Source organism: Sphingomonas faeni, from assembly GCF_040407495.1.
GTDB lineage: Bacteria > Pseudomonadota > Alphaproteobacteria > Sphingomonadales > Sphingomonadaceae > Sphingomonas > Sphingomonas faeni_D.
This window is the reverse complement of record NZ_JAPZPP010000006.1, coordinates 1-114,800: the sequence shown is the minus strand read 5'-3', so window position 1 is coordinate 114,800 and position 114,800 is coordinate 1. Positions and strand designations below refer to the sequence as shown.

The window sequence follows — 114,800 nt, the reverse complement described above, 5'->3', positions numbered from 1 at the left end:
TTAGCGACACGCCGTGCAGCGAGTCCCTCGATCGTCATACGGCAACCTCCCCGAACCCTGGGCAAAGGGTTACATTCGCGCCGTACCGCAACGACATGAACCCGACGGTTCGATCGATGCACCATACGGAGAACGCCAATGACTGCGACCTACGATACCAAACTCGGACTTTACATCGCTGGCGAGTGGCTGACTGGCGACGGTCGCGATACGCGCGATGTGCTCAACCCGGCGACAGGCGCGGGGCAGGCCGCGTTGCCGCTTGCCAGCGCCGCCGATCTCGATTCCGCGCTGGAGGCGGCGCAGCGCGGGTTCGTCGCGTGGCGGGCCACCCCGCCCGAAAAGCGCGCCGCAATTCTGACGCGGACCGCACAACTGCTGCGCGAGCGCGCCGATCATATCGCGCGCATCGCGACGCTCGAACAAGGGAAGATCCAGGCCGAGGCCAAGGGCGAGGTCGCCTTCGCCGCCGCGCTGCTCGATTTCCATGCCGCGGAGGGCCTGCGCGTCTATGGCCGCGTGCTGCCCCGCCCCTCGGGCAGCCGCAGCCTCGTCCTGCACCAGCCGGTCGGTCCGGTCGCGGCGTTCTGCGCGTGGAACTTCCCGATCATGAACGTCGTGCGCAAGATCGCCCCCGCGCTCGCCGCCGGCTGCTCGATCATCATCAAGCCGTCCGAGGAAACCGCGGGCAGCGCGGTCGAGGTGCTCAAGTGCTTCCAGGATGCGGGGCTCCCCGGCGACGTCGCGCAGTGCGTGTTCGGCGTGCCCGACATGGTCTCGCGCCACCTGCTCGCCTCGCCGATCACGCGGAAACTGAGCTTCACCGGGTCGGTCCCGGTCGGCAAGGCACTGATGAAGCTCGCCGCCGACACGATGATGCGCACGACGATGGAGCTTGGCGGTCACGGCCCGGTGCTGGTGTTCGACGATTGCGATCTCGACAAAACGCTCGACACGCTGGTCGCGCACAAGTTCCGCAACGCCGGGCAGGTCTGCGTCGCGCCGACCCGCTTCCACGTGCAGGACGGCATCTATGACCGCTTCGCCGCGGGCTTTGCCGAACGGACACGCGGACTGAAGGTCGGCGATGGGATGGATTCGGCCAGCCAGATGGGCCCGATGGCCAACGCGCGCCGCCCCGATGCGATCGCCGAGCTGGTTGGCGACGCGACCGGCCATGGTGCAAAGCTGCTCGCGGGAGGCGACTATGGCGGTCAGGACGGGTTCTTCTTCCAGCCGACGGTCCTGTCCGACGTGCCACTGTCGGCGCGCGCGATGAACGAGGAACCGTTCGGCCCGGTCGCCCTGCTGAGCCGCTTCGGTAGCGACGAGGACGCGGTCACCGAAGCCAACCGCCTGCCGTTCGGGCTGGCAGCGTATTGCTTTACCGAGAATGGCCGACGCCAGAACATGCTCGGCGATGCGATCGAGGCCGGGATGATCGGCATCAACACCGTCCGCCTGAGCTATCCCGACAGCCCGTTCGGTGGCGTCAAGGACAGCGGGCACGGCTCCGAAGATGGTCCCGAGGGCATCGCGGCACATCTTGTCACCAAGGCCGTCCACATCAGCTGATTGCGGCCCTGCGGCTTCTACCTCCAACGAACGCGACCTGCCGGAAAATGCCGAACCGGCGATACCGGCAGGTCGCCCCCGACCCGACGACTCCGGCCGAACACCGGCCTGGATAGCTACATATCAGCGCGATACCGCCACCCCTGCCCCCACAATCAGGGCCAGTTCGTGGCGTGAGCGCTTGGCACCACCGATCTCAATTCTGAAACTCTTCCTTGTCGATCAAGCATAGCCGACTGCACTTACGACAGAACTTGTCCATCTCGGATGCTTTGCACCAAATAAAATCGAATTTGGTTCAATTGCCAATTGCGGCCAAATCCCAATCGGATCATGAAGCTGCAAGGTCAATAATCTTCGAACAACATTTTTCGATTCATTGACGACTGATTAACTAAAACTCAGTCTACCTAATTGTGATTGTAGTCAAGAGCCAACTTTTACTCTTGAATTCTATCCAGAAGATCAGTGCACCAATACGTGCTGCTGGTTGCGGCGACCTGTGCCTTGGCAAAACAGCCCCCACGATCGCCTCATCGCTCCGGATATTCCGGAAACATAGGAGAAGGCGCTATGAATGGTTATGCTCAGAACTATCTCGGTGGCTCCGTTCAGCAACGGTATGGCGGCGGCAGCCCCGGGGTCGGTTGCCCGATAATAACGACTACGATGGTTTGCACGATCGGCGTGGACACGGCGGCCGGCGTGGGAGCCGGCGCTCCAGGCTGCAAGGATGTGATGTGGACGGCAGGCTGTACCTTCGCCGGCCAGCAGGCGGCAGTTGCGGATTGTGGTAACGTACTGACCACGCTCGTCTGTACGCTCGGTGCGCCGCAAGCCGCACCCTCACCCAAGGGTGCAGTCGATTGCGTACAAATCGCGATGAGCTTTGGCTGCACATTCCAGGGCGGACAAGGTGTCGGGAAGCAGGCGGCCGGCTATGGCGCGGCCTGTGGCAACGTGCTCACCACGCTGGCCTGCACGCTCGATACCCAAGCACCCGCAGCCGGTGACGCTATGTGCGTCACGTTGGTCACCGCACGTCCGACCTGGTGCGTGCCGGTACCCGCAGGCGTCGGCAGCGACGCACAGGCAGCGGATTGCAAGCATGTCATGTGGACAGCGGGCTGCACGTTCGCGGGACAGCAGCAGAACGCCGTGGGATGCGCCGAGCTGGTTACCACGACGCTCTGCACGCTGGCTGGGGCACAGCCAGCCGAGGCGTTGGATTGCGGCAACGTGCTGACGACGCTGGCCTGCACGCTGGGTGACGAACAGACCGGCGCGCTGGGTGCGGCACCCGGATGCAAGGACGTGCTGTGGACTGCAGGGTGCACGTTCCAGGCCGCCGAATCGGTTGCGGATTGCGGGCATGTCCTGACGACGCTCGCCTGCACGTTGGTCGCGGTTCCCGAGGAGAACGTCACGGCGACGGATTGCAAGCACGTGATGTGGACGGCGGGTTGCACCTTTGCGGGTCAGCCGCAGGCGCCCGAGGTCGAGCTCGACTGCAAGCACGTGATGTGGTCGGCGGGCTGCACCTTCTGATCGATACTCGAAAGCCGCCGGCCCTCAAGGGTCGGCGGTTCTTCGCGATTTCCCTCGCATATGGCAGGCCGCATGGACCCGATCGTCACCCGCAATCTCATCCGCTACCTGACAGGCAAAGGCCTGATCGATCGCGCCGGGATCGTCGATGGCGGCATGGTCCTGACGATGAGCCGCAGCCGCAACCGGTTCGTGATGCTCAAGCAGCGAAACGGCCCGGCGTATTTCATCAAGCAGGCGATCGAGACCGAGCCCGGTACGCGCGAGACGATCGCGCGCGAAGCAGAGGTCTATCGCGGCGCGTTCGGCGACGACCGCCTGCGCCCGCTGCGCGATCTGCTGCCGCAGTTCCGGCTCTACGACGCCGAGCAGGGCATCTTGATCAACGATCTGATCCCGGACAGCGAGACGCTGACCGCGGTTCACCGCAAGCTCGGAACCTGCCCTGTCGACCTTGCCGCACGACTGGGGTCCGCCTTGTCCGCCTATCACGCGATCCGCTTCGTCGAGGGCGCACCGCAAGCCGCGCTGTTCCCGCAGCAGTCGCCCTGGATCCTTCGGCTCCACGGCGAGGCGGATGTCAGCGGCATGCGGCGCAGTCCGGCGGCATCGGCGCTGCTCGACATATTGCTATCGGCGCCAGGCGCAGGTGCAATGCTCGGCGAACTGCGCGAGGGGTGGAAACGCGATACGCTGATCCATACCGACATGCGGTGGGAAAACTGCCTGCTCGCCCCGAAGGGCGAGGCGCTGGCCGATCGACAACTCTACATTATCGACTGGGAACTGGCGGATATCGGCGACGCGGCCTGGGACGTCGGCAGCATGCTGCAATCCTATCTCGCCTTCTGGATCGGCTCGATGCCTGCCGGATCAGACCCCGCTGCGCTGTTCGCGCGTGCGACCGTGCCCCTCGCGTTTGTCCAGCCCGCGATCGCGGCCTTCTGGACCGCGTACATCACCGCCAGCGATACCTATCGGGGCGACGCACCGGGCTTCCTGAAACGCTGCATCGGCATGTTGGCCGCTCGCATGATGGTGACCGCGTTCGAACGCAGCGCCTGGAGCCAGACGACCGATCCGATCGCCATTCTCCTCGCCCAAACCGCGCTGAACATCCTCGCCGACCCGGACCGCGTGGCGGAGGAATTGCTCGGCATCGGCGATCCGACGCCTCGCGCGATCAACCAGGCAATCGCGGCGTGACCGGTACCGCAAGCGAACTCGCCCCCTTCGTCGCGGCGCTGCGGATCGGCGACGACGGTGCGATCCTGCTCGATGACGTTGCGGTCGGGCGAGTGAGCGGCGCAGCGACCGAAGACGCGTTGGCGACAGCGCTGATGCCAGTGGTCTACGAGCATGCCTATGCGCGAGTATTTCCCAGGGACGATGCCGTCGCCTCGGTCGAACCCGCCGACCTTACCGCCGCCTTGGAACATGCCAATACCAGCCGATCACGTGCCGAGCAGGGATGGATTTTCAGCGGGAGCGACACGAATGGCAGTGTGCTGGCGACACGCCACGGCCGCACGCGCCGGTTCGTGCCCGGCCAGTTCATCGCAATCGATGGCGTCATGCCGATACCGAAGGGAAGCGCGTTGGCGGTGCAGATCCCCGGCGGATCGACCACCGCGCAGGCCGGTTTCTATTACGCGTTCGGCGAGGCGTTTCGCGACGTCAACGATCTTGCGCCGATCGTCCGCTTCTACTGGAACGTGCAGATCAGCGGCGCGGTCGATCTGGTGACCGGATTGACCGCCCTGCTCAACCGCTACCGGATACCGTTCGATTTCAAGATTGTCGTCCGCAGCGCCGATTACACCCGCCGCGACAACGCGGTGCTGTATATCGCGCAACCGCTGTTTCCGGCCGTATCGACGATACTCCTCGCGGCCTACCCCGCTTTCGCCGCGTTGCTCGACGACCCTGTGCCGCTGTTTGCGAGGCGCCTCGCGCCCGGGCTGGGCTTCGCCGAGGATCCAGGCAACCGCGAGAGCTTCGGCATGGCCCGCAGCCAGCTGGTCGCACAAGCGCTCGCCGCATCACGCGCCGATGACGGGTTCGCCGTGCCGAAGTTCGCCGATACGCTGACGGCAAAGATCGCGGAAGCAGGCCTGCGCGCAGACGCCTTATGGCTCAACGCCGGCTCCGACGATCAGTATGACGTTCCTCCGATGCTCTCGCAGCAGGCGATACAGTGATCATGAACCCCCTCTATCTCGAAACCGCCTTCGATATCGGCACCAAGCTTGCGCGTGACGCGGTGTGGCACGGCGTGCGCTGCAACTGGTTCGGTCCCATCCATGAGGATTTCATCGGCGCCCAGGTGCTCGGGTGCGGCACGATGGGTCCGACCCTGTACGACGGCACCGCGGGGATCGGCCTGTTCCTCGCACGGCTGCACCGGGCCACCGGCGATCCGCTCGCGGCGCGAACCGCGGCTGGCGCAATCGCACATGCGCTGGACCGTGCGGCGGATATCCCCGAAGCACTCCACCGCGGCTTCTACACCGGGTTTCTCGGGATCGGGTATGCGGCGATGCAGGCCGGTGCTGCAATCGACCGCGAAGACCTTGTCGCGCAAGGGCTCGCGATGGTCCACCGCGCAGTCGCGCTGTCGCCGGAGGGTCGCGTGGCGATCGACGTGATGTCCGGCAACGCAGGCGCGATACCCGTGCTGCTTGCCCTCGGTGTAGCGCATGATGCGCCTTCGCTCACCGATGCCGCGATCGTCGCCGGGGAACGCCTTCTCGACGCAGCGGAAACCAGCGACCGCGGCCTGTCCTGGAACGCGATGGGCGAGATGGCTGAACTGGTCGATATGTCCGGCCTGTCCGACGATCTGGTCGCCGACTTTCGCGCCCAACGCCGCCCCAATCTTACCGGGCTGTCGCACGGCGCGGGCGGCGTCGGCTGGGCGCTGCTCGAACTCGCCGCAGCAACCCAAGACGATCGGTTCGCCTCGGCAGGACGCGCTGCGTTCGCCTATGAAGACAGCTGGTTCGATACCGCGAGCGACCAGTGGCCGGACCTGCGCAGCCATGATCCAGGCAAGCCGCTCGGCGCCGCCCCCGCTGCCTGGTGCCATGGCGCGGTCGGCATCGGCCTTGCGCGCATGCGGGCGTTCGAGCTCACCGGCGACGCGACGATGCGTCCGGCGATCGAGTCCGCCTTGCGGATCTCCGCGCGATCGGTGATCGGCCAGCTCGCTCGCAGCAGCTGTAACTACTCGCTGTGCCACGGCGCGGCCGGCGACGCGGAGCTGTTCCTGAACTGGGCCGCAGTGAGCGGCGATGCCGAGGCGAGAACCCTCGTCGACGAGATCGCCCGGCACGGAATCGACACCTATGGCAGTCCCGGTCGCCCCTGGCCGTCGGGCACGCCCGGCGCCGGCGAGTCCCCCAGCCTGATGCTGGGTCTGGCCGGCACCGGTCACTTTTATCTCCGAGCGTTCGATGCCACGGTGACACCGTCGGTGCTGCTGCTGGCGCCATCGTCGGTAAATCGCGTCGTCGCGCAGTCGGACACTCGAGCGCCAGCGTTTGCCAACTAACCGCTACCAAAGTTTCTGCTAACAATTCTCAATAGCCTTGATCTACATTCTCGAAAACGATAGGCGGTGGCGGTGACCACGCCACACTCTCTCATGTCCCAAGGGTCTACTCGACCGGCCGTTACCGCCAAGCGCAAACGCACGTGGCGAAGCTGGTGGCTCAAGCAATTGCACAGCTGGCACTGGATCAGCGCGGCGCTGTCCCTGACTGCGATGCTGCTGTTCGCGATTACCGGCATCACGCTCAATCACGCGGCATCGATTGGTGCCAAACCGATCGTCGTGGAGAAAAGCAGGATGCTACCACGGTCGCTGCTCCACATGCTGAGCGCACCGCATACCGCCGATGCGCCGCTCCCCGTTCCCGTGGCCAAGGCGGTCTCAACCGCGGTCGGGCTCGATCCCGCCGGCAAGCCCGTCGAATGGTCCGACAGCGACGCCTATGTCGCGCTGCCCCGACCCGGCGGCGACGGCTGGGTCAGCATCGCACGCGCGACCGGCGCGATCACCGCCGAAACCACCGATCGCGGCTGGATCTCGTACCTGAACGACCTGCATAAGGGTCGCAACGCGGGCGCGGCGTGGTTCTGGTTCATCGATATCTTCGCCGGCGCGTGCATCCTGTTTACGCTTACCGGGCTGCTGTTGCTGCAACTCCACGCGCGGCACCGGCCCTCGACCTGGCCGATCGTCGCGGCCGGGCTCGCGCTTCCCGTCTTGCTCGCCATCCTGTTCATCCATTGAGGGGTTTCGCCATGCGTCCTACCGCGTTCCTGTTGCTCGGCGGGGCGATCGCCGCGCCTGCCCTGTTGTCGCCTGCGGTTGCAGCGCCGCCCGGTGCCGTGACGATCACGATCCCGCGGCTCGACGTCGCGGAATATCATCGTCCCTATGTCGCGGTATGGCTGGAGCCGGTCGGTGGCGGCGCGCCGCGCACGCTGGCGGTCTGGTATGATCTCAAGAAGCGCGGCAACGATCCCGGCACCAAATGGCTCGCGGACCTGCGCGCGTGGTGGCGCAAGGGTGGCCGCAGCATGACGATGCCCGCCGACGGCGTCAGCGGCGCGACGCGGACGCCGGGCCAGTACACCATTCCGCTGCCCGCAGACGTCAAGTCTGGCCAATACGTCCTCAACGTCGAGGCTGCGCGCGAAACCGGCGGTCGCGAACTCGTCTCCATACCGCTTACTGCCGGAGCCCGTACCACGGGGAAGACCGAGCTCGGCGCCGTCGCCATCTCCACCCGCTAAGGATCACAGCATGAAGCCTTTCGCCATACGCCTGATGGCCGCCGCTGCGCTGTTGTCGATCCCCGCCGCGCTGTCGGCGCACCGCATGTGGCTGCTGCCGTCCGCCACCGTGTTCTCGGGGACCGATGGCTGGGTGACGGTCGATGCCGCCGTCTCGAACGACCTGTTCTTCTTCGATCACCAGCCGCTACGTCTCGACGGCATGAAGGTGTGGCAGCCCGACGGCAGCGAAGGCGCACTGCAGAACGGCGCGACCGGGCGCTATCGCTCGGTGTTCGACGTGAAGCTCGACAAGCCCGGCACGTGGAAAATCGGCACGCAGATGTCCGCGGTCATGGGCAGCTTCAAGGTCGACGGCGTCGAGAAGCGTCTCGGCGGTCGTCGCGGTCCGCCGCAGCCGAACGCCCCCGCCCCGTTGACCGTCGCCGACATCCCCGCCAACGCGACCGACGTGAAGGTCACCGAGGTGTCGGGCCGTAACGAAATCTTCGTGACCGCGGGCGCGCCGACCACCACCGTGTTCAAGACGACCGGCAAGGGCCTTGAGTTCGCACCGATCACGCACCCCGACGAACTGGTCGCGGGCGAGACCGCGAAGTTCCGCTTCCTGGTCGACAGCAAACCCGCTGCCGGCCTGAAGGTCACGGTGATCCCCGGCGGCAAGCGTTATCGCAACGACGAAGGCGCACGCGAGCTGACCACTGGCGCTGACGGCGTGCTCAGCGTTTCTTGGCCGACCGCCGGGATGTACTGGCTCAACGCGACGCTGACCGACGCCAAGGCGACCACGCCGCGCGCGACCGAGCGGCGGATGAGCTACGTCACGACACTCGAAGTGCTCACGCCCTGAGGCGTTCGGCCGTGAGTTTAGCGGCATGAGGATCGCGCTGCCACCGACGATCGACGCCGCGGCGTTCGGGGCGCGCGATCCGTCGGCGGTGGTGCTCGATCTCCACGGCGCGACCATGGGGACGTCGTGGAGCGCGCGCTTCGCTGCGCCCGCCGGTACCGACCCGTCGCCGATCCAGTCCGCGATCGTCGCACGACTAGCCGGGCTGGTCGGAGAGATGAGCCACTGGGCACCGAACTCGCTCCTGTCCCGCTTCAACCGGTCGCCGAGCGGCACCTGGACGACGCTCCCACCCGACTTCGCACACGTCATGACGCGCGGCCTCGCGATCGCCGAGGTAACCGGCGGCGCGTTCGATCCGACGATCGGCAAGCTCGTCGATGCCTGGGGTTTCGGCCCCGTCCCCGTCGCGTGCCCCCCAAGCACTGCCGAAATCGAAAAAGCGCGCGCGACATCGGGTTGGTCCCGGCTCTCGTTCGCCGCCACCGGCGCCCACCTCCGCCAACCCGGCGGCACCGCGCTCGACCTTTCGGGGATCGCCAAGGGCCACGCGGTCGACACCATCGCCGACCTCTTGCACGACGCCGGCATCCCGAACGCACTGGTCGAGATCGGCGGCGAACTCGCCGGTCGCGGGATCAAGCCGGACGGCGATCCCTGGTGGGTCGACCTCGAGAGCCCCCCAGGGCTGACACTCCCCCCGCTCCGGATCGCGCTGCACGGCCAAGCGGTAGCGACCTCCGGCGACTACCGCCGCGGCGCGCACACGCTAGATCCACGCACCGGACGCCCGATCGACACCGGCGTCGTTTCCGCCAGCGTCATCCACGAGACCGCGCTCGAAGCCGACGCTTGGGCAACCGCACTCACCGTGCTGGGGCCGCTAGAGGGCATCGAGCTCGCAAACGCCAACGGCATCGCCGCCCGCCTCGTCACCGAGATCGACGGCACCGCGCAGGAGTACCTGTCGCCTGCCCTGGCGGCGATGCTCGAAGACTGACCACCACCGTCATTCCCACGGAGGCGGAAACCCATATCGGCAAACCTCACGATACGATCATGAACTTTCCGAGGGTAAGCATTTCCGTCCGCGCAGCGACCATGCCTGCGCAAGACCAGCCTTCGCAAAGTTGGGACGCAGGAGCATGTCCGCTCCACCCCACGACGCTACCCGATCCCGCCCTCGCGCGTTACCAAAGCCAATGACCGACGCGCTTCCCCCCGCCATCCCCGCCGCGACGCTCGTCATCTTCCGCGACACGCCAGGCGGCCCGCCCGAACTGCTGATGGTCGAGCGGGCCAAGGCGATGGCGTTCGCGGGCGGCGCACTGGTATTCCCCGGCGGCCGCGTCGATCCCGGCGACCATGCGCTGGCAGCTCTGCTCGGCCACCCCGACGACGAAACCGCCGCGCGTATCGCCGCGATCCGCGAAACGATCGAGGAAGCCGGCCTGCCGATCGGCCTGTCACCGATGCCCTCCATACAGGACTTCGAGCAGTTGCGCGCCGCCCTTCACGCCGGAACCGCGTTCGGTGAAGCGTTGGCGGGCGCAGACACGTCCCTCGATCTCGATGCGCTGGAATATTTCGCCCGCTGGCGACCAGCACACGCCCATGCGCGCATCTTCGACGCGCGCTTCTATCTCGCCCGCCTGCCCGCCGACGCCCCCGCGGCGCGGGTCGACGAGACCGAAAACGTCCGTTTGTTCTGGGCCACCGCCGCGCACGTTCTCGCCGAGACCGATGCCGGACGCGCGACGATCATCTTCCCGACCTGCCGCAATCTCGAACGCCTCGCGCAGTTCGCCGATTTCGACGCCGCGGTCGCTGACGCGCGCGCGCATCCGATCCGCACTGTCACGCCGTGGACCGAGATACGCGATGGCGTCGAGCATCTCTGCATCCCCGACGACCTCGGCTATCCGATAACGTCGGAGCCGATGTCGGACGCGGTGCGCGGCTGACATGCGCGCGGTGCGGAGGACGATCGGGTGGCTGGTGGCGCTGGTCGTCATCGCCACGTTGGCGCTGATGCTGTGGGCGAGCCTTCGTGGACGGCCGCAGGACGTGCCTTGGGCGCCGCTTGACCTTGGCCAGCCGGTCGGCCTGTTCACGGGCCGCAAGCTGACCGCGCTGACCGAAGATTTCCCGCAATGCCGCGCGCTGCTCGACCGCGCCGGCGTCCACTACACCGTCCTGCAGCCGCGCAAGCGCGACGGGCAATGCGGCTATGCAGACGGCGTGCGTCTAACCGGCGGTGCTCGAAAGATCGCCTTCGCACCTGCCGGGTTGGGCGTCGCCTGTCCGGTCGCCGCGGCACTAGCGATGTGGGAATGGGACATCGTCCAGCCTGCCGCCGAACGGCACTTCGGCGCACGCGTCGCGTTGATCGATCATTTCGGCAGCTATAGTTGCCGCCGCATCGCCGGCAGCCATTCGAGCAACTGGAGCGAACACTCGACCGCCGACGCGGTCGACATCGCCGGTTTCCGCCTGACCGACGGCACCCGCATCACCGTAGCGCGAGACTGGAAAGGCGACGATCCCAAAGCCGCATTCCTCCGCGACGTCCGCGACGGCGCATGCCAGCTGTACGCGACGACGCTGTCCCCCGACTACAACGCCGCGCATGCCGACCACCTGCATCTCGACCAGGCTAACCGTGGGTCGATGGGATGGCGTGCGTGTCGGTGATCCGATCCCCCTCGTTACCCCTCCCCCGGCGAAGGCCGGGGTCCAATTGGGAGACCTGGCTAAGCGAAGGGGTGCGCATCGTTACTGCGACCTCTCCAATTGGGCCCCGGCCTTCGCCGGGGTGGATAACGCCCTGACAGTCCGCCTCGCTACCCGCGAGATTTCAGCTCGCCAAGGTCGTCCCCGAATCCACCTTCTCGACCCAATACGGAAAGAACGCCGGCTGCCGGTTCGACCAGCCCGACGCGGTCGCCGCCGCCTCGCTGATCGACTGGAGCAGCTTCCGCCGCAGCTCCGGATGCAGATGCGGGAGCGCCGCCGCCGCGCAGAACGCCGATGGTAGCCAAGGCCGAACCTCAGCGCCGATCAACCGCTCGTACAGGAACCGCAACGCCGAGAAACTCGTCAGCCGCCCCTGCCCCAGGTCGAACGCGACCAACGTCATCAGCGGCGCCAGGAACGGCTCGATCGCATCCAGACCGCTATCGTCCGGCACCATCGCGCGCAGATCGGGAAGGTTGTTATAGAGCCGCGCCTGCGCCCGGATGCTTGCCGCCTCGACTACGTCGCGCGACCAGCGCTGCATCGCGTCCTCACGGTCCAGGCCCACATCGAGCGAACGCCGGATATACCGCTGCGTCGAACTCGGAAAAGCCGCGAATTCCTTCATCTCGGCGAGGGTCATAGACCCCTGTGCCGGTTTCATTCTGGAAGCCATGTCGTCACCCCGCTCTCGTCAAGGAACCGGCAGACTATGCGCTCGGATGGTTAACAACGACCCTATCGCGCGTCATCTTTCCGTAACACCAAGCGACCATGAAAGCTGTTGCGCTGCAACAAGGCTGCGACGAACCGAACGAAACTAAGCGATTTGATCGTCTTGCGCGGCGTTTGGGCAACAAAAAAGCGCCGGTCGTTGCCAACCGACGCCCGTTCGTTGAGCAGATGCGAGGGTTACGCCTGCTTTTCGCGCAGCGCCCGCTCGGCATCCTCGTCATAGCCCGACGACTTCGCCGGCTCGGTGCCCGACCCCGGCTGCGTCGCTGAAATCGGATCGCTGCCGTCCATCGACTCGTCGAGCCCGTTGTCGAGCCGTGCGTCGGCGCTGTCGGGATTCTTCTGCAGGCGCTTGCCGATCGACTTGTCCTGGCCCGCTTCCTGGCGCGGATCGCGACCCGAACTCTTGCCCTCGGCGTCCTTGTCGTCGGGCGCTACGGACAGGCTATCCAGCGCGCTCTTGTCTATGTCGGTCATTGCGACGTCCCTTTTTAATCTTGGCGATGACCAACGGTCGAAGTGCGCTTTGTTTCCCCGCGAAGGGCCCCGGGAAGCGGCTCAATCCAGCGGCGTAACCTTCACCGTCTGCTCCCACAGATACGCCTGCCCGAACACCGTCATGAACGCGATATCGGTCGCATCGCGCCCGACGCAGACCCGCGCGATATCGCTGCACGTCGCCATCTTCGTCGCATCGATCAACCGCCAGTCGCCTGCCAGCCACAGCTCCGCGACCGCATGGAAGTCGGGCGGATCGACGCCCGGCGCATAGGCCGACACGCACCGCGCCGGGATCCCGCCCGCCCGCGCGAGCGACACCAGCAGATGCGAATAATCCCGACACACCCCCGAGCGCGACGCAAACGTATCGAGCGCGGTCGTCTCGCCACTGCTCGATCCACAGCGATAGTCGAGCGACTGGTACACCCACTCGGTCAACGCCGCCGCCAGCGGACCGCCTTCCAGACCCCCGAACTCGCGCGCGACGAAGCCCTCGAACCGGTCCGACGGGCAATAGCGGCTCGGCATAAGATACGGCGTCAGCTCCCCGTCGAGCATCCGCGGTGGCGTTGCCGGGTACAGCTCGAGCTGCACCCGCTCGCGCTTCACCGCGACGATTGCCTTATACTCTGCCGTGAACCGCCCATGCCCACGCGACCAGCAACGTTGCCCGACCCCATCCTCGCCGCGCACGGCCCGGATCGGACTGTCGGACCACAAGGTAAGGGACTCGGACTCGATCGTCTGGTCGGCCATCGCCGCCGCTTCGATCTGGAGGAGCACGTCGGCATCCCCAGCGATCCCGTAATCCAGATGCACGTCGATCGAGAGCCGCATTGCGCGTCCCATTCCTGTCCCGAGGCCAAAAGAAAAGGGCCCGGCGGTGTCCCGCCGAGCCCTGCGTTCGTCACACCCTTAGCCGGAGTTAGTTGCGGCTGCTACCAAACAGACGCAGCACGAACATGAACATGTTGATGAAGTCGAGGTACAGGCTCAGCGCCGACATGATGACGACCTTGCCGACCATGTCCGTGCCAGCGACCTGCGCATACAGCGCCTTGGTACGCTGCGTGTCGTAGGCGGTGAGGCCCGCGAACAGCAGCACGCCGACGCCGCTGATGACCAACTGCATCACGCCCGACTGCAGGAACATGTTGATCAGGCTCGCGACCAGCAAGCCGACGACGCCGATGATCAGGAACGTCCCGAACGCCGACAGGTCGCGCTTGGTGGTGTAGCCGTACAGACTCAGACCAGCGAAACCGGCGGCAGTGGCGAAGAACGCACCCGCGATCGACGTGCCGCTATAGACCAAGAAGATGGTCGACATCGACAGGCCCATCAGGACGGCGAAGCCCCAGAAGAGCATCTGCATCGTGCCGGTCGACATCTTGTTCTGGCCATAGCTCATGCCGAACACGATCGCGAGCGGCGAGAACATGATGACGTACTTCAGGATGCCGCCGCTCATGAACACCTGTGCGGCAGGCGACTCTGCGCCGCCCCATGCGAACAGCATCGCGACGATGCCGGTCAACAGGACAGCCGAGCCCATGTAGTTATACACGGACAGCATGTACGACCGGAGACCAGCGTCATAGGCCTCGGTACGCTGGCCCGTGGCCGTCGTTCCGAACGGCGCGGCGCGGGGCCGGGGGTCAGACCAATTAGCCATGGTGAAATCAGCTCCTTTGTCCGGCATGGTGCCGGTTACGGTGGATATCGTCTTTTACAGGACGCTTTTCAAGCAGAGTGGTTGCATCCGCGCCCCGGATGGCGGCTAACATCGGTCAATATATGATCCGCCTGTTCGTCGCCCTCCGCCCGCCGCCCGCTATCCGTCGGGAGTTGCTCGACATCATGGAGGGCGTCCCCGCCGCGCGCTGGCAGGACGACGAGCAACTGCATGTGACGCTGCGGTTCATCGGCGAGGTCGAGCGGCCCGTCGCCGAGGATGTCGCCGTCGCCTTGAGCCAAATCGTCGCGCCGGCGCCCACCGTATCGCTCGCCGGCGTCTGGCGGTTCGAGAAGCGCGGGCGGACCGACACCTTGTGGGCGGGCGTGGCCCCGCACGACGCGCTTGCGGCACTGCACCGCAAGGTCGACCAGGCCTGCGTTCGCGCCGGGCTCGAACCCGAGCGCCGCGCTTACCTCCCGCACATCACCGTCGCGCGGCTGGCGCGGTCGGCGGGTACTGGCTTTGCGATCGAGGAATGGCTGGCGATCCATGCGGGGCTCATGAGCGCCCCCTTCCCGCTGAGCCATCTCGTCCTGTACCAGAGCCATCTCGGACGCGACGGCGCGACCTACGAACCGGTCGCGCGCTGGGCACTCGACACCGGGGGCGGAACCTGAGCGGTGCCGGGGGGTTCGCCAAGATATCAACAGGGAGAGACGACATGCGGATTGCGACACTGGCGCTACTCGGCGCCGCGACGATGGGCCTCAGCGCCTGCGAGAAGACCGGCATGGACACCGGGACGCCGATGGCCGGTGGCCAGCGTGCTACGGCAATGCTCCACACCGCCGACGGCACCGACGTCGGCCGCGCGACCGCGACCGAAGTCGCCGGCGGCATCCGCTTCACGCTCGATGCCAAGGCGATGCCGCCCGGCACGCACGGCGCGCACATCCACACCGCCGGTCGCTGCGACGCCCCGGACTTCGCGACCGCGGGCGGCCACTGGAACCCGACCGGGATGAAGCACGGCAGCATGAACCCCCAGGGGCCGCACGAGGGCGACCTGCCCAACCTGATCATCGGCACCGACGGTCGCGGCACGATCGGGATCACGATTCCGGGCGCGACGATGGCTGGCTTGCTGGATGCGGACGGCGCCGCGTTCGTGGTGCACGCGGCACCGGACGACATGATGACCGACCCGTCGGGCAACAGCGGCGGACGGATCGCCTGCGGCGTGTTCCAGGCGGGGTGAGTGAGGTCGCCCCTCCTTCGTTCGGGAGGGGCATACCTCCGCAGCCTGATAGCGGCATCGCGGCCTTGGCCTGTTGCCCCCGCCCGTTCGTGCTAAGTAGAGACCGAGTAGACGCCGAAGGCGGCGTACAGAGGGCTCGTATCGAAGCACAGATCCCCCGCGCCAACCTGTCCTTCGATACGCCATCTCGATACGCTGCTGACGCACCTACTCGACGGCTACTCAGGACGAACGGAAAAGAGGGCAATTCGCGATATCCCTGCCCGGCTCCGGACCCGACGCCGACCGCTCATTCCTATTCCGCTCCTCTTCCGCTCCTATCCCGTTCGTCCTGAGCGAAGTCGAAGAACATGTCCCCAAGCGCAGGTGCTTCGACTTCGCTCAGCACGAACGGGTTGGGGGCGGGCTCAGGCTCACGGTCCCGCTGGGACTAGGGCACAAACTCGGCACTTGCCCGAGGTTCTGAGTCCAAGCCCAAACCCTAAGCCGCCTCCCCAGCCGCCCTTGCCCGCTCCTCCCGCGTCGCCTCGGCTCGCGGCGCCAACCGATACGCTGCCACCGCGCACGCCAAGGTAATCGGCGTCACCACCAGCAATGACAGCATCCCGATCGACAGGCTCCCGGTCAGCGTCGACACCCGCCCCGCCATGTACGGCCCAAGCGCCAACCCGATCAGCGTCGTCCCGATGAAGAACGTCGCCGTCGCCGTCCCCCGCATCCGCGGCAACACCATGTCCTGCGTCGTCGCCGCCGCCGCCCCCAGCGCACACGACGCGGTCAACTGCGCGAGGAAAATGCCGGCATAGAACGCGGTCGGCGACGATGCGGTAAAGGCGAGGATCAGGAACGGCACCGGCACCACCGCACCGAATATCACCACCCACAACCGCCCCGCCGGGTTACCTTGCCGCAACCGATCCGACACCACCCCGCCGATCGTCAGCCCCAGGAAGCCAGCGGTCGCGCCAAGGCTGCCGATCATGAACCCCGCCGACGCCGGCGTCGCACCAAGCTCGCGCAACGCATAAGGCGCCGCCCAGAAGCTCGCCGCATAGCTGAGAAACGCATTCAGCCCGTAGGCGACGACCGTGCACAGGAACGCCGGCGTCCCGACGATCAGCGCGAAGGTCGGCGGATCGCGGCGCTTCAACGCCGACGCCCACGAGAACACCGCATACACGCCGATCCCGATCGCCACCCATTGCGGCCACGGCTCGCCGACCGCGATCAGCCCCGACACCGCCGCGACCACCACCGCCAGCGCGAGCAGGTTATACCCAAGCGCCCGAGCGCCGCCCATCGCCGCGCCGATCAACGTCAGCGGCGGCACGATCGTCACCAGCTCGGCGCCGAACGCCCGGAATGGCGTGGGGTGCTTCTCCGGTTCGGGCAAACCCTCGACCAGCCCACGGATCGGCTCCTTCAACGTCGCGATCCAGACGGCGAGCAACAGCCCCGGCACGCCGACCGCCATGAACGCCGCCTGCCAGCCGACCAGCCCGAGCGGTCCGCCGCCCGGATAGGCCTTGTTCCAGCCCTGCACGATCAGCCCGCCGATAAACAACGAACAGCCGCCGCCGACGTAGAGCCCTGCGGAGTAGATCGACAGCGCGGTCGCACGCAGCCGCTTCGGAAAATAGTCGGAGATGATCGAGTATGCCGAAGGACTCGCCGTCGCCTCGCCGATCCCGACGCCGATCCGCGCGGCGGCAAGATGCCCGCTGGTCTTCGAAAAGCCCGACAGCGCGGTCATCACAGACCATAGCGACAGTCCGATCGTCATCAGCCTGACGCGGTGCCAATTGTCCGCCAGCCGCCCGAGTGGAATCCCGAACAGCGAATAGAACACACCGAATGCGGTGCCGTACAGGAACCCGAGATCCTGATCCTTGAGCCCCAGGTCGCGCTTGATGTCCTCCGCCAGGATCGAGATGATCTGCCGGTCGACGAAGTTCAGGACATAGACGAGAAACAGGATCGACAGCACGTACCAGGCATAGCGCGACGCGCCTTTTTCCGGCTCGCCAGCTATGGTTTCGGCGTTCGCCATTGACCCCTCCTCGATGTTTTCGAGCTATGGGTATCAGGCAGCCTTGAATAGGCGAAGCCCTTTCGGTGGGGTCGGGTACGGCAGAGCATCCTGCGACCATCCCCCTCGCCGGGTGAGGATCAAACGGTCGCGCGTCAGTGCGATCCGATACGCCCCCGCTTCAGTGCACCCTGTTCGAGCCGCAGGAGCAGCGCCTCGATCGTCGGCGGCGTGCTCTGTTCGGCGGGCGGTCGGGCGGGCCGGGCAATCGGTGTCGGTGCGACCATCTCGGGTATCGGGTCGGGCGTCGTCTCGCGCACGGCTTCGTATGCCTGGTCGGGCGCGGCCGTCTCCGGCGCAATCTCGGGCGCAGTCTCCGGCCTGATTTCGATCGCCGCCTCGACCGGAAGCTCGACCGGCTTGGGCGCCGGCGCGGTCACGAACGTCGACGGTTCGGCCGATCGCGGCATGTCCACCACCGGCGCGATCATCGGCTGCGCCAACGGCGAGACCGGGCGTACCGGCGCCATCGGCACCGGCAGGATCGCCTTCGGATCGAACGCCGCGAGCGGCAGGTCGAGATCGGCCGGGATGGTCCGCTCGTCACGCACGCCCCCGCTGCCGCCAACCCCCACTTCCATCATCGGCGTACCGAGATCGGCCGCCGACATCGGCTTGCGCGGCGGTGCATCGGGATGCGCGTCGGCGCGGCGGATTACCGGCATGCCGTCTTCGCGCGGCGTGCGCTTGGCGAGCATCCCGCCGGGCCCAAACAGCAGGAACAGCGACGACCAGAGCAGTGCCCCGACCAGCAATCCGCTACCCAGCGCCAGCAACACCCGCGCCGTCATTCCGAGCGGCGGCGACGCGGCGGGCACCAGTGCAGCGACGCCCGTCGTCCACACCAGGCCCTCGAGCGTCTCGATCGACAACAATGCGACGATCACAGCCATGAGTACGCCGCCCGTCACCGCGCCGTACAAGGGCAGCGCTCGGATCAGGTTCTGGCGGATATGCGCGACCATCAATTTTCCCGTGCGGCGGCCGCGATCAGCCGTCCATAAAGAGGATCATAACGCCGAATGTTTGACGACCAGTTACGCTCTTCCTTGACGAACGCACGCCCCCGCGCCCGCCGCTCGTCCCAGCCCGATCGATCCGCGAACATCCCCGCCAGCGCGGTCGCGATCGCGGCCGGATCGTCCGGCGGAAAAAGCGTTCCGGTATCGCCGTCGCGGATCAGTTCGCGGTGCCCGCCGACATCGGACGCCGCCACCAGCCGCCCCTGCGCCATCGCCTCCAGCGGTTTCAGCGGCGTGACGAGATCGGTCAGCCGCATGCGCTTGCGGGGGTAAGCAAGGATATCGACCAGCCCGTAATAGCGCTCGACCTCCTGATGCGGCACGCGCCCGACGAAGTGGATCGCGTCGGTCGCGGGCGACGCCGCCGCCTGCGCGCGCAACGCCGCCTCCATCGGCCCGCCGCCGACCAGCACCAGCCGCGCGTTGGGACGCGCCGCAACCAGCGCCGGCATCGCCGCGATCAGGTCATCGAGCCCTTCGTAATCGTAGAAGCTGCCGATGAACCCGACGACGTCCGCGCCATCTAGCCCGAGTTCGGCCCCCAACGCGTCGTCGCGCGGCGGCGCGGTCCCGAACAGGTCGAGATCGACGCCGTTGGGCGATACCATGATCTTGTCCGCCGCGATTCCCCGCTCGATCAGGTCGCCGCGCAGGCCCTCGCAGATCACCGCCACGGCATCCGCCCGCCGCACCGCCCACGTTTCCAGCGTGCGCGTCGCCCGGTAGCGCAGCGACGTCGCCGTCCCCGTGCCGTTGCCGACCGCAGCGTCCTCCCAGAACGCGCGGATCTCGTACACCAACGGCAGCTTCCGCCTGCGCGCGACGATCAGCGCGGCCAGCGCGTCGATCACCGGCGAATGCGCATGGAGGATGTCGGGCTTGAAGGCATCGACCGCCGCCTCGATCCGCTTGGCGAACGCAGCGATTCCCACAACCTCGCCGACCGGACCCGGGTTCACCCCTGCCGTCGTGCGGTGAAAGGTCAGCCCGTCGACAGATTCCACCGAGGCAGGCGCAACGCCGTGACGCGGGCCGGTCACCGCAGCGACGCTCCACCCCAGACCCTCCTGCGCCTTGAGGATAGCCCGGGTGCGGAACGTGTAGCCGCTCTGCAGCGGCAGGCCGTGATCGAGGATATGAAGAATACGCATCGTCGACGCCATCTGCCACAGATCGCTTAACGGCGCGTCAACCGACTATGGCTACGCACGAATCTCGAGACGCTTTCGCAGCAAAGGAGGCCGCACCCATGATCGACAATCTCGCGCTCGGCCTCAGCCACGGGCTGATGATGCTCGCCGCGTTCCTGCTACTCAAGCGTCCCGATCTCGATCGCGAGCCGAGCCCGCACGACGCACCCGACAAGAAGCAAGCCCCTACCGAGAAACGACGCGATGCGTGATCTCGCGTTCATCGCCTTCCTGATCGCGTTCTTCACGATGGGGTTCAAGCGGCCGTTCCTGCTCGTGCTCGTCTATGTCTATATCGACATCGTCTCGCCGCAACGGCTGACCTATCTGCTGCTTAATACCGTCCCCATCTCGCTGATCGCGGTCGCGCTGGCGGTCGGCGGCTGGATCCTCGCCGACGACAAGCGCGATACGCGGGTCGGCGCACGGCAGGTGCTGATCGTGCTGCTCATGCTCTATTGCTGGGTGACGACGATCGGCGCGGATTTTCCGGTCGAGGCAAAGGAGAAATGGGACTGGGTCTGGAAGACGCTGATCTTCGCGGCGTTCCTGCCGCTGACGCTGCGCACGCGGCTGCGGATCGAATCGCTGCTGCTGTTCATGATCCTTTCGGCCGCGTCGATCATCATCGTCGGCGGGATCAAGACGATCGCTAGCGGCGGCGGCGGCTACGGCCAGTTGAACCTCATGGTCGACAATAATTCGGGGCTGTACGAGGGCAGCACGATCAGCGCCGTCGCGATCGCGATCATCCCGTTGATCTTCTGGTTCATGGTCCACGGCACGATCTTCAAGCCCGACTGGCGCGTGAAGGGCTTCTGCCTCGCGCTGGTGTTCGCGTGCCTGCTGATCCCGGTCGGCACCTCGACGCGGACCGGACTCGTGTGCATCGGCTTGCTGGCGGTGCTGTCGGTACGCGCGGTGAAGCGCAAGGCGCTCTACCTCGCGGGGGTGGCAGCGCTTGGTCTGGCCGCGGTTCCATTCCTGCCCTCCGCGTTCACCGACCGGATGAACACCATCAAGACCTACGATGCGGACGAATCCGCTTCGACGCGGCTGGCGGTGTGGAAATGGACGATCGAATACGCCAAGACCCACCCGTTCGGTGGCGGCTTCGAGGCGTATCGTGGCAACCGCATCCGCTATGACCTGAAGAGCACCGGTGCCGCCTCCGCACCCGGCCCGCGGGTCGAAACCGACAAGGCCCGCGCGTTTCACAGCGCCTATTTCGAGATGCTCGGCGAACAGGGTTATCTGGGGCTCGCGCTATGGCTCGCGATCAATTTGATCGGCGTTTTCAGAATGGAGATTCTGCGTCGACGCTATGGCGACCCGGCCGGCGAATTCGCCTGGGCCGGGCCGCTCGCAGCCGCGCTTCAAAGCGGGCAGATCATCTACCTGTTCGGCGCGGCGTTCGTCGGCATCGCGTTCCAGCCGTTCGTCTACATGCTGATCGGCGCGCAGATCGGTCTGGACACGTATCTGACCCGCAAGCGCAGCGAACAGACCTTCCGCCCGATGCGCCGGGCACCCCCCTCCCGCTAACGAGAGGGGGGGCAGATAGCATCAGTCGACCGGCTCGTCGGCCAGTTCTTCTTCCAGCGCGTCGATGATCGCCTTGTTGAACGCAGGGATGTCATCCGGCTTGCGGCTCGTGATCAGATTGCCATCGACGACGACCTCCTCGTCCACCACATCCGCGCCCGCATTCTCCAGGTCCGTGCGGATCGACGGGAAGCTCGTCACGCGGCGTCCGTCGATCACGTCCGCCTCGGCGAGCAGCCACGGCGCATGGCAGATCGCGGCGATGATCTTGCCGTCCTCCATGAACTCGGTGATGATCTCGATCGCACGCTCTTCCTGACGCATCGTGTCCGGGTTGGCGACGCCGCCTGGCAGCACCAGCGCGTCGTAGTCGTCGGTATCGACCTCGTCGAGCGTCAGGTCGGGCGTCGCCGTCTCGGCTTTGTTGATGTCGCCCTTCATGCCCTGGATCGGGTCGGTCTTGATCGACGCGAGCGTCACTTTCGCGCCCGCCGCCTCCAGCGCCTTGCGCGGTTCGAACAGTTCGACGGTCTCGAAACCATCGGCAGCGAGCATCAATACGCGAGCTTGGGAAAGATCGGCCATGTCATGTCTCCAGTGAAATCCCGTGTCCCCTCAACCAAGCGCAGCCCGCCTCGTTCCGGAACGATGCGCCTTCCCGAACATTTGCAGAGATAGCCCGAAACTACCTGCCCCATGAGACCCTCGAGGGACCACCGCATTGCCCATCAAGATCGTGTATTCCGACGACTCCAAGCCCGGCATCACCCGCAAGAAGATGCGGAACGGCTGGGGCTATTGGGATGCGAAGGGCGGGCGCATCACCGACCGCGACGAGATCGACCGGCTGAACGCCGTCGGTCTGCCCCCCGCCTACCGCGACGCGTGGTTCTGCCCCAAGCCCAACGGCCATATCCAGGCGGTCGGTTGGGACGAGAAGGGGCGGAAACAATACCGCTATCACCTCGGCTTCCGCGAAGCACAGGAAGCCGCCAAGTACGAGCGTTGCGCCGACTTCGGCCACGCCCTCCCCAAGATCCGCAAGGCGGTCGAGGCCGACCTCCGCAAACGCTCGCTGACCCGCGAACGCGCGGTCGCCGCGGTCATCCGCCTGCTTGATGGCGGCCACATCCGCATCGGCAACGAAGCCTATGCCGAAGCGAACGAAAGCTTCGGCGCCACCACGCTCCGCAAGCGCCACGGCGAGGTGAAGGGCTCGACGCTGAAACTCCAGTACAAGGGTAAGTCCGGCAAGATGCGGACGCTCAAGATCACCGACCGCTCGCTCAGCAGTTTTGTCAAGAAATGCCAGGACCTCGACGAACAGCATCTGTTCGCATGGCTCGACGACGCCGGCGTCGCGCACCCGGTCACCTCGACCGACGTCAACTGCTACATCCGCGACGTCACCGGCACCGATTTCACCGCCAAGAACTTCCGCACCTGGGCCGCCAGCGTCGCCGCATTCGAGGCACTTGCGTCGGCCGAACGCGACCTGAGCCTCAAGTCGATGCTCGAGCCCGTCGTCGCGCGGCTCGGCAACACCCACGCGATCGCCCGCAAAAGCTATGTCCACCCCTCGCTGATCGCACTCGTGAAGACCGGTCAAAGTACCTTTCGCAAGGCGCTCCGCCTCCCCCGCGCCAAGCGCTACATGAGCCGCGAGGAATGTGGCCTGATCACCTTCCTCGAAGCCGGCACGCCCGCCGTTGCAACCCCCGCTGTTGCAACCATCGCAAAAGCGGCCTGACGAGTATCTCCATGTCCAACACTACCGCCCCCAAGCAGCCGATCTTCGACGCAGGCGACGTCGGCGACCAAGCCCAGGGCTTCGTCACCGCCAGCGTCGCCTGGATCCAAGCCTATTGGCTACAGATCCTGATCGCGTTCGGCATCGGCGCGGTCATCGTGATCGTCCTCCACACCGCACGCCGCTTCGGCGGCAAGCTCTGCGAACGCCCCCGCGCGCTCAACGGCTGGGGCATTGTCGTCGGCAAGGCGATCGCCCGGACCGGCAATTTCTTCATCGTCATGCTCGCCGCCAAGCTGGTCGCCGGCTACTCCGCCGCCCCGGGCGAAGTCGCGACGACGATCAACTTCCTCTTCACCGTCGCCACCGTGTTCCAGGCGGCCGTCTGGGTCCGCGAGATCATCCTCGGCGCGATCGAGCACCGCACGCAATCCGAACATTATTCGGGTGAAGCGCTGCTCTCGGCGATGGGCCTGATCCGCCTGCTCGTCACCTTCGTGGTGTTCGCGGTCGCGCTGGTGGTCGTGCTCGACAATCTCGGCGTGAACGTCACGGGCCTCGTCGCAGGGCTCGGCGTCGGCGGCATCGCGATCGGTCTGGCGGCACAGGGCATCTTCGCCGACCTGTTCGCCGCGCTCGCGATCATCTTCGACCGCCCGTTCCGCCGCGGCGACTCGATCAGCTACGACACCGCCTCGGGCAGCGTTGAGGCGATCGGCCTGAAATCCACGCGCATCCGCGGGATCGACGGCGAGGAGCGCGTGATCTCGAACAAGAACCTCCTAAACAAGGAGATCCTCAACAACACGCAGCGCAACCACCGCCGCGCGAAGTTCGTCATCGGCGTTACCTACTCCACGCCCCCCGAAGTCTGCTCGCGCATCCCGGCGATGCTGAAGGAGATCGTCGAAGCCAACGACAAGATCTTCACCCGGGCAGGCTTCACCGGCTTCGGCGCGTCGAGCCTCGATTTCGAGGTCCAGTTCGACAGCAAGGGGCCCGATTACGCGAGCTTCTACGACGGCCGCACCGCCGTCGGCATCGCAATCCTGAAGCGCTTCAACGACGAGAAGATCGAGATCGCCTTCCCGACCCAGGTGAATATGATGGCCGCACCGGATGGTTCGGTGGTGATGCCGTATCCCGAAGGGCGACGGTCCGAGGCGGAGGCACCGCCCGCCTGATTATCTACCCGTCCGCTCGACGCCTTCGGCTTCGGATATGTATGCGCCGGTTAGGGTAGCCCTACCCTACCTTGTTCTCCCGCGAAAGCGGGAGCCCAGTCTGGGTCCCCGCCTTCGCGGGGAAACAATGCTTGCTAGGGTAACGCGAAACCACAGCTCGCAGACGAACCCCGGCATGACGTGTCCACCGCCATCCCAGTCACCATCCCGGCGGAGGCCGGAGTCCAGTTGGCGAGGTTGCAGTAACGAAGCGCCACGGCCGTCAGCTTCGTCCCTCAATTGGACCCCGGCCTCCGCCGGGGTGGTGGTCTCTAAATAACCCGACCGGACGCCTGTTCGGTTGAAGCGAGACTAAATACCGCCCTCGTCCAGCGACAACAACGTCGCATTCCCGCCCGCACTCGTCGTATCCACCGAAACGGCCCGCTCCGCACAGAACCGATACAGATACCGCGGCCCGCCAGCCTTAGGCCCGGTCCCCGAAAGCCCCTCACCACCAAAAGGCTGAGACCCCACCACCGCCCCGATCATCGACCGGTTGATGTACAAATTCCCCACCGCAGCCTCAGCCTCGATCACCTCGGCCGCGCGCGCGATGCGGCTGTGCAGGCCCATCGTCAGGCCATAACCCTTGGCGTTGACCCGAGCGATTGTCTCGCTTAACTTCCCCGCCTCCCACGTCGCGACATGCAGAATGGGCCCGAACCACTCCTGGTTGAGATCCTCGATCGCCCCGATCCGAACCAGAGTCGGCGGCACGAAGAGCCCTTCTGTCGGCGCATCGAGCGTCTTGACGATCTTCGCCTTCACGCTCTCGCGATACGCCATCAGCCGGTCATACGCGGCCTGGTCGATCACCGGCCCAACATCGGTCGCGGGATCGCCCGAGCGCCCGATCCGCAGCGTCTCCATCGCTCCCGACAGCATCTCGATCACGCCGTCGGCGATATCCTCCTGCACCAGCAGCAGGCGCAACGCCGAGCAACGCTGTCCCGCCGACCGGAACGACGACGCGATCACGTCCGCCACCACCTGCTCGGGCAGCGCGGTGGAATCGACGATCATCGCATTGATCCCGCCAGTCTCCGCGATCAGAGGCACGATCGGCCGCGTCTCGTCGTCGAGTAGCGACCGCGCGATCTTCCGCGACGTCGCGGTCGACCCGGTGAACGCGACACCCTGGATCCGCACGTCCGCCGTCAGCGCCGCGCCAACCTCCGGCCCGCCGGTCACGAGCACCAGCGCATCGACCGGCACGCCAGCCTCATGCGCAAGCTCAACCGCACGCGCTGCGATCCGCGGCGTCTGCGGCGCTGGCTTGGCGACCACTGTGTTGCCGGTGACGAGCGCCGCCACCGTCTGCCCGAGGAAGATCGCAAGCGGGAAGTTCCACGGCGCGATCGTCGCCCAGACGCCGCGACCCTCGATATGCAGCGTGTTGCGCTCGCCCGTCGGCCCCGGCAGTTCGATCGGATGCAGGTTCAACCGCGCCTGCTGTGCATAGTACCGACAGAAATCGGCGGCTTCGCGCACCTCGCCAATCGCATCGCCAATCGTCTTGAACGCTTCCTGCACGCAGATCGCCATCAGCTCGTCGCGGTGCGTCTCGAGCAGGTCGGCGAGCCGTTCGAGGCAAGCCGCGCGCTCGTCGACCGGCGTGGTCGACCAAGCCGGGAATGCCGCATGCGCACGCTTGATAGCGGCCGCAACGGCATCCCGCTCCCGCATGCGGGAGGGGCTAGGGGTAGGCACGCGCTCACCACTGGCTGCAACGCTTGCGGCTGCCTGCTCATCACCAGCCGTAGCCGACGACGATAGCGCGGGCCCACCCCCGGCCCCTCCCGCATGCGGGAGGGGGGCATTAACGGCCTTCACCACCGCCTCAAGCGTCGCCACATCGCTTAAATCCAACCCAGCGGAATTCCGATGCCCCCCAGCCCCGAACAAATCCACCGGCAACGGAATGCTGGGATGCCGCTTCCCTCCGACCGCAGCGATCTTCGCCACAGGATCCGCCAAAATCTCAGCCTCGGTCAGCCGCTCATCCGCCAACTGGTGCACGAAGCTCGAATTCGCCCCATTCTCCAGCAACCGCCGAACCAGATACGCGAGCAGGTCCCGGTGCCCACCAACCGGCGCATAGACCCGGCAATGATAGCCGTTCTCCTGCACCAGCCGCTCGTACAGCCCGTCGCCCATCCCGTGCAGCCGCTGGAACTCGAAGTCGCGCGAGTTGCCCGCCCATTCCATGATCGTCGCGACCGTCAGCGCATTGTGGCTCGCGAACGCCGGCCGGATATTCTCGGCCGCCAGCATGTCCTTCGCCACGGCCAGGTACGACACGTCGGTCGCTGCCTTGCGCGTGAACAGCGGGTAATCCGCCAGCCCCTCGACCTGCGTGCGCTTGATCTCGCTATCCCAATACGCGCCCTTCACCAGCCGCACGTTCATCACGCGGTCCAGCCCGTTCGCCCATTCGATCACCGGCCGCGCTCGTTTGCCGTACGCCTGCACCGCCATGCCGAACCCGTCCCAGCCCTTCAGCGACGGCAGCCCGGCGACCGTGCCGATGATGTCGAGGCTCATCTCCAGCCTTTCGGATTCCTCCGCGTCGACGGTCAGCGCGATGCCCTTCGACGCCGCCTGCACCGCCAGCGCCTCCAGCATCTCGGTCAGCGCGGGCACGCATTCGCTCCACCGCGCCACCTCGTACCGCGGGTGCAGCGCCGACAGCTTGACCGAGATCGAGTGCCCCGCCGCCGGATCGCGCCCGACCGCATCGACCGCACCGACATACGCCTGGAAGTATCGCTGCGCATCGGCGTGCGTCCGCGCCGCCTCGCCGAGCATGTCGAAGCTCGCCGTGAAGCCCTTGTTCTCCGGGCGGCGCATCCGCTTCATCGCCTCGTCGATGGTGCGGCCCATCACGAAGATCTCGCCCATCATCTTCATCGCCGCGCCGACAGCCTGCCGCACGAACGGCTCGCCTGCGCGGCTGATCAGGCGCCGCAGCGGCCCGGTCGATCCCTCGCCGACCAGCACGCGGCCGACCACCAGTCCCCAGGTCGCCGAATTGACGAGCTTCGAATTCGACTTGCCCGCATGCGCGCGCCAATCGGCATCGCCCAGCTTGTCGGCGATCAGCAGATCCGCCGTCTCCGGATCGGGCACGCGCAGGAACGCCTCGGCCAGCGACAGCAACGCGACGCCTTCCGACGAATTCAGCCGATATTCCTGGAGGAACTGGTTCACCCAGCCCTTGCTCTGCGCCGCCCGCAGGTTCGCGAGCAGTCCGAGCGCATGCCCCATCACCCGCTCGCGCGAATCCGAATCGAGCGCGGCGCGGTCCAGCAACGGTTTTAGAACATCGGGTTCGCTCGCGCGGTACAGCTTTGCCATGATATCGCGGGCATTGGACGTTACGGCAGTCGACATTTTCCAGCTTCCGGTTGGGTGAGGCTTGCGATCCGCTCGCCTGTACGCCTAGAGACATTCCAGCGCTTAGCGCCAAATGAGCTTTGAGGGGAATGCCGTGGCGACGATCACCACCGCGCAGATGCAACAGCACATCGGCACCGAGACGGTTTCCGACTGGGTCGAGGTTACGCAGGCCATGATCGACAAGTTCGCCGACGCGACCGGCGATCACCAGTTCATCCACATCGATCCGGTCCGCGCGGCACAGACCCCGTTCGGCGGCACGATCGCGCACGGCTTCCTGACGCTGTCGCTGATGCCGTTGCTGTCGTCGAAAGTCCCGGACGCGCCGACCATCGAGGGCGCGAAGATGGGCGTGAACTACGGCGGCAACTCGGTCCGCTTCCTGACGCCGGTCCGGTCGGGCTCGAAGGTACGCGGCCGCTTCAAGCTGCTCTCGTTCGACGAGAAGCGTCCCGGCCAGTGGCAGCAGACCAACGCGTTTTCCGTCGAGATCGAGGGCCAGGAAAAGCCCGCCCTGATCGCCGAATGGATCAGCCAGGTCTTCGTCTAAACTAATTCCCCTCCCGCTTGCGGGAGGGGTCAGGGGAGGGTCCGAGATAGCCGCGATTGCGGCGGCCGCTTGGGCCACCCCCTCCCCCAACCCCTCCCGCAAGCGGGAAGGCAGCAGATAAGGATAACATCATGCGCTCAGCCGTCATCGTCTCCACCGCCCGCACCCCCATCGGCCGCGCCTATCGCGGCGGCTTCAACAACACCCCCGCCCCCACGCTCGCCTCGCATTCGATCAAGGCCGCGGTCGAGCGTGCCGGCATCGACGGCGCCGAAGTCGACGACGTCGTCTTCGGTTGCGCGCTCCAGCAGGGCCACCAGGCCGGCAACATCGCCCGCACTTCACTGCTGCGCGCCGGTCTCCCCGTCACCGTCTCGGGTATGTCGGTCGATCGCCAGTGCGCGTCCGGCCTCATGGCGATTGCCACCGCCGCCAAGCAGATCATCACCGACAACATGGACATCACGATCGGCGGCGGCGTCGAGAGCATCAGCCTCGTCCAGACTCCGCAGATGCGCGTCGCGCCCGATCCCCAGCTGATCGCGATGCACAAGGATGTCTACATGCCGATGCTGCAGACCGCCGAGGTCGTTGCAAAGCGCTACGGCATCAGCCGCGACGCGATGGACGCGTACGCGCTCCAGTCGCAGCAACGCACTGCCGCCGCGCAGGCAGCCGGCTATTTCGATGCCGAGATCGTCCCCGTCGATGCCAACATGGCCATCGTCAACAAGGAGACGAAGGAAGTCACGTACAAGGACGTGACGATCACCAAGGACGAGGGCAACCGCGCCGACACCACACTGGAAGGCCTCCAGTCGCTCAAGCCGGTAATGGGCCCCGACTTCACCATCACCGCGGGCAACGCATCGCAGCTGTCGGACGGGTCGTCGTCGTCGGTGCTGATGGAAGAGAAGATCGCCTCGCAGCGCGGTCTCCAGCCGCTCGGTCGCTATGTCGGCATGGCGGTCGGCGGCACCGAGCCCGACGAGATGGGCATCGGGCCCGTGGTGGCGATCCCCAAGCTGCTCAAGCGCTTCGGCCTCAAGATGGACGATATTGGCCTGTGGGAGCTGAACGAGGCGTTCGCTGTGCAGGTCCTGTACTGCCGCAACAATCTCGGCATCCCCGACGAACTGCTCAACGTCAGCGGCGGCGCGATCTCGATCGGCCACCCCTACGGCATGACCGGCGCCCGCGCGACCGGTCACGCGCTGATCGAAGGCAAGCGTCGCGGTGCCAAGTATGTCGTCGTCACGATGTGCGTTGGCGGCGGCATGGGCGCAGCCGGGTTGTTCGAAGTGCTGTGACCTTGCAAGGTATCCGTCAAAGGGATATTTAAGGATCGGCGAAGGACATTCTCGCCTTTCTGGGAGCCTCGGCCGTGTCAGCGGCCGAGGCTCTAATACGTTTGGGGTCCGAGTGTCAGCCCGAACCCCGCCCGTGTGCTTATCCTCGACGTGCAACTTCGATGATCTTCACGACCAAGGTCGCGAAGGCAAAGAGTACGCCCAGTATCAGACACAGATCGGTGAGAGACATTCTCGATCCTTCCTGGTCGACAGCAGAACTGCTGCCGTCCTCACCATGGCGCGTCGCACGCGCATTCACCAAGCGGCATCGCGTGCGCGGATCGGCCGCCCCCGCGCAACCAACCTCCGCCCCGCCCGTTCTCAGTGGCAATCCAAGCCAATAGGAGAATGACGATGGCCGACAAGGATACCCCGCAGGAAGTCGCAGCGAAGTTCATCGAGCAGCTGAAGGCCAGCCCGTTCGTGATGATCGGCCTCAACGACGGTCAGCATTCCGAGCCGATGACCGCGCAGATCGACGACGATCAGCCCAACACGCTGTTCTTCTTCGCCGGCCGCGACAACCGTATCGCCAAGGGCGGCGCGGCGATGGCGCAGTTCGTCGGCAAGGGCCATGATTTCTTCGCGTGCATGGCCGGCGACGTCTCGACGTCGAACGACCGCACCCAGATCGACAAGCTCTGGAACAACCAGGTCGAGGCATGGTTTCCGGGCGGCAAGGAAGACCCCAACCTGACGCTGCTGCGCTTCGACATCGACAGCGCCGAGCTGTGGGAAACCGATATCTCGATCGGCGGCCGCCTCAAGATGCTGTTCGGCGGCACGATCCGTTCGGACGAGTCGAGCAGCCACGCAGTGGTAAACTCGATCGCGTAACGACTGTGGGCAGCCTGCGAGGGCTGCCCGTTTTTCTCACCCGTTCGCGGTGATGAACTCTTCCACTACCGGTGCGATCTTCTCCCGCCAGCGCGTGCCGTTGAAGATGCCGTAATGACCGGCCCCTTCCGCCATCAGATAGCGCTTCTTCTCGTCGGGTAGCGCAGTCGCCAGCGTCAGCGCAGCCTTGGTCTGCCCCAACCCCGAAATATCATCACGCTCGCCCTCGACCGCGAGCAGACCCACGTCAGTGATCGCCGCCGGATCAACCAGCCGACCCCGATGCGTCATGATCCCACGCGGCAGCGCATGGTTCTGGAACACGACGTCGATCGTCTGGAGATAGAATTCCGCGGTCATGTCGCAGACCGACCGGTATTCCTCGTAGAAATCCTGGCTTTGCGACGCGCTCTCGCCGTCGCCCTGGACGAGATGCTTATACATCTCCCAATGCGAGACCATATGGTTGCCCAAATTCATCGACATGAACCCGGCAAGCTGGAGGAAGCCGGGATACACCTTCCGCCCCGCACCCGGATAATTGCCCGGCACGGTCGCGATGACGTTCTGCTCGAACCACGCATGCGGCCGCTCGGTCGCCAGCGTGTTCACCGCGGTCGGTGCCTCGCGCGTATCGACGGGGCCGCCCATCATCGTCAGCGTCTTCGGACGGCACGGGTTCTTGTCTGCGCTCATCAACGCGATAGCAGCATAGCAGGGAACCGAGGGCTGGCAGACGGCCAGCATGTGCGTGCCCCGCTGCCCCTCGTTCGCGCCGATCGTCTCCAGATATTCGATCAGATAATCGATGTAATCGTCGAGATCGAACCGCCCCGCCGAGAGTGGCACGCTGCGCGCGTCGCGCCAGTCGGTGATGTAGACGTCGGCGAACGGCAGCATCCGCTCGACGGTGCCGCGCAGCAGCGTCGCGTAGTGGCCGGACATCGGCGCGACGATCAGCAGCTTCGGACCTCCCTCGACGCCCTCGCGCACGAAGCGCTTCAGCTGCCCGAAGTCCTTCCGCAGCACGATCTCCTCACGCACCGCGACCTCGCGGCCGTCGATCGTCGTCGTGTCGAGACCAAAGGCAGGCTTTCCCCGCGTTGCATTCGCGTGTGCGAACACTTCGAGCGCCGATGCGACCACCGTGCCGCCCCCCAAATAGGCGAACGGGTTTGCCGGATTGTTGAGCATATCCGCGCCGAAGCTCGCCATCTTGCTGGCGCCGGCCATCATCGAACGCTGGAATTCATAGGCATCGTAGAGCATGCGGTATCCTCTCGCCTCATCGGGCTTTGCACGGTGGTAACGCAATTTTGCCGCAGTGCAACGCGTGATCGACCGCCGCTCCGTCCTGCGCGACCGGATCACCGCGCTCGGCGACGCCCGGTTCTCGTTGAGCGCTACCCCCGCCACTGCTAGGCACCGCGCATGGCCAAGCCGATACCCGAAGAGAAGACGTGCCGCCGGATCGGCGATCTTGCGATGGTGTGGCATCATGCCTCCCAATATCCTCGCCAGATCGCGTTCGCGGGGCTTGCGCTGATGATGACGTCGGCGGCGACGATCGGCATCCCCTACGGATTCAAGCGCGTCATCGACCGCGGCTTCGGCCCCGGCGCGGGCGGGTCGGTCGCCAACTCGTTCCACTATTTGCTGATGATCGTCGTGGTACTCGCGCTCGCGACCGCGGTGCGCTTCTACTACGTGTCGTGGCTCGGAGAGCGCGTCGTCGCGGATATCCGCACCAACGTGCAACGCCATCTCCTCCGCCTGACACCGCGCTTCTTCGAGGAGAACCGCCCGTCCGAGATCGCCTCGCGCCTGACCTCGGATACGGCGCTGATCGAACAGGTCGTCGGCAGCACGGTGTCGATCGCGCTCCGCAACACCTTCACCGGCATCGGCGGGCTGATCTACCTGTTCGCGATCTCGCCGAAGCTCGCGGGCATGCTGATGATCGGTATCCCGCTGATCATCCTGCCGATCGCGCTGCTCGGCAAACGCGTCCGCAACTACTCGCGCACGTCGCAGGACCGAGTCGCCGACGTCGGCTCGATCGCCACCGAGACGCTCGGCGCCATGAAGGTCGTGCAGGCATTCGGGCAGGAAGACCGCGAGGCCGCGCGGTTCGCCGACGCGGTGGGCGCGACATTTGCCGCGGCGCGCGCGCGGATCATGCTGCGTGCGGTGATGACCGCGATCGTAATCGGCCTCGTCTTCGGATCGATCACATTGGTCCTGTGGGAAGGCGCAATCGACGTAGCCGCCGGCCGCATCAGCGGCGGCGCGATCGCCGCGTTCGTCCTGACCGGAGGCATCGTCGCAGGCGCGTTCGGCGCGCTGACCGAAGTCTATGGCGACCTGTTGCGCGGCGCCGGTGCGGCCGGACGCCTGTCCGAGCTGCTCCGCGAAAAGCCCGAGATCGCCGCGCCCGCCAACCCGGTCGCCCTGCCCCAACCGCCACGAGGTGCGCTCGCGTTCGAGGGCGTGCAGTTCCACTACCCGACGCGGCGCGATGTCGCTGCGCTCAACGGCTTTTCGCTCGACGTGAAGCCGGGCGAGACGGTCGCCGTCGTCGGTCCTTCAGGCGCCGGCAAGACGACGCTCTTCCAGCTGGTCCAGCGCTTCTACGATCCCGACGCCGGCCGCGTGACGCTCGACGGCATAGACCTCCGCGATGCCGACCCCGCCGACGTCCGTGCACGCATCGCAATGGTCCCACAGGAAACGATAATCTTCGGCGCCTCGGCCCGCGACAACCTCCGCTACGGCGACTGGTCCGCGACCGACGACCAGCTCTGGGCCGCCGCTGAAGCCGCCAACGCCGCCGAGTTCCTTCGCAAACTACCCGAGGGCCTCGACACGTTCCTTGGCGAAGGCGGCGCAAGGCTGTCGGGCGGCCAGCGCCAGCGCGTCACGATCGCGCGCGCGCTCCTCCGCGATGCGCCGATCCTGCTGCTCGACGAGGCCACCAGCGCGCTCGATGCCGAGAGCGAGCGGCTGGTGCAGGAGGCACTCGAACGGCTGATGGCGAACCGTACCACGCTCGTCATCGCGCACCGCCTCGCCACCGTGCGCGCGGCCGAGCGGATTATCGTGATGAGCGACGGACAGATCGTCGAGGAAGGCTCGCACGGGTCGCTGATGACCAACAGCGGGCTTTATGCGCGGCTGGCGAGTTTGCAGTTCAACGAGGCGGCTTAGGACCGATCGCCGGAAGGCCGTTTCGGGTAGCGACAATCCCCAAGCGCTCCGTTTCCCCGGACTGGTTAGGTAATCTTACCCGACCGACAGGCACCTTCCAGGCGGAGGCCGGGTTCCAGTTGGGAAACGTCGATGACGACGGCTGCGCTCCGTTACCGCGACCTCATCAACCCGACCCCGGCCTCCACCGGGGACGTGCATGCGCTTGAGAAGGGGCAGGCACCGAAATATTCCGACGACCACGGTGCCGCAAACCCAACTCCATCGATCGTGCGGCACCATGGATGCCGGAACGAGCCCAGCATCACGGAAGTCGTAGGTTCAGCCTGAACCTCGACGCGTCCTAGCCCTTCTCGACCTTCGGCTTCCTGGGTTTCGGCATCGGCAGTTCCGCGGTCGAGATACGGACGAGTTCGGCCAGCCACTCGGCATCGTCCCAGCGATCCGCGTCGACCAGCAGGCACGGTTTCGCACCCGGATAGGGCGGCGCTTCATCGATCGCGCCGGCGAACGCGCTGCCGCCTGGGGTCGGCTTCACGAACAGCTGGTCGTCGCAGATCAAGCCGACCATTTTGCCATCGCAATAAAGCCCGTACTCGCCGAACATCGGCTTTGCGGAGGCCTCCCCCGCCGCGGCGAGTTGGTCGACGATGAACGCGACGGTTTTGCGATCGGATGCCATCTGCCGATGCTGGCAGATCGGCGGGCTGATGGCGAGCCACTCCGACGACGGTGTTTAGCTTGCGACGTCGCGCCCACGCGCGCAAACTCGGCGAAACAGGAGACGGACATGCGCGACTTCGACATCATCGTGTACGGCGCGACCGGGTTCACCGGACGGCTGGTTGCCGAGTATCTCGTCCAGACCTATCCGACCGGCGTCCACTGGGCGATGGCAGGCCGCTCGCTGGCGAAACTCCAGGAAGTCCGCGACCTGATCGGTGCACCCGCGGATACAGCGCTCATCACCGCCGATTCGGGCGATCCCGCCAGCCTCTGCGCGATGGCCGAGCGCGCCACCGTCGTCATCTCGACGGTTGGACCGTACCAGCTCTACGGCTCCAACCTCGTCGCCGCCTGCGCCGCGACCGGCACCGGTTATGTCGACCTGTGCGGCGAGCCAGCCTGGATGCGCCACATGATCGGTGCGCATGAGGGCGAAGCCACGCGGACCGGCGCGCGGATCGTGTTCTCGTGCGGGTTCGACAGCATCCCTTTCGATCTCGGCGTTTTGACGCTGCAATTCGCCGCGAAGGTCAAATACGGCATCCCTGCGCCCCGCGTGAAAGGTCGCGTGCGGAAAATGCAGGGGACGTTCTCGGGGGGCACCGCGGCCAGCCTGAAGGCGACGCTCGCCGCCGCCGCGCGCGATCCCGGCATCGTCAAGCTGCTGACCAGTCCGTTCGCGCTTACACCGGGCTTCAGCGGACCGCACCAGCCGACCGGGTTGCTCCCCGAATACGATACGACCCTCTCGGCCTGGGTCGCGCCGTTCGTGATGGCGCCGATCAACACCAAGAACGTCCACCGTACGAACTTCCTGCTCGGCGAGGCTTATGGCGCGGACTTCGTCTATGACGAGATGATGGTTGCCGGCCTCGGCGATATCGGCAAGGTCGCGGCGGAGGCGATCGCGAAGTTCAATCCATTCTCCGGCGACAAGGGGCCGAAGCCAGGTGAAGGACCATCAAAGGAAGAGCGCGACGCCGGGCATTACGACCTGTTGTTCGCCGGCATCATGCCAGGCGGCGAACGGATCGACGCGGTCGTCACAGGCGACCGCGATCCCGGCTATGGCTCGACCAGCAAGATGATCGCCGAGGCGGCACTGTGCCTAGTCCAGGACGTGCAGGGCGATGGCGGCATATGGACGCCGGGCGCGCTGATGGGCACGAAACTGCGCGACCGGTTGGTAGCGAAGGCAGGGCTGACCTTTACCGTCGGGTGATAGACCGGGATCATTGGTGCAGCGAAAGCACCAGCCTTCTTGTTCTCCCGCGAAGGCGTGAGCCCAGTCTGGGTCCCAGCCTTCGCGGGGAAACACTTTTTGGTCCCGCGTGATCGTCGGGCGATGTCCGTATCGGACTATCGGCTTAAATTATAAGGTACCGACGTCACTCGGCCAGCGCGAACACCGTCGCTGCGGCGGCGGCACTGGCGACGACGCCCGAGGTTGCCGCGATTGCTGCGGCTCGCCTGCGCACGGCGCCACGAAACGCACCGAGCTTTCCGGCGTCGAGATGATAACGGCCCGCGCCGTCGTCGACGATCGCACCATAGCCGCACAGGCGCCGAAACGTCCGGGCATCCTCGGCCTCATAGGCGATCGCGCGATCCGCCACGGTCGCCCTGGCCGCGACGAAATCATTGATGATCCGGCGCCGCGACCGACCTAGACCTAACCTGTACATGCCTGTCTCCCCGCGTCGATGTCGCATACCGCGCGGGCCTTGCGCAAATCCTAACGCCGCTTGCCCTGGTGGCGGATGTTCGCCGGCCGACCACGCCGCTTGATCTCGCGTACCGGCTTACGGCCGCCACGCGGAGGCTGCGCCGCGCCCTTCCCCTCGGGCATCTCGAAGCGCAGCGCGCCCGATACCGGGTTCGCTTCCGCCAGCCGCAACTCCAGCGTCTGGCCCTGCGCGAAGACGTCGCCGCTATGCTCGCCGGTCAGCGTCCGCGCGCCCTCGTCGAAGCGGAAATATTCGCCGCCCAGATCGCGCACCGGCATCAGGCCGTCGCCGCCGATCCCCTCGACCGTCGCGAAAAAGCCGAAATTGGTCACGCCGGTGATCCGCACGTCCATCACCTGGCCGACGCGCTCCGATAGGAACGCCGCGACATAGCGATCGGTGGTGTCGCGCTCGGCTTCCATCGCGCGGCGCTCCAGCCGGCTGATGATCTCGCCGACCGACTCCATGTTGGCCGCATCGTCCGCCGGCAACCCGCCCTCGCCAAGCCCGTAGGCAGAGACCAACGAGCGATGGACGAGCAGATCGGCATAGCGCCGGATCGGCGAGGTGAAATGCGCATAGCTGCCCAGACTGAGGCCGAAATGCCCGTGATTGCCAGGCGCATAATAGGCCTGGGTCTGCGTGCGAAGGATCTGCTCCATCACCTGCGGGCGGAAGTCCGCATCGCCGATCCGCTCGATAATGTGGTTAAACGTCGCCGGGCGCACGACCTGCCCGAGCGCGAACGGCACGTCGAACGTCTCCAGATATTCTTTGAGCGCCGCCAGCTTCTCGCGGCTCGGCGGCTCGTGGATGCGGTACATGACCGGCGCCTTCTTCGCCTCCAGCGCCTTGGCGGCGGCGACGTTGGCGGCGATCATGTAATCCTCGATCAGCCGGTGCGCATCGAGCCGTTCGCGCGGCGACACCGACATGATCCGGCCCTGCTCGTCGAGCACCACGCGACGCTCCGGCAAATCGAGATCGAGCGGCGCGCGGGCATCCCGCGCCTTGGCCAGCGCATGCCAGCAGGCCCAGAGCGGCTGCAATACGCTCAGCATATCGCCGCGCTCGTCCACCACCGGCGATGCGGCGTCGATGATTGCCTGCGCCTCCTCATACGCCAGGTTCGCGGCGATCCGCACCACCGCGCGCGTGAACCGCCACGACTTAAGCGAACCATCCTTGCCGATCCGCAAATGACACGCGAGCGCGGCACGGTCGGCACCCTCCTTCAGCGAACACACCTCCGCCGACAGGATCTCGGGCAGCATCGGCACGACGCGGTCGGGAAAATACACCGAGTTCCCGCGCCGCCGCGCCTCGCGATCGACCTCCGACTTCGGCCGCACGTAAAAGCTGACATCGGCGATTGCGACGATCGCCTTCCACCCGCCCGCATTGGAGGGATCGTCGTCCGCCTCGGCCCAGACCGCATCGTCGTGATCGCGCGCATCCTCGGGATCGATCGCGACGATCGGCAAATCGCGCAGATCCTCACGCCCCTCCCCCAACGGCAGCTTCGACACCCGCTCCGCCTCGTCGAGCGCCTCCTGCGAGAACACGTCCGGAATACCGAGCTTGTGGATCGCGATCAGCGAGAAACTGCGCGCCGCAAACGGATCGCCCAGCTTCGACACGACGCGTGCCGCGATCTTGGGCGGTTTCCCCGCGAGTTCCGCCAACACCAGATCGCCCGGCGCTGCGCCACCGGCGTCCGCAACCGCGAACTCACGCCGCTCGCGCTTGTCGACGCCCGTCAGCCACAGCCGCCCGGCCTCCTCGCGCAACACGCCGAGCACCTGCTCGGAGGCGGGCGCGAGCACCTTCATCGGATGCGCGATCCAGCCATTCCCGGCCTCCTCGGTGCGCGCGAGGATCCGCTCGCCAACGCCCAGCGCCCCGCGTTTCCGTTCGCGCACGCGCAGACGCGGCGGCGGCACGCCTTCCGCCTCCCAGCGCTCCGGAACCGCCCAGACGTTGCCGCCGTCATCGACATCGGCGATCCGCAACACCGTCACCTTCGGGATGCCGCCCATCTTGTGAAAGGCCCGACCGGGCGCGCTGTCGATCAGGCCTTCGTCCGCCATGTCCTTCAACAACGCTTTCAGTCCGATCTTGTCCTGTGCGCTGAGCCCGAAGCCCTTAGCGATCTCGCGTTTGCCCGCGGGCACGTCGGAGGTGGCGATGAAGTCGAGGATCTGCTCGCGCGTCGGAAGACCGGCTTTTGGTTTGTACATGTCACAGAGATAAGCATGCCGAACCGTTCCGTCACCCCGCAACCCACCCGCTTCTCGGCGCTTGGTGCACACAGCGCCATCGCTGCCAGTGGCGGCAGCATATTGCTGAGGCGACGAGTTATGATTGATCCGGTACGCCCATTCTTCTCTTAATGCATTGTACGACGGCGTCGACGGTTTTCATTTTGAGTTACAGGTATGCCTGGAGCTTTTGAGCTTGCAACCCGCATTGATAGGCATAGTCTGCCAAAAACGATCAAGGAGAGAGACCATGGCTACATCCCTGAAGCTTGAAGCAGATCCGGAGGACAAGAACCTCGTCATTCTGCAAAGCCTGATATGCCTGCTACGTGAGAAGAACGTCCTCTCGCGCGCGGATATCGAGGAGCTTTGCGACAAGGTTCAGTCTCGAGTCACCAATCATGACAGCGATCCGCTACCTTGCCAGATGAATGGCGCGCGCGCCGCGGCCACTGAGGTCGCGCAGATTGGCGATTACATTGGTCGCAAATATGGCGGGAAGCATCGGCGTTCGATCTAGATCGTAGAGGCGAAGCTTGGCTACGAGCATCTAGCGCGAGCCGCGCTTGCGAGAGGGTCGGCCATAATAATAGACTTGCGCGACCGGTCGAACCGTAGCGTGAGATACGCAATGCATTGACCGCAGATGGCTGCGGGGCCGGGAAGCCTGTGGGTGGTTGGTAAGTATTCCGACGCACAAAGACGGGATCGCATCTTCGGTGTGCGCTTCCCCCGCAAACTGAGCATTCAGCCTCAGCCCCCCGCCCCCGCCTGAGCATAGAGACGGGATTTGCCTGGCTCTAAGCAGGGTAAATGGCTCAGGGATTCGGCGTGGCGAACTCACTTCAGTACCGCGGTCCAAATCGACGAATGACGGCTCGCTCAGGGTAGCTCACCGTCATCTCGACCGGGTACCCCTGGGCCCCGATTAGCTCAGCTCGCGACAAAGCAGGTTTCGCCAGCGACCCGCAACCGGCCGCAGATATCCGCCGCCTGGTTGGCGCTGCCCGCATTGACGCGCAGACGGTACAGCGTGCGACCGCCCGTCGCGACCGGCTGGACCGACTTGCCCAGCGCGCCGATATAGGCGAACCGCTTGGAGAAGGTCGTCCAGGCCGCGTTGGCGACCGCCTCGCTCGGATACGCGCCCAGCTGGACCAGCGAACCACCGGAGGCCGTTCCGGCACCGTTCGGCTTCGACGGCGCCAAGGGGGTTGCGGCGACCAGGCGGCCACCCGATGCGGGCACCTGCGCGACCGCGTTGCGACCGGCCACGTCATCCGCCTTGGCCGCGACGGCGCGCTTGCCCGCCACTGGTGTTTCGGGGACGCCGCGCAAGTCGATCGCACCATTGCCCGACTTGCCCGCGCTGGTCGCGATCGCTGAGTCGCCCTCGCCCTTGACCTTCAGGCCACCGGCGTCGTCGGGCTTGACCTTATAGTCGCCTTCCTGCGCCGCGATCAGCTGTCCGTCGCCCGTCGGCGCGCGCTGCTGCAGCCTGTAGATCCCAAAGATGATCGCCGCGAGCACAGCGAGACCGAGCACGACCAGCGCGATAACGCGGCCTATCCCGACGGTTTCATGCTCGTCCGGCTCGACCGTTTCGAGCCAGGGGAGCCGGTCTTCCTCGCGCAGATCCATGTCTTCGGCCATCACTTCATCTCCGAAACCGCTTCGACACCCATGATGGCGAGGCCGTTATGAATAATCTGCCCTATAGCGGACGCCAAGAAAAGCCGTGCCGCAGTCGCCTGCGGATCCTCGATCACGAGGAAACGACGATCGGGGCGGTCGTTGCCGACGTTCCACAGCGCATGAAACGCGGCGGCCAAGTCATAGAGATAGAACGCGATTCTATGCGGTTCGCGCGCCGTCGAAGCGATCTCGACAAGCCGCGGGAACTGCGCCGCGAGCTGCACAAGTGCCAGTTCGTCCGTATCAAGCCGGGACAAGTCCGCAGAAATAGGCGTAATCCCCGCCTCTTCCGCGCGCCGATGCAGCGATGCGATCCGCGCATGGGCGTATTGGACGTAGAAAACCGGGTTGTCCTTCGACGCCTCGACCACCTTGGCGAAGTCGAAATCCATCTGCGCATCGGAGCGCCGCGTCAGCATCGTGAACCGCACGACGTCCTTGCCGACCTCGCGCACGACGTCGGCCAGCGTAACGAAATTGCCCGAGCGCTTCGACATCTTGACCGGCTCGCCGTTACGCAACAGGCGGACCATCTGGACCAGCTTCACGTCGAACCGCGTCTTGCCGCCGGTCAGCGCCGCGACCGCCGCCACGATCCGCTTGACCGTGCCGCCATGATCCGCGCCCCAGATGTCGATCAGCTGATCGGCGCTCTGGCTCTTCTGGAAATGATAGGCGAGATCGGCGCCGAAATAGGTCCAGGACCCGTTCGACTTCTTGATCGGGCGATCCTGATCGTCGCCGAACTGCGACGAGCGGAACAGCGGCAGTTCGACGGGCTCCCAATCGTCAGGCGTCTCGCCCTTCGGCGCTTCGAGCACGCCATCATAGACGAGATCGCGCGAGCGCAGTTCCGCCTCTGCCGCTTCCGGCTTCTTCGCAGCCTGAAGTTCTGCCTCCGACGCGAACACCTCGTGTTCGATCCCGAGCAAGGCCAGATCGGCACGGATCATCACCATCATCGCGGCGACTGCCTGCGTGCGGAAGGTGACCAGCCATTCGCTCTCGGGCGCGCCGACATAACGATCGCCGAACTCCTTCGCGAGCGACTGGCCGACGGGGACGAGATAGTCGCCGGGGTACAGGCCCTCGGGGATTTCGACGGTCTCGCCGAGCGCCTCGCGGTAGCGCAGGTGAGCCGAGCGCGCGAGCACGTCGACCTGGCCGCCCGCATCGTTGACATAATATTCGCGGATCACCTTGTGGCCGGCGAATTCGAGCAGGCTGGCGAGCGCATCGCCGACCACCGCGCCGCGGCAATGGCCCATGTGCATCGGCCCGGTCGGATTGGCCGAGACATACTCGATGTTGACCGTGATACCCGCGCCTTGCGTCGACCGGCCGTAGTCGGCGCCCGCCTCGGGGATCGCGGCCAGTTCGGCGCGCCAGGCGTCGTCGGTCAGCTTCATGTTGATGAAGCCGGGGCCAGCGACGCTCGCCGAGGCGACGTCCTCGAGCTTCGACAGTTCGGCGACCAGTGCGTCGGCCAGCATGCGCGGATTGGTCTTGGCCGGCTTGGCGAGCACCATCGCGGCGTTGGTCGCGAGATCGCCGTGGCTGGTGTCGCGCGGCGGCTCGACCGTGACGTTCTTGCGATCGAGGCCGGCCGGCAGCGTGCCCGCCGCGGTCAGCGTGTCGAGCGCCGCATCGATATGCGCGGCGAAACGGGTGTAGAGCGTCATGGCAGTCCCGGTACGTCAAGGAAACGCGCGCTCTAGACTATCGTAGCGCGGCGCTCAATTTTAATCCCGTGGGCGGAATGTTCGTCAGCGCCCGCCCGGTTCCATCCGTTACATGAGGAGGCCATTGCCGTTCCCCCGCGGACGCGGGGGCCCAGCTAAACCATATCCACCGCCCGAGATCCTGGGCCCCCGCGTTCGCGAGGGAACAGAAGTATTTCGAGGCATATGCGTGGAAAACTAAGATCCTCGTCAAACCCGAACCAGCCCCTCGATCGCTGCCGTCTTTGCGCTCGCCGGAAACAGGGCGGCCATCGCGCGAGCCGGCTCGACACCGAAATGCGACGACACTGCGCCACCGATAAACGCATCGAGCTGCATCGTCGGCTTCAGATCGCGTGCCTCATAAAGCGCAGCAGGGGCGAGGCCCGGCCAGTCGGACACCACCCTGCCCCCCTTCACACCCCCGCCGAAGAGCATCGCAGACGTGCCCGTGCCATGATCCGTCCCCCCGGTGCCGTTGACCGCGACGGTCCGTCCGAACTCGGTCGCGACCAACACCATCGTGTCGGCCCATAACGGCCCCAGCCCCGCCTGTAGCGATGCGACCATTGCGTCGAGACCCTTCAATTGCGCGGTCAGCCGGCCGCGTTGGCCGGTGTGCGTATCCCAGCCGCCGGTCTCGATCATCGCGATCCGCGCGCCGGTGTCGGGCTTGAGCAACCGCGCAGCGAGCGCGCCGGTCGCAGCCGCATTGCGCCCGCCATCCTGCGCGAGATCGCTGGTGAGTTGCCGCGTCGCCATCGCCTCGCTCCACAAGCCGTGGAGTTGCTGGTCGCCGTCGTACAGCATCGCCACGCGTTGCAGCAGGTCGTCCGACGCGTCCGGCAGGCTCGACGGCGCATAAGACGCCACCTCGCGCCGCCCCCGCAGCGCCATCGGCACGGTCGCCGCGACCGCGATCGCGCGCGCCTCGTCCGCAGGCAGCATGCCAAGCAGCCGGTTCAGCCAGCCGTCGCGGACCTGATACGCACTCGCGCCCCCCGTCTCGAGCACGTTCTGACCGTCGAAATGCGAGCGATCCCGGTAGGGCGACGCGATCGCGTGCGCGAACAACGCCTGGCCTTGCGTGTAGAGCCCGGCACTCGCGGTCATCGCCGGATGCAGCGTGAACATGCCGTCGAGCTTGGCGCCCGTCGCAAAATCTGCCGCGAGATCACCGCGTACGCCCGCAAACGCCGGATCGCCGAGCGCGCCGATCGTCCCGAGACCATCGGCCGCGCCGCGCTGGATGATGAACACGAACCTTTTGTCGGTCGCCGCGCGTGCGAAGGCGATGCGGGGGGCGAAGGCGGAGGCCAGCACGCCGAGAGTACCGGTCGAGAGGAAGGAACGGCGGTCGAGCATGACTATCTCCGCAGCGATTCAGGGGCGACGAGCAGCAGCGCGAGCGCCTGGGCCGGGCTTTCCGCACGCGCCAGGCCCTGCGCGGTGGTGGCACTGAGCGAGGCGGGGAACAGAGTCGGCGCCAACGCCCGCGCATCGACCGGCCCGGCGCGCGCCGCGAACCGCTCCGCCGCCTCGACACGTCGCATGATCGCATCAGGCCCGGCCCAGGCTGCGGCGACGTCGTCATACCCGATCGGCTGCCCCGGCTGCCAGATCGGCTGGCCAAGCTGGTTCATCATCCCCACCGTGACGCCGGGCTGGACCATGGTCGTGCCAAGCGCGCGCTGGGTCGAGACATACCACTCCCATGGCGACTTGAACTTCACGGGTTGCGCCACCCATGCCTCGGGCGACGCGAGCAGCGCACGATAAACCGTCGGCAGGTCGCCCCCCGATTTCAGGAACGCCGTCTTCAACCGCGCGACCATTGCCGGCGGCGGCGTATCGCCCGCGAAATGCCGCGCGAGCTTGGTCGCGATGTGCGTCGCGGTCGCGGGGTGAACAGCGAGATCGGACAGCACCGCCTGCGCCTGTGCCTCGCCCGCCGCGGGATAGACCTTGCCCATCACGGTGTGATCGCCGGGCTGATGGACGTCGTCGAGGAACAGGAACGCGCCCGCGCGCGAATCGTCTTGGATACGCGCGCCGGGACCGCGGCCGATGCCAGCGACCGTCCAGCCGGTCATCGCGCGCGCGAACTCGGTGACGTCGGCCTGGCTGTAGCCGCTGCGGACGCCGAGCGTGTGCAACTCCATGATCTCGCGCGCGAGATTTTCGTTCAGCCCAGTGCGACGCTTGGTCTTCCGAACGGCGAACGGACTGTCGGGACCGATCGACACCGCCTGGTCGAGATACAGCAACATCGCCGGATGCCGCTCGACCGCGTTCAGCATGTCGGCGAAATTGCCGAGCACATGCGGGCGGATCGCCTCGAACTCCATCGGCCCGGCAAGCGCCATCACCTCGAACTTCTCGGTCGAGACCGCGAAATGGTTCGCCCAGAAATGCACGAGGCGCTCGACGAACGGCGCGTCGCCGGTCAGCGCGGCCATCGTCCGTGCCGCGACCGCCGCGCCGTAATCGTTGCGACACTGCTTGCCGATGAGCTGGCGCGCCTCCTGCCGTGCGGCCGTCCCCGGATCGGCCGCACCCGGCACAGCGGGGGAATGCGCCATCGCCGGCGGCGCACCGCCCAGGGACTGCGGCACGGCCATCGCCAGCGCAGCCGCAGCGGATTGTGTGTCCATGCCGAGAACGGCCTTCGGCATGCGCGGCCCGAACTGCGCGCGGATCGCCTTCTCCTGCGCATAATAGGCGGCGAGCCCTACAGAAATTCCGGCGGTCGAGGGCGTGCTCGCCACCACCGCCGGCCGTGGTTCGAACCGGTCGCACTGTGCCATCACCCACGTCGCCGGCTCGCCGGCAACGACATCCCCCGGACTTGCGCCAAGGCCGAACCGATTGAGCGCGATACTGGAAGCAGACACGACACTCTCCTTCGACGGCGGATATAGACGCCAAATGTCGTGGAAGTATGTCGCTTCCGCCGCTCGTCGCATCGGCGGCGCTGTCCGTCGTTGCGCGCCGTGCAATCGCGACGGATAGGTTTGCAATTGCAACCCATGCTGCACTGCAATATTTCACTGACTCGAGAGTTGGGTGAAGACCTGATCCGGCTCGACGCACTTCGGGAGATACGATCATGCGCACGACCATCAAGATCATCGCAGCAGCAGCGGCCGCCCTCACCTCGACGATCGGCATGGCCGCCGAAGCAAAGCAGAGCTTCGTCCACGAGGGCAGCACGTACGTTTACACCTCGACGCAGGACGGTGGCCGCCAGGTCATCGACGGCCGTCGCTATCCGTCGGGCCAGAAGTTCCACCTGATCGTCCGCGGCGACCGTGTGTCGGGTGTATCGGGCGGCGTCCCGGTCGCGTTCAAGACCGCAGAAGCCAATGGCGCTGCCGGCGGGATCGCCTCGGTCACGCGCTGAGCTAACCGGCTTTTAGGTAGTTGCAGCGGCGGTCGGACCTCGGTCCGGCCGCCGTTTTTGCGTGTGGCTTCGACCTACCACAACACGTCCTTCATCCTGACGAAAGTCAGGATTCAGAGCCACTGAGGACGTCGTTCGTTACCCTGGGTCCTGACTTTCGTCAGGATGACCGAGGGGGGGGCCCGCTATGTCTCTCTCAAAACCCTTCGGGCAGGTCGATCGGGCCGACCAGGTCTCGGTAGCGCGACACCGCGTACCGATCGGTCATCCCCGCAATGAAGTCCGCGATATGTCGGCTGCGGTCGGGGTCCTCCGATGGCAAGCGCTCGCGCCACTCCTCGGGAATAGTCGCGGGATCGTCGCGATAGACCGCGAACAGCCCGGACACGATCCCGTGCGCCGCATCCGCCGCCGCCAGCTGGCGCGGATGATGGTAGAGATTGGCGTACATGAAGCGCTTCAGGTCGCGCTCCGCCTCGCGCATTTCGGGCGAGAAGCCGACCAGGCACTGCCCCGCATCGCGGACGTCGTCGACGCTGGTGACGCCGCTCGCCGCGATCCGCTGGCGCGTCTCGGCGATCAGGTCGTTGACCATCGTCCCGATCTGCGTGCGGACGAGTTCGCCGACCAGCCGCTTCGGCTCGATGTCGGGAAAGCGCCGCCGTACATCGTCCCAGCCGCGCGCCACCAGCGGCACCGCGAGCATCTGGTCGAGCGTCAGCAATCCTGCGCGCAGGCCATCGTCGATATCGTGATTGTCGTAGGCGATATCGTCAGCGATCGCCGCGACCTGAGCCTCGAGCGACGAAAAGCTGGTCAGCGCGAGACCGAACTCGGCATCCGCCGCGGCGAGCGCCCAGCCAGGATGCCGCACAGGTCCATTATGCTTGGCCAGCCCTTCGAGCGTTTCCCATGTCAGGTTCAGCCCGTTCCACAACGGATACGGCCGCTCGATCGTGACGAGCGTGCGCAGCGTATGGCCGTTGTGATCGAACCCGCCCTGCCCGGTCAGCGCCGCCTTCAGCGCATCCTCGCCGGCATGGCCGAACGGCGGATGACCGATGTCGTGCGCGAGACACAGCGCCTCGGTCAGGTCCTCGTTCAGTGCGAGCGTCCGCGCGATCGTCCGGCCGATCTGCGCGACCTCGAGGCTGTGCGTCAGGCGAACGCGGAAATGATCGCCATCGGGCGCCATGAATACCTGCGTCTTGTGGCGCAGCCGACGGAAGCTGATCGAGTGGATGATCCGGTCGCGGTCGCGCTGGAAGGCATCGCGCGGACCACGAACGGACCCGTTCTGTTCCTCGTGAAGTCGTCCTTTGCTGCGCGCCGGGTCCGATGCCCAGGGCGCGCGGTAACTCACTTCGCGGGGAGCTTCGTAATGATCTCGCCGGGATCGCTGGTGAAGGTGAACGTCGAGACGCCTTCCTTGGCGAGCTGGTTGACGAAGGTGCGTGCCTCGGCATCGGTCTTGAACGGCCCGGCGAGCACGCGGTTGGTCGCCTTCCACGGCGCGGTCCAGCCGCCGCGAGCGCCGAACACGGTCGGGGCCTTGGCCTTCGCCTTCTTCCACGCCTTGGGCAGGTCGCCTTCGGTCGCGCCGGTCGACACCTGCACCCAGGTCCGCGCGGGATTGGCGCGCGCGATCCGCTTCTCCTCGGCCGCAGCCTTGTCGGCGGCGAGCTTCTCGGCGGCGGCGGCCTTTTTCTCGGCAAGCGCCTTCTTGTCGGCGATCGCCTTTTTCGCCGCAGCCTTCTTGTCGAGCGCCGCCTTCTTGTCGGCGGCGAGCTTGTCCGCAGCCAGCGTCTTGGCCGCGACCGCCTTGGCCGCTGCGTCGCGCTCGGTCTTGGCTTTCGCCTCGGCCAGGACGCGATCGGCATCATCCGAAACCGGTATGGCGGCTCGAGTCGCGACCGGTGCCGGACGCATCGGCGCGACGTCGAGTTCGGACGCCGGGATCGACAGGCCCGCGACGATCCGCGCGAGGATCGAGTCCTCGCTCGCCGCCACCGCGTGGGTCCGCGGCGACACCGCGGCGACCGTCGTCGATGCCGCGGGGGCTGGCGTTGGCGAACTGGAGAAGCCGGGTGTCGGCGTGCTGGCGCTCTGGACGGGCAAGGACTGCGGCAGGGCAGCCTGCTGGATGGGCGTCGGCAGGGTCGAAACCGATGGCGCCGCCGCTGCGGACGCGGCGAGCGCATTCGCCGCACTGGTCGGATCGGGTCGTGCTTGTCCCACCGGGATCGCTGCCATCTGCGTCGCTACGCGCGATGGAAGCGTGCCGGCCGTCGATGGCGCCGGTACCACGCGCGCTACCGGTGCGGTCGTTGCCGAAGCCACGGGCGACCTGCGGGGCTGGATGTTGGCCGCGACCACGGAGTTCGTCTCCGCGGCTGGAGTGGTACGGGCACCCTGAACCGCGACGCCCGGCGTCGAATAACCCGGCTGCGGTACCGGCTGAACCGTGCGCGCCGGAAGCGGCTGCACCATCTGCATCGGGGCGGCGGCAAGCTGGGTGGGCGCTGGGTAGGTCGCAGGAGCGGGGGCGGTAGGCGTCGTACGCACCGCGGTGGTCGCCATCGGGATCGATGCCGACGTCGTTGGGGGCACCGCGGTCGACGATGGTCGCGTCGCCGCTGCCATCTCGACTCGGCCGGGCTTGGCGCGCCGATCACGCTTGTCCTTCTTGCCGGTGGTCGCGGCGACTGCGGGCTGCGGCGTCACTGCGGCCATCAGCACCGGCGCGGTCGGGTCCGCCGCGAGCATGCCGAGCGGCGGCGCCATCCGTGCATCCGCGAGCCGTGCCGGCGTCGCGTGGACCTCGCCGAAATGGACCGCGAAGGCGCGGTCGCTCGCCGGCAGGTTGGGCAGGCGCTGGAAGAAGGGTTGCAGGCCTTGCGCGGTGCCTGCGGGCATCATCGTGGTCGCGATCTTCTCGGCACCGGCGACGTCGCCGTTCATCGCGAGGATGAACGCGCGGGATCGCCATGCGCCACGATCGCTCTTGAGCAGAAGCGGATTGAGCTGCTGGACCGCGAGCTCGGGCTTGCCCGAGATACCGAGCGACAGCGCATAGCGCCGGATCGTCTCGTCGTCGGGTGCATCGCGGAGTGCCACGCGGTAGTCGCGTTGCGCCCGGTCCTGCTGGCCGATCAGGTCGTAGGCGAGCCCGCGGTCGGCGGCGAAGTTGCGGGGGTCGAGGCCGAGGCCCTCCGCTTGCGCATAATAGCGGAGCGCTTCGCCCGGACGCTCGGACCGGACGAGGATCGACGCCATCCCCGCCTTCGCCCGACCATCGCGCGGGTTCACCTTTTCGGCGCGCGCGAACAGCGCGGCCGCACCGCTTAGATCGCCGAGGCCCATCGAAAGGTCACCCGCCTTGATCAGCGCGTCGATGTTGCGCGGGTTGCTCGCGAGCTGGCGCATCACGTCGCCGAGCTTGTCCGCGTCGGTGGTGCCGGGGATCGCCTGCACGACGGCTTGCGCGGACGCGGCGGCTGGCACGGCCGCGAGGACGAGGGCCAGCGCGGCGGTCAGGAGATGATGGGAGGACCGGGTCATGAGGATCATCTGTCTAGACGCCAGCCCGACCGAACCGGCAATGTCTCGCACGCATGCGCGCGGCGAACTGGGCTGGGGCGGCGACGAATGCAGGGTTTTGCGTACGCAAGCGCTGTAGCCCTGCTTGGCGTGCCCTCACCCTTCGCCGCCTTTGGCGTCTCTCCCTCTCCCGGTGGGAGAGGGATTTGAGCCGCGACCGTGTGGCCGTGAGGACGAACTTCCAGCAAAGTATTGAGAAGCTTCGGCTATTCCCGGCTTACTGGTTGTTCTGGCGATGCAGGAAGCGGGGGATGTCGAGCGGATCCTGAGGGGCCGCTTCGCCGTCTTCCTTCGCTGCGCCACGAGCGGCGTTGGACATGCGCTCGAACAGCGTACCGCCGAGCTTCACGCGCGGTGCGGCCGGAACCGCCTCGGGGGCAGCCTCGGCACCCGGAGCGAGCCAGCGGCGACGTGCACCACCCTCGTCCGCTGCCGGCGTCGGCACCGGAACAGCCGGCGCGATCGGTGCGCGAGCGGGCGGCACCGATGACGCCGAAGCCGGACGCGCGATCGGACCGCGGCCGTAAGGCTCTTCGCCATACGTGCGCGGCGCGGGAGCAGGCTGCGGTGCAGCAGCAACCGGCGCAGGCGCGGCCTGCGGCACCATCGTCTCGGCACCGAGCACCAGCTCGTCATCCGACTTCGACGCCGACGGCTCGACTTCCGACGACGCGTTCAGATCGAGCGGCTCTTCGTCGGCGGACGATGCAGCAGGCGCGGCCGACGAAGCGGCAGGCTCGCTCGGACGGAACGAGGTGTTCTCGTCGGTCTTGCGCGATCCGAAGCTGAACGAGCGGGTCGGCTCAGGCGCGACTTCCGGCGGACGCGCATCGGCATCGATCCCGGTCGCGACGACCGAGACGCGGATCTTGCCCTCGAGCTCCTGGTTGAACGCCGAACCCCAGATGATGTTCGCATCGGGATCGACCAGGTCGCGGATGTGATTCGCGGCTTCGTCGACTTCGAGCAGGCGCATGTCGTCGCCGCCGGTGATCGAGATAATGACGCCCTTTGCGCCGCGCATGCTGACGCCTTCGAGCAGCGGGTTCGAGATCGCCTTCTGCGCAGCCTCGAGCGCGCGGTTGTCGCCGCTTGCCTCGCCGGTGCCCATCATCGCCTTGCCCATCTCCTGCATCACCGAGCGGACGTCGGCGAAATCGAGGTTGATGAGGCCCGGCATCACCATCAGGTCGGTGATGCTGCGGACGCCCTGCTGGAGCACCTCGTCCGCCATCGTGAACGCTTCCTTGAAGGTCGTGTTCGCGTTGGCGATGAGGAACAGGTTCTGGTTCGGGATGACGATCAGCGTGTCGACATACTTCTGCAGCTCGTCGATGCCGCCCTCGGCCGACTTGGCGCGACGGTTGCCCTCGAACGCGAACGGCTTGGTGACGACGCCCACGGTCAGGATGCCCATGTCGCGCGCCGCCTTGGCGATGACCGGTGCCGCGCCCGTACCCGTACCGCCGCCCATGCCGGCGGTGATGAAGCACATGTGCGCGCCTTCGAGCATCTTGGCGAGCTGGTCGATCGTCTCTTCGGCGGCCGCGCGGCCGATCTCGGGACGCGAGCCGGCGCCCAACCCTTGCGTGATCTTGGTGCCGAGCTGGATCCGCTGCGGTGCGGTCGACTGCTTCAACGCCTGCGCGTCGGTGTTCGCCACGAGGAAGTCGACGCCCTGGACGTCGGCCCGCATCATGTTGGCGATCGCGTTGCCGCCCGCGCCGCCGACGCCGATCACCGCGATGCGGGGGGCCAGATCGTCCACTTCGGGACTAAGGAATTCGATGCTCATCGCCGTTCTCCGCACAACCCGGTAGATACGCTACGGCCGGGCCCCTGATTAATCTGTGTGCACCAACGTCACGGCCTGTTCCAGCCGAAATAACGCCAGCGCCCTCGAAACTCTTAATAATTCGCGCGTGCCGCCTGAATCAACTTGCGCATCATGCCCATACCCTTTGGCCGATGCACCGTCGTCCGCTGCGGCGCGAGCCCGCGAAGGTCGATCGGGTTGGTCGCCGCGTAGAAGGCCAACCCCGCTAGCGTCGCGAAAGCCGGTCCGCCATGCGCTTCCGGCAGCGCGGTCAGACCACGCGGTCGACCGATCCGCACCGACCGCCCGAGCGCCTGTTGCGCATAGTCGGCGATGCCCTTCAGCTCCGCACCGCCGCCGGTCAGCACGACCTGACGCCCGACCGGCCCCTCGAACTTCAGCTTGGTGAGCGCATTGCGCACTTCGCCCATCTGATGCTCGAGCCGCTGGCGGATCACGCCGATCAGCTGCGCCTTGGTGATCTGCGCGCCTTCGCCCGCGCCGTCCTCCGCGGAGATCGGCATGACCGGGATCATGTCGTGATTGTCGCGGGGCGAGGCGTTGGCCGAGCCGTGGAAGCACTTCATCCGCTCGGCATTCTGCCGCCGCGTCCCGAATGCGCTGGCGATGTCATCCGTAATGTCCTGCGCGCCGATCGGGATCGAGGTCAGCCCGACGAGCATGCCGCCGGCGAACAGCGACACGTTGGTGATTCCCGCCCCCATCTCGACCAAGGCAACGCCAAGCTCGCGCTCCTCGTCGCTGAGGCAGGCCAATCCCGTCGCGACCGGCGAGGCGATGATCGACTTCACTTCGAGATGCGCGGACCGCACGCACAGGTCGAGGTTGCGCACCGGCGAACCGTCCGCGGCGACGACATGGATGTGCACCCCGAGCCGATCGGCATGCAGACCGAGCGGCGTCTTCACCCCCGTCAGCCCGTCGAGCGTATACAGCGCCGGCTGCGCGTGCAGCACCATGCGCCCCTGCGGATCGATCGAGTTGCGCCCGGCGGCAAGCAACGCGTCGATATCCTGCTGCTCGACGCGGTGGCCGCCAAGCTCGAACTCGACCTCGGCGACATCGGACACGAGCCCACCGGCCGAGAACCCGACCCAGACGTTCTCGATGTTGATCCCGGCGATCCGCTCGGCTTGCTCGACCGCCTCGCGCACCGCCGCCTCGGTCGTCGCCATGTCGGCGATATAGCCGCGCTTGACGCCACGGCTCTCGCGCTGGCCGGTGCCGAGCACGATCAGCTCGCCGCCGTCCCCCTTCTGCGCGATCATCGCCGAAACCTTCGACGACCCGATATCGAGCGCCGTGATCAGCCCTTCCGGTGCCACCTTCGCCATGTCATCCCTCCCCGCCCGTTACGTTCGCGCCCGCCGTTTGCGACGGAGTATTCGTAGCCTCGCCCGTTGCCGGCGCGCTTGCCCCCGCGCTGGCAGGTGCCGGCACGTCGACGCTGTGCGCCAGGCTCGCGCCCGGCTTGCGCGCGACCAACTTGGTCGGATCGCGCATGTCGAACCGGATCCAGCCGCGCCCCAGCAGCGGTCTCGCCCCATCCAGTTCGGCGAACTTCACCAGCGCGCGCGGCGCACCGTCCTCGGGCAGCGCCAACGTCTCGCCGCTCTCGAACGTGAGATCCCAGCGGCGATTGCCGACCCAGGTCGCCGCCTTCACGCGCGGCTTGAGCGCAGGCGCGGCGGCGAGCAGCGTCTGGTACGACGCCTCCTGCCGATCCGCGCCCGGCCCGATCACCAGCGGCAGGTTCGGGATCGCATCGGGCTGGACCGGCTCCAGCAGCACGCCGGACGAATCGATCAGCGTCAACTGCCCATTGTCCTGCCACACCGCTGCAGGGGTCCGCTCGACGATATCGACCAGCATCGTGTTGGGCAGCCGCCGCGAGACATGCGCGTCCGCGATCCAGCCATAGCGCAGCAGTTTCTGCCGCACTGCCTCCAGATCGACCGACAGCATCGACGTCTGGTTCTGCTTGTCCTCCAACGCGACCGCATAGACCGACATCCGGTCCATCCGCTTGAGGCCCGTGACTTCGATCTGCTCGACCTTGAAGCCCGCACGCCCGGCACCCTCGGCCACCGCCGCGCCGATCATCCCCGGGATGCCGACCCACGTCGCCGCCGCGATCGCCACAGCCCCGCCCGCGCCCAGGATCGACCACGTCGCGATTTTCCGGAGCGTGTCCTCGCTGACCGGTAGCATCCCGACCAGCCGGTCCATCACCGACACCTTCTTGACCGCGACCTTCCGGCGCGGGGCGGGCCGCTTGGGCGGCGGACCGCGCTTGATCGTGCGGCTCATGGAGAAGGATGGTCCTGAAGCGCTTCGTCGACGATAGCCTGGACCAGCTCGGCATAGCTCATGCCGATATGCCGCGCCTGTTCGGGGACGAGGCTGAGCGGAGTCATCCCCGGCTGCGTGTTCACCTCGAGCAGGAACAGCCCGTCGACGCCGCGCTCGTCATCCCAGCGGAAGTCCGACCGCGACGCGCCCTTGCAGCCGAGCAACCGGTGCGCTTCGAGCGCGAGGCTCTTGCACGCATCGGTGATCTCGTCGGGGATCTCCGCCGGGCAGACGTGCACCGTCATCCCATCGGTGTATTTCGCGTCGTAATCATACCAGCCGCTCTTGGGCTTCAACTCGGTCACGCCAAGCGCCTTGCCGCCGAGCACAGCGGTCGTCAGTTCACGCCCACGGATATAGGGTTCGGCGAGCAATTCCTCGAACTCGCCCCACGGCCCGACGCTGTCGCGCGCGATCGGATTTCCGTAATTGCCGCTATCGGTGACGATCGCCACGCCGACCGAGGAACCCTCGTTGACCGGCTTCAAAACATAAGGCCGCGCCATCGGATCGCTCTCGAACAAGTCCGCCGACTTGACGATCCGCCCACCTGGCATCGGTACGCCCGCGGGAACGAGCAACAGCTTGGTCAGCACCTTGTCGATCGCGATCACCGACGTCGCGAGGCCGGAGTGGGTGTAGCGGAGGCCCATCAGGTCGAGCAGCCCCTGCACCGAACCGTCCTCGCCGGGGGTGCCGTGCAGCGCGTTGAACACGAGATCAGGCTGCGCCTCGGCGAGCTTGGCGGCAACATCCCGCCCCATATCGATCCGCGTGACCCGGTGCCCGAGCGACTCCAGCGCGTCCGCACAGCCATTACCTGACATCAACGAAACCTCACGCTCCGCCGACCAGCCGCCCATGAGCACCGCGATGTGAAGAGGACCGCTCACTGCTCCCCTCCCGCCTGCGGGAGGGGTCGGGGGAGGGGTTGATGGGAGATGCCGGTATCCAGACCGCCCTCCCCCGACCCCTCCCGCAGGCGGGAGGGGAGAGAGATGCCAACCCGCTGGATTTCCCATTCCAACGTCACCCCCGAATGCGCCTTCACCTTGTCCCGTACCTCTTCACCCAGCGCCTCGATCTCCGCGCTCGACGCGGACCCGAGGTTCAGCAGGAAATTGCAATGCTTCTCACTGACCTGCGCATCGCCGCGAGTCAGCCCCCGACACCCGGCCGCGTCGATCAACGCCCAAGCCTTGTGCCCCTCGGGATTCTTGAACGTCGACCCCCCGGTGCGCGAACGCAGCGGCTGCGAAGCCTCGCGCTCCGCCGCGATCCGGTCCATCTCCGCACCGATCACGGCAGGCTCGCCGGGCGTACCGGAGAAAACCGCTTCGACCACGACCACTCCCGCGGGCAGGTCCGAATGACGATAGGTGAACCCGAGCTTCTCGGCAGGCCAAATCTCCACCGAACCCTCCCGCGTAACCACGGTAGCCTCGACCAGAATATCGCTGACATCGCGACCATAAGCCCCCGCGTTCATCCGGACCGCTCCGCCGACAGTACCCGGAATCCCACGCAGAAACTCAAGCCCGGCAATCCCAGCATCCCGCGCGGCACTGGCAACGGTGATCCCCATCGCCCCCGCGCCCGCACGAACGCGGCCGTCCTCAACCGAAACCTTCGCCATCGCCTTAGGCAATCGCACAACGACCCCCGGCACGCCGCCATCGCGCACGATCAGGTTCGAGCCGACCCCCACGGGGAGGACGGGCGTCGAAGGATCGAGAGTCTTCAGCAGGTCGGCAAGATCATCAACGTCCGCTGGTCGCACAAGCAACTCAGCCGGACCACCGGTACGAAACCAGATAAAGTCGGCGAGTGAACCGCCCGCTTCGACCTTACCCCTAATGTTCTCCCGCGAAGGCGGGAGCCCAGTCTGGGTCACCGCCTTCGCGGGGACACAAGGTGCCGCAGAACTCACGCCAGCACCTTCGCGCGCTCGGCGGCGATCGCATCGGCCAATCCAGCCGCCCACTTCGTTATGTCGCCAGCGCCGAGACACACGACCATGTCGTCAGCCTCGATCGTCGCCGCCAACTCCACCGCCAGCGCATCCGCATCTGCGACCACACCGGCGAAACGGTGCCCGCGCCGCTTCAACCCCTCGACCAGAGCCGCCGCATCGACGCCCACCACAGGCGCCTCACCCGCCGCGTAGACCGGCGTCACCAGCACGCGATCCGCGTCGTTGAACGCAGTCTGGAAATCCTCCATCAGATTGCCGAGCCGCGAATAGCGATGCGGCTGCACGACCGCGATCACGCGCCCCTTCACGCCCTCGCGAGCCGCCGCCAGGACCGCGCGGATCTCTACCGGATGATGCCCGTAGTCATCGATGATCGTGACGCCCGCCACTTCACCAACCTTGGTGAACCGCCGCTTTACGCCGCCAAACTTCGCGAAGCCCTGCTGGATCGTCGCATCCGCAATCCCGAGCTCAAGCGCCACGCCGATCGCCGCCAGCGCATTCTGGACGTTGTGCCGCCCAGGCATCGGCATCTCGATCCCCGCAATCGTCCGCGTCGCGCCATCACGCTCGCGCACCACGCAATCGAACCGGTTGCCACCCGGTATCGGCGTAACCTCGACCCCGCGCACGTCAGCCTGCGCCGAAAAACCATAGGTCACAACCCGACGATCGCGCACCCGCGGCAGGATCCCCTGCACCTCCGGATGATCGAGACACAGCAACGCAGCACCGTAGAACGGCACATTCTCGACGAACTCGACGAACGCATCCTTCACCGCGTCGAACGAGCCGTAATGATCGAGATGCTCGGGATCGATGTTCGTGACGACCGCGATCGTCCCGTCGAGCCGCAGGAAGCTGCCGTCGCTCTCGTCCGCCTCCACGACCATCCAGTCGCTCGCGCCCAACCGCGCGTTCGAGCCGTACGAATTGATGATCCCGCCGTTGATGACCGTCGGATCGATGCCACCCGCGTCCAGCAAAGCCGCCACCATCGACGTAGTCGTCGTCTTCCCATGCGTGCCCGCCACCGCGACGGTCGACTTCAACCGCATCAGCTCGGCGAGCATCTCAGCCCGCCGCACCACCGGCACGCGCGCATTCAACGCCGCCTCGACCTCCGGGTTCGAGCGCACGATCGCGGTCGACACGACTACCACGGCGGCATCGCCGATGTTCGACGCGGCGTGGCCGATCGCCACCGGGATGCCCTTGTCCCGCAACCCCTGCACGACATAGCCCTCGGCCACGTCCGACCCCTGCACGCGGTAACCGAGGTTCATCATCACCTCGGCAATGCCCGACATCCCGATCCCGCCGATCCCGACGAAGTGGATCGTCCCGATATCCGTCGCGACGCCCTTCATGCGAACTGCGCCTTGAGCTTCGACGGCGCACCGACAGGGATACGCGACAGCGGCGCGTCCAGGCTCTCCACCAGATCGGCCAGATCGCTAGCCGCATTCGGCCGCCCGCAACTCCGCGCACGACCCGCTGCATTCTGCAACGCCGCCGGATCGAGCCCGAGTTTCTGCATCTGCTTGGCCAATTCCACCGCGGTAAAATCCCCCTGCGCGATCGTCCGCGCGCCGCCCGCCTTCGTGATCTCGCGCGCGTTCACCGTCTGGTGATCGTCGGTCGCACTCGGCAGCGGCACCAGGATCGCCGGACGCCCCGCCGCGGTCAGTTCCGAAATCGTCGAAGCCCCCGCACGTGCGATCACCAGATGCGCCCAGGCCAGTTGCTCGGGCATATCGGGCAGATACGTTGCCAGCTCGGCCGGAATATGATGCTCGGCATACTTGGCGCGCACCGCGTCGATATCCTCGATCCGCGCTTGATGTGTCACCTGCAACCGCCGCCGGAACGTCACCGGCAGCATCGCCAGACCATCTGGCACGACCTGCGACAGGATGCTCGCCCCCTGGCTGCCACCGGTCACGAGCACGCGAAAGATCCCGTCTTCCTCCAGCAACGGATACGGCCGCGAGCGCAACGCCAGCACCGCCTCCCGCACCGGATTGCCGACCAGATGCGCCTTGCCCAGCAGCTTCGGCGCGAGGCGCTCGGTCGGCTCGGACGAGGTCGCGATCGCGTCCACGCGCCCCGCGACGAAGCGGTTCACGCGTCCCAGCACCGCGTTCTGCTCATGCACCGCGGTCGGGATCTTGTCCGCGAACGCCGCCAGCAACGCCGGCAACGCAGGATAGCCGCCAAAGCCGATCACCGCGGCCGGCTTGAACGTCCGGTACAGCTCGCGCGCCATCGCCCGCCCGCGCCACACCTCGCGCGTGGCCCGAGCCCAACCAAGCGGCCCGCCGGTAAAGCGTCCAGCCGGCAAGACATGCGTCTGGATATCCTCGAACAGCCCCGGAAACCGCACGCCGCGCGCATCGCTGACCAGCGCGACGCGGTGGCCACGCTTGGTCAGTTCGGCTGCGAGCGCCGCCGCCGGGACCATGTGTCCCCCGGTCCCACCGGCTGCCAGGACATAATGCTTACTCATTCACCACTCCAGCGGACGACATAGGGGCTCCGCGTGAGAAACGGATTGCGCCGGGTAAACGCCAGCAGCAACCCCATGCCGACCGACAGCGCGATCATCGACGACCCGCCATAGCTGATGAACGGCAGCGTCATACCCTTCGAAGGTGCGAGGCCTGTGTTCACCGCCATGCTCACCAGCGCCTGCGCGCCGAACTGCGTCGCGAGCCCGGCGGAGGCGAGCAATTTGAATTCGTCCTGCTCGTCTAGCAGCTTGACGAACACGCGGACGACGATCGCGAGGAAGATCACCGCGATCACCGAGCACGCGATCAGCCCGAATTCCTCGCCAATTACCGAGAAGATGTAATCGGTATGCGCCTCGGGCAGCCCAAATTTCGCCGCGCCCGCGCCGGGGCCTGTTCCGGTCCAGCCACCCGCAGTCAGCGTATTATGCGCGGCATTCGTCTGGAAATGGTCGCCCGCGCCCTCGCCCTCGACCCCGGGAAACAGGAACGCATCGATCCGCGATCGCGCCACGCCGTAGAAGATATAAGCCGCGACCAGCCCGGCCGGCGCCATCGCCATCAGCCCGAACAGCACCTTTGCCGGCGTCCCCGCGATCATCAGCAGCGTCATCCATACCGTACAGAAGATGATCGTCTGGCCGAAATCCGGCTGCAGCATCAGCAGCACCGCGACGCCCGCAGTCATCGCGCCGGTGATCAGCACGGTCGGCAGCTCGGCATCCTTCGCCCGCAGCGACAACAGCCACGCGACCGTGACGATGAACAGCGGTTTCAGGAACTCGGAAGGCTGGAACTGTGCGAACCCGACGCCGAGCCAGCGGCGTGCGCCGTTCGCCTCGACCCCGATGAACGGCGTCACCATCAGCATCAGCACGAACAGCGCGCACCCGCCGATCGCCATCCGCCGCGCCATCGACACCGGCATCATCGACACGCCAAACAGCACGGGGAGCGACACGCCGACCCACATCAACTGCCGCCAGAAATAATAAAGTGGCGCAATCTTGTGATGCTCGCCCGAATAGCGGACCGCGCTCGCCGGCGACGCCGCCGCGACCGCGATCAGCCCGATCGCGATCAGAAACAGCGTCAGCAACAGCAGCATCCGGTCGATATCCCAGAACCACGTGCCGAGCGGCGACTGGTCGCCCCGCCCGCCGCGCCGCTTCATCTTCGCGACAATCCCGTTCTTCTGTCCGGACACACCCATATCCATGGTCCCAGCGCGCATATCGGTCATGCCAGCGACTCCACCGCAGCGCGGAACGCCGCCCCGCGTGCTTCGTAATCGCGAAACTGGTCGAAGCTAGCACAAGCGGGGGATAACAACACCGTGTCGCCGGGCTTGGCGTTTGCGGCGGCGGCTCGGACGGCAGCGTCGAGCGTGCCGACGTTCTCGACGGGCATAGAATCTTTCAAAATCTCGGCGAACTTCGGGCCAGCCTCGCCGATCGTGTAGGCGTGGACGACGTGGCCGAAGGCGGGCTTGCAGGCGTCGAGGTCGTCGCCCTTCGCGCGGCCGCCGACGATCCAGTGGACCCGGTCGAACGCAGCCAAAGCCGGCGCGGTGCTCTCGGGATTGGTCGCCTTGCTGTCGTCGACATAGGCAACGCCGCCATATGAGGCGATCTGCTCCATCCGGTGCGGCAGGCCTGTGAAACTCACGAGGCCACGGTCGATGTCGACCTCGCTTACGCCCAGCGCCTTGACCACGGCGATCGCGGCGAGCGCGTTCTGGGCGTTGTGCGGGCCCTGGAGCGTCGGCCAGCTGCTCTGATCCATGCACACGCCCGGCGCGATCTTGGTGAGGTGCTCGCCCTTCGCCGACAGCCCGCGCGCGATCTGCGCGGACGGCGCATCGCCGATGCCGATGACGGCGTCATGCTCGGCCGACTGCATCGCGAACAGCCGCGCCTTCGAGGCGGCATAGCCTTCGAAGCCGTCGTACCGGTCGAGATGATCCGGCGTGACGTTCAGCAACACCGCGACGTCGCAATCGAGCGTCTGCGTCAGGTCGATCTGGTAGCTCGACAGTTCGAGCACATAGACGCCGCCCTCGGGCAGCGCTTCCTGCTCGAGGATCGGCAGCCCGATGTTGCCGCCCATCAGCGTGGGGATGCCGGCGGTCTTGAGGATGTGGTGGACGAGCGCGGTGGTGGTGGACTTGCCATTGGTGCCGGTGATTCCGACGACCTTGTGCGGGGGGAGGTCGGCGCGGGCCTGCGCGAAGAGTTCGATGTCGCCGACGACGGGCACGCCGGCCACGCGCGCCGCGGCGGCGAGCGGGTGCGTGTTCAGCGGTACGCCCGGCGAGACGACAAACGCGTCGAAGGCCGAGAGATCATCCAACGGAGCGACGATCAAATCCTCCCCGGCACGGGGAGGGGGACCGCCAGCCGCAGGCTGGTGGTGGAGGGGGGCGTCCGCAAGCGCGACGCCTGGAACAATCCCCCCTCCACCAGCCGAGCTGGTCCCCCTCCCCGTACCGGGGAGGATTTCGTCACGCCGAGCCTCATCCGAATCCCAAGCAACAACGCTCGCCCCACCAGCAACAAGCGCCCGCACAGTCGCAACGCCCGACCGCGCGAGCCCCAGCACCGCATAGCGTTTCCCGCGCCACGCCTTCGCAACAATCACCGCAGCTTCAACGTCGAAAGGCCGACCAGCGCCAGCACCAGCGCAATGATCCAGAAACGGATCACCACCGTCGCCTCGGCCCAGCCGAGCTGCTCGAAATGATGGTGGATCGGCGCCATCCGGAACACGCGCTTGCCGGTGCGCTTGTAGAAGAACACCTGGATGATCACCGACAGCGCCTCGATCACGAACAGCCCGCCGATAATCCCCAACACGATCTCGTGATGCGCCACGACCGCGATCGTCCCCAGCGCGCCACCGAGCGCGAGGCTTCCGGTATCACCCATGAACACCGCAGCCGGCGGCGCATTGAACCACAGGAACGCAAGCCCCGCGCCGACTATCGCCCCGCAGAATATCGCCAGCTCACCCGCGCGAGGAACGTGCGGGATGCCGAGATAGTCCGCGAACTTCACGTTCCCGACCAGGTACACGATCACCATGAAAGCGACGCTGGCGATGATCACCGGCATCGTCGCCAGCCCGTCGAGCCCATCGGTGAGGTTCACCGCATTGCCGAACGACACGATCGTGAACGCCGCGAACACCGGGAAGAACCAGCCGAGATCGAGGTACATGCGCGAGGTGAACGGCAGGTACAGATGCGGACCGTTCTGCGACATGATGATCGTCGCGGCGACCCCGGCGATGATGAACTCGAGCAGCAACCGCGTGCGCCCGCTGATCCCCGCGGTGCTCGCCTTGCGCACCTTGTCATAGTCGTCGAGGAACCCGATCGTCCCGAAGCCGAGCGTCACGAACAGGCACGCCCAGACATACGGATTGCTCAGGTCCATCCACAGGAAGATGGCGAGGCACATCGAGGTCAGGATCATCAGCCCGCCCATCGTCGGCGTGCCGCGCTTCGACAGATGCGACTGCGGGCCGTCGGCGCGGATCGGCTGGCCCTTGCCCTGCCGCACGCGCAACCAGCCGATGAACTTCGGCCCGATGATCAGGCCGATGATCAAGGCGGTCGCCACCGCGCCACCCGTCCGCACCGTCTGATACCGGATGAGGTTCAGCAGGCCGGGAAACCCCAGATGCTCGGCGAGCCAGTACAACATTCAGTTAATCCCGCCTTTGAGGCCAGCCTGGAGACCCGCTACGACGCGCGCGAGGCCAACCCCGTTCGATCCTTTGACGAGCACGACATCGCCCGGCGCCAGGATCGTCCGTAACGACGCGAGCGCGGCCGCAGCGTCGCCCACATGGACGGTTTCGATCTGTCCCTCAAGCACCTGCGCTAACGGCGCCATCGCTTCACCGACGAGCAGCGCCATTTCGACGCGCGCGGCGAGAATCGGCTCGGCGAGGCCGGCGTGATAGTCATCGGAGCCTTCACCCAATTCGCGCATCTCGCCGAGCACCGCGATGTGCCGGCCTGGCTCATGGCCAAGGACGCTGAGCGTAGCGCGCATCGATGCGGGGTTGGCATTGTAGCTCTCGTCGATCACCACCGCTTGCCCGTCGCCAACCTCGACGAGCGACCGCGCACCGCGACCTTGCAGCCCACCGAGTTCGGCCAGTGCCAGCCCGGCGAGTCCGAGATCGCCTCCGGCCGCCTGCACGCACGCCAGCACGCCGAGCGCATTCGACACCCAATGCGCGCCCGGCTGCGCGATCGTGAAGCTCAGCTCATGCTCGGCCCCCTGCCCCATCCGCGCGGTAACGAACGTCCCGCCGGTCGGCAGCCGCATCGCCTCGATCGCGCGGACATCGGCGCCCTTCTCGCTGCCGAACGTGACGATATGATCGGCGTGCGGCGTGGCGTGGCCGAGCAGCCGATCGCGGTGCGGGCTGTCATAGGGCACGATCGCAGTCCCATCCGGTTCGAGCCCGGCAAATATCTCCCCCTTGGCATCGGCGATCGCGCTCTCGTCGAGGAAGAAAGCCGTATGCGCAGGCGCGATCGCAGTGATCATCGCGATGTGCGGCCGCACGAGTTGGGTCAGCTCGGCAAGCTCACCGGCATGGTTCATCCCCATCTCAAACACGCCGAACTTCGCGTCGCGCGGCATGCGTGCAAGGCTGAGCGGGACGCCGGTGTGGTTGTTGTAGCTCTTGACCGAGCGATGCACGTCGCCGGGCGCCGCGCGGTCGAGGCACGCGAACAGGGCCTCCTTCGCGCTGGTCTTCCCCACGGAACCGGTGACGCCGATGATCTTGGCGGTGGAGCGCGCGCGGCTGGTGCGGCCGAGTGCGTTTAATGCGGCAAAACTGTCCGCGACGAGGACGTGCGGGTGGTCGCAGGGTTCGGAGACGATCGCGCCGGCTGCGCCCTGGGCGAAGGCCTGGTGAATGAACCAATGCCCGTCGCCAAACTCCCCCTTCATCGCGATAAAGAGGTCGCCGGGACCGACCTCACGCGAGTCGAACGCAACGCCGCTGACGGAGAAGTCGCCTGACGCCACGCCACCGGTAGCGGCAGCGATCTCGACTGAAGTCCACAGACTCACTTCCCCCCCTCCCGCAAGCGGGAGGGGGTCGGGGGGTGGGCGCGCGCTGTCGACGAAGAGCAGCACCCGCCGAACCCGCGAGCCCACCCCCGGCCCCTCCCGCTAGCGGGAGGGGGGAAGAAGATAGCCACCCTCACGCCGCGCACTCCCGCGCGACGGTCACGTCGTCGAACGGCAGGACCATGTCGCCAACGATCTGTCCCTGCTCATGCCCCTTGCCCGCGATCAGCACGATATCCTCGGGCCCGGCCTCCCGCACCGCCGCACTGATCGCCGCACGCCGGTCGCCGATTTCCTCAGCCCCCCGCGCGCCCTTCAGGACGTCGCCACGAATCGCGCGAGCGTCCTCGGTCCGGGGGTTGTCGTCGGTGACGATCACGCGGTCGGCGTGTTGCACCGCGACCTGCCCCATCGTCTCACGCTTGCCGGTATCGCGATCGCCGCCTGCCCCGAATACCACGATGAGTTTGCCACCTGCGTGCGGCTTGAGCGCAGCGATTGCCGCTTCGAGAGCATCGGGAGTATGCGCATAATCAACGTACACCGGCGCACCCGACTTCGCGATCACCGCGCGCTCCAGCCGCCCACGAACGGGCTGCAACCGCGCGAGATTGGCGATCGTCGCGCCCACATCGCCACCGGTCGCAATCACCAGCCCCGCCGATACGAGCGCGTTCGCCGCCTGGTACGCGCCGATCAGCGGCAGAGTCACTTTGTACGTCCGGCCCTCGGCCTCAATCGTCAGCCCCTGCCCCAGCAAGGTCGGATCACGCCTCACCAGCCGCAACGTCTCGCCCTGCGTCCCCACCGTCACCAGCCGGTTGCCACGCTCGCGTGCCAGGTCGATCACCCTTGCCGATTGTGGATCGTCTGCCCAGACGACCGCGGCGCCGTCCGTCGAAAGCACTTCGGAAAACAACCGGATCTTAGCAGTGAAATACGCCGCCATGTCACCGTGATAATCGAGGTGATCGCGACTGAGATTGGTAAACGCCGCGGCGGCAACCTTGAGCCCCTCGGTCCGATACTGGGTCAGGCCGTGGCTCGACGCCTCGAACGCCAGATGGGTCACGCCCTCGCGCGCGAGCCCCGCCACATTCGACAGGAACGTCACAACATCGGGCGTCGTCAGCCCGGTCGTAACCCGCTCGTCCGCCGTCGTAACCCCCAGCGTGCCGATCGAAGCCGCATGAAACCCCGCCATCCGCCAGAGCTGCCGGGTCATCTCGACGCACGACGTCTTCCCGTTGGTCCCGGTAATCGCCACCGACGTCTCGGGAAACGGCGCAAAGAACTTCGCGGCCAGTTGCGCGAACCGCTCGCGGGGGTTGTTGTCGGCAATGTACGTGGCGCCCTCGACCGTCAGCCCCGGCCGAGCCACCACCGCAATCGCGCCCGAGCGGATCGCGTCCTCGATGAAATCCTCGCCGTTGACGCGTGCGCCTTCGAACGCGCCGAACACCGTGCCGGGCGCGACCTTGCGGTGATCGATCGCGAACCCCGTCACCTGCGCCTCTTCCGTCCCGTCGGTCAGCGCTGCGAGTTTCATGCAATAGTCCTCATTGCCCGGTCGGCTGTGTACGCGACGGGTCCTGCCACAAAGTCGGCAGGATGTCAGACACGTCGATATCGCGGTGCGCGTCGGGCACGACGCCCAGAATCGCACCGACGCGCGAGATCGTGCGGCCGACAACCGGTGCGGTGTTCCATGCCGCGGTCTTCCACCCGGCGGTTTCCTTCGTGCCGAGCGGCGAATCGAGCATCGCCAGCACGACATAGCGCGGCGCATCCATCGGGAATGCCGCGGCAAACGTCGCCACGTTGCGCGAGTGATCGTACCCGCCCGACACGGCCGCCTCGGCCGTCCCGGTCTTGCCACCGACGCGGTAGCCCGGTGCATCGCCCTTGCGCCCCGTACCGCGCTGCACGATCAGCCGCAGCATCTGCCGCATCCGCGCGCTGGTCTGCTCGCTGATCACCCGGCGCCCGACCGGCGCATGCCCCGGCGCGACCTTCAGCAACGTCGCCGGCCGCCAGATCCCGCCATTGACCAGCGCCGCATACGCGCTCGCCAGATGCAGCGGGGTCACCGCGATGCCGTGGCCATAGGCGGTGGTCATCGTCGTCGTCCGCGCCCAGTATTTCGGCCACAACGGACGGCCCTTCTCGCGCAGTTCGATATCGGGCTTGGTATCGAAACCAAGCTTCTTGAACATCGCCTGCATCTTCGCGGGCCCGACCTCGTCGGCCACACGTGCGGTGGCGATGTTGGACGAATAGATCAGCGTCTCGGCCATGTTCAGCCAGCGCTTCGGATCGCCGCGCTCGTCGTGGATCGTGAAGCGGCCGACCTGGAGCGGATGAGTCGCATCGAAGCGCCGCGCGAACGACGTCACCACACCGGTGTCCATCGCGGTCGCCATCGTGATCGGCTTGAACGTGGAGCCAAGCTCGAACACGCTCTGCGTCGTGATGTTGCGGAGCTGTTCGCTGCCCGACATGCCGACGCGGTTGGGATTGAAGGTCGGCAGCGAGACCATCGCAATCACTTCGCCGGTCGCCACGTCGAGGACGATGCCGCCAGCGCCGCGCGCGGAAAACGTCGTCATCGCGCGACCGAGTTCGCTTTCCATCGCCGCCTGGACGCGGTTGTCGAGCGACAGTGCGACCGGCGTGCCGTTGAGCGCGGGGTTGGTCAGCCGCTCGTCGAGCACGCGCTCCATCCCGCTCATGCCGTGGCCCGCGGTCGACAGGAAGCCGAGCGCATGCGCCGCCATCGTCGACTGCGGATACAGCCGCTGCGTATCGCGGTCGAATACGATCGCCGGCTCGCCGATCGCGTTGACCTGCTCGACCAGCGCCGGCGACGCGCGCCGCTGGAGATAGATGAAGCTCTTCCCCGACGTCAGCAGCGCATAATAATGCGCCTGGTCGCCCGCCTCGGGCATCAGCGCGGCGAGCTTGCTGGCGATCTCGGTCGGGTCGCCGATCAGCTTCTTCGGGTGCACCGCGATCGTCCACGCATCGATCGTCCGCGCGAGTGGCGCGCCGTTACGATCGACGATGTCGCCCCGCGCCGCGATCGCCGCCGAGCGCGCCTGCGGATCGGCGAGCGACGCCTGTACCGCCAGCATCCCGAGCCGCCCGACCACCACCAGCACCGCTGCTCCGAACAGGAACATCAGCATCATCAGGCGCGTGTGCGCCGTCGCCACCAGTGCATGACGCTGGTTGGCGCTACGTTGCTGCGAGACGGGCCGGGCGACCAAGGCGGTCACCGCCGCTTACGGCTCTCTGAGCGGGCGCCGCTCATGATGTCGCCCAGCGTCGTGTCGGACAGAAGCTTGCGGTCGAGCATCGCGACCGCCTGCGGCCGGACCTTGGCAACGGCAGCGAGGCGCTCGGTCTTGGCAGCACGGACGAGCGCGGCCTCGGCGGAGCGCGGCGTCGACACCGACGCGCGGATCACGACCGGCTTGAGCGCGGTCTTTGACGCGGCCTGGATCGCGACGTTCATCGCGCGCGGCGCGCTGACCTGTGCCATCTGGACCGGGGCAACGGGGGCAAGCTTCACGACTGGCGGAGCAGCGGTCACCGGCACGATCGACGTGGAGACGACGGACCCCGCCCCCGACGGCACCAGCAGCGCGGCGGTCTGGACCCCGTCCGCGCGCAGGCTGTTGACGTCGAGCGCCGCGAGCGCGGCCTCGCTCACGACGAACTGGCCCGCGGTCGGCGCCGACAGTGCCAGCGTATCGCCATTCCAGCGCTCGAGCTGCGCCAGATTGCCCCGCGTATCGAACTCGGTCTCAAGCGCGCGGATGTCGCGCTGCGCGGAGCGTATCTGACCATTGACCGCCTCCAGCTTCTTGCGCTCGGCAGCGACCTGCAGCGACACGAGGTAGAAACCGAGCACGACGGCCACGCAGCCCCCGAACCAGCCCACACCCTTCATCCGATACGCCGCCGTCATGTCGTCACCTCTTCCGTCCAAGGTTGCGCGGAGGTCCGCCGCGCCGTCCGTAATGTCGCCGAGCGCGCACGCGGGTTGCGTGCGATCTCGGCCTCGCCGGCGCGAACACCGCGGCCGACATGAGAAAAACTAGGTTCCGCAACGGCTTTCACCTGCGGAAGATGACGCGAACCTGAAGGCGATCCCCCGGACCGCGTGCGCAGGAAGCGCTTCACCATCCGGTCCTCGAGGCTGTGGAACGTCACGATGGCCAGGCGTCCGCCGGGCTTCAGCACGCGTTCAGCCGCGAGCAATCCGTCGGCGAGTTCGCCCAGCTCGCGGTTCACGTGGATCCGGATCGCCTGGAACGCCCGCGTCGCGGGGTCCTTCTTGTCATGCGCCTTGTAGCCGAGCGCGCGGCGGACGATGTGCGCCAGCTCGCCGGTCCGCGTCAGCGGGCGCGCGGCGACGATCGCCCGCGCGACACGCCGCGACTTGGGCTCGTCGCCATATTGATACAGCACGTCGGCAATCTCGTTCTCGTCCGCTTCATTGACGAAGTCCGCCGCCGACATGCCGGCCTGCGCCATCCGCATGTCGAGCGGGCCATCCGACTGGAACGAGAAGCCGCGCTCGGCCTGGTCGAGCTGCATCGACGACACGCCAATATCAAGCGTGACGCCGTCCACCGGCGCGAGGCCACGCGTCTCGAGCTCGGACGCCATCGCCGAGAAGTCCGCGGCAATCAGCGTCAGGTCTTCTTCGGCTTCTTCCATCGGGCGACCATTGGCGATCGCGTCTGGATCGCGGTCGAACGCGACGATCCGCGCGCCCGACTTGAGCAACGCGAGCGTATAGCCGCCCGCGCCGAACGTGCCGTCGACCATCGTCTCGCCGGGCTCAGGGGAAAGCGCGGCCAGGACTTCGTCGAGCAGGACGGGGATATGCGGGGCGGACGTGTCAAAGACGGGGGGCGTGCTCACAGCTCCACCCCCTTCTCGGCCATGTAGAAGCGCGCCATCTCCTTGACGACGGGGGGCATGCCGTCGGTGGCGATCAGCGTCGCGGGGTCCCAGATCTCGATGTAATCGAGCACGCCGTAGAAGAACGCATGGCCCTTGATGCCCGCATAGAAGCGCGGGAACGCGGGCATGATGAAGCGACCGGAGCCGTCGAACGGCACCGCTTCGCCGGACGCGGCGGCGCGCTTGATATTGTAGTCGTACTCGCCGTTCTCGGACGTGTTCTCGGATTCGCGACGATCGAGGCGCTCGGCGAGGATGTCGACGTAACCGGGATCATACGCGACCAGGCAGCGATTCTTCTGATGCGCGCCGATGATGATGGTCCCGCCGTCCTTGCCGTTCGCCTTGGGAGCATTCGCCGAAAGCGTGGTGCGGAGTGCCGAAGGGATGGCTACCCGGCCCTTGTCGTCGACAAGGCCGATACCGTCTCCTTGATAGCGACCCCGTACCGACACGCCAAAACCCTTCGAACTGGCGCGCACGCTTCACCGCGTCGAAAAGCAGCCATCGCTACGTTTCGACCGCGTTTTCAGCGAACGATGAAAATGCCCCTGTATTAACCTCCATCTACCATAGCGCTTCGGGGACGCAACGGGATTTTTGGGGATTGGACGGATTCGACGCCGGTTTCGATGCTCAGTTTGGGGGAATCTGCGGGCGAATTGAATGTGACAGTACTTAGCAGTCGTCATGACTGGGCCAACACGGGGATCGACTGAAGGACACACTCGCTTCGGAGGCGAAGGAGGCTAACGCCCAAGGTTCAGTGCAGGGCGCTCTCGCTTCCCAGGAAGGGAGCGGTTGGACGTGTATCGGCCCGATCAACCAAAGCAATCATGCAACGTCCGACCCGACGCCGCCCGTTGTCGGCAAGCGGGCAGGGTGCAGCATCGTGCCAGCTGTTACTGCGCGGGGGCTTGCACGTTCGCGCTAGGTGCTACGCCCATCTCGGCGAGAGGTTCACCCGCACCGGCGGCTTCGGTGACGTTCGAAACACCCATGTTCGCCACCACGTCGGCCTGCGCGGTACCCGCAGTCGCCACAGGCCGCTCGCGATTCGTAGACCCGATGATCGCGCTGGCGAGACCGATCAGCAACACGACCGCGGCGAGGCCAATCATGCCGACCTTGATGCGCTGCATGGTCTGGGAGGGTTCGTGAGGTGACTTCATCTTGCCCCATTCCGATACCCGACTGCCGCGCCCGTGTCGATTCTCGGAAACCAGACCGCTCAAGCGAGCCCCTTCGTTTGGCGCCATTCGGGATCGTAGAGCGTCGAAAGATAGCGGAATCCGGTGTCGCACAGGATTGTCGCGATCCGCTTGCCGGGTCCCAGATGTTTCGCCAGTGCCACCGCACCGGCGACGTTAATCCCGGACGACAGCCCCAGGCAAAGCCCCTCCTCGTCGAGCAGGCGACGGACCCAGGCATAGCCTTCCTGGTCGGAAATCCGGAACTGCGTATCGATCGGCGCGCCCTCCAGATTAGCGGTGATACGCCCCTGCCCGATTCCCTCGGCAACCGAAGATCCTTCCGCCTTCAGCTCGCCATGCGCGTAGTAATTATACAGTGCGGCGCCATGTGGATCGCTGAGTGCGATGCAAACGCCCTCGTCCTTTGCCTTAAGCCCAAGCCCGACCCCGGCGATCGTCCCGCCGGTTCCCGCCGCGCAGGTGAAGCCGTCAATCCGCCCTTCCATCTGCGCCCAGATCTCCTCGGCAGTCCCGACGATATGCGCGCGGCGATTGGCGGTGTTGTCGAACTGGTTCGCCCAGATCGCGCCCGGTGTCTCCTCGGCGATCCGCCGCGAGGTATGGACGAAATGGCACGGCGACGAGAATGCCGCAGCGGGGACCAGTACCAGTTCGGCACCCAGCGCGCGCAAGGTGTCCATCTTCTCACGGCTCTGCGTCTCGGGCATGACGATGATCGTCTTGTAGCCCTTGGCGTTTGCCACCAGCGCGAGGCCGATGCCGGTGTTGCCCGCAGTGCCCTCGACGATCGTCCCGCCGGGCTGGATCAACCCGCGCCGTTCCGCATCCTCGACGATGAACAATGCGGCGCGATCCTTCACCGACGCACCGGGGTTGGCGTATTCGCACTTGCCGAAGATGTCGCAGCCGGTCGCATTGCTCGGCCCCTTCAAGCGCACGAGCGGAGTATTGCCGATCAGGGCCAGCGTATCAGATGTCGTTTGCATGCCTGCTATGTGGCGCGGCACCCCCCCGGGAGCAAGCGAGCGAAAGTTTGCGCCGTTAAATCGGCGTGCCCTCACGGGTATCACCACGACCGAAACTCCGCGGCGCCATCCCATTGCACCACGCCGCGGAAGTCTAGATAATATGATCCATGTTAGCCGAGCGATTCGGATGCAGGAGCAGGATGCCGTGAAGAACTATCTGCGTGCTCAAGCGCTGCTGAAGGAAGCTTCGGCGGTCATGGACGCGGCCGGCGATACGTTGATCGCAGCGCATATAGCGACGCCGCTCGCGTTGATCGAAGAGCGACTTTGCCGGCCGGACAATCTGGTCAATCGCAACCCGCCAAGCTGCGAATGAAGTCCGCGCCGCCTCCGGGTACAGAAGCAGCGCAACTCGATGTCCCGGCTCGCCAGGAACGGCTCCCCGTTCATCGCTATCGAGCCGTAGCGGAAACCATAAGCCTTGACGCCCCATGTTGCATGCGCGAAGCGCTGATCACTATGAAGATCCTCCCCATGACCGCCGTCGCTGCGCTGCTCGTGCTGGCAGCCTGCAACTCCAAGCCCGCGTCGCCCGAGGTGCTGGATAGCAATCCCGATCCGATGGCGAATACACTCGCGAACGCCGCGCCGGTCGAGCTGCCGCCCGCGATCAAGTCCGAGGCAACGCTGCGTTGCAAGGACAACAGCCTGTTGTTCGTGACGTTCTTCCAGGGCGACAAGCAGGCCGTCGTCAAGACCAAGAAGGATGGACCCGCGACGACGCTGAAGTCGGACGTTGCCGGTGCGCCGAAGACCGCCGAAGGCGGCTGGTCGATGACCGGTAGCGAGACCAACGTCACGCTGACCGCGCCCGGCAAGTCCGCCCAGACCTGCCACGCGTAAGTCTTCGACGTCTTATTTGTTCTGAAACGGCCGGCGGATCATCCGCCGGCCGTTTTTCTTTACGCCGCGCACCCTTGCCCTGATCGTCGCAGACCGGCACGCTAGACCGATGGCAACCGTTGCGATCTACAGCCTCAAGGGCGGCGTCGGGAAGACGACGCTTTCGGTGAACCTGGCGTGGTGCGCCGCAACCTTGTCCGCCCGGCGTACGCTTCTGTGGGACCTGGATCCGCAGGCCGCCTCGACCTGGGTACTCGGCGGCAGCGGCAAAGCCGATCAGGCACAGGCGATGTTCTCGAAGGACGTCCCAGTTGCCAAGCAGGCGCGGCCAACCGCGTACCCCCAACTTGAGCTGATCGCCGCCGATGCGTCGCTGCGCGGCCTGGACCAGCTGTTTCACGAACTCGACAAAAAGAAGCGCCTGGCCAAACTGCTGTCCGAACTCGCCGCCTACGACCGCGTGATCCTGGATTGCCCGCCGGGCCTGACGGAGACCGCGGACCAGGTGATGCGCGCCGCCGACCTGATCGTGATTCCTGTCATCCCGTCCCCGCTTTCGACCCGCGCATACGACGCGGTCGTTCAGCACCTTGGTGGCCGCACATCGCTGCTTCCGGTCCACGTGATGGTCGACAAACGCCGCGCGCTGCATGCAGAAGCGCTGGCACGGCACTCCGACTGGCCAATCATCCCGATGGCGAGCGGAATCGAGGCGATGGCGGCCAAACGCGCGCCGGTCGGCGTATTCGCGCCAAAGTCGGCCGCCGCGCAGGCGTTCGCCGATCTTTGGCGCCGGATCGAACACCGGCTCGTCGGATGAGCGAAATGCTGGATCCGAAGAATGAGCTGGACCCACAACTCGTCCTCGGCGCCTATTCGGTAGGAGTGTTCCCGATGGCGGACAGCCGGGACGCCGCCAGCGTCTATTGGGTCGAGCCTCGCCGCCGCGCTGTCCTCCCGCTCGACGGGTTCCAGGTTTCGCGGTCGCTCAGGAAGACGATTGCCGCCGACCGTTTCCAGGTTACCGTCGACACGGCGTTCGAGCGTGTCGTGCAGCTTTGCGCGGAGAGCGTTGGAGGCCGCCCCGAGACGTGGATCAACGACAGCATCGAACGCGTCTTCCAGACGCTCCATGTCATGGGGTTCGCGCACTCGGTCGAATGCTGGGACGGCGGCAAGCTGGTCGGCGGGCTCTACGGCCTGTCGCTCGGCCGCGCGTTCTTCGGTGAAAGCATGGTCAGTCGCGCTACCGACGCGTCGAAGGTCGCGCTTGCGCACCTCGTTGCACGACTTCGCACGGGTGGATTCACACTGCTCGACTGCCAGTTCCAGACCTCGCATCTCGCCTCACTCGGCGCGATGGAAATAGAGCGCGCGGATTACGTCGCGTTGCTGGGCGCGGCGTTGGATGGTGCGCTAAAGCCATCGTCCGCCGCCGGGGCCATATCCGCTGCCGGCGACTTCCGCGCGCTCGATCGCTTGGCGGGCAAGGCTTCCGCGACCGGTGCCGTATCCGGCCCGGTCTCGGGGAAAGTCATCGCACAGCTCTTGGTCCAAACGTCGTAGATCGGGTGCTGCACCGCGTTCAGCGCGGGACGTTCCTTGTAGAGCCAGCCCGAAAACGTCCGCCGCCAATGTGCGTCGACGCCGCGCACAAGCACCTGGACGAACGCGCCCGTCAGCTGCTCCTGCTCCCATGGCGCGGTCTGCTCGCAGGCGCGTAGGCGCAGCACCACGTCGCCCATCCGGGTCGCCTGTCCGGGTTTCAGCGTAACCTCGCGCGTTTCGCCATTTCGCTTGTTGAGCAGGCCGATCACCGCCACCCGCTGGGCCATCGGCGTGCCGCCATTGGCGACCGCGGCTGCACCAGTATCGATCGTCTCGATCGAGGAATCGATCGAATCGTCCGCGCCGGGCAGGTCCTGCTGGACCGTCGCGACCGACGTTGCAGGCGTGGTCAGCGCGCGGTATCCGAACCAGCTGCCCACCGCTAGCGCCACGACCAATACGGCCGCGGCGAGCCAGCGCATCATCACCCTTCGGGCGTCCACGCTTCGTAATCGCCCGTCGCAGCGGCACGGTGACCACCCTTTTCGAGCGCACCGGCAGGACGATAGGCCAGCGCGGTACCGGTCATGTTAGGCACGGCCGGCTTCTGCCAGGCCCGGATCGGCGGCAGCGCACGATCGGGCACGTCGTCGACCTGGTGATGCAGCCAACTGAACCACGCCGGCGGCACGCGGCTCGCGTCGGTCGCGCCCTGATAGATGACCCAGCGGCGCGGGTTGCCTGCCGTGTCCTTGCCACCCTGGTAATAGACGTTGCCAAGCGCGTCCTCACCCATCTTCGCCATGCTGCGCAGGCCGAATTTGGTGCCGAGGGTGGCGCCGTTCCACCACGTGAATGTCGATGCGAGAAAGCCCATGGCTGGCGCTTACCGCGAGTGGGGGCGGGCTTCAACCTCGATGATGGGTGGAGGACTGCTGATCCTCCCCCGCAAGGGGAGGTGGCGCCGAAGGCGACGGAGCGGGAGGACACGGAACCGAACGTGTCGCGGCCCTCCCCCTCCGTCAGGCTGACGCCTGCCACCTCCCCCTCGCGGGGGAGGATCGTGGAGGCGCTCCCTTGAGACGTCCGTTCCGCCTTGGATGCAACCGTCGTCCCTTGTTCTCCCGCGAAGGCGGGAGCCAAGACTGGGTTCCCGCCTTCGCGGGGAAACACTTGGCTGGAGACGTCGGCTAGTCACATATCCCACCCAGGCGAAGGCCGGGGCCCAATTGGGTAACGTCGGTGACGAAGCGCTGTTCGACCTTACAGCGACCTTCCCAATTGGGCCCCGGCCTTCGCCGGGGTGGTGCCATTGGTCGAACGGTTCGCGCGCCTACTTCGCCCCTTTGTCCCACGTCACCAGATCGCCCTCGACAATCCCCAGTTCCGAAGCACGGCCGCCCATCAGTTCCAGCACCGCGCCGACCGGCTCGCCCGACGGGATCGGCTGTTCCGAAAACGGCACAGTATTCTCGGCGATCCGCGCGATCGTGCCGTCGGTGCGGATGTAGAGGATGTCGAGCGGGCTCGGCGTGTTCTTCATCCAGAAGTTCGCCACCACGGGCTCGCCGCCTTTCGCGGGATACGGCCAGAACAGCATCCCCCCGTCGGGCTTCAGGTCGGTGCGGAACATCAGCCCGCGCGCCTGCTCCACTTCGGTCTTGGCGCTCTCGACCTTGAACGCATGCGTGCCGTTCGCACTCTTGATCGTCAGCGGCAGGGTAGCGACGACTGTCACATCCGAGTCAGCGCGGCTATTCATGTACGCAACACCCCCGGCGCCGACGCCCAGCGCCAGCACCGCGGCCAACACGGCCTTCGCAACGAATTTCATCCCAGATCCTCTTCGACCGCGACGGCGAGCGGCCCCTTGCGCCCTTCGACCACGCGCGCGCGGAGCGGCTGGTCGGGTTCGACCGTCTCGATCCCGGCGCGGCGCAGCGTTTCCATATGGACGAAGATGTCGCTGCCATCGGCACCCCGTATCAGAAAGCCATAGCCCTTCAACCGGTTGAACCACTTCACCGACGCCGCCTCAAACGGTCCGGCCGCGTCGATCATCGCGATCGGATCGATCCGGTCAGGCGACGTCGGTGCTCGAACTAGTTCCTCGACCGCGTTGGTCAGGTCGATCGAGAGGATCTCGCGCGCCTGGAACCCCCGGCCGCGTTGGACCGATAGCGTCTCGACGCGCGCACCTTCGGGTAGGCTGCGGCGGCCATGCGCCTGCAGGACGGAGAAGTGTACGAGGATATCACCGACGGTCTCGTCGTCCGCCACCGCGAAGCCGAACCCGCGCGTGACGTCGAACCATTTGATGACGCCGCCGATCGCACGCGTTTCGGCCGCGCCAACACCCTCAAGCGTCGTCGTTCCCGCTTCCACTGGCCCCACCTCTACCGGCATGTCAGCACCTGCTGCGTGTCGTTACGCATTGTTACACCCCTGGACGCCTTGCTAGCACGGTTCGTCGCAGTCGCAATGAATCCGTTGCGACGGCTAGTCGAAATCCATCGATTCGGGGCTGTCGGACGGCGGTGCAGCAACAATTTTGCGTGCGAGATCGAACCGGTGCCCCGCCCGGAGCATCGCTGCGAGTTGTTTCTCCTGCAATTTTCGGTCGCCGTCCCCGGTTCCGTAAGGGCCGATTCGCTTGCGCCTCGCGAAGGCGAGTGCCGATTCCACGGCGCGGTCGCCGATTGCGGGCGCAACAGACTCTGCATCACCTTCGTCGATTCCAGCGTCACGGAACGCGCCCGCGACTCGGCGAGCGCCCAGCCCGCGTCGCTGCATCGCAGCGGCCCGTTGTTCGGCAAAGGCCCGGTCGTCGACATAGCCGAGATCGGCCATCCGCTGCGCGAGTTCGCCGGGCTCGGCCAGCGCCGCGCCGATACCCCCATCCCAGCCCCGCTCACGAATTTTGCGCATCAGGTAATCGGTCAGACGGCCCCGCGTGGTCGCGAACCGCTCGACATAGCGTAACGCCATCTGTTCGAGTGCCGCGGCGTCGAGCGGTTTCGGCGCAGGACGTTCGCGCGTCCGGTCCTTACCACGATCCTTGCCGCCGCCCTTCCCGCCTTTGCCCCAGCTCTTGCCGCCGCGCCGCTTCGTGCCGCCGCTATCGTCGAACGCGCCGTTTTCCTGGTCGCCGGCATCCAGCGAAGGGGGAAACGCGTTGCTTTCGCTGTGGCTATCATCGGTCACGCCATCATTGTGCCACACTGGCACCCGAAGTTGAACGGCTAGACTGAAGATAGGCGTGGTGTGTTCAAGCGCCGCGACGAACCAAGGCAGGAACTGCGATGACGACCGACACGGCTAACAAGGACGGCATGACCGTAGCGGCACTCGTTGCAACGCCGACCCAAGACGCCATGCCGCGCCGTTTCGCCGATTTCGGTACGCTGGGCGAAGCGCTCGATTACGCCGCCAGCGGTAACCGTGGACTTAATTTCCACGACGCTCGCGGCAGTTTGTCGCAGCCTTATCCTTATTCGCAACTCAGGGACGACGCGCGTGCGATGGCGGATCGCCTGATCGCCGCCGGCGTCGCGCCTGCCGATCGCATCGCGCTGGTCGCTGAGACTGGTCCCGAGTTCGCAGCGCTGTTCTTTGGTGTCGTCTATGCCGGCGCGTGGCCCGTGCCGCTGCCCCTGCCGACCTCGTTCGGCGGTCGCGATTCGTACATCGAACAGCTCCGTGTCCAGCTGTCGAGCTGCGATCCGAAGATGTTGATCTTCCCGCCCGAGCTCGCACAGATGGCGGGTGAGGCGGCACGTCTGTCGGAGGTCGTCGGCATCGACTGGTCCGAGTTCACGACACGCGAAGCCCCCGTCGCAACGCTGCCCGAGGCCAAGTCCGACGACATCGCCTATCTGCAATATTCGAGCGGCTCGACGCGCTTCCCGCACGGCGTCGTCATCACCCACGCCGCGCTGCTCAACAACCTCGCCGCGCACAGCCATGGCATGGAAATCTGCGATACCGATCGCTGCGTCTCGTGGCTGCCCTGGTATCACGACATGGGGCTGGTCGGCTGCTTCCTGTCGCCGATCGCCAATCAGGTCTCGACCGATTACCTGAAGACCGAGGATTTCGCGCGCCGTCCGCTCGCCTGGCTCGATCTCATCAGCCGTAACGAAGGCACGACGCTCAGCTATTCGCCGACCTTCGGCTACGATATCTGCGCGCGCCGCATGTCGTCGCAGACCAAGGCGAGCGACCGCTTCGATCTGTCGCGCTGGCGGGTTGCGGGCAACGGCGCCGACATGATCCGTCCCGACGTGATGCAGTCGTTCGTCGATGCGTTCGCCGATGCAGGCTTCAAGGCCAGCGCGTTCCTGCCAAGCTATGGCCTTGCCGAGGCGACGTTGGCGGTCTCTCTGATGCCGCCGGGCGAAGGCATCCGCGTCGAACTCGTCGAGGAAACGCAGTTGTCGGGCGGCTCTCGCGGCGGTGACCGCCCGCAGCGCTACCGGGCGATCGTCAACTGCGGCAAGCCGGTCCGCGACATGCGAATCGAGATCCGCGAAGAGGACGGCACGCCCCTCCCCGATCGCGCGATCGGCAAGGTGTGGTGCAGCGGCAAGTCGGTGATGGTCGGCTATTTCCGCGACGACGCGGCGACCGAGGCGTGCATGGCGGATGGTTGGCTCGATACCGGCGACATGGGCTATATGTCGGACGGCTACATCTACATCGTCGGCCGCGCCAAGGACATGATCATCGTCAACGGCAAGAACCACTGGCCGCAGGATATCGAGTGGGCGGTGGAGCAGCTTCCGGGCTTCAAGGCCGGCGACATCGCCGCGTTCGCTATCACCACGCCCGGCGGCGAGGAAACCCCCGCCGTGCTGGTCCAGTGCCGCAGCTCGGACGAGGCCGAACGCCTTCGCCTGCGTGATGAGATCCGCGAGCGGGTGCGCTCTGTGACGGGCATGAACTGCCTGATCGAACTGATCCCGCCGCGTACGTTGCCGCGTACCTCGTCGGGCAAGCTCAGCCGGGCCAAGGCGCGCAATCTTTACCTCAGCGGTGACATCAAGCCGTACGACATCGCGGCGTAACACCAGCGTCGAGCAAATATTTAGCAGGGGAATTCCGGTCTCTCGCCGTAAGTTAGCCCTGATTTGCCGCTTCAATGCATCCATAGTGGTTCCATGCGAACGTTCTGCTAACTACCGCGGCGTAAAACCATCGCTGTGAGCAGCAGATCGCCCTTTCTATCGAACCGGACCGTGATCGACGTTCGTACGCTGCTGGGTTTGCAGGATGGCGCGAATCCCGCCGAATGGAGCCGTATTCGCGCTGCGCAGTTGTTCGCTGGGCGAGGGATGGCGTTGTTCCTGCTCACGGCCAATGTCTTCGCAGCCCTGGCTACCGCAGTGCTGATCGACGGCCTATCGCCGTTCTGGCAGATCGCCACCTGGTTCGCGTTGGTTGTCGGCATTGCCCTCGCCGTCGCGTTTCGTCGGCTGGCAACCCATCACCGCGGCGATAGCTATGCTAGCATCCGCGACATACGCAATACGGGGTGGGACGGACTGGCCCTCGCTTTGGCCTGGTCCACGGTGCCGGTGCTGTTCTGCACGCACGCCCCGTCGGGAACGACTGCCGGACTGGGAATAACCTTGGCCGTACTGATGACGGCGGCAGCTTTCGCGATGGCGCCGCTCGTGCTCGCGACGTTGGTATTCCTCGGGTATCTTGGCGCTGCGATGGTCATCCAGCTCGCGATGGCGGGAGCGGTCGCGGCGGCGGTGGGAATATTCGCCTTCACCGCGATTCTGATGATCATCTGCGTCAGCCGCGCGCGGACGCTGGTCCTGATCCGTGCCGGCGAGATCGCGCTCGCGGAGCGCGACGAAACCGTCAGCCTGCTGCTCCGCGAATTCGAAGAGACCGATGCCGACTGGCTGTGGGAAACCGATATGGCGCGTCGTGTCGTCAGGGTGTCGGCGCGTTTCGCCCATGCCTGCCGGCTCGATCCGGCCGGCATCGAGGGCATGCCGTTCCTCCAGATCCTGGCGGGGCCAACCTGGGAGACCGGCAATTTCGCCGCGGGACTGCGCACGCTTGCGGAAAAGATGAAGGCTCGCGAGAGCGTCCGGGATTTGCGCTTGCCAGTACAGATCAACGGGGAGGATCACTGGTGGGAGATATCTGCTTCGCCGCGGTTCGGCGACCTCGGCGAATTCGTCGGTTTTCGTGGCGTGGGCTCCGACGTGACCGAACAACGCGCGTCCGCCGACCGGATCAACCGCATGGCTCGGTTCGATACGCTGACCGGACTACCCAACCGGCTAATGATCAACGAGACCCTGGTAAAGACGATCACCGAAGCGGAGCGATCGGGTGGCCGTTATGGGTTCATGATGCTCGATCTCGACCGCTTCAAGGCCGTGAACGATACGCTCGGCCACCCGATCGGCGACCGCCTGCTTGGCCGTGTCTCCGAGCGCCTGGATCAGTTGATGGGTGAGGCGTATCTATGCGGTCGGTTGGGCGGCGACGAATTCGCCGTCGTCGTTCATGACGCCACCGACACCGTCGCCATCGAACGGCTTGCTCAGCGCATCATCGAGTCGCTGTCGCTGCCGTACGAGATCGACGCCCACACCCTCTACATCGGCGCTAGTATCGGCTTGGCAATCGGTCCTCGGGACGGGCGTACCGCAGAAATGCTCATACGGTCTGCGGACCTTGCGCTGTACCGCGCCAAGGACGCAGGTCGGGGCGTGTTCCGGACGTACGAACCCGAACTGCACGTCCGGGCCGAGGAACGCCGTGTGCTCGAACTGGCGTTGCGAACCGCGGTCGAAAACGGCGAGATGTATCTGGAATATCAGCCTGTTGTCGAAACCCAGACGGGCCGAGTTCGGGGTTTCGAAGCGCTGCTCCGATGGCAAAGTCCGGAACTCGGTATGATCCAGCCAAGCAAGTTCATCCCGCTCGCGGAGGACGTACGACTGATCGCGCCGATCGGCGCCTGGGTGCTTCACACCGCGTGTACCGAGGCGGCAAAATGGCCATCCGACATCCGCATCGCGGTCAACGTGTCGGCAAACCAACTCCAGAATCCGGGTTTCCTCACCACAGTCACATCGGCGCTGGCGAATGCCGGACTTTCCCCCGAACGCCTCGAACTGGAAGTGACCGAAAGTGTGTTCCTGCACGAAGGGCTAGGGGTAACTCGGGTCCTGGAGCGCCTGCTCGATCTCGGCGTGCATCTCAGCCTCGACGATTTCGGCACCGGCTATTCCTCGCTCGGGTATTTCAGTCGCACGCGGTTCTCGTCGATCAAGATCGATCGCAGTTTCATCCACGACGCGGCCAAGGGCGTTCGCGAAGCGGTTGCGATTGTCAGGGCGGTGATCGCGCTGGCCGAGAGCCTTGATATTGCGACGACGGCCGAGGGCGTCGAAACCGACGACGAGCACAAGATGGTACAGCAGCTCGGATGCACCATGGCGCAGGGCTATTATTTCGGGCGCCCCATGTCGGTTACAGACGCGCGTGCCCTTGTCAGTCGTCGGTGGAAAACGTCAGCCGCCGCCTGACGACGCTTGCCTCAGGTTCGGGCCGGCAATCATCTGAAGCCGGTGCCTACCGCCGCCGTTCCCGTCCCCCGAAACTGACCAAGCTTTCTGCACCGCTGGTCGACAATGCCGAAACGCCGATGAACGTGTCGTCCACCGGCACCTGCACGAGCAGTGTTTCCGTACCCGTCACGTCTCGCGTATCGGTCCACACCTGCGTGTCGTTGCGGCGCCAACGGACCCGGTATCCTGCGGCGCCCGGTACCGCGCTCCATTTGACGGTGGTGTCGCGCGACAACGCCCCTGCAATCGTCACGTCTTCGGGCGCAGCGGGTGCGCCAGCGATCCGTGCCAACGTCGCAATGTTTATGGCGGTCACTTTCGCGAGATAGGGGAAATCCATCCCTTCGATCGTGTCGCCGTAGACGACGCCTTTCTCGGTGCGGAGGTCCTGGTGCTGGCGGTCCCAATTCTCCGCGGCTACGGAGAAGCGCACGGCGGGATAGCCGAGTTTCAGGAACGGTTCGTGATCACCGCCCCGGCCGAACCGGTCCGGCCGGCGGTCGAGCATCACGTCGAGCCCACCGGGAATGTCGCCCGCGATCCTATCGATCGCCTTGGCCAGCGCGCGGCTGGGGCCATCGTCTTCGCCGCCCTCCGCACGGCGGCCCTGTTGCGCGACCAGATCGTCCGACGCGCGAATGCCTTCCGAAAACACCCGGACCTTGTCGGCCACCCGCACGCCGCCCTGCCCAACCGTGTTGCCGACGATGTCGTTGTTGAGCATGGCCGAAACCTTCCAGCCGCGCGCCCTGGCGGTATCGGCCAGCAGTTCGGCGCCCCACAGGCCCTGTTCCTCGCCCGAGAACACCGCATAAACGATCGTCGCATCGAAGCTGCGCTGCGACAGCGACCGCGCCGCCTCTAGCACCAGCGCGACGCCCGACGCATTGTCGTTGGCGCCCGGCGCGTCAGCAGTCGCGTTCATCACGTCGGTCACCCGGCTGTCGATATGCGCGCCGACGATCACCACGCGATTGGGGTCACGCCCCTTCTGTATGCCGAGCACGTCCTCGATGACGACTCCGGTAGGCGCACGCGGCCCGGTAAACGTCCGCGCGATCCGTTCGACCGTGATGCAGCCACCGCAGGTCGCACCGATCTCGGTGAAACGCTGCGCAGCCCAGCTTCGCGCAGCGCCGATGCCGCGCTTGGGATCGGTGGTAGTCGACGCGGTATGGCGCGTGCCGAAGCCGACCATCGAGGTGACATCGGCCTTGAGCCGGGTCGCGGATGGCGCGGGGAGTTGAGGAGGCGTCGAGGAAACCGGGGCGGCGGCCGCGAGAAGCAGCGGGATTGCAAGTATGGACATGGCCAATGGTGCCTGCATCTGGCGCATGGCTCAAGTCAGGAATTGCAACGCGCCCGATCTGACGACGGCCGAGATTTAAACCGTATCGCAGCGCCTTAACAATATAAGATGGGTACAGCTTTATGATGTATGTTCCAGACATACGGCGCAAAATGCTGAAACACCTTACGGTTCGAGGGAACCAGATGATATTAGGTCATTCGATTTCGACCATTGCTGGGGTTATCCAGTCGATCGACGGACCCGTCGCGACGATATTACAACGCACGCAAAAGCAGCTGGTCGGCATGTCATACACGGCGATCACCCACCCAGGAGACATTGCGCGCAATCTTGCACAGATCGCTGCGCTGCAACCCAACGGAGGTTCGACGCGGATACGAAAGCGGTATATCGGCGGCGATGGTGCAGTCATCACGCTCGAGGTACAGGTCTCGCGGATCGGAAGTTGCGGCGACGGACATTTGGTCGGCACGTTGTCGACATTACCACTAGCCCTGCCCTCAATCACCGGGAACACCGTCCCGGGGAATACGCCCTATGGGTTGTGGCGTCGGGCCAAAGACCTGCTCGGCGTGATGCGATCGCGCGATACGATATTGGGAGCCGATCTGTTTGCGGACCACGTGTGGGCGATCTTGCTGATCGTCTACGTCGCCGAGGCGGAAAGCCGTATCGAAACGGTAGGATCGATTGTCGCGCAACTCAATCTGTCGCGGGCCACGCTCATGCGCTGGCTGAGCGTGCTCCAATCCAAGTCCCTGATCGAACAGATCGACATGGATCTCGACGCCGTTCAGCTTACCCAGACCGGCATTGAGCGTATCGAGCGGCTCCTCTCGACCAAGACGCAGGTTACGATCAGCTGAAGCGGCTCAACTCAACCGGTCGATCGACTCACGAGTAAGCGATCCTGGGATAATCATCACCGGCACGGGCAGCGCACCTGCATCGGGGCCCGTGAAATGCGTGATCAGTTCGCCGGGTGCGCCGGTCGCAGCCGCACCCAACACCAGAGCCGCGATCTCCGGGTTTGCCTCAATCATTTCGCGGATGATCTTCGGCCCCTCGCCCTCGCGCACTGTGATCGACGGACGCAGCCCGGATTCCTCCAGCAACGTGCCGGCAGCCCCTGCGACCAGCCCCTCGGCATGCAACCGTGCCTCTTCCTCGATCGTCGCCTGGACGCCGCCGAACGCGATGAACTCCTGCGGCGGGATGACGGTCAGGATCTCGACGCCGCCGCCGGTCTTTACGGCGCGCCGTGCCGCAAACCGCAGCGCGATGCCGGCTTCGGGACTGTCATCGATCACCACCAGATAAATGCGCATTTTGGCCCCCGTTGTCGTCGGTAATTGGGCCGGGGCGGGTCGATACGCAAGTGCGGCGGGGTTGACCCGAGCGGACGAGGGCGCGAGTAGGCATGCCGTTACGTCACGCCCTGGGGAAATCCATGTCGATCGAGATCAAGATGCCTGCGCTGTCCCCGACCATGGAGGAGGGTACCCTCGCCAAATGGTTGATCAAGGAGGGCGACGTCGTGAAATCCGGCGACCTGATGGCCGAAATCGAGACCGACAAGGCGACGATGGAATTCGAAGCCGTCGACGAAGGCACCGTGGTCAAGATCCTCGTCGCCGAAGGTACCGACAACGTGAAGGTCGGCACGGTCATCGCGATCATCGCCGAAGAGGGCGAGGATGCGTCTTCGGTTTCTGCGCCCACCAAGAGCGAGACGCCTGAGCCCGCCGCGAAGGAATCGGAAGCCAAGCCCGATCCGAAGGATCCGAACGATACGGGTAGCGAGGCCAAGCCGGTCGAGCGCACCGAGGCTTCGGCCGAAGATCATGGTCGTCCGGACGACGCAGGTGCGGCCAAGCCCGCCGCCAGCGGTGATCGCGTGAAGGCGAGCCCGCTCGCGCGCCGCCTAGCCGCCGACAAGGGCATCGATCTCGGCGCCATGTCGGGTTCGGGGCCGAAGGGTCGCATCGTCAAGGCCGACGTCGACAGCGCCAAGCCGGGTGCGGCACCCGCTGCTGCGAAGACCGAAGCTGCTGCGCCGACCGCCACTGCGGCCCCCGCGCCTGCCGCGAAGCCTGCGGCCGTGCCCGACATCCCGCATGAGGCGACCAAGCTAAGCAACGTGCGGAAGACGATCGCGCGTCGCCTGACCGAGTCGAAGCAGACGGTTCCGCACATCTACCTGACCGTGAATATCCGTCTCGACGCGCTGCTCAAGCTGCGTGGAGAGTTGAACAAGAGCCTCGAATCGCGCGGCGTGAAGCTGTCGGTCAACGACCTGCTGATCAAGGCGCAGGCCGTCGCGCTCATGCAAGTCCCGACCTGCAACGTGATGTTCACGCCCGACCAGCTCATCACCTTCCAGCGTGCCGACATCTCGGTCGCGGTGAGCACGCCGTCGGGGCTGATTACGCCGATCATCTTCGGTGCGGACACCGCCTCGCTGTCGTCGATCTCGACGCAGATGAAGGACCTCGCCGCCCGTGCTCGCGACGGCAAGCTGAAGCCCGAGGAATATCAGGGCGGCACCGCCTCGATCAGCAACATGGGCATGTTCGGCATCACGCAGTTCGACGCGGTCATCAACCCGCCCCAGGCGATGATCCTCGCGGTCGGCGCGGGCGAGAAGCGTCCGTACGTGGTCGGCGACGAACTGACCGTGGCGACCGTGATGTCGGCGACAGGCAGCTTCGATCATCGCGCGATCGACGGTGCCGACGGCGCGCAGTTCATGAAGGCGTTCAAGCACCTCGTCGAGAACCCGCTGGGCATGCTGGCGTAAGCTCGAAAGCATGACGCCAACATCCTCCCCACCCACCCCGTTCGCCCTGAGCGAAGTCGAAGGGCCTGTGTCCCAGTACCTCGACTTCGCTCGGCACGAACGGTTTGGGGAGTGTTCGGCGTGAAGCAGACGACCATCGAGATCCTGCACATCCTCGCGGGGCTTGCCGTCGCGGTCGCGATAACCTGGGCGGCGGCATGGTCCTACCCCCTAGGGCAGGACGTGATCTGGACATGCGGGGCCGCGGCGATGGTTGCGACGGTGGCAATGGGCGTAGGGCCGCTGCGTCGTGCCCGCCTTCTCGACCAAACGACCCGCAGGAGTGAAGCGTGACCGACCTGCCCCCCAACAAAGCGCCGACGATCCGCGTCACTGCCATGCCCGCCGACGCCAATCCGTATGGCGACATCTTCGGCGGCTGGCTGATGGGCCAGATGGATTTGGCTGCCGGCTCGGTCGCGTCCCGGCGTAGCGGCGGCCGTGCCGTCACGATTGCGGCGGATGCGATGAAGTTCCACATGCCGGTCGTCGTCGGCGACGAAGTCTCGGTTTACGCCCACCTGATCGCGGTCGGCCGCACCTCGATGACGATCGAGGTCGAGGCCTGGCGCCGCGCGCGCCACAGCAACGACAGCTGCAAGGTGACCCAGGCGCGCTTCATCTTCGTGGCGGTCGGCGACGATCGCAAACCGCGGCCCGTGCCGCCCGAAACCAACTGAATCGAAGGATTTTCCGTGGCTGATACCTATGATCTCGTCATCCTCGGCTCGGGCCCCGGCGGCTACGTCGCCGCGATCCGTGCGTCGCAACTCGGCCTGAAGGTCGCGATCGTCGAGCGTGAGCGCTTGGGCGGCATCTGCCTCAACTGGGGCTGCATCCCGACCAAGGCGCTGCTCCGCACCTCGGAAATCTATCATTACATGCAGAATGCCGAGAGCTACGGCCTCAAGGCGGACAATGTCGGGTTCGACCTCGCCAAGATCGTCGACCGCTCGCGCAAGGTCGCGGGCCAGCTGAACGCGGGCGTCAAGGGCCTGATGAAGAAGAACAAGGTGACCGTGGTCGAGGGCGTCGGCACGGTAACTGCGAAGGGCAAGCTCAGCGTCAAGCAGGGCGACAAGACCGTCGAGCTCGAAGCGAAGAACATCATCGTCGCAACCGGAGCGCGCGCGCGCGACCTGCCGTTCGCCAAGGCCGACGGCGAGCGGATCTGGACCTATCGCCATGCGATGGTGCCGACCGAGATGCCGACCAAGCTGCTGGTCATCGGCTCGGGCGCGATCGGCGTCGAGTTCGCCAGCTTTTACAACGACATGGGCGCCGACGTGACGATCGTCGAGATGCTCCCGCGCATCCTCCCCGTCGAGGACGAGGAAGTCTCCGCCTTCATGGACAAGGCGCTGACCAAGCAGGGCATCAAGCTGCTGACCCAGACCGGTCTGGAGGGTCTCACCACCTCGGCGACCGGCGTGACGGCAAAGATCAAGGCGAAGGACGGCAAGGTTTCGGAAGAGACCTTCAGCCACGCGATCATCGCGATCGGCATCGTCCCCAACACCGAGAATATCGGACTGGAAGCGCTCGGCGTCGAGACCGACCGCGGGCACATCAAGACCGACGGCTACGGCCGCACCAACGTCGACGGCATCTGGGCGATCGGCGACGTCACCGGCGCGCCGTGGCTCGCGCACAAGGCCAGCCATGAGGGCATCATCGCGGTCGAGAAGATCGCCGGCGGCTCGCCGCACCAGATGGACAAGGCCAACATCCCCGGCTGCACCTATTCGCGCCCGCAGGTGGCGAGCGTCGGCATGACCGAAGCGAAGGCGAAGGAAGCCGGCTACGAGCTGAAGGTCGGCAAGTTCCCCTTCATCGGCAACGGCAAGGCGATCGCGCTGGGCGAGGCGGAAGGCTTCGTGAAGACGGTGTTCGACGCGAAGACCGGCGAACTGCTCGGCGCGCACATGGTCGGCGCGGAAGTGACCGAGCTGATCCAGGGCTATGTCGTCGCGCGCCAGCTCGAGACGACCGAGGCCGAGCTGATGGAGACGGTGTTCGCGCATCCGACGCTGTCCGAGATGATGCACGAGAGCGTGCTGGCCGCATATGGGCGAGCGATCCACTACTAAGGCGATCTCTCAATCCTCCCCCGCAAGGGGGAGGATTGAGGTTCGAGCTTGTCCAGCCGACCGATCGGGCCGGGCAAACCGTCTCGTTTCGGTCCTATCTCGCTTGACGCAGGCTGTTGTCCAAACGAAGGGCGGGCCGTCGCGAGGTCCGGCGCTCAGGATTTCGCGGATATAAGCCCCCGGTGCAGGATCCGCGAATGTCGATCGAACCCGTACCAGCCGCAACCGCTCGCATCGCTATTCTTGCCGCAGCCGCGCTGTGCATCGCCTCGCTCGCGCTGTTCTGGCCGGGCACCGCGATGTACGATACCGTCGCGCAATATAAGCAGGTCCTGTCGGGCGTGTACGACGACTGGCACCCGCCGGCGATGGCGCGGGTCTGGGCGCTGCTTGCGGCGTTCGGCCCCGGGGCTACGCCGATGCTGGTCCTGCAACTTGCCACCTACTGGCTGGGTCTTGGGCTGATCGGCGACGCGCTCGCCCGCATCGGGCGCTCCCGCAGCGCGGCCGCTATCATCGCGATCGGCCTGCTCCCGCCTTGCCTCGGTTGGCAGGGCGTGGTGCTCAAGGATGCGCAACTTGCCGGTGCGCTGCTTGCCGCGGTCGGGATCATCGGCTGGTGGCGGCTTGCGCGCCGTCCGCTTCCCGGCGCGATGTGGGTCCCGTTCGCGCTGCTGCTCACCTACGCCGTACTGGTCCGCGCCAACGCCATGTTCATCGTCGTCCCGCTGCTCGTGACCCTTGCCCCGCGCCCAACCTACCCGCTCGCGAAACTCGTCACCGGTCTTATCGCGGTGGTGGTCGTGCTAGGCGTCGCACCGATCGTGAACCACCGGCTTCTCCGTGCACAACCAAGCGGAGTCGAGGCGACTCAGGCCCTTTACGACCTTGCAGGCATCGCCGCCCGCGCACCGGCCAGCGACGCCACCGGCCTGACCCAATCCGAAACGGCGACCGTGCTCGCCAAGCGGTGCGCGAAGCCGTTCTTCTGGGATCCGCTAGGCGACGAGGCGCATTGTGGGACGACGATGGCGCGGTTGCGCGGGTTGCCGACCGGGACGCTCTACGTCACGCTTGCCTCGGCGGCGCTGCATCATCCGATCGCCTATGCCGGGCACCGCCTGGCGCATCTGAACTCGACCGATCGCTGGCTGGTCCCGTATCACTGGCCGAGCGCCGCGCCGCCAGCCGCGTCCGAGCCTAACACGCTCGGCCTCGCCGGTCCCGGTGCGGCAGCCCACTCATGGGAAGCAATGACCGCTATAGTCGTCGAGACACCGCTCGGCTGGCCGATCGCGTGGATCGTCGTCGCGATCACCGCGCTTGCCGTGAGCGTGTCGCGTCCGCGCGATCCGGTCCGCGACCTCGCCACCGCGCTGATCGTGTCTGCGCTCACGCTCGAGGCGAGCTTCGCGGTGCTGAGCATCGCGTCCGACCTGCGCTATCACCTGTGGCCGATGATCGCGACCGCGGTGGCGAGCGTGCTGCTTGCGGAGCGTTCACCGCCCTCAAAAATATTCATGGTCGGCGCAGGCGCGCTGCTTCTGGTGGTCGGCAGCGGGATTGCGTCGCGCATCCTGCTGCCCCAGCCGCCGCAGACCTACGCCGGCATGCTCGGCTGAGTCACCGACGGCGCCGCAGCTTCCTGCGCGGATACGACACCGTGTCGTAATATTCGGTCGTTGTAGTCGTGGTCGTGGTCGTCGTCACCGGCACGGACTGCACGACCACGGTCGTCGATCCCGCCGGGTACGCCCCGCCGCCAGTCGTCGTCACGTTCGTGACGCCATCCGGCGACGTCCAGGTTCCGCCCGGCGCCACGGTATAGCCGCGCGGTTGCTGATACGCGGCGCCGTAGGAGGTAGCTGGCGGCGGCGGATAGTCGCTGGCGTAGGCGGGCGGCGCGTAGTCGGGTGCGTAGGCAGGCTCGGCATACCCTGCGCCATATCCCGAAACCGGCCGCGGTGGTGCGCGGCGACCGCGGTCTTCGCTCTTGTCGATCGCGTAGCCGGCCGCAGTGCCGACGCCCGCACCGATCAATGTTCCGCCAAGGCGGTTACCGCGCCCGCCGATGATGTTGCCAGCAACGCCGCCGGCCACTGCACCGATTGCGGCGCCACCCAGACCGTTGTCGCGGCGCGGTGCAGGGCGATTCTCGTAAGGCGCGGCGTACCCGCGCTCGTCAGGACCTGCATAGACCGAGTCGTTGACCGCATAGTCGCGCGGGCTGATCGCCGCGTAGCCGCCACCGTCGGCGCGGTCCCAGTCGATGTCGCTCGTGGTGTCGTACACCGAACCGCGCGAGTCGATCAGGACTGCGTCATCGTAGTAGCGCGCCCAGTTATATCCCACGGGGGGCTGCGCGAGACCGTAGTTCGACCAGTCGCCGACGTAGAAGCGCGGTGCGTTCCAATAGCTTGGCACGGCCCAACCGCGATGCGGACGGCGATACCCTGCCCAGCCGCCGGGGGCGTTCGCGCCGCCCCACCAGCGACCGCCGATCTTGCTGCCCCAACGCGAGGTACGCTGCGCATGAGGCGGTCGCATCGGCGCCTGCACGACCGGCATCCGCGCCGCGATCGGACCGGGGCGGTTCGGCCGTGCCATCGGCGCCTGCATCGCCGCACCGGGCGCAGGATAGCTGGCACCGGGAGCCGGCCGCTGCGCTTGTGCCGCGCCGCCTGCCAGTGCAAGTCCTGCGCTCGCGATCAAAAGCTTCCGCATGTCCGTCTCCCTGGTTTGCCACCCGATCCAGCGCAAACGCCGGATATCTTACGGTGTTGCTTACCAAGCGTACGATGGAGTCGCCAGAAGGCGTGCTGTCCCGAAACGGGGCGTGTCGGACCGGTACTAGTCGAGCCGCTCGCTCAGCAACGCCGCCAGCGCCTCGCACCCCGCCGCGTCCTCCGCATCGAACCGCGTGGGCTCCGGGCTATCGAGATCGAGCACCCCGATCAGCGTTCCGTCTCTGGTCAACGGTACCACCAGTTCCGACCGGCTAGCAGCATCGCAGGCAATGTGGCCCGGGAATACGTGGACATCCTCGACCAGTTGCGTTTTCAGCGTCGCGGCGGCGGCACCGCAGACGCCCTTGCCGACCGGGATGCGGATGCACGCGACCTTACCCTGGAACGGGCCGAGGACGAGTTCGCCTTCGACGAGACGGTAAAAACCCGCCCAGTTCAGATCGGGCAGATATTCCCATACCAATGCGGCGGCGTTGGCCATGTTGGCGATCGGGTCGCGCTCGTCCGCGGTCAGCGCGTCGAGTGCGGCGAGCAGGTCACGGTAGAGATCGGCCTTGGTGCCGGCAGAGATATCGAACTGGTACATCTGTCTTCCTTGATTGAGAGGCAGCTAACGCTCCCCCAAACCTTCAACCAGCAAAAGCTGGGATGACTCGACGGCGATCCGGCGTTCCCTCTCCTGCCGGGGGAGGATCGCGAGGTCGTGCACGAGGCCGGACCAACGGACGTCGACGAGACGCTCATAGGCATGGCTCGCTCAGTCGTCGCGGACCTTGCCGCGCCCCGCCTTGACCCCGCTGCGCACCTTCTTCGTATCGACACGCCGCGCCTTCGCCGCCTTGGACGGTTTGGTCGCGCGGCGTGCCTTGGGGACGATCGTCGCTTCCTTGATCAGCGCCACCAGCCGCTCGCGGACTTCCTGCCGGTTGAGCAGTTGCGACCGCGAGCCTTCGCTGCGCAGCACCAGCACGCCGTCGCGCGTGAGGCGCGATCCGGCCAGCACCGCGATGCGGTTCTTCACCGCCAATGGCAGGCCGGGTGAGAGGCCGACATCGAAGCGCAGGATCACCGCGCTGTCCGTGGTGTTGACGTGCTGACCGCCGGGGCCGCCCGAGCGCGTCGTGCTCTCGATCAGCTCGCTGTCGTCGATCGAGATCGATCGGGTGATCGGGATCGCGACCATCGGCCCCTCGCCCGCTCAGTCGTCGGCGGAGTCGGGCGTCGTTACCGCATCGGCAGCCGGAGCGACGTCGGCAACCGAAGCCGCCTCGTCGGCGAACCCCGCCTTGGCGAACCGCTCGGGCAATGGCGCTTCGGCGAGCACGTCGGGCTTGCCCGGGCGCGGCACGATCAGCCGTTGCGCATGGAGCATCATGCCGAGCCCGTCGGCCTTGCCGTACACGCCGTCACCGACCACCGGTGCGCCGAGGCCGCTGGCGGCGTGGACGCGAATCTGATGCGTGCGGCCGGTCTCGGGGAGGAACTCGACCAGCGAGCGGCCGTCCTTGATTTCCAGCACGCGCCACTTGGTCCGCGATTTCTTGCCGTTCGGATCCTCGACCATCCGCCAGCCTGTCTCGGCAGTGCTGACCTTGGCGAGGGGCATTTCGATCAGGCCCGATTCACCGTCAACCTCACCGTCGAGGAGGGCGACGTAGCGTTTCGAGACGAGGCCCTGCTCGAACGCCTGCTGCAACCGGGCATGCGCCTTCGGATTGCGCGACAAAAGCAGGCAGCCGCTCGTGTCGCGGTCGAGCCGGTGCACCGCCTTCGGCCAGCGCTGGAAGCCGAACTTCAGGCTTTCGAGATGATTTTCGAGGCTCAGCGAGCCATCGCGGGGCGGATCGACCGGCAGCCCTGCGGGCTTGTCGATCACCAGGGCCTCGCCGTCGAGGAAGAGTACGCGTTCACCATGCATGCCGCCGCCCTTGCCATCATTAGCGCCTGCGTGCCAGAGCCCGCGTCGATGTTGCACCGCACGCTGGCTCTCGCGCTCCTGTTCGCCCCGACCGTCGCGGAGGCGCAATTGTGCGAGGGGCAGAGCGCGGCGATCGCGCCGGACGGTCGCGCGTTCGGGCATTTGCCGTATGGCGACGCGCCCGAAAGCGAGCTGGTCACGCTGCCGTCCGAGTATTCGGTGGGCAATCCGTGCGTGGTGCGCGCCGACATATTGCCCGACCTGTTGCGGCTGTTCGCGGCGGCGCAGGGCGATCCTTCGGCGATGGGTCAGCTCCGCGCCTTGTCGTGCCAGCGGTCGATCGCGCGCCAGCGCAGCGTGTTCTGCCGCGGCGAGACGAGCAATCCGGCCGATCGCGCGATCTCGGTCGCGCCGCCGGGGTATAGCGAGCATTCGACTGGCTATGCTTTGGATTTTGCGGTGCGGCCGGCGAACGGATGCCCCGATGCGGAGGCGTGCATGGCCGCGACGCCCGCCGCACGCTGGCTGCGGCTGAACGCGCCTCGGTTCGGGTTCGAACAGAGCTTTCCAGGCGGCAACAAGCAGCATGTGAAGTGGGAGCCGTGGCATTGGCGCTGGGTCGGGGCGAGCGAGAGTGCACCTGGGGCTGCGAAGGCGCGGTTCGTGTTCGCGCGGGCGCGGCGGGAGTATCCGGCGGATCCGGGGGTTTTGCCGCTGGTGGTGAAGGTTACGGTGCAGCCGCCTGTGCCGGTGGCGCCGGTGGTGGATGTGCCGTCGAAGAAGAAGAAGCGCTGACGCTCTTTCGCCCCCCCCCCCGCCAGGGGGAGGTGGAACCGCAGGTGACGGAGGGGGAGGAATACGCAACGACCGTTGCTCTTACCTCCCCCTCCGTCTGGCAAGTGCCAGCCCCCTCCCCCTGGCGGGGGAGGATCGACTCAGCGCATCACCAGCACTCAGTGCAGCACCAGCCCACCCGGGCGGACCACACCGTCGCGCAGCGCATGATCGTACAGAAGCTCCGTTTCCAGCTTCACCTGGTCCGACAGGCGATCAAGCATCGACCCCGCCTCCACCCCGAACGCCGCCCAATCGTTGGGCGAAATCGTCGGCAGCCAATGGCCGATGAACGCCTTCCAGTCCGAACGGAGGATATCGAGGTCCTCCTCCATCATCGCGATCGTGTCGGCGGAACAGTGCGCCTCCATCGCCACGACGGTGCGATCGATGACCTCGTCCTCGACCCCGAGATGATCGGCGACGGTCACCGCCAGCTCGATCAGCTTGCGCGAGGCAATCGCGCTTTGCGTCCTGGACTGCCGCGACAGGATGACGAGTTCGGCGCACTGGCCCGCGATCTTCTCGTGATCGTCGATCAGCCGCATCCAGTTCGCGCGGTCCTGGTCGGATACCGTCCGCACTATGGTCCTGTCGTTCATGACGCCGCTACTCCCCTGCGAAGGTCACCGGTAATACTGGAAATACGCGTTACATCTCGTCAGGGATGCAGATAGCGTCGGCCAGCATCTGGTATCTATAGTATTTTCAGCAGCCCGACCGTGTCGAAACGACCGTTTAGCGACCACCCTTTGACATGACGCCACGGCGCGCCTATATCCGCATCTCACCACAGCATCCGGGAAATGACATGCCGTCGCGCAGCGTGTCGATCGTATTGGATACCGAGGTTTCATACGCTGAGAGCCGCCGCACCTGATGCGCGCGGCCTTTTTGCGTGAACGTGCGTCCCGTTCGGGGGTTCCCGAGCACGAATTTTCGGCTGACGAGGCAAAATAAACCTATGGCATCCAAGGCGATCGAACACGGCACTGCAAAGCGCCGTATCCGCAAGGTTTTCGGCAACATCCACGAAGTCGTGCAGATGCCGAACCTGATCGAAGTCCAGCGCGAAAGCTACGAGCAGTTCCTGCGCTCCGACAAGTCGATCGGCCACGTCTCGGGTCTTGAGAAGACGCTGCGCAGCGTGTTCCCGATCCAGGATTTCGCCGGCACCGCCTATCTCGATTTCGACGATTACGTCCTTGAGCCGCCGAAGTTCGACGTCGAGGAATGCCGCCAGCGCGGGATCACCTACGCCGCGCCAATGCGCGTCACGCTGCGTCTGACCGCGTTCGAGGTCGATCCCGATACCGAGGCCAAGTCGGTCATCGATATCAAGGAGCAGGACGTGTACATGGGCGACATGCCGCTCATGACCGAGAACGGCACGTTCTTCATCAACGGCACCGAGCGCGTCATCGTTTCGCAGATGCACCGTTCGCCGGGCGTCCTGTTCGATCACGATCGCGGCAAGACGCACGCATCGGGCAAATACCTGTTCGCGGCGCGCGTGATCCCGTATCGCGGGTCGTGGCTCGATTTCGAGTTCGACGCGAAGGACATCGTCAACGTCCGCATCGATCGCAAGCGCAAGCTGCCCGTCACGGCGCTGCTCTACGCGCTCGGCATGACGTCGGAAGAGATCCTCAACTATTTCTACAACCGCGTGACGTTCGTCCGCGGCCAGGGTGGCTGGATCGTTCCGTTCCAGGTCGAGAACTGGCGTGGCCAGAAGCCGATGTTCGACATCGTCGACGCAAAGACCGGCGAAGTCGTGTTCCCGAACGGCCAGAAGATCAGCCCACGCGCTGCGAACAAGGCGTTCAAGGACGGCCTGACCGACCTGCTGATCCCGACCGAGGAAATCTTCGGCCGCTATTCGGCCTACGACCTGATCGACGAGTCGACCGGCCGCATCTACATCGAAGCCGGTGACGAAGTTACGTCCGAGAACCTCGAACTGCTCGACCAGGCAGGCATCGAACGTCTCGACCTGCTCGACATCGATCACGTCGCGACGGGTCCGTGGATCCGCAACACGCTCAAGGTCGACAAGGCCGAAGAGCGCGAGCAGGCCCTCAGCGACATCTACCGCGTGATGCGCCCCGGCGAGCCGCCGACGCTGGAGACGGCCGAGGCATTGTTCTCGGGCCTGTTCTTCGATCCGGATCGCTACGACCTGTCGGCCGTCGGCCGCGTGAAGCTCAACATGCGTCTCGACCTCGACGTCGAGGACACCGTGACGACGCTGCGCACCGAGGACATTCTCGAGGTCATCAAGACGCTCGTGAACCTCAAGGACGGCAAGGGCGAGATCGACGATATCGACAACCTCGGTAACCGCCGTGTCCGTTCGGTCGGCGAGCTGCTCGAGAACCAGTACCGCGTCGGCCTGCTCCGCATGGAGCGCGCCGTGAAGGAGCGCATGTCGTCGGTCGACGTCTCGACGGTCATGCCGAACGACCTGATCAACGCGAAGCCCGCGGTTGCCGCGGTCCGCGAATTCTTCGGCTCGTCGCAGCTTTCGCAGTTCATGGATCAGACCAACCCGCTGTCGGAAGTCACCCACAAGCGTCGCGTGTCGGCACTTGGACCAGGTGGTCTGACGCGTGAGCGCGCTGGCTTCGAAGTCCGCGACGTTCATCCGACGCATTACGGCCGCATCTGCCCGATCGAAACGCCGGAAGGCCCGAACATCGGCCTGATCAACTCGCTCGCCAGCTTCTCGCGGGTGAACAAGTACGGCTTCATCGAGACCCCGTACCGCAAGGTCGTCGACCACAAGGTCACCGACGACGTCGTCTACCTGTCGGCAATGGAAGAGGCCAAGCACACGATCGCGCAGGCCAACGCCGAGCTCGATTCATCGAACGGCTTCGTCGAGGAGCTGGTGTCTTCGCGTCAGGCTGGCGAATTCCTGATGGCGCTGCCCGACAACATCACGTTGATGGACGTCAGCCCCAAGCAGCTCGTCTCGGTCGCCGCATCGCTCATTCCGTTCCTGGAAAACGATGACGCCAACCGTGCACTGATGGGCTCGAACATGCAGCGTCAGGCCGTGCCGCTCGTCCAGGCCGAGGCGCCGTTCGTCGGCACCGGCATGGAAGAGACTGTGGCACGTGACTCTGGTGCTGCGATCTCGGCAAAGCGTGCGGGCATCGTCGATCAGGTCGACGCGGCGCGTATCGTGATCCGGGCGACCGGCGAGATCGATGCCGGCAAGTCGGGCGTCGACATCTACACGCTGATGAAGTTCCAGCGCTCGAACCAGTCGACCTGCATCAACCAGCGTCCGCTGGTGAAGGTGGGTGATGCGGTTCGTGCCGGCGACGTGCTCGCCGACGGTCCGTCGACCGAGTTCGGCGAGCTGGCGCTGGGTCGCAACAGCCTCGTCGCGTTCATGCCGTGGAACGGCTACAACTACGAGGATTCGATCCTGATCTCCGAGCGGATCGTGAAGGACGACGTGTTCACGTCGATCCATATCGACGAGTTCGAGGTGATGGCTCGCGATACCAAGCTCGGGCCTGAGGACATCACGCGCGACATCCCGAACGTCGGCGAGGAAGCTCTGCGCAACCTCGACGAGGCGGGCATCGTCTACATCGGTGCAGAGGTCGAGCCGGGCGATATCCTCGCCGGCAAGATCACCCCGAAGGGTGAATCGCCGATGACGCCGGAGGAGAAGCTTCTCCGCGCGATCTTTGGTGAGAAGGCCAGCGACGTGCGCGATACGTCGCTTCGCCTGCCGCCGGGCGTGTCGGGTACGGTCGTCGACGTTCGCGTCTTCAACCGTCACGGCATCGACAAGGACGAGCGCGCGATGGCGATCGAGCGCGAGGAGATCGAGCGCCTGAAGAAGGATTCGGACGACGAGCGTTCGATCCTGAACCGTGCGACCTGGTCGCGTCTTCGCGAGATGCTGCTCGACCAGACCGCCACCTCGGCGCCGAAGGGCGTCAAGAAGGGCGTCGTGATCGACATGGATCTGCTCGACAGCGTCGACCGCCACGAGTGGTGGAAGTTCGCGGTCGCCGACGATAAGGTCCAGAGCGATCTGGAAGCGGTCAAGATCCAGTATGACGATGCAGCCAAGCTGATCACGGACAAGTTCCACGATCGTCGCGAGAAGCTGGAGCGTGGCGACGAGCTGTCGCCGGGCGTGCTGAAGATGGTCAAGGTGTTCGTCGCGGTGAAGCGCAAGCTGCAGCCGGGCGACAAGATGGCCGGCCGTCACGGGAACAAGGGCGTCATCAGCCGCATCCTGCCGGCGGAGGACATGCCGTTCCTCGCCGACGGTACGCCGGTCGATATCGTGCTCAACCCGCTGGGCGTGCCTTCGCGCATGAACGTCGGTCAGATCTTCGAGACGCATCTGGGTTGGGCCGCACGTGGCCTGGGTCAGTCGATCACCGCGGCTCTCGAGACGTGGCGTGAGGAGAATCCGGACGCCAAGCCGGGTGCGATGCCGGAGGCGGTCCGCGATCGCCTCAAGACGGTGTACGGCGAGCAGTATCACGCCGAGATCGACGCCCGCACGGGTGACGAGATCGTCGAGCTCGCCAAGAACCTGAAGGGCGGCGTGCCGATGGCGACGCCGGTGTTCGATGGTGCCCGCGAAGCCGACGTCTCGGCGATGCTGGCGCTGGCGGGCCTCGACACGTCGGGTCAGTCGGACCTGTTCGACGGCCGCACCGGCGATCAGTTCGATCGCAAGGTGACGGTGGGCTACATCTACATGCTGAAGCTCCACCATCTGGTCGACGACAAGATCCACGCACGGTCGATCGGGCCGTACTCGTTGGTCACGCAGCAGCCGCTGGGTGGTAAGGCGCAGTTCGGTGGGCAGCGCTTCGGCGAGATGGAGGTCTGGGCACTCCAGGCCTACGGCGCGGCGTACACCTTGCAGGAAATGCTGACGGTGAAGTCCGATGACGTGGTCGGACGCACCAAGGTCTACGAGGCGATCGTCAAGGGCGACGACACGTTCGAGGCCGGCATCCCGGAGAGCTTCAACGTGCTCGTCAAGGAAATGCGCTCGCTCGGCCTGAATGTGGACCTGAAGCAGTCGGAGCCCGGCTTCGACAGCGACGGCATCCAGATCGCGGCGGAGTAAGCCTTCTTCTCCCTCTCCCATCTGGGAGAGGGAGGGAGCGCCGAAGGCGCGGAAGGGTGAGGCCGAGCCACGCTCGCGACATCACCCTCACCTTCCCACCGGCGTTGCCGGCGGGCCCCTTCCTCTCCCGATGGGAGAGGAGATATGAATTCTACAAGGACAGCTCATGAACGAGATGACCCCCTTCGCCAATCCGGTCGCCAAGACCGAGACGTTCGACCAGATCCAGATCGGCATCGCGTCCCCGGACAAGATCCGTTCGTGGTCGTTCGGCGAGATCAAGAAGCCCGAGACCATCAACTATCGCACGTTCAAGCCTGAGCGTGACGGCCTGTTCTGCGCGCGCATCTTCGGTCCGATCAAGGACTACGAGTGCCTGTGCGGCAAGTACAAGCGCATGAAGTACAAGGGCATCGTCTGCGAGAAGTGCGGCGTCGAGGTTACCGTCTCGAAGGTCCGCCGCGAGCGGATGGGCCATATCGAGCTCGCCGCGCCGGTCGCGCACATCTGGTTCCTGAAGTCGCTGCCGTCGCGCATCGGCCTGCTGCTCGACATGCAGCTTAAGCAGCTCGAGCGCGTGCTGTACTTCGAGGCGTACATCGTGATCGAGCCGGGCCTGACCCCGCTCGAGAAGTACCAGCTGATGACCGAGGACGAGCTCCTCGACGCGCAGGACCAGTATGGCGAGGACGCGTTCTCGGCCGGTATCGGTGCCGAGGCGGTCCGCATCATGCTCGAATCGCTCGATCTCGTCGGTGAGCGTACCGCGCTGCTCGAAGAGCTCGCGGTCACGAAGTCCGAGCTGAAGCCGAAGAAGATCATCAAGCGCCTGAAGGTCGTCGAGAGCTTCATTGATTCGGGCAACCGTCCCGAGTGGATGATCCTCGAGGTCGTTCCGGTCATCCCGCCCGAGCTGCGCCCGCTGGTGCCGCTGGACGGTGGTCGTTTCGCGACGTCGGATCTGAACGATCTGTATCGCCGCGTGATCAACCGCAACAACCGCCTCAAGCGCCTGATGGAGCTTCGCGCGCCGGACATCATCGTCCGCAACGAGAAGCGCATGCTCCAAGAGGCTGTCGACGCATTGTTCGACAATGGTCGCCGCGGTCGCACGATCACGGGCGCCAACAAGCGCCCGCTGAAGTCGCTGTCCGACATGCTCAAGGGCAAGCAGGGCCGCTTCCGTCAGAACCTTCTCGGCAAGCGCGTCGACTATTCGGGTCGTTCGGTCATCGTGACCGGGCCTGAGCTGAAGCTGCACCAGTGCGGCCTGCCGAAGAAGATGGCGCTCGAGCTGTTCAAGCCGTTCATCTACGCCCGTCTCGATGCGAAGGGTCTGTCGATGACCCTGAAGCAGGCGAAGAAGTGGGTCGAAAAGGAGCGCAAGGAAGTCTGGGACATCCTGGACGAGGTGATCCGCGAGCATCCGGTCATGCTGAACCGTGCGCCGACGCTTCACCGTCTCGGCATCCAGGCATTCGAGCCAGTGCTGATCGAGGGCAAGGCGATCCAGCTTCACCCGCTGGTCTGCTCCGCGTTCAACGCCGATTTCGACGGCGATCAGATGGCCGTGCACGTCCCGCTGAGCCTCGAGGCCCAGCTCGAAGCACGCGTCCTGATGATGTCGACGAACAACATCCTGTCGCCCGCCAACGGCAAGCCGATCATCGTTCCGTCGCAGGACATGGTCCTCGGTCTCTATTATCTGTCGATGATGAAGGAGAACGAGCCGGGCCAGGGGATGCTGCTCGGTGACATGGCCGAAGTGCACCAGGCGCTGAACGCCCAGGCGGTCACGCTGCACACCAAGGTCATCAGCCGCGTTCCGCAGACCGACGAGAAGGGCAAGCAGTACCTCAAGCGGTACGAGACGACCCCGGGCCGCATGCTGCTGGGCGAGTGCCTGCCGCATAGCCACAAGGTGCCGTTCGACACCGTCAACCGCCTCCTCACCAAGAAGGACGTGGGCGACGTGATCGACGAGGTCTATCGTCACACCGGCCAGAAGGAGACCGTGCTGTTCGCCGACGCGATCATGTCGCTCGGCTTCCGCCACGCGTTCCGCGCCGGCATCTCGTTCGGCAAGGACGACATGATCATTCCGGACGCCAAGGTTGGTCTGGTCGACGACACCAAGGCGCTCGTGAAGGACTTCGAGCAGCAGTATCAGGACGGCCTGATCACGCAGCAGGAGAAGTACAACAAGGTGATCGACGCCTGGAGCCGTTGCGGCGACCAGGTCGCGAACGCCATGATGGACGAGATCCGTGCGGTGAAGGTCGACGAGGAGACCGGCCGTGAAAAGCCGATCAACTCGATCTACATGATGGCCCATTCGGGTGCTCGTGGTTCGCAGGCGCAGATCAAGCAGCTTGCCGGTATGCGTGGCCTGATGGCCAAGCCGTCGGGCGAGATCATCGAGACGCCGATCATCTCGAACTTCAAGGAAGGCCTGACGGTCCTTGAGTACTTCAACTCGACCCATGGCGCTCGTAAGGGCCTCGCGGATACGGCGTTGAAGACGGCCAACTCGGGCTACCTGACTCGTCGTCTGGTCGACGTGTCGCAGGATTGCGTCATCATCGAACCGGATTGCGGCACCACGCGCGCGCTGGAGATGAAGGCCATTCTTCAGGGTGGTTCGACGATCGCAAGCCTCGGCGAGCGCATCCTCGGTCGTACGACCGCGGAGGACATCGTCGATCCGAAGACCGGCAAGGTCGTCATCCCGTCGGGCACGCTGCTCGACGAGCCGATGATCACGACGATCGAAGGCCTCGGCACGCAGTCGTGCAAGATCCGCAGCCCGCTGGTCTGCGAATCGAAGATCGGCGTTTGCGGCAAGTGCTACGGGCGCGATCTCGCCCGCGGTACGCCGGTCAACATCGGTGAAGCTGTCGGCGTCATCGCCGCGCAGTCGATCGGTGAGCCGGGCACGCAGCTGACGATGCGTACGTTCCACATCGGTGGTGCGGCGCAGCTCAACGAAACGTCGAACCTCGAGGCTCACGCTGACGGTACTGTGCAGTTCCGCGATCTGCGTATCATCGTCGACCAGCGTGGCCGTCGCGTGGTGCTCAGCCGCTCGGGCGAAATCGCGATCGTCGACATGGACGGCCGCGAACTCTCGGTCGATCGCATCCCCTACGGTGCGTACGTGCTGTTCGACGATGGTCACATCGTGTCGCGCGGCGATCGGATGGCCGAGTGGGATCCGTTCACCATGCCGGTGATCACGGAGAACCCGGGCACGATCAAGTATGTCGACCTGATCGAGGGCAAGACGCTCACCGAGCAGACCGACGAAGCCACGGGTATCGCCCAGCGCGTCGTGATCGAATATCGTGCGGCTACCAAGTCGAAGGAGGATCTGCGTCCGCGCATGACCCTGCTCGACGAGACGTCGGGCGAGACCGGTCGTTACATGCTGGCAATCGGCGCTACGCTGTCGGTCGAGGATGGCGCACAGGTGTTCGGCGGCGACGTCGTGGCCCGCGTCAGCCGCGAGAGCGCCAAGACGCGCGACATCACCGGTGGTCTGCCGCGTGTTGCCGAGCTGTTCGAGGCACGCATCCCCAAGGACTCGGCGATCATCGCCAAGATCTCGGGCCGCGTCGTGTTCGGCAAGGACTACAAGGCGAAGCGCAAGATCGGCATCCAGCCCGAGGATGGCGGCGACGTCGTCGAGTATCTGGTGCCGAAGTCGAAGGTGATCGACGTGCAGGAAGGCGATTACGTCAAGCGCGGCGATAACCTGATCGGCGGCTCGCCCGATCCGCACGACATCCTCGAGACGATGGGCATCGAACCCCTCGCCGAGTATCTCGTGTCGGAAATCCAGGAGGTCTATCGTCTCCAGGGCGTGAAGATCAACGACAAGCACATCGAGACGATCGTTCGTCAGATGCTGCAGAAGGTCGAGATCACCGACGGCGGCGACACCACGCTGCTGAAGGGCGAGCAGGTCGATCGCGAGGAAATGGACGCGACCAACGAGAAGCTCGAGAAGAAGCAGACCCGCGCACAGGGCAAGCCCATCCTGCTCGGCATCACCAAGGCGTCGCTGCAGACCCGCAGCTTCATCTCGGCGGCATCGTTCCAGGAGACCACTCGCGTCCTCACCGAGGCAGCGGTCCAGGGTAAGCAGGACATGCTGATGGGCCTGAAGGAGAACGTGATCGTCGGCCGGCTCATCCCGGCAGGCACCGGTGCAGGCCTCAACCGCCTGCGTGTCGTGGCCAACAGCCGCGACGCCGCGATGCGCGTACAGCAGCGCAAGATGGCGGAGGTGTCGATCGTGGCACCGATGTCAGCTGCCGACGAACACGCCGCCGAACTGGCACGTTCGCCGCGCGATGCAGGCGGCACGGGTGAGGATCCGCTCGCAGCGGTCGTCACCTCGGGCACCGGCACCGACGCAGATGCCGGCGACTATCTGAACGAGACCGAGTAATCGGTTTCGTCAGACGCCTTCGGCGCTGACGAAAAAAAGGCCGCCGTCCGGGATACCGGGCGGCGGCCTTTTTCGTTGGGACGCGAACGGGCCCTTCCCTCTCCCGTCGGGAAATGGAGAGACGCTGAAGGCAGCAAAGGGAGAGGACCGCCCATTTGGGTCCAGCCGTCCTATTTGCGTGATGCGACGCCGCCGCTCCAGACTCTCGGCAAATGAACTCTTGGTCATCAGGCCGCTGACGTGTTGCGAGGCGAACGCCGCCGGGCTAGGCGAACAGCCGATGCGGTCGGCGTACCATCCTTCGTCGAGCGAGACGCGCGTTTCCACGCGACGCCGCAGTGCCGCGTTCGTGCTGACGGTCATCGCGCACATCCTGATCATCCTGCTGCTGTTGCGGCTGGCCCCCCCGGCGGTCGTCAAACCCGAGGAACGGCGCGATCCGGTCACGTTTCAGATAGCGCCCGAGCAGAGCACGCCTACTCACGCGAAGCGCACGCCGTCGCCGACCAGGCAGAAGCGCGCCAGCGGTGGCTCCCCGCCGCGGGCGGCACCGCGCGCCGAGTCCGCGCAGGCGCCCCCGGCCCCGGCGAAATCTCCGCCCCCTCTGCCGATCAAGATGCTGGGCGGAATGGAAATGTTCGACGCGGCCGATATCTCGAAGATGCCCGCGCATCCCGACGACCAGCTTGCGGGCGGGGATGGCGGTAGCGGGTCGGGGAAGGGTCAGGACAGTGGTTCGGCCTATGGTCCTGGCGAAGGACCGGGTGGCCAGCGACTGTACAACGCCGAATGGTACCGCGAGCCCACCCATGCCGAACTCGCCGAGTTCCTACCCAACGGTGCGCCACCGGGCGGCTGGGCGCTGATCGCCTGCAAGACGATCGCGAACTACCAGGTCGAGAATTGCCGGTCGCTTGGGGAATCCCCGATCGGGTCCGGTCTTTCGCGCGCGATGCGGCAAAGCGCCTGGCAGTTCCGCATCCGCCCGCCGCGCGTCGGCGGGAAGCCGATGATCGGTGCCTGGGTCAAGATCAGGATCGATTTCACGCAGAGCGGCGACAAGAAATAATCACGCGGACGCGTGCCCGTCTGAACTTGGCATCGCGGATTCGAAGAATATCGCCAGGGCTATGGAAATCCCGACCGACTGCGAGCATTTTCACACGATGACGACCGAACCGATCGACCGACTGCCTTCGCTTGCCCGTGCAACTCGAACGAGCGTGATGCTCAGCGCGGAGGTGTTCCGCGTGGACCGCGACGGCGCCAGCCAGCACCGCGTCACGAACATCTCGGAAACCGGCGTCTGCATCACGCAGGCCGGAGACCTCGTGGCCGGGACAGTCGTCGTCGTCGCCATCGGGTCCATCGCGCCGACCCCCGCCAACGTTGCGTGGGTCAGGAGCGGGCTGGCGGGGTTGGCCTTCCAGAAACCGATTGACGTTCCAGCCGCGCGGCGCCGGCGGGCCAACGGCGTTGCTCTGCCTGCTCCCGCCGCCGGCTGGCTCGCGGAGCTCAACAGTCCCTACAAGGACTGACCTACAGCGTCCGCGGCACGGTGACGAAGCGGCCGCCCTCGATGCGGATTTCATTGAATGCCGGCGGACTGCCGCGCGTCCGCTTCGACAATGTGCCCGCGCCGATCATCCGGATCGTTCGACCTTCGCGGTCGATGGGAATGTCGAAGGGGTCGTGAACGTGCCCCGACAACACCGCGTGCGCACCCGCCTCGGCGAGCGCGGACAGCGCTGCGTCGCCGTGGCGCGTCTTCGCGGTACCCGTCGTCCCGCCTTCGATCAGCGGATGATGCGCGCCGATGAAAATCAGATTACCCTTTGGCACCTCTGCGATTATCGCAAGCGCGCGCTTCAGCGAGCCCGGGCTTACGCGCCCCTTCGACCAGTTCCATCGCCACTGCGCCCGTGCGGTCGTCTTGAGCGGGACGACCGTGACGCCGGGAAGCTCCAGCGGCTTCTCGATCATCTGCTCGACGGCTGCGTAGCGCTGATAGGGTGCGAACAGCCGCCGGAACGGATCCCAGTAATAGGGAATGTCGTGGTTGCCGACTTCCAGCGTCACCGGCACGCCGAGCGACCGAAGCCAGTCGCCACCCTGCTGGAATTCGGCCTTGGTCGCGCGCATCGTCAGGTCGCCGGTCATGATGACCGCGTCCGGCTTCTCCTCCGCGACGCATTCGGAGAACCAGGCGATCGCCGCCGGGTCCTCCGCGCCGAAATGTACGTCGCTGACGTGGAACAGTTTCAGCGTGCGGGCGTCAGGCAAGTTCGGACAGCTTCGTCGGCTCGTGCATCGGGCACCCGTTGAACTTGCTACGGAAGTTCGCCGACTGCTTGTACGTTTCGTTGCGGGCGCGATTGACGCCACCGAGCGGCTGGTGGGCAGTGATGCCGTGCCAGATGCTGTACGACAGCGCATCGTCGGTGTGATCGGTGACGCCCTGCTCCCAAGAAAGCTGCGGCGCAATTTCAAGCGTCGCGACGGTCACGAACGGGCTCTCTTTCTCGTCCCATACCGCCGAGGCATCCTCGATCGGCATTTTTTCGAGATCGGTGTTGAGCTGCACGCGGAATTCCCAGGTGCCGCCATGCTCGATCAATTCGTCGCGCACGACCTCGCGCAACGCATCCGGGCGCGCGGTGATATCGACGGTATCGCCGGTGAGCCTAGTAAGGCCCGGCGAGACCGGGAACAGTGCGACCTTCGCGATATAGTCGCCGTGGCGAAAGGGCGTCTGCGAATAATAGGTCTCGCCGAGCGGATGGACGGGCTTGGCACCGCCCAGCGTCTGCAACGTGGCGGACTGGCCACCGACGGCTTCCAGCGCGGATTCGACGACCCGGAACGTGGCGGACATCGCCTTCTTCACGCCCTCGAACCGGTCGGTGGTCTTGGCCAGCACCTTGAGGTTCTTCGAGAATGCCTTGGCATCGGGCGCCGAGAAGGCCGGGCCGTTGACCATGATGAAGTCCTGCGTCGTGTCGCCTTCCGAGCCCGGCAGGCGCGCGCCTTCAACGTCGAGGATCTTGAGCGCTAGGCCACGTGGCAGGCTGATGCTGTCGTCGAGGATGTCGCCGGCGTTGGTAGAGATGCGGATCACCGCTTCATGCGTACCCGGCCGGGCGAAAATGCCCTGGGCGAGTTCGGCGGGGAGGTTGTCGGCTACGGTGAACGTCCCGCGCGCGATGCCGTGAGCCTTGGCATGGACCGAGCGTACCGCATGACCATAATCCTGCGACGTCGTCTCCAGAATCTCCTGGAAGGACCCCTCCAGCGTCTTCAGCGTCTCCTGCTCGTCGGGCGCGATCGTCTCGACCGAGGGATCGAAACGGACGGGGTGTTTGCTGGGCATGGGGGTATCTCCTCTGGGTACCTAGCCGTAACCGCCTGAGCGGAAAGACGTTCCGCTCCCGTTGCAAACCCAGTGCGTTGCAAACCGAACGCGCGCGGCCGATGGAGACCGGCGAAGGAGCCATCATGCACATCCCACACGTCACCGCGCCCACCGTCGCCATCGCCGGCACCACGGACCGCTTCCCCGTCCGGCGGATCTTCTGCGTCGGCCAGAATTACGCGGATCACGCGCGCGAAATGGGCTCCGATCCCGACCGGCAGGAGCCGTTCTTCTTTTCCAAGCCCGCCGATGCGGTCGTCGCGAACAGCAGCACGCTCTCCTTCCCACCGCAAACCGAAGACCTGCATCACGAAGTCGAGATGGTGATCGCGCTCCGCGCGGGCGGCAAGGATATCGCGGTGAAGGATGCCGACGCGACGATCTTCGGCGCAGGCGTCGGCATCGACCTGACGCGGCGCGATCTCCAGGCGGCGGCGAAGAAGGCCGGACGGCCGTGGGACATGGCGAAGGGCTTCGATCGCTCCGCCCCCGTCGCGGCGCTGACGCCGGGCGTCCCCGCCACATCGGGCAGTATCGCGCTGACTATCGACGGCGAGGTGCGTCAATCCGGCGACCTGTCGATGATGATCTGGAGCGTCCCCGAAATCATCGCGACGCTGTCGACCTTCGTCGCACTGGCGCCGGGCGACCTAATCTTCACCGGCACCCCTGCCGGCGTCGGCGCGATCCAGCGCGGACAGACCGTGCGCGCGACGATCGACGGGTTCGAAACACTGGAGGTGACATTCGCCGCATGATCGCCCATCGTTCGGCGCATAAACAAAACTAAACAGGGGGTTGCATGCCGGATACGAGAGACTCTGGCGCGGAAGGCTTTCTCAGCCGGGCGCGCACGGTTGCAGGCCCCGGCTTCAACCGCTGGCTGGTGCCTCCCTGTGCGCTCGCGATCCACCTGTGCATCGGCATGGCGTACGGGTTCAGCGTGTTCTGGCTGCCGCTGTCGCGCGCGATCGGGATCACCGATCCGGTCGCCTGCCCGAACCTCTCGCTGCTCGGCGCGCTGACCACGACGACCTGCGACTGGCGGGTGAGCGATCTCGTCTGGACGTACACGCTGTTCTTCGTCGTGCTGGGTGCCGCCGCCGCGATATGGGGCGGCTGGCTCGAACGCGCCGGCCCGCGGAAAGCCGGTGTCGTCGCGGCGTTCTGCTGGTGTGGTGGCATGGGTATCGCTGCGATCGGCATTTCTACGCATCAGCTCTGGCTGATCTGGCTCGGGTCGGGCGTGATCGGCGGGATCGGGCTCGGGCTCGGCTATATCTCGCCCGTATCGACGCTGATCAAATGGTTTCCCGATCGGCGCGGCATGGCGACCGGGATGGCGATCATGGGCTTCGGCGGCGGCGCGATGATCGGTGGACCGCTTGCCGACCTGTTGATGAAGCATTTCGCCAGCCCGACAGGCGTCGGCGTCTGGCAGACGTTCCTGGTGCTGGCCTGCGTCTATTTCGTGTTCATGATGGCCGGCGCGATCGGCTACCGCGTCCCCGCCGAGGGGTGGGCACCCGCTGGCTGGACCGCGCCGACCAGCGCCAAGGCATCGATCAGCCGCTTCAACGTCGCGCTGTCGGACGCGCATCGCACGCCGCAATTCTGGCTCGTGTGGCTGGTGCTGTTCTTCAACGTCTCCGCCTCGATCGGCATCATCGGCATCGCCTCGCCGATGTTGCAGGAGCTGTTCGGCGGACGCCTGATCGACGCGCCGAGCGTGCTGTTCACCGCGTTCGACGATGACCAGAAGAAGGCGGCGGCAGCGGTCGGCGCAGGGTTCGTCGGTGCGATCAGCCTGTTCAACATCGGCGGGCGGTTCTTCTGGGCGTGGTTGTCCGACCGGATCGGGCGGAAACCGCTGTTCGCGACGATCCTGGCGGCGGGCGCGGTGCTCTACGGCTTCGCGGCACCGGCTCTGGCGGGCACGACGCTCGGCCTGTTCATCCTCGTCTTCTGCATCCTTGCGTCGATGTACGGCGGCGGGTTCGCGACTGCGCCGGCGTATCTCGCCGACCTGTTCGGGACGAAATATGTCGGCGCGATCCACGGCCGGTTGCTGACCGCGTGGTCGACCGCCGGCGTGGTCGGGCCATTGCTTGTCGCGAACATGCGTGACCGCGCGATCGCGACGGGTGTGCCCCGCAGCGATATCTACCCGCCGATCTTCTGGGTGCTGGCGGCGATGCTGGTTGCCGGGTTCGTCGCGAACCTGTTCGTCCGGCCGGTCGCTGCCAAGTTCCACATGGCGGCGGATGACCGGCAGATCGCGGTCGAGACGATGGCTGGCGGGACCGTCGCCACGGCAACCGGCACGTCGCCGGTGGTCGTGTTCGCGTGGCTCGCGGTAGGGCTGCCGATCCTCTGGGGGATCTACATGACGCTGTCGAAGGCGTTGATTCTGCTCAAATAGACCGCAACCTATCCGCGCCGGCATCGGTTGCTCCTGCTCAATCTTGACAGGAGCACCCCATGGCCGACCGGCTCACGATGCAGGATCCGCGCACGCAATATCCGCAGCCTCCCTTCCCGCAACAGCCGCAGGACGCGCCGGGGATCGCGGCGAAGATGGATCCGAAGCCCGATCACGGCGAGACCAGCTACAAGGGCTCGGGCAAGTTGGACGGGCGGAAAGCGCTCATCACCGGTGGCGATAGCGGCATCGGTCGCGCCGCGGCGATCGCTTATGCGCGCGAGGGCGCCGATGTCGCGATCGTCTATCTCCCCGCCGAAGAGGCCGATGCGAAGGAAGTCATCGCGCTGATCGAGGCCGAGGGGCGCAAGGCGCTCGCGCTGCCGGGCGACGTGAAGGACGAGTCGTTCTGTCGTGCCGCCGTGCAGCAGACGGTCGATGCGTTTGGCGGGCTCGACGTTCTGGTCGTCAACGCCGGGCGCCAGCAGACTCGGCCGACGGTTGCCGATATCTCGACCGACGATTTCGACCAGACGATGAAGACCAACGTCTATGCGCTGCACTGGTTCGTGCAGGCCGCCGTACCGCATCTCCCGGTGGGCGCGGCGGTGGTCACGACCGCGTCGGTGCAGGGTTACGATCCATCGGACAATCTGCTCGACTATGCGACCACCAAGGCGGCGATCGTCGCGTACACCAAGGGTCTCGCCAAGCAGCTGATCGAAAAGGGCATCCGCGCCAACGTCGTTGCGCCGGGGCCGTTCTGGACGGTGTTGCAGCCGAGCGGTGGCCAGCCGCAGGAGATGGTCGAGACGTTCGGGTCGAAGAGCCATTTCGGGCGTCCGGGCCAGCCGGTCGAGATCGCGCCGGTGTATGTGCTGCTGGCCTCGCAGGAGGGGAGTTATATCACGGGTGAGGTCTACGGCGTAACGGGCGGCGCTGGCGTAGCCTGACCCCCTAATCCTCCCCCGCCAGGGGGAGGTGGCTGGCGTTTGCCAGACGGAGGGGGAGGAAAAGGATCACCGCAGTTGCGTGTTCCTCCCCCTCCGACACCTTCGGTGCCACCTCCCCCTGGCGGGGGAGGATTGTCAGGCCCACCACGTCGCTATTGCACATCGTTATCAAATCTGTACCTGTGCCCTGGTGACCGGCCGGCAGATCATACCCCTCGTCAAGACCGCTCCCCGCGCATGACTCGCGGCACGATCAAGACCTGGTATCTCTTCCACAAATGGACGAGCCTGATCTGCACCGCATTCCTGCTGATGCTGTGCGTGACCGGCCTGCCGCTGATCTTCGACGAGGAGATCGACGGCTGGCTCGATCCGCCGGCGCCGATGGCGACGCTGCCAGCCAACACGCCATCGCTGTCGCTCGATGCCATTCTCGGTCGCGCTGCGAAGGCCGCGCCAGGCGAAATTCCGCTCTACATCAGCTTCGACGACGAGCGCCCGATCGTCTACGTCACCACCGGCCCCACCGCCGATGCCGCGCCCGCAGCGATGCATTTCCTCGCGTTCGATGCCCGCACGGGTACGAAGATGCCGCCCTATGTCCCCGGCGTGATGGCGTTCATCCTGAAGCTACACACCGACATGTTCCTCGGGTTCTGGGCCGAAATCTTCCTCGGCGTGATGGGCCTGCTATTCTTCGCCGCGATCGTCTCGGGCGTGGTGCTCTACGCGCCGTTCATGGCCAAGCTCGACTTCGGCACATTACGTCGCGGACGCAGCAAGCGGCTCGGCTGGCTGGATCGCCACAACCTGCTCGGCATCGTGACGCTCGCCTGGGCGAGCGTCGTCGGCGTGACGGGGACGATCAACACCTTCGTCGTGCCGATCACCGGCATCTGGAAGGCGAACGGCCTCGCGGAGATCATCGCCGGCGAAGCGCGCACGCCATTGCCGGCTCAGCGCGCTTCGGTCCAGGCGGCGCTCGACGCGGTGCAGCGCAAGGCACCCGAGATGAAGCCGCAGTTCATCGCCTTTCCCGGCGTCGTCTTCAGCAGCCACCATCACTACGCCGTCTTCCTGAAGGGCGCGACGCCGCTGACGTCGAAGATGCTGCTGCCCGGCTTCGTCGATGCCGCGACCGGCCGGCTCGACGCGGTCGTGCCGATGCCGTGGTACATGCAGGCGATGCTGCTCGCACAGCCGCTGCATTTCGGAAACTACGGCGGCCTCGCGATGAAGATCATCTGGGCGCTCTTCGACATATTGACGATCATCGTGCTCGGCAGCGGGCTGTATCTTTGGCTGCGTCGTCGCGGCGGTCCCAGCGACCAGCGCGTCCGCGAAGTCGTGATGGCGGGAGACATCGCATGACTCACAAGACCAATGGCCAGATCTTCGCCTTGCCGATCCTGCTCGGCGTGTCGACCGTCGCGGGGCTCGGCGCGGGGCTGATCGGCGACGGCGTCTGGGATGTCGGCGCAGGCTTGCTGCTCGCGCTGCCGCTGGTGGTGACCGGCCGCTACTGGGTCCGCCCGGCCGAACCGGTGCTGCGCCGCCAACAGCTTCGCACAGCGCCGATACGGCGATAACGCGGAGCCGGCATGATACCGGCCCCGCGCTAGTTTCAGATCGCCGTGATGAGGCGAACGGCGTCAGGTCGCCGGATTAGCCTGCCGGGCTGGTGCGGCAGTCGACGCCCCGACCGGAGGAGCGACGGGTGCAGGAGCGACTGCGCCGTTTGCCATTGGCGGCGGGGCCATGCCGGCAGGTGGCGGTGGGGCCATACCTGCTGGCGGCGGCGGGGGAGCACCAGGACCGCCGGGCGCACCGGGACCATTCGGCCCACCAGGCCCCCCGGGGCCCTCACGACCGGGGCCATCACGACCGGGGCCATCACGACCGGGGCCATCGCGGCCAGGGCCACCGGGACCATGCGGGCCATGCCGCGGACCATCGACCGGCCCCAGTGCGGTCACCTTGCCGCCGGGTGCGACCAGGAACGAGGCGTGGACGAAGCCGTCCTCGAACCGACCCTGGATCGTCACCGGCTGCCCCGCCGCGACCAGATTGCTGCCGTCGCCTTCACGACCGAGATCGACCAGCGCGCGACCGGTGCGGTCGGCCATCACGAACTTGTTACCGTAGGTCTCGGCGACGGTGCCGCGGATCGTGACGATGCCGTCGGACTGGAGCGAGCGGATCGCGGTGGGGGTGGCTGGCGCCATCGTCACGCTCGGCCGCGTCGCGGCGACCGTGACGGCGCCGGCGGCACCGCCGACCACGAGCAGGCCAGCCGCAGCAAGGGCCAGGCGGTTGCGGCGGAGATTGAAGCGCTTGTTGGGCGCGGTGTGGGAATGTTCGGTCATTCGTCGTTCCTCTCATTGATTGACGAATCACTCTCTAGGCGCGCGCTGCCGACGCCCGCTGAACCAAGCCGTTCAGTTTCCGTTGTGGTCTTCGACATAGGGACAGGCGCATGCGGGTATTATTGGTCGAGGACGATGCGGCGATCGCCGACGGGCTGGCGCGGGCGTTGCGCGCGGAGCATTTCGCGGTCGACGTCGCGCGCAACGGCGAGGACGGCGGCCATCTTGGCGCGACCGAATTGTACGACGCGGCGGTGCTCGACCTCGGCCTGCCCAAGCGCGATGGGCTGTCTGTGCTGCGCGACTGGCGTGCGGCGGGACGCGACCTGCCCGTCCTGATCCTCACCGCCCGCGACGGCTGGTCGGAAAAGGTCGAAGGTTTCAAGGCCGGCGCCGACGACTATGTCGTCAAGCCGTTCCGCGTCGAGGAGGTGGTGATGCGTCTTCGCGCGCTCGTCCGCCGCGCCGCCGGCCACGCCGCGTCGCGCGTGACCTGCGGGCCGCTGACCTTCGACGCGCAGCTCGGTACGTTCGAGCGCGATGGATTGCCCCTGAAGCTGACCGCGTTCGAATGGCGCGTGCTGTCGGCGCTGATGCTCCGACGCGAAGTGGTGATCGAACGCGCGGACCTGATCGAGCGGGTCTATGAAGGCGATGCCGATGTGGACTCGAACTCGATCGAGGTGATCATCGGGCGGTTGCGACGGAAGATCGGTCCGCAGATGATCGAGACGGTGCGCGGGCGGGGGTATCGGCTGACGGCGGATGGGTCGTGATGGCGATATGCACCACCCCGGCGAAGGCCGGGGCCCAATTGGGGGACGCCGCTAATGTAGCGCAGTCCGCCATTATAAAAACCTTTCCAATTGGGCCCCGGCCTTCGCCGGGGTGGCGTTCAAGGCACGGATCATCTCGCTTAGACGGGCGTCCACGGTGAGCCGCTTCCACCTCATCCCAAGATCCCTCTTCGGCCGCATGCTGGCGATCGCTGCGCTGTCGACCGGGTTCGCGCTTCTGTTCGCGGGGATCACGATCGGCAACGTGCTCGAGCGCTTCGTCATGCGCGGGCTCGACGAGCGGCTCGATGCGCAGGTCGCGGTGCTCGCGCGCGCGGTGCGTCCCGATGCTACGCTCGACCGGACGCGCGCGGTCGACCTGCCCGAATTCGGCGTGCCCGGATCGGACTGGTCCTGGCAGGTCAAAGGTCCCGCCGGTCGGGTCGACAGCGGCACGACCCGTCCGCTGCCGCCGAGCACCCCCCCTGCCCTCCCGCCGGCGCCTCCGGTCGAAGCCTTACCGCCTGTCCCGCGGCCTGACCACGAGCGACCGCATCCGCCCGGCCCCGGCGGCCGGGAAGATCGCCAACTCCACGCCGGCGACACGCGCGACCGCAGCGGCGAACGCCTCCACTCGCGGACGATGGACGTCACCACGCCGCGCGGCACCGTGACGATCACCGCGATCGGGCCCCGCCGGATCGTCGAAGAGCCGCTGCGCGAGGCGATGATCCCGCTGCTCGGCTCGCTAGCCCTGCTCGGTGTCGGGCTTGCCCTGGCGACGCTGCTGCAACTTCGGTTCGGCCTGCGTCCGCTGCGCGATCTCCGCACGTCGCTCGCCGCCGTCCGCGCCGGCACCGAACGTCACGTCCCCGCCGACCAGCCCGGCGAGCTGCAACCGCTGGTCACCGAGCTGAACGCGCTGATCGACCAGAACGCTGCCGGGCTCGCCCATGCCCGCCAGCATGTCGCCAACCTCGCGCACGGCCTGAAGACGCCGCTAGCCGCGTTGTCGCTCAAGCTCGCCGAGGCGAACGCCGACGACGATGTCCGCGACATGGTCGACCAGATCGATCGCCGGGTCCGCCATCACCTCGGCCGTGCCCGCGCCGACGCGACCGGTGGCGCGCGCGCCCGGACTCCGATCGCCCCAGCCGTCACCGATCTGGTCGCGGTGCTGCGCCGGATCCACGCCGATCGCCCGATCGCGCTCGACATCGCCATCCCCGCCGACCTCGCCGTCGCAATCGACCCACAAGATCTTGACGAGATGATCGGCAACCTCCTCGACAACGCTTGGCGTCACGCGCGCGGCGCAATTGCGATCGGTGCGGAGGCCGACGGTCCGTTCGTCTCGCTTTCGATCGCCGACGATGGCACCGGCCTCGGCGATGCCGCGATCGCGCAAGCCATGCTGCCCGGCCGGCGGCTGGACGAGCAGGGCGATGGCCACGGCTTCGGGCTGTCGATCACGCGTGAGCTCGCCGAACTGAACGGCGGCACGATCACGCTTGGTCGTTCGCCCGCGCTGGGTGGCCTGCTCACGCGCCTGGACCTGCCGCAGCACCGCTAATCCGGGTTCGACCGCGCATGGCAATCGACAAGGCCATGGATCGGCGGGCGACGACGATGGTTGAGATGCCATGCCCGCTACCCTTCCCCACTCGCTATCCGCTTGGTCCGAAGCGCCGCGCGTTCGCGCGCTGAACGCACGCGATGTCCGCCCCGACGGCCGCTACGTCCTGTGCTGGCTGCAACAGGCGCTCCGCGCACGCGACAATCCGGTGATCGACGCCGCGATCCACCTCGGCAACGCGCTCGGCCTGCCCGTCCTCGTCTATCACGGACTGCGTGAGGATTATCCCTACGCCTCCGATCGCCTGCACCGCTTCATCCTCGGCGCGAGCCGCGATCTGGCACGCGACTGTCGACAGCGAGGGCTTGCCTGTATCCAGTATGTCGATCGTGCAGACGCGCGCGAAAAGGGCCTCGTCTACCGTCTCGCAGCCGACAGCGCCGCCGTCCTGGTCGAGGACCAGCCGACCTTCGTGGCACGATGGCAGTCGGAGCGGTTCGCGGGGCGCGTCGAGCGCGCGGCCTTCGCGGTCAACGCCGCATGCCTCGTTCCACCGGCCGTGCTCGGCGACGGCATCGGCTCGACCACCGCGTTTCGGCGTCGCCACCAGCCGGTACGGAACGACTGGCAGGCAGCGACCGATGCCGTGCCGACGGTGACGCCCTATGACGGAGCGCTGCCGTACACGCCGGACCGGCTGGATGCGTGTTCGGATGCCGATCTCGACAGCTTCGTCGCAGCCGCGGCGATCGACCACAGTGTGCCGGTCAGCCCGATGTTCCCCGCCGGTCGCGAGGGCGCGCTGGTCCATCTCGAGCGATTGATGGACACAGTGCTGCCGACCTACGCAGCCACGCGCAACGACGCCACCAACCCGGTCGGCGCGAGCATGCTTTCGCCCTATCTCCACTTCGGCGTGGTCGGCCCGCGCGAAGTGATGGCGACGGTCGAGGCCGCCGATGCGCCGGCCGCGAGCAAGGAGAAGTTCGCCGACGAACTGCTGACGTGGCGCGAATGGTTTCACTATCAGGCCCGCGCCCTGCCGGCGCCCGAACGGTACGGCCGGATCGCGGGATGGGCGCAGGAAACGCTTGAAGCGCATGCCGGCGATCCGCGCCCCGATAGCGAGACGCTTACCGCGCTGCTCCACGGCGAAACGCGTGACGAGACGTGGAACGCCTGCCAGCGCCAGTTCCTGATCGACGGCTGGATGCACAACAATCTGCGCATGTATTGGGGCAAGCGAATCATCGCGATGACTCCCGACCCGCAGACCGCGTGGGCCACCGCCTGCTATCTGAACGACCGCCTCAGCCTGGATGGGCGCGACCCGTCGACCTATGGCAACATCGCGGCGACGTTCGGCGGCGGTTCGCCAGGCCGGGACGGGCCATCGGTCTATGGCAAGGTGCCGACCCGATCGGATGGCTCGACCCGCCATCGCACCGGCGGTCCCGAATGGCTGCAGGCCGGCGCGAACAGAGCGCGCCCCGATGCCGCGGTGCCGAGCCACCTGCCGACCGATCTTTATCTGGCAGGCAAGCCGCCCTTGTGATCGGTCGCCTTACCGCGCATCGCACTGGCGTTCACGGGTACGCCTAGCCGCAACACCGCTTGGATTTCTTGCGCGACCCGCATGGGCAAGGATCGTTCCTGCCGATCTTGACCGATGTCGCGCCGATCGAGGATGCAGGGGACGCCGTCTGCCGCCGTGATTGCGCAACGTACAGGCGCTGGACGCCATCGACCAGATCGGTCGTCGCGCGATCCTCGAACGCGTTGATCTCCATGCTATCGAGCGGGCTTTCGTTGCGCGCGATGGCGATCAGCGTCGCCAAGCTCTCGAGCGCCGCGGCCGCGTCCGGGTCATCACCGTTCGCCACCGCATCCCAAGCATCCGGCCGCAACGCCATCGCCTCGGCGAACCCGTCGATCAGAGGTGGTTCTAGGAATCTGAACAGCGGGGATAAGTGGATTGCCGATCTAACAGCGGCCATGCTGGCCGCGAAGAG

At 66.1% G+C, this 114,800-nt stretch carries 101 protein-coding genes and 1 pseudogene; 49 read left to right on the top strand and 53 right to left on the bottom strand.

The annotated features are described in order from the left end of the window. Positions 1 to 138 precede the first annotated feature (138 nt). From O6W96_RS17125 to O6W96_RS17075, 11 genes are all read left to right on the top strand, one after another. A complete protein-coding gene (locus tag O6W96_RS17125) occupies positions 139 to 1,575 on the top strand; it encodes an NAD-dependent succinate-semialdehyde dehydrogenase (protein WP_353470672.1) in 1,437 nt (478 codons plus the stop codon). Positions 1,576 to 2,244: 669 nt separating this feature from the next. Further along, positions 2,245 to 3,123 (top strand): hypothetical protein, encoded by an 879-nt coding sequence (locus O6W96_RS17120; RefSeq protein ID WP_353470671.1) that lies wholly within the window; start codon positions 2,245 to 2,247, stop codon positions 3,121 to 3,123. A 72-nt stretch (positions 3,124 to 3,195) separates the two neighbouring features. Further along, positions 3,196 to 4,329 (top strand): phosphotransferase family protein, encoded by a 1,134-nt coding sequence (locus O6W96_RS17115; RefSeq protein ID WP_353470670.1) that lies wholly within the window; start codon positions 3,196 to 3,198, stop codon positions 4,327 to 4,329. Continuing rightward, positions 4,326 to 5,324 (top strand): T3SS effector HopA1 family protein, encoded by a 999-nt coding sequence (locus O6W96_RS17110; RefSeq protein WP_353470669.1) that lies wholly within the window; start codon positions 4,326 to 4,328, stop codon positions 5,322 to 5,324. Before O6W96_RS17115 ends, O6W96_RS17110 begins: the two co-directional genes overlap by 4 nt. Before the next feature lie 2 nt (positions 5,325 to 5,326). After that, positions 5,327 to 6,676, top strand: a complete 1,350-nt coding sequence (locus O6W96_RS17105) for a lanthionine synthetase LanC family protein (protein ID WP_353470668.1) — start codon at positions 5,327 to 5,329, stop codon at positions 6,674 to 6,676. A 93-nt stretch (positions 6,677 to 6,769) separates the two neighbouring features. Beyond that, complete coding sequence (locus O6W96_RS17100; protein ID WP_353470821.1) at positions 6,770 to 7,420, top strand: PepSY-associated TM helix domain-containing protein; 651 nt, start codon at positions 6,770 to 6,772, stop codon at positions 7,418 to 7,420. An 11-nt stretch (positions 7,421 to 7,431) separates the two neighbouring features. Continuing rightward, positions 7,432 to 7,926, top strand: coding sequence for a DUF2271 domain-containing protein (locus O6W96_RS17095; RefSeq protein ID WP_353470667.1), 495 nt, complete (start codon positions 7,432 to 7,434; stop codon positions 7,924 to 7,926). Positions 7,927 to 7,936: 10 nt separating this feature from the next. Next, positions 7,937 to 8,776, top strand: a complete 840-nt coding sequence (locus O6W96_RS17090; RefSeq protein WP_353470666.1) for a DUF4198 domain-containing protein — start codon at positions 7,937 to 7,939, stop codon at positions 8,774 to 8,776. Between the two features lie 25 nt (positions 8,777 to 8,801). Continuing rightward, positions 8,802 to 9,776, top strand: a complete 975-nt coding sequence (locus O6W96_RS17085) for an FAD:protein FMN transferase (protein ID WP_353470665.1) — start codon at positions 8,802 to 8,804, stop codon at positions 9,774 to 9,776. 202 nt (positions 9,777 to 9,978) lie between these two features. After that, positions 9,979 to 10,740 carry an NUDIX hydrolase gene (locus O6W96_RS17080; protein WP_353470664.1) on the top strand — a complete coding sequence of 254 codons (762 nt, stop codon included), beginning with the start codon at positions 9,979 to 9,981 and terminating at the stop codon, positions 10,738 to 10,740. Position 10,741: 1 nt separating this feature from the next. Further along, the gene (locus tag O6W96_RS17075) at positions 10,742 to 11,470 is read left to right on the top strand and encodes an extensin-like domain-containing protein (RefSeq protein ID WP_353470663.1); all 729 of its coding nucleotides are present in this window, start codon (positions 10,742 to 10,744) and stop codon (positions 11,468 to 11,470) included. A 163-nt stretch (positions 11,471 to 11,633) separates the two neighbouring features. Here O6W96_RS17075 and O6W96_RS17070 read toward each other — a convergent pair whose 3' ends face one another. The 4 genes from O6W96_RS17070 to O6W96_RS17055 all read right to left on the bottom strand — a co-directional run bounded on the left by O6W96_RS17070 (position 11,634) and on the right by O6W96_RS17055 (position 14,423). Next, positions 11,634 to 12,188 (bottom strand): hypothetical protein, encoded by a 555-nt coding sequence (locus tag O6W96_RS17070; RefSeq protein WP_056065323.1) that lies wholly within the window; start codon positions 12,186 to 12,188, stop codon positions 11,634 to 11,636. Between the two features lie 236 nt (positions 12,189 to 12,424). After that, complete coding sequence (locus O6W96_RS17065) at positions 12,425 to 12,724, bottom strand: hypothetical protein (protein WP_056051272.1); 300 nt, start codon at positions 12,722 to 12,724, stop codon at positions 12,425 to 12,427. Between the two features lie 81 nt (positions 12,725 to 12,805). Next, positions 12,806 to 13,585: a transglutaminase-like domain-containing protein gene (locus tag O6W96_RS17060; RefSeq protein ID WP_353470662.1), complete on the bottom strand. Its 780-nt coding sequence runs from the start codon at positions 13,583 to 13,585 to the stop codon at positions 12,806 to 12,808. Positions 13,586 to 13,673: 88 nt separating this feature from the next. After that, a complete protein-coding gene (locus tag O6W96_RS17055) occupies positions 13,674 to 14,423 on the bottom strand; it encodes a Bax inhibitor-1/YccA family protein (protein WP_056065328.1) in 750 nt (249 codons plus the stop codon). A 122-nt stretch (positions 14,424 to 14,545) separates the two neighbouring features. On the opposite strand from O6W96_RS17055, the gene thpR reads away from it, so the two are divergent. Both thpR and O6W96_RS17045 read left to right on the top strand, forming a co-directional pair. Then, positions 14,546 to 15,103: an RNA 2',3'-cyclic phosphodiesterase gene (gene thpR / locus O6W96_RS17050; protein ID WP_353470661.1), complete on the top strand. Its 558-nt coding sequence runs from the start codon at positions 14,546 to 14,548 to the stop codon at positions 15,101 to 15,103. 44 nt (positions 15,104 to 15,147) lie between these two features. Further along, positions 15,148 to 15,684 carry a superoxide dismutase family protein gene (locus tag O6W96_RS17045; RefSeq protein ID WP_353470660.1) on the top strand — a complete coding sequence of 179 codons (537 nt, stop codon included), beginning with the start codon at positions 15,148 to 15,150 and terminating at the stop codon, positions 15,682 to 15,684. 481 nt (positions 15,685 to 16,165) lie between these two features. Here O6W96_RS17045 and O6W96_RS17040 read toward each other — a convergent pair whose 3' ends face one another. From O6W96_RS17040 to O6W96_RS17030, 3 genes are all read right to left on the bottom strand, one after another. After that, positions 16,166 to 17,734 (bottom strand): spinster family MFS transporter, encoded by a 1,569-nt coding sequence (locus tag O6W96_RS17040; RefSeq protein ID WP_353470659.1) that lies wholly within the window; start codon positions 17,732 to 17,734, stop codon positions 16,166 to 16,168. A 134-nt stretch (positions 17,735 to 17,868) separates the two neighbouring features. Beyond that, positions 17,869 to 18,738, bottom strand: coding sequence for a hypothetical protein (locus tag O6W96_RS17035; protein ID WP_353470658.1), 870 nt, complete (start codon positions 18,736 to 18,738; stop codon positions 17,869 to 17,871). Further along, positions 18,738 to 19,946, bottom strand: coding sequence for a TIGR04063 family PEP-CTERM/XrtA system glycosyltransferase (locus O6W96_RS17030; RefSeq protein WP_353470820.1), 1,209 nt, complete (start codon positions 19,944 to 19,946; stop codon positions 18,738 to 18,740). The genes O6W96_RS17035 and O6W96_RS17030 overlap by 1 nt, the downstream gene beginning before the upstream one ends. 98 nt (positions 19,947 to 20,044) lie before the next feature. On the opposite strand from O6W96_RS17030, the gene O6W96_RS17025 reads away from it, so the two are divergent. Both O6W96_RS17025 and O6W96_RS17020 read left to right on the top strand, forming a co-directional pair. Further along, on the top strand, positions 20,045 to 20,197 hold the full coding sequence (locus O6W96_RS17025; protein WP_353470657.1) for a hypothetical protein: 153 nt from the start codon (positions 20,045 to 20,047) through the stop codon (positions 20,195 to 20,197). After that, positions 20,190 to 21,530 (top strand): putative O-glycosylation ligase, exosortase A system-associated, encoded by a 1,341-nt coding sequence (locus tag O6W96_RS17020; protein ID WP_353470656.1) that lies wholly within the window; start codon positions 20,190 to 20,192, stop codon positions 21,528 to 21,530. Before O6W96_RS17025 ends, O6W96_RS17020 begins: the two co-directional genes overlap by 8 nt. A 21-nt stretch (positions 21,531 to 21,551) precedes the next feature. On the opposite strand, the gene O6W96_RS17015 is transcribed toward O6W96_RS17020, so the two are convergent. Beyond that, a complete protein-coding gene (locus O6W96_RS17015; RefSeq protein ID WP_056065353.1) occupies positions 21,552 to 22,115 on the bottom strand; it encodes a type 1 glutamine amidotransferase domain-containing protein in 564 nt (187 codons plus the stop codon). A 193-nt stretch (positions 22,116 to 22,308) separates the two neighbouring features. Between O6W96_RS17015 and O6W96_RS17010 the strand changes: the two genes are divergently transcribed. Together O6W96_RS17010 and O6W96_RS17005 are read left to right on the top strand one after the other, a co-directional pair. Further along, a complete protein-coding gene (locus O6W96_RS17010) occupies positions 22,309 to 23,280 on the top strand; it encodes a DNA topoisomerase IB (protein ID WP_353470819.1) in 972 nt (323 codons plus the stop codon). Between the two features lie 11 nt (positions 23,281 to 23,291). Beyond that, positions 23,292 to 24,464, top strand: coding sequence for a mechanosensitive ion channel family protein (locus O6W96_RS17005; protein ID WP_353470655.1), 1,173 nt, complete (start codon positions 23,292 to 23,294; stop codon positions 24,462 to 24,464). 351 nt (positions 24,465 to 24,815) lie between these two features. Here the strand turns inward: O6W96_RS17005 and putA are convergent, their stop codons facing one another. Beyond that, a complete protein-coding gene (putA, locus tag O6W96_RS17000) occupies positions 24,816 to 27,863 on the bottom strand; it encodes a bifunctional proline dehydrogenase/L-glutamate gamma-semialdehyde dehydrogenase PutA (protein ID WP_435372242.1) in 3,048 nt (1,015 codons plus the stop codon). 157 nt (positions 27,864 to 28,020) lie between these two features. Here putA and O6W96_RS16995 point away from each other — a divergent pair, with 157 nt between their 5' ends. The 3 genes from O6W96_RS16995 (at position 28,021) to O6W96_RS16985 (ending at position 30,644) form a co-directional block, all read left to right on the top strand. Beyond that, positions 28,021 to 28,455, top strand: a complete 435-nt coding sequence (locus tag O6W96_RS16995) for a MaoC family dehydratase (protein ID WP_435372241.1) — start codon at positions 28,021 to 28,023, stop codon at positions 28,453 to 28,455. Between the two features lie 131 nt (positions 28,456 to 28,586). Then, positions 28,587 to 29,765, top strand: coding sequence for an acetyl-CoA C-acyltransferase (locus O6W96_RS16990; RefSeq protein ID WP_353470652.1), 1,179 nt, complete (start codon positions 28,587 to 28,589; stop codon positions 29,763 to 29,765). Between the two features lie 396 nt (positions 29,766 to 30,161). Continuing rightward, the gene (locus O6W96_RS16985) at positions 30,162 to 30,644 is read left to right on the top strand and encodes a pyridoxamine 5'-phosphate oxidase family protein (RefSeq protein WP_353470651.1); all 483 of its coding nucleotides are present in this window, start codon (positions 30,162 to 30,164) and stop codon (positions 30,642 to 30,644) included. A gap of 36 nt (positions 30,645 to 30,680) precedes the next feature. Here the strand turns inward: O6W96_RS16985 and O6W96_RS16980 are convergent, their stop codons facing one another. Then, entirely contained in the window at positions 30,681 to 31,913 is a 1,233-nt protein-coding gene (locus tag O6W96_RS16980; protein ID WP_353470650.1) for a polyhydroxyalkanoate depolymerase, read from the bottom strand. Between the two features lie 162 nt (positions 31,914 to 32,075). Between O6W96_RS16980 and O6W96_RS16975 the strand changes: the two genes are divergently transcribed. Further along, on the top strand, positions 32,076 to 33,851 hold the full coding sequence (locus tag O6W96_RS16975; RefSeq protein ID WP_353470649.1) for an ABC transporter transmembrane domain-containing protein: 1,776 nt from the start codon (positions 32,076 to 32,078) through the stop codon (positions 33,849 to 33,851). Positions 33,852 to 34,194: 343 nt separating this feature from the next. Here the strand turns inward: O6W96_RS16975 and O6W96_RS16970 are convergent, their stop codons facing one another. Beyond that, positions 34,195 to 34,533, bottom strand: a complete 339-nt coding sequence (locus O6W96_RS16970) for a TfoX/Sxy family protein (RefSeq protein WP_353470648.1) — start codon at positions 34,531 to 34,533, stop codon at positions 34,195 to 34,197. A 108-nt stretch (positions 34,534 to 34,641) separates the two neighbouring features. On the opposite strand from O6W96_RS16970, the gene O6W96_RS16965 reads away from it, so the two are divergent. Then, a complete protein-coding gene (locus O6W96_RS16965) occupies positions 34,642 to 35,799 on the top strand; it encodes a saccharopine dehydrogenase family protein (protein WP_353470647.1) in 1,158 nt (385 codons plus the stop codon). Positions 35,800 to 35,965: 166 nt separating this feature from the next. Here the strand turns inward: O6W96_RS16965 and O6W96_RS16960 are convergent, their stop codons facing one another. After that, positions 35,966 to 36,262, bottom strand: a complete 297-nt coding sequence (locus tag O6W96_RS16960) for a hypothetical protein (protein WP_353470646.1) — start codon at positions 36,260 to 36,262, stop codon at positions 35,966 to 35,968. Between the two features lie 50 nt (positions 36,263 to 36,312). Continuing rightward, positions 36,313 to 38,544: a ribonuclease R gene (gene rnr, locus O6W96_RS16955; RefSeq protein ID WP_353470645.1), complete on the bottom strand. Its 2,232-nt coding sequence runs from the start codon at positions 38,542 to 38,544 to the stop codon at positions 36,313 to 36,315. Positions 38,545 to 38,815: 271 nt separating this feature from the next. Between rnr and O6W96_RS16950 the strand changes: the two genes are divergently transcribed. Beyond that, on the top strand, positions 38,816 to 39,085 hold the full coding sequence (locus tag O6W96_RS16950; protein WP_353470644.1) for a hypothetical protein: 270 nt from the start codon (positions 38,816 to 38,818) through the stop codon (positions 39,083 to 39,085). A 413-nt stretch (positions 39,086 to 39,498) separates the two neighbouring features. On the opposite strand, the gene O6W96_RS16945 is transcribed toward O6W96_RS16950, so the two are convergent. The 4 genes from O6W96_RS16945 to O6W96_RS16930 all read right to left on the bottom strand — a co-directional run bounded on the left by O6W96_RS16945 (position 39,499) and on the right by O6W96_RS16930 (position 44,875). Beyond that, entirely contained in the window at positions 39,499 to 40,218 is a 720-nt protein-coding gene (locus tag O6W96_RS16945; protein ID WP_353470643.1) for an SPOR domain-containing protein, read from the bottom strand. Then, positions 40,218 to 41,942, bottom strand: a complete 1,725-nt coding sequence (gene argS, locus O6W96_RS16940) for an arginine--tRNA ligase (protein WP_353470642.1) — start codon at positions 41,940 to 41,942, stop codon at positions 40,218 to 40,220. The genes O6W96_RS16945 and argS overlap by 1 nt, the downstream gene beginning before the upstream one ends. A gap of 249 nt (positions 41,943 to 42,191) precedes the next feature. Continuing rightward, the gene (locus O6W96_RS16935) at positions 42,192 to 43,346 is read right to left on the bottom strand and encodes a DUF1501 domain-containing protein (protein ID WP_353470641.1); all 1,155 of its coding nucleotides are present in this window, start codon (positions 43,344 to 43,346) and stop codon (positions 42,192 to 42,194) included. A 2-nt stretch (positions 43,347 to 43,348) separates the two neighbouring features. Further along, a complete protein-coding gene (locus O6W96_RS16930; protein ID WP_353470640.1) occupies positions 43,349 to 44,875 on the bottom strand; it encodes a DUF1800 domain-containing protein in 1,527 nt (508 codons plus the stop codon). Positions 44,876 to 45,090: 215 nt separating this feature from the next. On the opposite strand from O6W96_RS16930, the gene O6W96_RS16925 reads away from it, so the two are divergent. Beyond that, a complete protein-coding gene (locus O6W96_RS16925; protein ID WP_353470639.1) occupies positions 45,091 to 45,384 on the top strand; it encodes a hypothetical protein in 294 nt (97 codons plus the stop codon). A gap of 196 nt (positions 45,385 to 45,580) precedes the next feature. Here O6W96_RS16925 and O6W96_RS16920 read toward each other — a convergent pair whose 3' ends face one another. From O6W96_RS16920 to O6W96_RS16825, 20 genes are all read right to left on the bottom strand, one after another. Further along, the gene (locus O6W96_RS16920; RefSeq protein WP_353470638.1) at positions 45,581 to 46,747 is read right to left on the bottom strand and encodes a deoxyguanosinetriphosphate triphosphohydrolase; all 1,167 of its coding nucleotides are present in this window, start codon (positions 46,745 to 46,747) and stop codon (positions 45,581 to 45,583) included. Next, positions 46,744 to 48,945, bottom strand: a complete 2,202-nt coding sequence (locus O6W96_RS16915) for an SPOR domain-containing protein (RefSeq protein WP_353470637.1) — start codon at positions 48,943 to 48,945, stop codon at positions 46,744 to 46,746. Before O6W96_RS16915 ends, O6W96_RS16920 begins: the two co-directional genes overlap by 4 nt. Before the next feature lie 256 nt (positions 48,946 to 49,201). Further along, positions 49,202 to 50,779 (bottom strand): cell division protein FtsZ, encoded by a 1,578-nt coding sequence (gene ftsZ, locus O6W96_RS16910; protein ID WP_353470636.1) that lies wholly within the window; start codon positions 50,777 to 50,779, stop codon positions 49,202 to 49,204. Positions 50,780 to 50,892: 113 nt separating this feature from the next. Next, entirely contained in the window at positions 50,893 to 52,155 is a 1,263-nt protein-coding gene (gene ftsA / locus O6W96_RS16905) for a cell division protein FtsA (protein WP_056051322.1), read from the bottom strand. A 1-nt stretch (position 52,156) separates the two neighbouring features. Then, complete coding sequence (locus O6W96_RS16900; protein WP_353470635.1) at positions 52,157 to 53,131, bottom strand: cell division protein FtsQ/DivIB; 975 nt, start codon at positions 53,129 to 53,131, stop codon at positions 52,157 to 52,159. Continuing rightward, complete coding sequence (locus tag O6W96_RS16895) at positions 53,128 to 54,066, bottom strand: D-alanine--D-alanine ligase (RefSeq protein ID WP_353470634.1); 939 nt, start codon at positions 54,064 to 54,066, stop codon at positions 53,128 to 53,130. The genes O6W96_RS16900 and O6W96_RS16895 overlap by 4 nt, the downstream gene beginning before the upstream one ends. After that, positions 54,063 to 55,067: a UDP-N-acetylmuramate dehydrogenase gene (murB, locus tag O6W96_RS16890; RefSeq protein ID WP_435372240.1), complete on the bottom strand. Its 1,005-nt coding sequence runs from the start codon at positions 55,065 to 55,067 to the stop codon at positions 54,063 to 54,065. Before murB ends, O6W96_RS16895 begins: the two co-directional genes overlap by 4 nt. Before the next feature lie 32 nt (positions 55,068 to 55,099). Beyond that, positions 55,100 to 56,518, bottom strand: coding sequence for a UDP-N-acetylmuramate--L-alanine ligase (gene murC, locus O6W96_RS16885; protein ID WP_353470633.1), 1,419 nt, complete (start codon positions 56,516 to 56,518; stop codon positions 55,100 to 55,102). Further along, complete coding sequence (gene murG / locus O6W96_RS16880; RefSeq protein WP_353470632.1) at positions 56,515 to 57,657, bottom strand: undecaprenyldiphospho-muramoylpentapeptide beta-N-acetylglucosaminyltransferase; 1,143 nt, start codon at positions 57,655 to 57,657, stop codon at positions 56,515 to 56,517. The genes murC and murG overlap by 4 nt, the downstream gene beginning before the upstream one ends. After that, a complete protein-coding gene (locus O6W96_RS16875; protein WP_132739552.1) occupies positions 57,654 to 58,835 on the bottom strand; it encodes an FtsW/RodA/SpoVE family cell cycle protein in 1,182 nt (393 codons plus the stop codon). Before O6W96_RS16875 ends, murG begins: the two co-directional genes overlap by 4 nt. Before the next feature lie 65 nt (positions 58,836 to 58,900). Continuing rightward, positions 58,901 to 60,301, bottom strand: coding sequence for a UDP-N-acetylmuramoyl-L-alanine--D-glutamate ligase (murD, locus tag O6W96_RS16870; protein WP_353470631.1), 1,401 nt, complete (start codon positions 60,299 to 60,301; stop codon positions 58,901 to 58,903). After that, positions 60,298 to 61,368 (bottom strand): phospho-N-acetylmuramoyl-pentapeptide-transferase, encoded by a 1,071-nt coding sequence (gene mraY / locus O6W96_RS16865; protein WP_056051331.1) that lies wholly within the window; start codon positions 61,366 to 61,368, stop codon positions 60,298 to 60,300. The genes murD and mraY overlap by 4 nt, the downstream gene beginning before the upstream one ends. Continuing rightward, positions 61,369 to 62,760, bottom strand: a complete 1,392-nt coding sequence (locus O6W96_RS16860) for a UDP-N-acetylmuramoyl-tripeptide--D-alanyl-D-alanine ligase (protein WP_353470630.1) — start codon at positions 62,758 to 62,760, stop codon at positions 61,369 to 61,371. 133 nt (positions 62,761 to 62,893) lie between these two features. After that, positions 62,894 to 64,309: a UDP-N-acetylmuramoyl-L-alanyl-D-glutamate--2,6-diaminopimelate ligase gene (locus tag O6W96_RS16855; RefSeq protein WP_353470629.1), complete on the bottom strand. Its 1,416-nt coding sequence runs from the start codon at positions 64,307 to 64,309 to the stop codon at positions 62,894 to 62,896. 10 nt (positions 64,310 to 64,319) lie between these two features. Then, positions 64,320 to 66,038 (bottom strand): peptidoglycan D,D-transpeptidase FtsI family protein, encoded by a 1,719-nt coding sequence (locus O6W96_RS16850; protein WP_353470628.1) that lies wholly within the window; start codon positions 66,036 to 66,038, stop codon positions 64,320 to 64,322. Beyond that, positions 66,035 to 66,733, bottom strand: coding sequence for a hypothetical protein (locus O6W96_RS16845; protein WP_353470627.1), 699 nt, complete (start codon positions 66,731 to 66,733; stop codon positions 66,035 to 66,037). Before O6W96_RS16845 ends, O6W96_RS16850 begins: the two co-directional genes overlap by 4 nt. Then, positions 66,730 to 67,695, bottom strand: a complete 966-nt coding sequence (gene rsmH, locus O6W96_RS16840; protein WP_353470626.1) for a 16S rRNA (cytosine(1402)-N(4))-methyltransferase RsmH — start codon at positions 67,693 to 67,695, stop codon at positions 66,730 to 66,732. Before rsmH ends, O6W96_RS16845 begins: the two co-directional genes overlap by 4 nt. Beyond that, the gene (locus O6W96_RS16835) at positions 67,692 to 68,219 is read right to left on the bottom strand and encodes a division/cell wall cluster transcriptional repressor MraZ (protein WP_353470625.1); all 528 of its coding nucleotides are present in this window, start codon (positions 68,217 to 68,219) and stop codon (positions 67,692 to 67,694) included. The genes rsmH and O6W96_RS16835 overlap by 4 nt, the downstream gene beginning before the upstream one ends. Positions 68,220 to 68,639: 420 nt before the next feature. After that, positions 68,640 to 68,879 (bottom strand): hypothetical protein, encoded by a 240-nt coding sequence (locus tag O6W96_RS16830; RefSeq protein WP_353470624.1) that lies wholly within the window; start codon positions 68,877 to 68,879, stop codon positions 68,640 to 68,642. An 89-nt stretch (positions 68,880 to 68,968) separates the two neighbouring features. Continuing rightward, positions 68,969 to 69,937, bottom strand: coding sequence for a cysteine synthase A (locus O6W96_RS16825; RefSeq protein WP_353470623.1), 969 nt, complete (start codon positions 69,935 to 69,937; stop codon positions 68,969 to 68,971). 187 nt (positions 69,938 to 70,124) lie between these two features. Here O6W96_RS16825 and O6W96_RS16820 point away from each other — a divergent pair, with 187 nt between their 5' ends. From O6W96_RS16820 to aat, 4 genes are all read left to right on the top strand, one after another. Then, complete coding sequence (locus O6W96_RS16820) at positions 70,125 to 70,295, top strand: hypothetical protein (RefSeq protein ID WP_353470622.1); 171 nt, start codon at positions 70,125 to 70,127, stop codon at positions 70,293 to 70,295. Positions 70,296 to 70,438: 143 nt separating this feature from the next. Next, positions 70,439 to 70,822 (top strand): hypothetical protein, encoded by a 384-nt coding sequence (locus O6W96_RS16815; protein WP_107962197.1) that lies wholly within the window; start codon positions 70,439 to 70,441, stop codon positions 70,820 to 70,822. Positions 70,823 to 70,931: 109 nt separating this feature from the next. Continuing rightward, positions 70,932 to 71,642 carry a ParA family protein gene (locus O6W96_RS16810; protein WP_353470621.1) on the top strand — a complete coding sequence of 237 codons (711 nt, stop codon included), beginning with the start codon at positions 70,932 to 70,934 and terminating at the stop codon, positions 71,640 to 71,642. Then, positions 71,639 to 72,388: a leucyl/phenylalanyl-tRNA--protein transferase gene (gene aat, locus O6W96_RS16805; RefSeq protein ID WP_435372236.1), complete on the top strand. Its 750-nt coding sequence runs from the start codon at positions 71,639 to 71,641 to the stop codon at positions 72,386 to 72,388. Before O6W96_RS16810 ends, aat begins: the two co-directional genes overlap by 4 nt. Positions 72,389 to 72,423: 35 nt before the next feature. Here aat and O6W96_RS16800 read toward each other — a convergent pair. From O6W96_RS16800 to O6W96_RS16780, 5 genes and pseudogenes are all read right to left on the bottom strand, one after another. After that, a pseudogene (locus O6W96_RS16800) lies at positions 72,424 to 72,657 on the bottom strand (DUF2155 domain-containing protein); the annotation flags it as partial. Positions 72,658 to 72,854: 197 nt separating this feature from the next. Further along, entirely contained in the window at positions 72,855 to 73,247 is a 393-nt protein-coding gene (locus tag O6W96_RS16795; RefSeq protein WP_093399499.1) for an NADH:ubiquinone oxidoreductase subunit NDUFA12, read from the bottom strand. 456 nt (positions 73,248 to 73,703) lie between these two features. Beyond that, entirely contained in the window at positions 73,704 to 74,132 is a 429-nt protein-coding gene (locus tag O6W96_RS16790; RefSeq protein WP_435372239.1) for a DUF192 domain-containing protein, read from the bottom strand. Positions 74,133 to 74,200: 68 nt separating this feature from the next. Then, a complete protein-coding gene (locus O6W96_RS16785) occupies positions 74,201 to 74,776 on the bottom strand; it encodes a cold-shock protein (protein ID WP_353470619.1) in 576 nt (191 codons plus the stop codon). Between the two features lie 93 nt (positions 74,777 to 74,869). Further along, positions 74,870 to 75,574: a regulatory protein RecX gene (locus tag O6W96_RS16780; protein ID WP_353470618.1), complete on the bottom strand. Its 705-nt coding sequence runs from the start codon at positions 75,572 to 75,574 to the stop codon at positions 74,870 to 74,872. A 98-nt stretch (positions 75,575 to 75,672) separates the two neighbouring features. Between O6W96_RS16780 and O6W96_RS16775 the strand changes: the two genes are divergently transcribed. Both O6W96_RS16775 and O6W96_RS16770 read left to right on the top strand, forming a co-directional pair. After that, positions 75,673 to 77,436 carry a fatty acyl-AMP ligase gene (locus O6W96_RS16775; RefSeq protein ID WP_353470617.1) on the top strand — a complete coding sequence of 588 codons (1,764 nt, stop codon included), beginning with the start codon at positions 75,673 to 75,675 and terminating at the stop codon, positions 77,434 to 77,436. Positions 77,437 to 77,607: 171 nt separating this feature from the next. Further along, positions 77,608 to 79,929, top strand: a complete 2,322-nt coding sequence (locus O6W96_RS16770) for a putative bifunctional diguanylate cyclase/phosphodiesterase (RefSeq protein WP_353470616.1) — start codon at positions 77,608 to 77,610, stop codon at positions 79,927 to 79,929. 46 nt (positions 79,930 to 79,975) lie between these two features. Here the strand turns inward: O6W96_RS16770 and O6W96_RS16765 are convergent, their stop codons facing one another. Then, positions 79,976 to 81,280 (bottom strand): M20/M25/M40 family metallo-hydrolase, encoded by a 1,305-nt coding sequence (locus O6W96_RS16765; protein WP_353470615.1) that lies wholly within the window; start codon positions 81,278 to 81,280, stop codon positions 79,976 to 79,978. A gap of 125 nt (positions 81,281 to 81,405) precedes the next feature. Here O6W96_RS16765 and O6W96_RS16760 point away from each other — a divergent pair, with 125 nt between their 5' ends. Beyond that, complete coding sequence (locus O6W96_RS16760; protein WP_353470614.1) at positions 81,406 to 82,149, top strand: PAS domain-containing protein; 744 nt, start codon at positions 81,406 to 81,408, stop codon at positions 82,147 to 82,149. Positions 82,150 to 82,155: 6 nt separating this feature from the next. On the opposite strand, the gene O6W96_RS16755 is transcribed toward O6W96_RS16760, so the two are convergent. Further along, positions 82,156 to 82,611, bottom strand: a complete 456-nt coding sequence (locus O6W96_RS16755; protein ID WP_353470613.1) for a universal stress protein — start codon at positions 82,609 to 82,611, stop codon at positions 82,156 to 82,158. A 122-nt stretch (positions 82,612 to 82,733) separates the two neighbouring features. Between O6W96_RS16755 and O6W96_RS16750 the strand changes: the two genes are divergently transcribed. From O6W96_RS16750 to O6W96_RS16730, 5 genes are all read left to right on the top strand, one after another. Next, a complete protein-coding gene (locus O6W96_RS16750) occupies positions 82,734 to 84,083 on the top strand; it encodes a pyruvate dehydrogenase complex dihydrolipoamide acetyltransferase (protein ID WP_353470612.1) in 1,350 nt (449 codons plus the stop codon). Positions 84,084 to 84,203: 120 nt separating this feature from the next. Then, on the top strand, positions 84,204 to 84,416 hold the full coding sequence (locus O6W96_RS16745) for a hypothetical protein (RefSeq protein ID WP_353470611.1): 213 nt from the start codon (positions 84,204 to 84,206) through the stop codon (positions 84,414 to 84,416). Between the two features lie 44 nt (positions 84,417 to 84,460). After that, on the top strand, positions 84,461 to 84,802 hold the full coding sequence (locus tag O6W96_RS16740; RefSeq protein ID WP_107952653.1) for an acyl-CoA thioesterase: 342 nt from the start codon (positions 84,461 to 84,463) through the stop codon (positions 84,800 to 84,802). Positions 84,803 to 84,817: 15 nt separating this feature from the next. Next, positions 84,818 to 86,212, top strand: coding sequence for a dihydrolipoyl dehydrogenase (gene lpdA, locus O6W96_RS16735; RefSeq protein ID WP_353470610.1), 1,395 nt, complete (start codon positions 84,818 to 84,820; stop codon positions 86,210 to 86,212). Positions 86,213 to 86,409: 197 nt separating this feature from the next. Then, positions 86,410 to 87,834 carry a hypothetical protein gene (locus O6W96_RS16730; protein WP_353470609.1) on the top strand — a complete coding sequence of 475 codons (1,425 nt, stop codon included), beginning with the start codon at positions 86,410 to 86,412 and terminating at the stop codon, positions 87,832 to 87,834. Position 87,835: 1 nt separating this feature from the next. Here O6W96_RS16730 and O6W96_RS16725 read toward each other — a convergent pair whose 3' ends face one another. The 4 genes from O6W96_RS16725 to O6W96_RS16710 all read right to left on the bottom strand — a co-directional run bounded on the left by O6W96_RS16725 (position 87,836) and on the right by O6W96_RS16710 (position 90,877). Continuing rightward, positions 87,836 to 88,936 (bottom strand): RcnB family protein, encoded by a 1,101-nt coding sequence (locus O6W96_RS16725; RefSeq protein WP_353470608.1) that lies wholly within the window; start codon positions 88,934 to 88,936, stop codon positions 87,836 to 87,838. A 126-nt stretch (positions 88,937 to 89,062) separates the two neighbouring features. Further along, entirely contained in the window at positions 89,063 to 89,545 is a 483-nt protein-coding gene (locus tag O6W96_RS16720; protein WP_353470607.1) for a GAF domain-containing protein, read from the bottom strand. A 171-nt stretch (positions 89,546 to 89,716) separates the two neighbouring features. Continuing rightward, entirely contained in the window at positions 89,717 to 90,142 is a 426-nt protein-coding gene (gene arfB / locus O6W96_RS16715) for an alternative ribosome rescue aminoacyl-tRNA hydrolase ArfB (protein WP_093399511.1), read from the bottom strand. Between the two features lie 15 nt (positions 90,143 to 90,157). Beyond that, positions 90,158 to 90,877, bottom strand: a complete 720-nt coding sequence (locus O6W96_RS16710; protein ID WP_353470606.1) for an RluA family pseudouridine synthase — start codon at positions 90,875 to 90,877, stop codon at positions 90,158 to 90,160. On the opposite strand from O6W96_RS16710, the gene O6W96_RS16705 reads away from it, so the two are divergent. Beyond that, positions 90,872 to 91,672 carry a M15 family metallopeptidase gene (locus O6W96_RS16705; RefSeq protein WP_353470605.1) on the top strand — a complete coding sequence of 267 codons (801 nt, stop codon included), beginning with the start codon at positions 90,872 to 90,874 and terminating at the stop codon, positions 91,670 to 91,672. The genes O6W96_RS16710 and O6W96_RS16705 overlap by 6 nt on opposite strands. A 158-nt stretch (positions 91,673 to 91,830) precedes the next feature. Here the strand turns inward: O6W96_RS16705 and O6W96_RS16700 are convergent, their stop codons facing one another. Beyond that, complete coding sequence (locus O6W96_RS16700) at positions 91,831 to 92,313, bottom strand: hemerythrin domain-containing protein (RefSeq protein ID WP_353470604.1); 483 nt, start codon at positions 92,311 to 92,313, stop codon at positions 91,831 to 91,833. A 362-nt stretch (positions 92,314 to 92,675) separates the two neighbouring features. Here O6W96_RS16700 and rpoB point away from each other — a divergent pair, with 362 nt between their 5' ends. The 4 genes from rpoB (at position 92,676) to O6W96_RS16680 (ending at position 102,821) form a co-directional block, all read left to right on the top strand. After that, positions 92,676 to 96,830, top strand: a complete 4,155-nt coding sequence (gene rpoB, locus O6W96_RS16695) for a DNA-directed RNA polymerase subunit beta (protein ID WP_060526672.1) — start codon at positions 92,676 to 92,678, stop codon at positions 96,828 to 96,830. Positions 96,831 to 96,996: 166 nt separating this feature from the next. Beyond that, on the top strand, positions 96,997 to 101,283 hold the full coding sequence (gene rpoC / locus O6W96_RS16690; RefSeq protein WP_353470603.1) for a DNA-directed RNA polymerase subunit beta': 4,287 nt from the start codon (positions 96,997 to 96,999) through the stop codon (positions 101,281 to 101,283). A 280-nt stretch (positions 101,284 to 101,563) separates the two neighbouring features. Next, on the top strand, positions 101,564 to 102,352 hold the full coding sequence (locus O6W96_RS16685) for a hypothetical protein (RefSeq protein WP_353470602.1): 789 nt from the start codon (positions 101,564 to 101,566) through the stop codon (positions 102,350 to 102,352). Positions 102,353 to 102,413: 61 nt separating this feature from the next. After that, complete coding sequence (locus O6W96_RS16680) at positions 102,414 to 102,821, top strand: PilZ domain-containing protein (protein WP_353470601.1); 408 nt, start codon at positions 102,414 to 102,416, stop codon at positions 102,819 to 102,821. Position 102,822: 1 nt separating this feature from the next. On the opposite strand, the gene O6W96_RS16675 is transcribed toward O6W96_RS16680, so the two are convergent. Continuing rightward, complete coding sequence (locus O6W96_RS16675) at positions 102,823 to 103,566, bottom strand: metallophosphoesterase family protein (protein WP_353470600.1); 744 nt, start codon at positions 103,564 to 103,566, stop codon at positions 102,823 to 102,825. Further along, on the bottom strand, positions 103,559 to 104,653 hold the full coding sequence (locus tag O6W96_RS16670) for a catalase family protein (protein ID WP_353470599.1): 1,095 nt from the start codon (positions 104,651 to 104,653) through the stop codon (positions 103,559 to 103,561). Before O6W96_RS16670 ends, O6W96_RS16675 begins: the two co-directional genes overlap by 8 nt. Before the next feature lie 125 nt (positions 104,654 to 104,778). Here O6W96_RS16670 and O6W96_RS16665 point away from each other — a divergent pair, with 125 nt between their 5' ends. The 5 genes from O6W96_RS16665 (at position 104,779) to O6W96_RS16645 (ending at position 109,659) form a co-directional block, all read left to right on the top strand. Further along, entirely contained in the window at positions 104,779 to 105,453 is a 675-nt protein-coding gene (locus tag O6W96_RS16665) for a fumarylacetoacetate hydrolase family protein (protein ID WP_353470598.1), read from the top strand. Between the two features lie 44 nt (positions 105,454 to 105,497). Then, positions 105,498 to 107,117, top strand: coding sequence for an OFA family MFS transporter (locus O6W96_RS16660; RefSeq protein WP_353470597.1), 1,620 nt, complete (start codon positions 105,498 to 105,500; stop codon positions 107,115 to 107,117). A gap of 59 nt (positions 107,118 to 107,176) precedes the next feature. Next, positions 107,177 to 108,070, top strand: coding sequence for an SDR family oxidoreductase (locus O6W96_RS16655; RefSeq protein ID WP_353470596.1), 894 nt, complete (start codon positions 107,177 to 107,179; stop codon positions 108,068 to 108,070). A gap of 237 nt (positions 108,071 to 108,307) precedes the next feature. Continuing rightward, entirely contained in the window at positions 108,308 to 109,441 is a 1,134-nt protein-coding gene (locus O6W96_RS16650; RefSeq protein ID WP_353470595.1) for a PepSY-associated TM helix domain-containing protein, read from the top strand. Next, positions 109,438 to 109,659 carry a hypothetical protein gene (locus O6W96_RS16645; RefSeq protein ID WP_353470594.1) on the top strand — a complete coding sequence of 74 codons (222 nt, stop codon included), beginning with the start codon at positions 109,438 to 109,440 and terminating at the stop codon, positions 109,657 to 109,659. The genes O6W96_RS16650 and O6W96_RS16645 overlap by 4 nt, the downstream gene beginning before the upstream one ends. A gap of 63 nt (positions 109,660 to 109,722) precedes the next feature. Here O6W96_RS16645 and O6W96_RS16640 read toward each other — a convergent pair whose 3' ends face one another. Beyond that, on the bottom strand, positions 109,723 to 110,436 hold the full coding sequence (locus tag O6W96_RS16640) for a hypothetical protein (protein ID WP_353470593.1): 714 nt from the start codon (positions 110,434 to 110,436) through the stop codon (positions 109,723 to 109,725). Positions 110,437 to 110,546: 110 nt separating this feature from the next. On the opposite strand from O6W96_RS16640, the gene O6W96_RS16635 reads away from it, so the two are divergent. The 3 genes from O6W96_RS16635 (at position 110,547) to O6W96_RS16625 (ending at position 114,343) form a co-directional block, all read left to right on the top strand. Next, positions 110,547 to 111,212 (top strand): response regulator transcription factor, encoded by a 666-nt coding sequence (locus O6W96_RS16635; RefSeq protein WP_353470592.1) that lies wholly within the window; start codon positions 110,547 to 110,549, stop codon positions 111,210 to 111,212. Between the two features lie 199 nt (positions 111,213 to 111,411). Next, positions 111,412 to 112,785: a sensor histidine kinase gene (locus tag O6W96_RS16630; protein WP_353470591.1), complete on the top strand. Its 1,374-nt coding sequence runs from the start codon at positions 111,412 to 111,414 to the stop codon at positions 112,783 to 112,785. A gap of 70 nt (positions 112,786 to 112,855) precedes the next feature. Beyond that, entirely contained in the window at positions 112,856 to 114,343 is a 1,488-nt protein-coding gene (locus O6W96_RS16625) for a deoxyribodipyrimidine photo-lyase (RefSeq protein WP_353470590.1), read from the top strand. Between the two features lie 43 nt (positions 114,344 to 114,386). Here the strand turns inward: O6W96_RS16625 and O6W96_RS16620 are convergent. After that, on the bottom strand, positions 114,387 to 114,800 hold a 414-nt coding region (locus O6W96_RS16620; RefSeq protein ID WP_353470589.1), incomplete at its 5' end, for an SEC-C metal-binding domain-containing protein.

What these genes read in the sequence shown, in the direction of transcription:
- O6W96_RS16825 (WP_353470623.1), bottom strand. Translation starts at nt 69,937, where the DNA reads ATGCAAACGACATCTGATACGCTGGCCCTGATCGGCAATACTCCGCTC.
- O6W96_RS17105 (WP_353470668.1), top strand. Translation starts at nt 5,327, where the DNA reads ATGAACCCCCTCTATCTCGAAACCGCCTTCGATATCGGCACCAAGCTT.
- O6W96_RS16845 (WP_353470627.1), bottom strand. Translation starts at nt 66,733, where the DNA reads ATGACGGCGGCGTATCGGATGAAGGGTGTGGGCTGGTTCGGGGGCTGC.
- O6W96_RS16980 (WP_353470650.1), bottom strand. Translation starts at nt 31,913, where the DNA reads ATGCTCTACGATGCCTATGAATTCCAGCGTTCGATGATGGCCGGCGCC.
- rpoB (WP_060526672.1), top strand. Translation starts at nt 92,676, where the DNA reads ATGGCATCCAAGGCGATCGAACACGGCACTGCAAAGCGCCGTATCCGC.
- O6W96_RS16975 (WP_353470649.1), top strand. Translation starts at nt 32,076, where the DNA reads ATGGCCAAGCCGATACCCGAAGAGAAGACGTGCCGCCGGATCGGCGAT.
- O6W96_RS16730 (WP_353470609.1), top strand. Translation starts at nt 86,410, where the DNA reads ATGTCGATCGAACCCGTACCAGCCGCAACCGCTCGCATCGCTATTCTT.
- O6W96_RS17075 (WP_353470663.1), top strand. Translation starts at nt 10,742, where the DNA reads ATGCGCGCGGTGCGGAGGACGATCGGGTGGCTGGTGGCGCTGGTCGTC.
- O6W96_RS17055 (WP_056065328.1), bottom strand. Translation starts at nt 14,423, where the DNA reads ATGGCTAATTGGTCTGACCCCCGGCCCCGCGCCGCGCCGTTCGGAACG.
- O6W96_RS16720 (WP_353470607.1), bottom strand. Translation starts at nt 89,545, where the DNA reads ATGTACCAGTTCGATATCTCTGCCGGCACCAAGGCCGATCTCTACCGT.
- O6W96_RS16915 (WP_353470637.1), bottom strand. Translation starts at nt 48,945, where the DNA reads ATGACCCGGTCCTCCCATCATCTCCTGACCGCCGCGCTGGCCCTCGTC.
- O6W96_RS16740 (WP_107952653.1), top strand. Translation starts at nt 84,461, where the DNA reads ATGCCCGCCGACGCCAATCCGTATGGCGACATCTTCGGCGGCTGGCTG.
- O6W96_RS16645 (WP_353470594.1), top strand. Translation starts at nt 109,438, where the DNA reads ATGACTCACAAGACCAATGGCCAGATCTTCGCCTTGCCGATCCTGCTC.
- O6W96_RS16705 (WP_353470605.1), top strand. Translation starts at nt 90,872, where the DNA reads ATGCATGCCGCCGCCCTTGCCATCATTAGCGCCTGCGTGCCAGAGCCC.
- O6W96_RS16655 (WP_353470596.1), top strand. Translation starts at nt 107,177, where the DNA reads ATGGCCGACCGGCTCACGATGCAGGATCCGCGCACGCAATATCCGCAG.
- O6W96_RS16670 (WP_353470599.1), bottom strand. Translation starts at nt 104,653, where the DNA reads ATGCCCAGCAAACACCCCGTCCGTTTCGATCCCTCGGTCGAGACGATC.
- rnr (WP_353470645.1), bottom strand. Translation starts at nt 38,544, where the DNA reads ATGTACAAACCAAAAGCCGGTCTTCCGACGCGCGAGCAGATCCTCGAC.
- O6W96_RS16795 (WP_093399499.1), bottom strand. Translation starts at nt 73,247, where the DNA reads ATGGGCTTTCTCGCATCGACATTCACGTGGTGGAACGGCGCCACCCTC.
- O6W96_RS16775 (WP_353470617.1), top strand. Translation starts at nt 75,673, where the DNA reads ATGACGACCGACACGGCTAACAAGGACGGCATGACCGTAGCGGCACTC.
- O6W96_RS16790 (WP_435372239.1), bottom strand. Translation starts at nt 74,132, where the DNA reads ATGAATAGCCGCGCTGACTCGGATGTGACAGTCGTCGCTACCCTGCCG.
- O6W96_RS16810 (WP_353470621.1), top strand. Translation starts at nt 70,932, where the DNA reads ATGGCAACCGTTGCGATCTACAGCCTCAAGGGCGGCGTCGGGAAGACG.
- O6W96_RS16665 (WP_353470598.1), top strand. Translation starts at nt 104,779, where the DNA reads ATGCACATCCCACACGTCACCGCGCCCACCGTCGCCATCGCCGGCACC.
- O6W96_RS17060 (WP_353470662.1), bottom strand. Translation starts at nt 13,585, where the DNA reads ATGCGGCTCTCGATCGACGTGCATCTGGATTACGGGATCGCTGGGGAT.
- arfB (WP_093399511.1), bottom strand. Translation starts at nt 90,142, where the DNA reads ATGGTCGCGATCCCGATCACCCGATCGATCTCGATCGACGACAGCGAG.
- O6W96_RS17025 (WP_353470657.1), top strand. Translation starts at nt 20,045, where the DNA reads ATGATCGACAATCTCGCGCTCGGCCTCAGCCACGGGCTGATGATGCTC.
- O6W96_RS16650 (WP_353470595.1), top strand. Translation starts at nt 108,308, where the DNA reads ATGACTCGCGGCACGATCAAGACCTGGTATCTCTTCCACAAATGGACG.
- O6W96_RS17005 (WP_353470655.1), top strand. Translation starts at nt 23,292, where the DNA reads ATGTCCAACACTACCGCCCCCAAGCAGCCGATCTTCGACGCAGGCGAC.
- O6W96_RS16785 (WP_353470619.1), bottom strand. Translation starts at nt 74,776, where the DNA reads ATGCCGGTAGAGGTGGGGCCAGTGGAAGCGGGAACGACGACGCTTGAG.
- O6W96_RS16875 (WP_132739552.1), bottom strand. Translation starts at nt 58,835, where the DNA reads ATGAAGCGGCGCGGCGGGCGGGGCGACCAGTCGCCGCTCGGCACGTGG.
- O6W96_RS16935 (WP_353470641.1), bottom strand. Translation starts at nt 43,346, where the DNA reads ATGCTCGACCGCCGTTCCTTCCTCTCGACCGGTACTCTCGGCGTGCTG.
- O6W96_RS17095 (WP_353470667.1), top strand. Translation starts at nt 7,432, where the DNA reads ATGCGTCCTACCGCGTTCCTGTTGCTCGGCGGGGCGATCGCCGCGCCT.
- O6W96_RS17080 (WP_353470664.1), top strand. Translation starts at nt 9,979, where the DNA reads ATGACCGACGCGCTTCCCCCCGCCATCCCCGCCGCGACGCTCGTCATC.
- rpoC (WP_353470603.1), top strand. Translation starts at nt 96,997, where the DNA reads ATGAACGAGATGACCCCCTTCGCCAATCCGGTCGCCAAGACCGAGACG.
- mraY (WP_056051331.1), bottom strand. Translation starts at nt 61,368, where the DNA reads ATGTTGTACTGGCTCGCCGAGCATCTGGGGTTTCCCGGCCTGCTGAAC.
- O6W96_RS16900 (WP_353470635.1), bottom strand. Translation starts at nt 53,131, where the DNA reads ATGAGCCGCACGATCAAGCGCGGTCCGCCGCCCAAGCGGCCCGCCCCG.
- O6W96_RS17030 (WP_353470820.1), bottom strand. Translation starts at nt 19,946, where the DNA reads ATGCGTATTCTTCATATCCTCGATCACGGCCTGCCGCTGCAGAGCGGC.
- ftsZ (WP_353470636.1), bottom strand. Translation starts at nt 50,779, where the DNA reads ATGAGCATCGAATTCCTTAGTCCCGAAGTGGACGATCTGGCCCCCCGC.
- O6W96_RS16830 (WP_353470624.1), bottom strand. Translation starts at nt 68,879, where the DNA reads ATGCAGCGCATCAAGGTCGGCATGATTGGCCTCGCCGCGGTCGTGTTG.
- O6W96_RS17065 (WP_056051272.1), bottom strand. Translation starts at nt 12,724, where the DNA reads ATGACCGACATAGACAAGAGCGCGCTGGATAGCCTGTCCGTAGCGCCC.
- O6W96_RS16750 (WP_353470612.1), top strand. Translation starts at nt 82,734, where the DNA reads ATGTCGATCGAGATCAAGATGCCTGCGCTGTCCCCGACCATGGAGGAG.
- O6W96_RS16755 (WP_353470613.1), bottom strand. Translation starts at nt 82,611, where the DNA reads ATGCGCATTTATCTGGTGGTGATCGATGACAGTCCCGAAGCCGGCATC.
- O6W96_RS16960 (WP_353470646.1), bottom strand. Translation starts at nt 36,262, where the DNA reads ATGTACAGGTTAGGTCTAGGTCGGTCGCGGCGCCGGATCATCAATGAT.
- O6W96_RS17090 (WP_353470666.1), top strand. Translation starts at nt 7,937, where the DNA reads ATGAAGCCTTTCGCCATACGCCTGATGGCCGCCGCTGCGCTGTTGTCG.
- O6W96_RS16625 (WP_353470590.1), top strand. Translation starts at nt 112,856, where the DNA reads ATGCCCGCTACCCTTCCCCACTCGCTATCCGCTTGGTCCGAAGCGCCG.
- O6W96_RS16635 (WP_353470592.1), top strand. Translation starts at nt 110,547, where the DNA reads ATGCGGGTATTATTGGTCGAGGACGATGCGGCGATCGCCGACGGGCTG.
- O6W96_RS16965 (WP_353470647.1), top strand. Translation starts at nt 34,642, where the DNA reads ATGCGCGACTTCGACATCATCGTGTACGGCGCGACCGGGTTCACCGGA.
- O6W96_RS17015 (WP_056065353.1), bottom strand. Translation starts at nt 22,115, where the DNA reads ATGGCCGATCTTTCCCAAGCTCGCGTATTGATGCTCGCTGCCGATGGT.
- O6W96_RS16985 (WP_353470651.1), top strand. Translation starts at nt 30,162, where the DNA reads ATGGCCGACAAGGATACCCCGCAGGAAGTCGCAGCGAAGTTCATCGAG.
- O6W96_RS16990 (WP_353470652.1), top strand. Translation starts at nt 28,587, where the DNA reads ATGCGCTCAGCCGTCATCGTCTCCACCGCCCGCACCCCCATCGGCCGC.
- O6W96_RS17035 (WP_353470658.1), bottom strand. Translation starts at nt 18,738, where the DNA reads ATGGTCGCGCATATCCGCCAGAACCTGATCCGAGCGCTGCCCTTGTAC.
- O6W96_RS16995 (WP_435372241.1), top strand. Translation starts at nt 28,021, where the DNA reads ATGCAACAGCACATCGGCACCGAGACGGTTTCCGACTGGGTCGAGGTT.
- aat (WP_435372236.1), top strand. Translation starts at nt 71,639, where the DNA reads ATGAGCGAAATGCTGGATCCGAAGAATGAGCTGGACCCACAACTCGTC.
- O6W96_RS16630 (WP_353470591.1), top strand. Translation starts at nt 111,412, where the DNA reads ATGCTGGCGATCGCTGCGCTGTCGACCGGGTTCGCGCTTCTGTTCGCG.
- murG (WP_353470632.1), bottom strand. Translation starts at nt 57,657, where the DNA reads ATGAGTAAGCATTATGTCCTGGCAGCCGGTGGGACCGGGGGACACATG.
- O6W96_RS16950 (WP_353470644.1), top strand. Translation starts at nt 38,816, where the DNA reads ATGGCTACATCCCTGAAGCTTGAAGCAGATCCGGAGGACAAGAACCTC.
- O6W96_RS17010 (WP_353470819.1), top strand. Translation starts at nt 22,309, where the DNA reads ATGCGGAACGGCTGGGGCTATTGGGATGCGAAGGGCGGGCGCATCACC.
- O6W96_RS17070 (WP_056065323.1), bottom strand. Translation starts at nt 12,188, where the DNA reads ATGGCTTCCAGAATGAAACCGGCACAGGGGTCTATGACCCTCGCCGAG.
- O6W96_RS17120 (WP_353470671.1), top strand. Translation starts at nt 2,245, where the DNA reads ATGGTTTGCACGATCGGCGTGGACACGGCGGCCGGCGTGGGAGCCGGC.
- O6W96_RS16970 (WP_353470648.1), bottom strand. Translation starts at nt 34,533, where the DNA reads ATGGCATCCGATCGCAAAACCGTCGCGTTCATCGTCGACCAACTCGCC.
- O6W96_RS16660 (WP_353470597.1), top strand. Translation starts at nt 105,498, where the DNA reads ATGCCGGATACGAGAGACTCTGGCGCGGAAGGCTTTCTCAGCCGGGCG.
- O6W96_RS17020 (WP_353470656.1), top strand. Translation starts at nt 20,190, where the DNA reads ATGCGTGATCTCGCGTTCATCGCCTTCCTGATCGCGTTCTTCACGATG.
- O6W96_RS16680 (WP_353470601.1), top strand. Translation starts at nt 102,414, where the DNA reads ATGGAAATCCCGACCGACTGCGAGCATTTTCACACGATGACGACCGAA.
- O6W96_RS16925 (WP_353470639.1), top strand. Translation starts at nt 45,091, where the DNA reads ATGCGCACGACCATCAAGATCATCGCAGCAGCAGCGGCCGCCCTCACC.
- ftsA (WP_056051322.1), bottom strand. Translation starts at nt 52,155, where the DNA reads ATGGCGAAGGTGGCACCGGAAGGGCTGATCACGGCGCTCGATATCGGG.
- O6W96_RS16640 (WP_353470593.1), bottom strand. Translation starts at nt 110,436, where the DNA reads ATGACCGAACATTCCCACACCGCGCCCAACAAGCGCTTCAATCTCCGC.
- O6W96_RS16945 (WP_353470643.1), bottom strand. Translation starts at nt 40,218, where the DNA reads ATGGCCGAAGACATGGATCTGCGCGAGGAAGACCGGCTCCCCTGGCTC.
- O6W96_RS16855 (WP_353470629.1), bottom strand. Translation starts at nt 64,309, where the DNA reads ATGAAACTCGCAGCGCTGACCGACGGGACGGAAGAGGCGCAGGTGACG.
- murC (WP_353470633.1), bottom strand. Translation starts at nt 56,518, where the DNA reads ATGAAGGGCGTCGCGACGGATATCGGGACGATCCACTTCGTCGGGATC.
- O6W96_RS16700 (WP_353470604.1), bottom strand. Translation starts at nt 92,313, where the DNA reads ATGAACGACAGGACCATAGTGCGGACGGTATCCGACCAGGACCGCGCG.
- O6W96_RS16760 (WP_353470614.1), top strand. Translation starts at nt 81,406, where the DNA reads ATGTATGTTCCAGACATACGGCGCAAAATGCTGAAACACCTTACGGTT.
- thpR (WP_353470661.1), top strand. Translation starts at nt 14,546, where the DNA reads ATGATCCGCCTGTTCGTCGCCCTCCGCCCGCCGCCCGCTATCCGTCGG.
- O6W96_RS17115 (WP_353470670.1), top strand. Translation starts at nt 3,196, where the DNA reads ATGGACCCGATCGTCACCCGCAATCTCATCCGCTACCTGACAGGCAAA.
- O6W96_RS16710 (WP_353470606.1), bottom strand. Translation starts at nt 90,877, where the DNA reads ATGCATGGTGAACGCGTACTCTTCCTCGACGGCGAGGCCCTGGTGATC.
- O6W96_RS17040 (WP_353470659.1), bottom strand. Translation starts at nt 17,734, where the DNA reads ATGGCGAACGCCGAAACCATAGCTGGCGAGCCGGAAAAAGGCGCGTCG.
- O6W96_RS16725 (WP_353470608.1), bottom strand. Translation starts at nt 88,936, where the DNA reads ATGCGGAAGCTTTTGATCGCGAGCGCAGGACTTGCACTGGCAGGCGGC.
- O6W96_RS17085 (WP_353470665.1), top strand. Translation starts at nt 8,802, where the DNA reads ATGAGGATCGCGCTGCCACCGACGATCGACGCCGCGGCGTTCGGGGCG.
- putA (WP_435372242.1), bottom strand. Translation starts at nt 27,863, where the DNA reads ATGGCAAAGCTGTACCGCGCGAGCGAACCCGATGTTCTAAAACCGTTG.
- O6W96_RS17100 (WP_353470821.1), top strand. Translation starts at nt 6,770, where the DNA reads ATGTCCCAAGGGTCTACTCGACCGGCCGTTACCGCCAAGCGCAAACGC.
- O6W96_RS16765 (WP_353470615.1), bottom strand. Translation starts at nt 81,280, where the DNA reads ATGTCCATACTTGCAATCCCGCTGCTTCTCGCGGCCGCCGCCCCGGTT.
- O6W96_RS16685 (WP_353470602.1), top strand. Translation starts at nt 101,564, where the DNA reads ATGCGGTCGGCGTACCATCCTTCGTCGAGCGAGACGCGCGTTTCCACG.
- argS (WP_353470642.1), bottom strand. Translation starts at nt 41,942, where the DNA reads ATGACGCTCTACACCCGTTTCGCCGCGCATATCGATGCGGCGCTCGAC.
- O6W96_RS17125 (WP_353470672.1), top strand. Translation starts at nt 139, where the DNA reads ATGACTGCGACCTACGATACCAAACTCGGACTTTACATCGCTGGCGAG.
- O6W96_RS17045 (WP_353470660.1), top strand. Translation starts at nt 15,148, where the DNA reads ATGCGGATTGCGACACTGGCGCTACTCGGCGCCGCGACGATGGGCCTC.
- O6W96_RS16815 (WP_107962197.1), top strand. Translation starts at nt 70,439, where the DNA reads ATGAAGATCCTCCCCATGACCGCCGTCGCTGCGCTGCTCGTGCTGGCA.